This is a genomic window from Thalassospira sp. MIT1004, from assembly GCF_001858545.1.
Taxonomy (GTDB): domain Bacteria; phylum Pseudomonadota; class Alphaproteobacteria; order Rhodospirillales; family Thalassospiraceae; genus Thalassospira; species Thalassospira xiamenensis.
Map to the genome: position 1 here is coordinate 1 of NZ_MCAO01000011.1, position 115,343 is coordinate 115,343.

111 protein-coding genes and 2 tRNA genes (1 of these 113 running past the window's edge) are annotated in these 115,343 nt (G+C 54.1%); 56 read left to right on the forward strand and 57 right to left on the reverse strand.

Annotation, left to right across the window (positions count from 1 at the left end):
• The 5 genes from BC440_RS04755 to BC440_RS04775 all read right to left on the reverse strand — a co-directional run.
• Positions 1-818: cadherin-like domain-containing protein (locus BC440_RS04755; protein ID WP_139192082.1), on the reverse strand; the 818-nt coding region annotated here is incomplete at its 3' end.
• Between the two features lie 1,107 nt (positions 819-1,925).
• Positions 1,926-2,002, reverse strand: a tRNA-Ile gene (locus BC440_RS04760).
• 96 nt (positions 2,003-2,098) lie between these two features.
• Positions 2,099-4,174, reverse strand: a complete 2,076-nt coding sequence (rpoD, locus tag BC440_RS04765) for an RNA polymerase sigma factor RpoD (protein ID WP_063093130.1) — start codon at positions 4,172-4,174, stop codon at positions 2,099-2,101.
• A gap of 118 nt (positions 4,175-4,292) precedes the next feature.
• Positions 4,293-6,182, reverse strand: coding sequence for a DNA primase (dnaG, locus tag BC440_RS04770; protein ID WP_063093131.1), 1,890 nt, complete (start codon positions 6,180-6,182; stop codon positions 4,293-4,295).
• 144 nt (positions 6,183-6,326) lie between these two features.
• Positions 6,327-6,782 (reverse strand): GatB/YqeY domain-containing protein, encoded by a 456-nt coding sequence (locus BC440_RS04775; protein WP_062947972.1) that lies wholly within the window; start codon positions 6,780-6,782, stop codon positions 6,327-6,329.
• Positions 6,783-7,147: 365 nt separating this feature from the next.
• On the opposite strand from BC440_RS04775, the gene carA reads away from it, so the two are divergent.
• From carA to BC440_RS04795, 4 genes are all read left to right on the forward strand, one after another.
• Positions 7,148-8,314, forward strand: a complete 1,167-nt coding sequence (gene carA / locus BC440_RS04780) for a glutamine-hydrolyzing carbamoyl-phosphate synthase small subunit (protein ID WP_062960795.1) — start codon at positions 7,148-7,150, stop codon at positions 8,312-8,314.
• A 90-nt stretch (positions 8,315-8,404) separates the two neighbouring features.
• Positions 8,405-11,647 carry a carbamoyl-phosphate synthase large subunit gene (gene carB / locus BC440_RS04785; RefSeq protein WP_063093132.1) on the forward strand — a complete coding sequence of 1,081 codons (3,243 nt, stop codon included), beginning with the start codon at positions 8,405-8,407 and terminating at the stop codon, positions 11,645-11,647.
• A 104-nt stretch (positions 11,648-11,751) separates the two neighbouring features.
• Positions 11,752-12,225 carry a transcription elongation factor GreA gene (gene greA / locus BC440_RS04790; RefSeq protein ID WP_007089850.1) on the forward strand — a complete coding sequence of 158 codons (474 nt, stop codon included), beginning with the start codon at positions 11,752-11,754 and terminating at the stop codon, positions 12,223-12,225.
• A gap of 85 nt (positions 12,226-12,310) precedes the next feature.
• Entirely contained in the window at positions 12,311-12,787 is a 477-nt protein-coding gene (locus BC440_RS04795) for a GNAT family N-acetyltransferase (protein WP_063093133.1), read from the forward strand.
• A 263-nt stretch (positions 12,788-13,050) separates the two neighbouring features.
• Here BC440_RS04795 and BC440_RS04800 read toward each other — a convergent pair whose 3' ends face one another.
• Complete coding sequence (locus tag BC440_RS04800) at positions 13,051-13,536, reverse strand: Lrp/AsnC family transcriptional regulator (protein WP_007089852.1); 486 nt, start codon at positions 13,534-13,536, stop codon at positions 13,051-13,053.
• A 309-nt stretch (positions 13,537-13,845) separates the two neighbouring features.
• On the opposite strand from BC440_RS04800, the gene trxB reads away from it, so the two are divergent.
• The 5 genes from trxB to BC440_RS04835 all read left to right on the forward strand — a co-directional run bounded on the left by trxB (position 13,846) and on the right by BC440_RS04835 (position 21,965).
• Positions 13,846-14,796 carry a thioredoxin-disulfide reductase gene (gene trxB / locus BC440_RS04810; RefSeq protein WP_007089854.1) on the forward strand — a complete coding sequence of 317 codons (951 nt, stop codon included), beginning with the start codon at positions 13,846-13,848 and terminating at the stop codon, positions 14,794-14,796.
• Between the two features lie 342 nt (positions 14,797-15,138).
• The gene (locus BC440_RS04815) at positions 15,139-16,056 is read left to right on the forward strand and encodes a LysR family transcriptional regulator (protein ID WP_007089855.1); all 918 of its coding nucleotides are present in this window, start codon (positions 15,139-15,141) and stop codon (positions 16,054-16,056) included.
• Between the two features lie 999 nt (positions 16,057-17,055).
• Positions 17,056-18,369 (forward strand): adenylate/guanylate cyclase domain-containing protein, encoded by a 1,314-nt coding sequence (locus BC440_RS04825; protein WP_065701685.1) that lies wholly within the window; start codon positions 17,056-17,058, stop codon positions 18,367-18,369.
• Positions 18,370-19,284: 915 nt separating this feature from the next.
• Positions 19,285-21,372: an elongation factor G gene (locus tag BC440_RS04830; protein WP_074624788.1), complete on the forward strand. Its 2,088-nt coding sequence runs from the start codon at positions 19,285-19,287 to the stop codon at positions 21,370-21,372.
• 122 nt (positions 21,373-21,494) lie between these two features.
• The gene (locus BC440_RS04835; RefSeq protein ID WP_065701687.1) at positions 21,495-21,965 is read left to right on the forward strand and encodes a Dps family protein; all 471 of its coding nucleotides are present in this window, start codon (positions 21,495-21,497) and stop codon (positions 21,963-21,965) included.
• A gap of 79 nt (positions 21,966-22,044) precedes the next feature.
• Here BC440_RS04835 and BC440_RS04840 read toward each other — a convergent pair whose 3' ends face one another.
• The 7 genes from BC440_RS04840 to BC440_RS04870 all read right to left on the reverse strand — a co-directional run bounded on the left by BC440_RS04840 (position 22,045) and on the right by BC440_RS04870 (position 28,977).
• Complete coding sequence (locus BC440_RS04840; RefSeq protein ID WP_065701688.1) at positions 22,045-23,325, reverse strand: amidase family protein; 1,281 nt, start codon at positions 23,323-23,325, stop codon at positions 22,045-22,047.
• 52 nt (positions 23,326-23,377) lie between these two features.
• Positions 23,378-24,061 carry a DUF2848 domain-containing protein gene (locus tag BC440_RS04845; RefSeq protein ID WP_065702128.1) on the reverse strand — a complete coding sequence of 228 codons (684 nt, stop codon included), beginning with the start codon at positions 24,059-24,061 and terminating at the stop codon, positions 23,378-23,380.
• Positions 24,062-24,194: 133 nt separating this feature from the next.
• Positions 24,195-25,475 carry a TRAP transporter large permease gene (locus BC440_RS04850; RefSeq protein WP_065701689.1) on the reverse strand — a complete coding sequence of 427 codons (1,281 nt, stop codon included), beginning with the start codon at positions 25,473-25,475 and terminating at the stop codon, positions 24,195-24,197.
• Positions 25,472-26,020, reverse strand: coding sequence for a TRAP transporter small permease (locus BC440_RS04855; RefSeq protein ID WP_223304858.1), 549 nt, complete (start codon positions 26,018-26,020; stop codon positions 25,472-25,474). Before BC440_RS04855 ends, BC440_RS04850 begins: the two co-directional genes overlap by 4 nt.
• A gap of 30 nt (positions 26,021-26,050) precedes the next feature.
• On the reverse strand, positions 26,051-27,103 hold the full coding sequence (locus tag BC440_RS04860; protein ID WP_062960805.1) for a TRAP transporter substrate-binding protein: 1,053 nt from the start codon (positions 27,101-27,103) through the stop codon (positions 26,051-26,053).
• 39 nt (positions 27,104-27,142) lie between these two features.
• Positions 27,143-27,994: a putative hydro-lyase gene (locus BC440_RS04865; RefSeq protein WP_065701691.1), complete on the reverse strand. Its 852-nt coding sequence runs from the start codon at positions 27,992-27,994 to the stop codon at positions 27,143-27,145.
• Positions 27,995-28,083: 89 nt separating this feature from the next.
• Positions 28,084-28,977 (reverse strand): LysR family transcriptional regulator, encoded by an 894-nt coding sequence (locus BC440_RS04870; protein WP_065702129.1) that lies wholly within the window; start codon positions 28,975-28,977, stop codon positions 28,084-28,086.
• A 275-nt stretch (positions 28,978-29,252) separates the two neighbouring features.
• On the opposite strand from BC440_RS04870, the gene msrP reads away from it, so the two are divergent.
• Positions 29,253-30,221, forward strand: coding sequence for a protein-methionine-sulfoxide reductase catalytic subunit MsrP (msrP, locus tag BC440_RS04875; RefSeq protein WP_065701692.1), 969 nt, complete (start codon positions 29,253-29,255; stop codon positions 30,219-30,221).
• Between the two features lie 28 nt (positions 30,222-30,249).
• On the opposite strand, the gene BC440_RS04880 is transcribed toward msrP, so the two are convergent.
• Together BC440_RS04880 and uvrB are read right to left on the reverse strand one after the other, a co-directional pair.
• Positions 30,250-31,014, reverse strand: coding sequence for a transporter substrate-binding domain-containing protein (locus tag BC440_RS04880; RefSeq protein ID WP_065701693.1), 765 nt, complete (start codon positions 31,012-31,014; stop codon positions 30,250-30,252).
• A gap of 143 nt (positions 31,015-31,157) precedes the next feature.
• Positions 31,158-33,308: an excinuclease ABC subunit UvrB gene (gene uvrB, locus BC440_RS04885; RefSeq protein ID WP_065702130.1), complete on the reverse strand. Its 2,151-nt coding sequence runs from the start codon at positions 33,306-33,308 to the stop codon at positions 31,158-31,160.
• A 306-nt stretch (positions 33,309-33,614) separates the two neighbouring features.
• Here uvrB and BC440_RS04890 point away from each other — a divergent pair, with 306 nt between their 5' ends.
• Both BC440_RS04890 and BC440_RS04895 read left to right on the forward strand, forming a co-directional pair.
• Positions 33,615-34,817, forward strand: coding sequence for an aspartate transaminase (locus tag BC440_RS04890; protein ID WP_065701694.1), 1,203 nt, complete (start codon positions 33,615-33,617; stop codon positions 34,815-34,817).
• A 116-nt stretch (positions 34,818-34,933) separates the two neighbouring features.
• Entirely contained in the window at positions 34,934-35,719 is a 786-nt protein-coding gene (locus BC440_RS04895) for an alpha/beta hydrolase (protein WP_065701695.1), read from the forward strand.
• A 98-nt stretch (positions 35,720-35,817) separates the two neighbouring features.
• Here BC440_RS04895 and asnB (BC440_RS04900) read toward each other — a convergent pair whose 3' ends face one another.
• Positions 35,818-37,599 (reverse strand): asparagine synthase (glutamine-hydrolyzing), encoded by a 1,782-nt coding sequence (asnB, locus tag BC440_RS04900; protein ID WP_175484465.1) that lies wholly within the window; start codon positions 37,597-37,599, stop codon positions 35,818-35,820.
• Positions 37,600-37,652: 53 nt separating this feature from the next.
• Here asnB (BC440_RS04900) and BC440_RS04905 point away from each other — a divergent pair, with 53 nt between their 5' ends.
• On the forward strand, positions 37,653-38,612 hold the full coding sequence (locus BC440_RS04905; RefSeq protein ID WP_065701697.1) for a glycosyltransferase family 2 protein: 960 nt from the start codon (positions 37,653-37,655) through the stop codon (positions 38,610-38,612).
• A gap of 85 nt (positions 38,613-38,697) precedes the next feature.
• On the opposite strand, the gene BC440_RS04910 is transcribed toward BC440_RS04905, so the two are convergent.
• Positions 38,698-39,234: a carboxymuconolactone decarboxylase family protein gene (locus BC440_RS04910; RefSeq protein WP_065701698.1), complete on the reverse strand. Its 537-nt coding sequence runs from the start codon at positions 39,232-39,234 to the stop codon at positions 38,698-38,700.
• A 158-nt stretch (positions 39,235-39,392) separates the two neighbouring features.
• Positions 39,393-39,920 carry a peroxiredoxin gene (locus BC440_RS04915; RefSeq protein WP_065701699.1) on the reverse strand — a complete coding sequence of 176 codons (528 nt, stop codon included), beginning with the start codon at positions 39,918-39,920 and terminating at the stop codon, positions 39,393-39,395.
• Between the two features lie 166 nt (positions 39,921-40,086).
• On the opposite strand from BC440_RS04915, the gene BC440_RS04920 reads away from it, so the two are divergent.
• The 10 genes from BC440_RS04920 (at position 40,087) to BC440_RS04965 (ending at position 48,555) form a co-directional block, all read left to right on the forward strand.
• A complete protein-coding gene (locus BC440_RS04920) occupies positions 40,087-41,010 on the forward strand; it encodes a LysR substrate-binding domain-containing protein (protein WP_007090071.1) in 924 nt (307 codons plus the stop codon).
• A gap of 54 nt (positions 41,011-41,064) precedes the next feature.
• Entirely contained in the window at positions 41,065-42,027 is a 963-nt protein-coding gene (locus BC440_RS04925; protein ID WP_007090072.1) for a rhomboid family intramembrane serine protease, read from the forward strand.
• A gap of 33 nt (positions 42,028-42,060) precedes the next feature.
• Entirely contained in the window at positions 42,061-43,101 is a 1,041-nt protein-coding gene (locus BC440_RS04930) for a zinc-dependent alcohol dehydrogenase family protein (RefSeq protein WP_065701700.1), read from the forward strand.
• Between the two features lie 222 nt (positions 43,102-43,323).
• Complete coding sequence (napE, locus tag BC440_RS04935) at positions 43,324-43,497, forward strand: periplasmic nitrate reductase, NapE protein (RefSeq protein ID WP_007090074.1); 174 nt, start codon at positions 43,324-43,326, stop codon at positions 43,495-43,497.
• Between the two features lie 17 nt (positions 43,498-43,514).
• The gene (gene napF, locus BC440_RS04940; protein ID WP_065701701.1) at positions 43,515-44,042 is read left to right on the forward strand and encodes a ferredoxin-type protein NapF; all 528 of its coding nucleotides are present in this window, start codon (positions 43,515-43,517) and stop codon (positions 44,040-44,042) included.
• Positions 44,035-44,286, forward strand: a complete 252-nt coding sequence (locus tag BC440_RS04945) for a chaperone NapD (protein WP_007090076.1) — start codon at positions 44,035-44,037, stop codon at positions 44,284-44,286. Before napF ends, BC440_RS04945 begins: the two co-directional genes overlap by 8 nt.
• Positions 44,287-44,328: 42 nt before the next feature.
• A complete protein-coding gene (gene napA / locus BC440_RS04950; protein WP_065701702.1) occupies positions 44,329-46,833 on the forward strand; it encodes a periplasmic nitrate reductase subunit alpha in 2,505 nt (834 codons plus the stop codon).
• An 11-nt stretch (positions 46,834-46,844) separates the two neighbouring features.
• Entirely contained in the window at positions 46,845-47,309 is a 465-nt protein-coding gene (locus BC440_RS04955) for a nitrate reductase cytochrome c-type subunit (protein WP_007090078.1), read from the forward strand.
• A gap of 11 nt (positions 47,310-47,320) precedes the next feature.
• Positions 47,321-47,911: a cytochrome c3 family protein gene (locus BC440_RS04960; protein ID WP_065701703.1), complete on the forward strand. Its 591-nt coding sequence runs from the start codon at positions 47,321-47,323 to the stop codon at positions 47,909-47,911.
• A gap of 125 nt (positions 47,912-48,036) precedes the next feature.
• Positions 48,037-48,555, forward strand: coding sequence for a DUF2478 domain-containing protein (locus BC440_RS04965; protein ID WP_065701704.1), 519 nt, complete (start codon positions 48,037-48,039; stop codon positions 48,553-48,555).
• 22 nt (positions 48,556-48,577) lie between these two features.
• Here the strand turns inward: BC440_RS04965 and BC440_RS04970 are convergent, their stop codons facing one another.
• The 10 genes from BC440_RS04970 to rfaD all read right to left on the reverse strand — a co-directional run bounded on the left by BC440_RS04970 (position 48,578) and on the right by rfaD (position 58,438).
• Positions 48,578-49,324, reverse strand: coding sequence for a GMP synthase (locus BC440_RS04970; protein ID WP_065701705.1), 747 nt, complete (start codon positions 49,322-49,324; stop codon positions 48,578-48,580).
• Positions 49,325-49,482: 158 nt separating this feature from the next.
• Entirely contained in the window at positions 49,483-50,586 is a 1,104-nt protein-coding gene (gene ychF / locus BC440_RS04975; RefSeq protein ID WP_007090082.1) for a redox-regulated ATPase YchF, read from the reverse strand.
• Positions 50,587-50,650: 64 nt separating this feature from the next.
• The gene (pth, locus tag BC440_RS04980; protein WP_065701706.1) at positions 50,651-51,421 is read right to left on the reverse strand and encodes an aminoacyl-tRNA hydrolase; all 771 of its coding nucleotides are present in this window, start codon (positions 51,419-51,421) and stop codon (positions 50,651-50,653) included.
• Positions 51,422-51,435: 14 nt separating this feature from the next.
• Positions 51,436-52,056: a 50S ribosomal protein L25/general stress protein Ctc gene (locus tag BC440_RS04985; protein ID WP_007090084.1), complete on the reverse strand. Its 621-nt coding sequence runs from the start codon at positions 52,054-52,056 to the stop codon at positions 51,436-51,438.
• A 122-nt stretch (positions 52,057-52,178) separates the two neighbouring features.
• Positions 52,179-53,111: a ribose-phosphate pyrophosphokinase gene (locus BC440_RS04990; RefSeq protein ID WP_007090085.1), complete on the reverse strand. Its 933-nt coding sequence runs from the start codon at positions 53,109-53,111 to the stop codon at positions 52,179-52,181.
• A gap of 317 nt (positions 53,112-53,428) precedes the next feature.
• Entirely contained in the window at positions 53,429-54,442 is a 1,014-nt protein-coding gene (locus tag BC440_RS04995) for a hypothetical protein (RefSeq protein ID WP_065701707.1), read from the reverse strand.
• Positions 54,443-54,554: 112 nt separating this feature from the next.
• A complete protein-coding gene (gene pgeF / locus BC440_RS05000) occupies positions 54,555-55,376 on the reverse strand; it encodes a peptidoglycan editing factor PgeF (RefSeq protein WP_223304860.1) in 822 nt (273 codons plus the stop codon).
• A gap of 11 nt (positions 55,377-55,387) precedes the next feature.
• On the reverse strand, positions 55,388-56,515 hold the full coding sequence (locus BC440_RS05005; RefSeq protein WP_065701708.1) for a class I SAM-dependent methyltransferase: 1,128 nt from the start codon (positions 56,513-56,515) through the stop codon (positions 55,388-55,390).
• Positions 56,512-57,363 (reverse strand): prolipoprotein diacylglyceryl transferase, encoded by an 852-nt coding sequence (lgt, locus tag BC440_RS05010; RefSeq protein WP_196871242.1) that lies wholly within the window; start codon positions 57,361-57,363, stop codon positions 56,512-56,514. Before lgt ends, BC440_RS05005 begins: the two co-directional genes overlap by 4 nt.
• A gap of 91 nt (positions 57,364-57,454) precedes the next feature.
• Complete coding sequence (rfaD, locus tag BC440_RS05015; protein ID WP_065701710.1) at positions 57,455-58,438, reverse strand: ADP-glyceromanno-heptose 6-epimerase; 984 nt, start codon at positions 58,436-58,438, stop codon at positions 57,455-57,457.
• A gap of 256 nt (positions 58,439-58,694) precedes the next feature.
• On the opposite strand from rfaD, the gene BC440_RS05020 reads away from it, so the two are divergent.
• The 6 genes from BC440_RS05020 (at position 58,695) to BC440_RS05045 (ending at position 62,757) form a co-directional block, all read left to right on the forward strand.
• Entirely contained in the window at positions 58,695-59,000 is a 306-nt protein-coding gene (locus BC440_RS05020; protein ID WP_007090091.1) for an accessory factor UbiK family protein, read from the forward strand.
• Between the two features lie 190 nt (positions 59,001-59,190).
• Entirely contained in the window at positions 59,191-59,697 is a 507-nt protein-coding gene (locus BC440_RS05025; RefSeq protein WP_007090092.1) for a YbjN domain-containing protein, read from the forward strand.
• A 352-nt stretch (positions 59,698-60,049) separates the two neighbouring features.
• The gene (gene proC / locus BC440_RS05030; protein ID WP_065701711.1) at positions 60,050-60,865 is read left to right on the forward strand and encodes a pyrroline-5-carboxylate reductase; all 816 of its coding nucleotides are present in this window, start codon (positions 60,050-60,052) and stop codon (positions 60,863-60,865) included.
• A gap of 25 nt (positions 60,866-60,890) precedes the next feature.
• On the forward strand, positions 60,891-61,595 hold the full coding sequence (locus tag BC440_RS05035) for a TetR/AcrR family transcriptional regulator (RefSeq protein WP_065701712.1): 705 nt from the start codon (positions 60,891-60,893) through the stop codon (positions 61,593-61,595).
• A 199-nt stretch (positions 61,596-61,794) separates the two neighbouring features.
• Complete coding sequence (gene phaP, locus BC440_RS05040) at positions 61,795-62,247, forward strand: TIGR01841 family phasin (protein ID WP_007090095.1); 453 nt, start codon at positions 61,795-61,797, stop codon at positions 62,245-62,247.
• A 165-nt stretch (positions 62,248-62,412) separates the two neighbouring features.
• Complete coding sequence (locus tag BC440_RS05045; protein ID WP_007090096.1) at positions 62,413-62,757, forward strand: tRNA-binding protein; 345 nt, start codon at positions 62,413-62,415, stop codon at positions 62,755-62,757.
• Positions 62,758-62,844: 87 nt separating this feature from the next.
• Here BC440_RS05045 and BC440_RS05050 read toward each other — a convergent pair whose 3' ends face one another.
• Positions 62,845-64,326 carry a PAS domain-containing methyl-accepting chemotaxis protein gene (locus BC440_RS05050; RefSeq protein WP_233421793.1) on the reverse strand — a complete coding sequence of 494 codons (1,482 nt, stop codon included), beginning with the start codon at positions 64,324-64,326 and terminating at the stop codon, positions 62,845-62,847.
• 244 nt (positions 64,327-64,570) lie between these two features.
• A complete protein-coding gene (locus tag BC440_RS05055) occupies positions 64,571-65,347 on the reverse strand; it encodes a ferredoxin--NADP reductase (RefSeq protein ID WP_007090098.1) in 777 nt (258 codons plus the stop codon).
• Positions 65,348-65,657: 310 nt separating this feature from the next.
• On the opposite strand from BC440_RS05055, the gene BC440_RS05060 reads away from it, so the two are divergent.
• A complete protein-coding gene (locus BC440_RS05060) occupies positions 65,658-66,341 on the forward strand; it encodes a GntR family transcriptional regulator (RefSeq protein ID WP_065701713.1) in 684 nt (227 codons plus the stop codon).
• 206 nt (positions 66,342-66,547) lie between these two features.
• On the forward strand, positions 66,548-67,243 hold the full coding sequence (locus BC440_RS05065) for a nitroreductase family protein (protein WP_065701714.1): 696 nt from the start codon (positions 66,548-66,550) through the stop codon (positions 67,241-67,243).
• Positions 67,244-67,319: 76 nt separating this feature from the next.
• Here BC440_RS05065 and BC440_RS05070 read toward each other — a convergent pair whose 3' ends face one another.
• From BC440_RS05070 to BC440_RS05080, 3 genes are all read right to left on the reverse strand, one after another.
• On the reverse strand, positions 67,320-68,618 hold the full coding sequence (locus BC440_RS05070; RefSeq protein ID WP_065702132.1) for an ATP-binding protein: 1,299 nt from the start codon (positions 68,616-68,618) through the stop codon (positions 67,320-67,322).
• A gap of 88 nt (positions 68,619-68,706) precedes the next feature.
• Positions 68,707-69,435 carry a response regulator gene (locus tag BC440_RS05075; RefSeq protein ID WP_065701715.1) on the reverse strand — a complete coding sequence of 243 codons (729 nt, stop codon included), beginning with the start codon at positions 69,433-69,435 and terminating at the stop codon, positions 68,707-68,709.
• 155 nt (positions 69,436-69,590) lie between these two features.
• A complete protein-coding gene (locus tag BC440_RS05080) occupies positions 69,591-70,106 on the reverse strand; it encodes a MarR family transcriptional regulator (RefSeq protein ID WP_065701716.1) in 516 nt (171 codons plus the stop codon).
• Positions 70,107-70,219: 113 nt separating this feature from the next.
• Here BC440_RS05080 and BC440_RS05085 point away from each other — a divergent pair, with 113 nt between their 5' ends.
• Both BC440_RS05085 and BC440_RS05090 read left to right on the forward strand, forming a co-directional pair.
• A complete protein-coding gene (locus BC440_RS05085) occupies positions 70,220-71,116 on the forward strand; it encodes a branched-chain amino acid aminotransferase (protein WP_065701717.1) in 897 nt (298 codons plus the stop codon).
• Between the two features lie 96 nt (positions 71,117-71,212).
• On the forward strand, positions 71,213-71,896 hold the full coding sequence (locus tag BC440_RS05090; protein WP_065701718.1) for a glutathione S-transferase: 684 nt from the start codon (positions 71,213-71,215) through the stop codon (positions 71,894-71,896).
• Between the two features lie 41 nt (positions 71,897-71,937).
• Here the strand turns inward: BC440_RS05090 and betC are convergent, their stop codons facing one another.
• Positions 71,938-73,452: a choline-sulfatase gene (gene betC, locus BC440_RS05095; protein WP_065701719.1), complete on the reverse strand. Its 1,515-nt coding sequence runs from the start codon at positions 73,450-73,452 to the stop codon at positions 71,938-71,940.
• 223 nt (positions 73,453-73,675) lie between these two features.
• Here betC and BC440_RS05100 point away from each other — a divergent pair, with 223 nt between their 5' ends.
• On the forward strand, positions 73,676-74,563 hold the full coding sequence (locus BC440_RS05100; protein ID WP_065701720.1) for a LysR family transcriptional regulator: 888 nt from the start codon (positions 73,676-73,678) through the stop codon (positions 74,561-74,563).
• 125 nt (positions 74,564-74,688) lie between these two features.
• Positions 74,689-75,597: a hypothetical protein gene (locus BC440_RS05105; protein WP_139192083.1), complete on the forward strand. Its 909-nt coding sequence runs from the start codon at positions 74,689-74,691 to the stop codon at positions 75,595-75,597.
• Between the two features lie 18 nt (positions 75,598-75,615).
• Here the strand turns inward: BC440_RS05105 and hemF are convergent, their stop codons facing one another.
• Both hemF and BC440_RS05115 read right to left on the reverse strand, forming a co-directional pair.
• Complete coding sequence (gene hemF / locus BC440_RS05110; RefSeq protein WP_007090109.1) at positions 75,616-76,506, reverse strand: oxygen-dependent coproporphyrinogen oxidase; 891 nt, start codon at positions 76,504-76,506, stop codon at positions 75,616-75,618.
• Positions 76,506-76,976, reverse strand: a complete 471-nt coding sequence (locus tag BC440_RS05115) for a tRNA (cytidine(34)-2'-O)-methyltransferase (protein WP_065701722.1) — start codon at positions 76,974-76,976, stop codon at positions 76,506-76,508. The genes hemF and BC440_RS05115 overlap by 1 nt, the downstream gene beginning before the upstream one ends.
• A gap of 394 nt (positions 76,977-77,370) precedes the next feature.
• Between BC440_RS05115 and petA the strand changes: the two genes are divergently transcribed.
• Genes petA through BC440_RS05130 form a run of 3 tightly spaced genes read left to right on the forward strand, consistent with a single transcriptional unit; the run spans position 77,371 to position 79,971 of the window.
• Positions 77,371-77,922, forward strand: coding sequence for a ubiquinol-cytochrome c reductase iron-sulfur subunit (gene petA / locus BC440_RS05120; RefSeq protein ID WP_007090111.1), 552 nt, complete (start codon positions 77,371-77,373; stop codon positions 77,920-77,922).
• A gap of 11 nt (positions 77,923-77,933) precedes the next feature.
• Positions 77,934-79,202: a cytochrome b N-terminal domain-containing protein gene (locus tag BC440_RS05125; RefSeq protein ID WP_007090112.1), complete on the forward strand. Its 1,269-nt coding sequence runs from the start codon at positions 77,934-77,936 to the stop codon at positions 79,200-79,202.
• The gene (locus BC440_RS05130) at positions 79,195-79,971 is read left to right on the forward strand and encodes a cytochrome c1 (protein ID WP_007090113.1); all 777 of its coding nucleotides are present in this window, start codon (positions 79,195-79,197) and stop codon (positions 79,969-79,971) included. The genes BC440_RS05125 and BC440_RS05130 overlap by 8 nt, the downstream gene beginning before the upstream one ends.
• A 100-nt stretch (positions 79,972-80,071) precedes the next feature.
• Here BC440_RS05130 and BC440_RS05135 read toward each other — a convergent pair whose 3' ends face one another.
• Complete coding sequence (locus BC440_RS05135; protein ID WP_065701723.1) at positions 80,072-80,905, reverse strand: class I SAM-dependent methyltransferase; 834 nt, start codon at positions 80,903-80,905, stop codon at positions 80,072-80,074.
• Positions 80,906-81,031: 126 nt separating this feature from the next.
• Between BC440_RS05135 and gloB the strand changes: the two genes are divergently transcribed.
• Positions 81,032-81,802, forward strand: coding sequence for a hydroxyacylglutathione hydrolase (gene gloB, locus BC440_RS05140; RefSeq protein ID WP_007090115.1), 771 nt, complete (start codon positions 81,032-81,034; stop codon positions 81,800-81,802).
• 13 nt (positions 81,803-81,815) lie between these two features.
• Here gloB and BC440_RS05145 read toward each other — a convergent pair whose 3' ends face one another.
• Positions 81,816-83,063 carry an ROK family transcriptional regulator gene (locus tag BC440_RS05145; protein ID WP_139189971.1) on the reverse strand — a complete coding sequence of 416 codons (1,248 nt, stop codon included), beginning with the start codon at positions 83,061-83,063 and terminating at the stop codon, positions 81,816-81,818.
• Positions 83,064-83,286: 223 nt separating this feature from the next.
• Here BC440_RS05145 and BC440_RS05150 point away from each other — a divergent pair, with 223 nt between their 5' ends.
• The 4 genes from BC440_RS05150 to BC440_RS05165 all read left to right on the forward strand — a co-directional run bounded on the left by BC440_RS05150 (position 83,287) and on the right by BC440_RS05165 (position 87,006).
• The gene (locus tag BC440_RS05150) at positions 83,287-84,315 is read left to right on the forward strand and encodes a sugar ABC transporter substrate-binding protein (protein WP_037987330.1); all 1,029 of its coding nucleotides are present in this window, start codon (positions 83,287-83,289) and stop codon (positions 84,313-84,315) included.
• A gap of 189 nt (positions 84,316-84,504) precedes the next feature.
• Entirely contained in the window at positions 84,505-85,587 is a 1,083-nt protein-coding gene (locus tag BC440_RS05155) for an ABC transporter permease (RefSeq protein WP_065701724.1), read from the forward strand.
• Positions 85,584-86,372: an ATP-binding cassette domain-containing protein gene (locus tag BC440_RS05160; RefSeq protein ID WP_065701725.1), complete on the forward strand. Its 789-nt coding sequence runs from the start codon at positions 85,584-85,586 to the stop codon at positions 86,370-86,372. Before BC440_RS05155 ends, BC440_RS05160 begins: the two co-directional genes overlap by 4 nt.
• A gap of 4 nt (positions 86,373-86,376) precedes the next feature.
• Positions 86,377-87,006, forward strand: a complete 630-nt coding sequence (locus tag BC440_RS05165) for a nucleoside triphosphate hydrolase (RefSeq protein WP_065701726.1) — start codon at positions 86,377-86,379, stop codon at positions 87,004-87,006.
• Positions 87,007-87,020: 14 nt separating this feature from the next.
• Here the strand turns inward: BC440_RS05165 and BC440_RS05170 are convergent, their stop codons facing one another.
• Both BC440_RS05170 and BC440_RS05175 read right to left on the reverse strand, forming a co-directional pair.
• A complete protein-coding gene (locus tag BC440_RS05170; protein ID WP_065702134.1) occupies positions 87,021-87,824 on the reverse strand; it encodes a class I SAM-dependent methyltransferase in 804 nt (267 codons plus the stop codon).
• An 82-nt stretch (positions 87,825-87,906) separates the two neighbouring features.
• Positions 87,907-88,776, reverse strand: a complete 870-nt coding sequence (locus tag BC440_RS05175; RefSeq protein WP_065701727.1) for a LysR family transcriptional regulator — start codon at positions 88,774-88,776, stop codon at positions 87,907-87,909.
• A 123-nt stretch (positions 88,777-88,899) separates the two neighbouring features.
• Here BC440_RS05175 and BC440_RS05180 point away from each other — a divergent pair, with 123 nt between their 5' ends.
• Positions 88,900-89,493, forward strand: coding sequence for a cysteine hydrolase family protein (locus tag BC440_RS05180; protein ID WP_065701728.1), 594 nt, complete (start codon positions 88,900-88,902; stop codon positions 89,491-89,493).
• Between the two features lie 69 nt (positions 89,494-89,562).
• On the opposite strand, the gene phbB is transcribed toward BC440_RS05180, so the two are convergent.
• From phbB to BC440_RS05195, 3 genes are all read right to left on the reverse strand, one after another.
• A complete protein-coding gene (gene phbB / locus BC440_RS05185) occupies positions 89,563-90,285 on the reverse strand; it encodes an acetoacetyl-CoA reductase (RefSeq protein WP_065701729.1) in 723 nt (240 codons plus the stop codon).
• Between the two features lie 250 nt (positions 90,286-90,535).
• Positions 90,536-91,708, reverse strand: a complete 1,173-nt coding sequence (locus BC440_RS05190; protein WP_065701730.1) for an acetyl-CoA C-acetyltransferase — start codon at positions 91,706-91,708, stop codon at positions 90,536-90,538.
• 204 nt (positions 91,709-91,912) lie between these two features.
• Positions 91,913-92,374: an Lrp/AsnC family transcriptional regulator gene (locus BC440_RS05195; RefSeq protein WP_065701731.1), complete on the reverse strand. Its 462-nt coding sequence runs from the start codon at positions 92,372-92,374 to the stop codon at positions 91,913-91,915.
• Between the two features lie 111 nt (positions 92,375-92,485).
• Here BC440_RS05195 and BC440_RS05200 point away from each other — a divergent pair, with 111 nt between their 5' ends.
• Positions 92,486-93,517 (forward strand): nucleoside recognition domain-containing protein, encoded by a 1,032-nt coding sequence (locus tag BC440_RS05200; protein ID WP_223304862.1) that lies wholly within the window; start codon positions 92,486-92,488, stop codon positions 93,515-93,517.
• Between the two features lie 221 nt (positions 93,518-93,738).
• Positions 93,739-94,209, forward strand: a complete 471-nt coding sequence (locus BC440_RS05205; RefSeq protein WP_175484467.1) for a dual specificity protein phosphatase family protein — start codon at positions 93,739-93,741, stop codon at positions 94,207-94,209.
• A gap of 11 nt (positions 94,210-94,220) precedes the next feature.
• On the opposite strand, the gene BC440_RS05210 is transcribed toward BC440_RS05205, so the two are convergent.
• Positions 94,221-94,871, reverse strand: coding sequence for a GntR family transcriptional regulator (locus BC440_RS05210; RefSeq protein WP_065701734.1), 651 nt, complete (start codon positions 94,869-94,871; stop codon positions 94,221-94,223).
• Between the two features lie 291 nt (positions 94,872-95,162).
• Here BC440_RS05210 and BC440_RS05215 point away from each other — a divergent pair, with 291 nt between their 5' ends.
• The 5 genes from BC440_RS05215 to BC440_RS05235 all read left to right on the forward strand — a co-directional run bounded on the left by BC440_RS05215 (position 95,163) and on the right by BC440_RS05235 (position 99,865).
• The gene (locus tag BC440_RS05215) at positions 95,163-96,299 is read left to right on the forward strand and encodes an ABC transporter permease subunit (protein ID WP_065701735.1); all 1,137 of its coding nucleotides are present in this window, start codon (positions 95,163-95,165) and stop codon (positions 96,297-96,299) included.
• Positions 96,300-96,301: 2 nt separating this feature from the next.
• A complete protein-coding gene (locus BC440_RS05220) occupies positions 96,302-97,378 on the forward strand; it encodes an amino acid ABC transporter permease (RefSeq protein ID WP_083195710.1) in 1,077 nt (358 codons plus the stop codon).
• Positions 97,379-97,400: 22 nt separating this feature from the next.
• Positions 97,401-98,444, forward strand: a complete 1,044-nt coding sequence (locus BC440_RS05225) for a transporter substrate-binding domain-containing protein (protein ID WP_083195711.1) — start codon at positions 97,401-97,403, stop codon at positions 98,442-98,444.
• Between the two features lie 202 nt (positions 98,445-98,646).
• Positions 98,647-99,375, forward strand: a complete 729-nt coding sequence (locus BC440_RS05230; RefSeq protein ID WP_065702137.1) for an amino acid ABC transporter ATP-binding protein — start codon at positions 98,647-98,649, stop codon at positions 99,373-99,375.
• A 13-nt stretch (positions 99,376-99,388) separates the two neighbouring features.
• Positions 99,389-99,865, forward strand: a complete 477-nt coding sequence (locus BC440_RS05235; RefSeq protein ID WP_074624791.1) for a hypothetical protein — start codon at positions 99,389-99,391, stop codon at positions 99,863-99,865.
• 23 nt (positions 99,866-99,888) lie between these two features.
• Here the strand turns inward: BC440_RS05235 and BC440_RS05240 are convergent, their stop codons facing one another.
• Together BC440_RS05240 and BC440_RS23490 are read right to left on the reverse strand one after the other, a co-directional pair.
• On the reverse strand, positions 99,889-100,965 hold the full coding sequence (locus BC440_RS05240; protein ID WP_083195713.1) for an alpha/beta fold hydrolase: 1,077 nt from the start codon (positions 100,963-100,965) through the stop codon (positions 99,889-99,891).
• Positions 100,946-101,773, reverse strand: coding sequence for a hypothetical protein (locus BC440_RS23490; RefSeq protein ID WP_083195714.1), 828 nt, complete (start codon positions 101,771-101,773; stop codon positions 100,946-100,948). Before BC440_RS23490 ends, BC440_RS05240 begins: the two co-directional genes overlap by 20 nt.
• 323 nt (positions 101,774-102,096) lie before the next feature.
• On the opposite strand from BC440_RS23490, the gene phaR reads away from it, so the two are divergent.
• The 4 genes from phaR to BC440_RS05260 all read left to right on the forward strand — a co-directional run bounded on the left by phaR (position 102,097) and on the right by BC440_RS05260 (position 104,646).
• Positions 102,097-102,711 carry a polyhydroxyalkanoate synthesis repressor PhaR gene (gene phaR, locus BC440_RS05245; RefSeq protein WP_062948121.1) on the forward strand — a complete coding sequence of 205 codons (615 nt, stop codon included), beginning with the start codon at positions 102,097-102,099 and terminating at the stop codon, positions 102,709-102,711.
• Between the two features lie 242 nt (positions 102,712-102,953).
• Positions 102,954-103,310, forward strand: a complete 357-nt coding sequence (locus tag BC440_RS05250) for a hypothetical protein (protein ID WP_065701738.1) — start codon at positions 102,954-102,956, stop codon at positions 103,308-103,310.
• Positions 103,311-103,480: 170 nt separating this feature from the next.
• Positions 103,481-103,876 (forward strand): helix-turn-helix transcriptional regulator, encoded by a 396-nt coding sequence (locus BC440_RS05255; RefSeq protein ID WP_007090137.1) that lies wholly within the window; start codon positions 103,481-103,483, stop codon positions 103,874-103,876.
• Between the two features lie 131 nt (positions 103,877-104,007).
• On the forward strand, positions 104,008-104,646 hold the full coding sequence (locus tag BC440_RS05260; RefSeq protein WP_065701739.1) for a hypothetical protein: 639 nt from the start codon (positions 104,008-104,010) through the stop codon (positions 104,644-104,646).
• Between the two features lie 46 nt (positions 104,647-104,692).
• On the opposite strand, the gene proB is transcribed toward BC440_RS05260, so the two are convergent.
• The 4 genes from proB to rplU all read right to left on the reverse strand — a co-directional run bounded on the left by proB (position 104,693) and on the right by rplU (position 107,624).
• Complete coding sequence (gene proB, locus BC440_RS05265; protein ID WP_065701740.1) at positions 104,693-105,808, reverse strand: glutamate 5-kinase; 1,116 nt, start codon at positions 105,806-105,808, stop codon at positions 104,693-104,695.
• Positions 105,805-106,842, reverse strand: a complete 1,038-nt coding sequence (gene obgE / locus BC440_RS05270) for a GTPase ObgE (RefSeq protein ID WP_065701741.1) — start codon at positions 106,840-106,842, stop codon at positions 105,805-105,807. The genes proB and obgE overlap by 4 nt, the downstream gene beginning before the upstream one ends.
• 179 nt (positions 106,843-107,021) lie before the next feature.
• On the reverse strand, positions 107,022-107,282 hold the full coding sequence (gene rpmA / locus BC440_RS05275; protein ID WP_007090141.1) for a 50S ribosomal protein L27: 261 nt from the start codon (positions 107,280-107,282) through the stop codon (positions 107,022-107,024).
• 30 nt (positions 107,283-107,312) lie between these two features.
• Positions 107,313-107,624, reverse strand: coding sequence for a 50S ribosomal protein L21 (gene rplU / locus BC440_RS05280; RefSeq protein WP_007090142.1), 312 nt, complete (start codon positions 107,622-107,624; stop codon positions 107,313-107,315).
• A gap of 292 nt (positions 107,625-107,916) precedes the next feature.
• Between rplU and BC440_RS05285 the strand changes: the two genes are divergently transcribed.
• Positions 107,917-108,006, forward strand: a tRNA-Ser gene (locus BC440_RS05285).
• Positions 108,007-108,617: 611 nt separating this feature from the next.
• Here BC440_RS05285 and BC440_RS05290 read toward each other — a convergent pair.
• The 7 genes from BC440_RS05290 to asnB (BC440_RS05325) form a co-directional block, all read right to left on the reverse strand.
• Positions 108,618-108,926: a hypothetical protein gene (locus tag BC440_RS05290; RefSeq protein ID WP_065701742.1), complete on the reverse strand. Its 309-nt coding sequence runs from the start codon at positions 108,924-108,926 to the stop codon at positions 108,618-108,620.
• 649 nt (positions 108,927-109,575) lie between these two features.
• Positions 109,576-110,790 (reverse strand): glycosyltransferase, encoded by a 1,215-nt coding sequence (locus BC440_RS05300; RefSeq protein ID WP_065701744.1) that lies wholly within the window; start codon positions 110,788-110,790, stop codon positions 109,576-109,578.
• Entirely contained in the window at positions 110,787-111,830 is a 1,044-nt protein-coding gene (gene wecB, locus BC440_RS05305; RefSeq protein ID WP_065701745.1) for a UDP-N-acetylglucosamine 2-epimerase (non-hydrolyzing), read from the reverse strand. Before wecB ends, BC440_RS05300 begins: the two co-directional genes overlap by 4 nt.
• A gap of 2 nt (positions 111,831-111,832) precedes the next feature.
• Positions 111,833-112,894 (reverse strand): NAD-dependent epimerase/dehydratase family protein, encoded by a 1,062-nt coding sequence (locus BC440_RS05310; protein ID WP_247643531.1) that lies wholly within the window; start codon positions 112,892-112,894, stop codon positions 111,833-111,835.
• Between the two features lie 143 nt (positions 112,895-113,037).
• Positions 113,038-113,979 carry an NAD-dependent epimerase/dehydratase family protein gene (locus tag BC440_RS05315; protein WP_065701747.1) on the reverse strand — a complete coding sequence of 314 codons (942 nt, stop codon included), beginning with the start codon at positions 113,977-113,979 and terminating at the stop codon, positions 113,038-113,040.
• Positions 113,980-113,987: 8 nt separating this feature from the next.
• Complete coding sequence (locus BC440_RS05320) at positions 113,988-114,926, reverse strand: NAD-dependent epimerase/dehydratase family protein (protein ID WP_065701748.1); 939 nt, start codon at positions 114,924-114,926, stop codon at positions 113,988-113,990.
• A gap of 53 nt (positions 114,927-114,979) precedes the next feature.
• Positions 114,980-115,343 carry the 3' end of an asparagine synthase (glutamine-hydrolyzing) gene (gene asnB / locus BC440_RS05325; RefSeq protein ID WP_065701749.1) on the reverse strand. 1,550 nt of this gene lie beyond the right edge of the window, so the window shows 364 of its 1,914 coding nt (coding positions 1,551-1,914); its start codon lies beyond the right edge, outside the window; it ends in the stop codon at positions 114,980-114,982.

Genomic DNA, 115,343 nt, shown 5'->3' on the forward strand with positions numbered 1-115,343 from the left:
AGCTCTATTCCCGTTGCCATCCGGTCGTTCCCAGCGGAAAATCCACTGAGATCAAACATATCCCCGACAACATTCCCAGATGCATCATGGCGCAGGCCGAACGTATCCTGACCATCCGTGTGACCGTCAATCTCTCGGCTCATCACCAGGATAAAGCCGCCGTCCTGAAGCGCTATGATATCAGGGTTCGTGCTATCAACCCCTTCCCCTATCCCGAAATAGGCCTCGTTTTCTTCTACAAACTTGACTTCTTTCAGTAGGGTACCCGCAGAATTGAATACCTGAAACCGGACCGCATCGTTCACATGGATAGGATGCGAATAGGTAATGACGTAATTGCCATTCGCCAGACCGGTAATGTTGGCATCAATTGCATTAATGCCTTCGGACTTCACAAGTGGTCCCAGCGGCTCACCCGAGGCATCATAACGTTGATGATGATAGTAGACACCGCTCTGACGGATCACAACATGAGTGCCATCCGCAAGCTGGGTAACATCCCATTCATCTTTCTTCTGGCTATAGCCAATAAATGTAGGATCATCGAGGGTTGCACGTACATCCACGGTGACAGTAGCCGTGCTGCTGTTGCCATCCGCATCTATTGCCGTATAGCTGAACACTGCCGGACCATAATGATCTTCATCCGGCGTGAACACGACATTTCCATCGGCATCCAACGACACCGCCCCATGCTCACCATCCTGCACCGAGGCAATCGTATAATCCGCGCCACCATTCTCGCTATCATTGGCTAGCAATTCACTCGCCGCAATGATCACTGAACGGTTCGCAATCGTTGAAATCTCGTCCTGCATTCAAGCCCCCTAGCATCGCCATCTCGACACGCTACAGCGTCAAAACATCCATTCACAACTGCACTCTGCAATTACCACTCGTTAAAAGAGCATAAGTTGTGAAACAACGAACGCGCAAGCGAAACTTTGGTTACTCAACGAAGAATTGTAGACATCAAATAAGTTAGTGAAAGCAGCGGCATAACCCCGAATTATGACAACTCTGCAATCGATGCGTTGAGCTCATTGCGTGCGGGGGAGAAAAGGAGCGATCGAGCATTTTGTATCTGCGACTTACCCGAATCGATGAACAATGTTTCAATTCAAATATAAAATTAACCTTCAAAGAAAGAGGCGGACGATGTCCGGGAAAGCTGAAGCGCGCATCAGCGGTGCAGTCAAATCAGAATCAGCAGACCGCGCTCGTCTGAGTACATCAGCCAAAACCGGATTTCCCGCAATCCGGGAAGTCCCGACGAACCCGGGGCTTCGGCATCCTCGCCAACGGAGCGCAGATCGGCAGCCTTCCCAGCAGACGGCCTTCGGCCTCACGAGGTGCTCCGGTCACTTTCGGCAATGGCGGCACTTCCCGGCAACCACCGAGGTCCAGACAAACTCCGGGCGCACGGGCCCCACCTTTAGACCGTTGACGGGCCATAGCTCAATGCTGCCCCCCTCCTGCCATTCCTGCCGCTCCCGGCAAATTTGACGCTCCCTCTTCAACAAGACGCACCTCTCCCGTCATGGCAAATGATCGGGTTAGTCCCCCGGTCCTAATCCTCGGGCAGAACGCCGCCATAATGGCTCCGCCATCCGCTGCCCCATAGCCTGTGGGGCACCCCGCCGCCCTGCCCCGTGTCTGTTCCGCGTCTTTGCAACTGCATCCTGATCACATCCTTGATCCGGCCCCGAACGCAAAAACCCGCAGAGCCTACAAGGCTTTGCGGGTTTCGGTCCGGGTGCATTTCTCCCGTTGATTTTTCTCTTATGCCACAAACAAAAGAACAAATCAAGAATTTTTACGAAAAATATGGTAGGCATTTTAGGGGAAATGTGTCCCACGACGTTAAAAATCGCGGGACACAATCAACAATTAACCGTTGAATATCAATAAGTTAATTGGATGGATGGTAGGCCCGGAGGGACTTGAACCCCCAACCAGACCGTTATGAGCGGTCGGCTCTAACCAATTGAGCTACGGGCCCCCAAGGGGAATGGAAAAGACCGCGCCAATTGTTTGGCGCGGTCCCGAAAACTAGCGATTTTCGGGCCAAGGTCAAGCCCGAACGTCGCAAGATTTTTTAATAATCGAGGAAAGAACGCAATTTGCGCGAGCGCGACGGATGCTTGAGCTTGCGCAGCGCCTTTGCCTCGATCTGACGGATACGTTCGCGGGTCACGGAGAACTGCTGCCCAACCTCTTCGAGGGTATGGTCGGTGTTCATCCCGATCCCGAAACGCATACGCAGAACACGTTCTTCACGCGGTGTAAGCGATGCCAGAACGCGCGTGGTGGTTTCCCGCAGGTTGGCCTGGATCGCAGCATCAAGCGGCTGAACGGCGTTCTTGTCCTCGATGAAATCGCCAAGATGGCTGTCTTCCTCGTCCCCGATCGGGGTTTCGAGCGAGATTGGCTCCTTGGCAATTTTCAGAACCTTGCGAACCTTTTCAAGCGGCATCTGCAGTTTTTCTGCCAGCTCTTCCGGGGTCGGCTCCCGACCGATTTCATGCAACATCTGGCGCGAGGTACGGACCAGCTTGTTGATGGTTTCGATCATGTGAACCGGAATACGGATCGTACGGGCCTGATCGGCGATGGAACGCGTGATCGCCTGACGGATCCACCAGGTCGCATAGGTCGAGAATTTGTAACCACGGCGGTATTCAAACTTGTCCACCGCCTTCATCAGGCCGATATTGCCTTCCTGAATAAGGTCAAGGAACTGAAGACCGCGGTTGGTGTATTTCTTGGCAATGGAAATCACGAGACGCAGGTTGGCCTCGATCATTTCCTTTTTCGCACGTGCTGCTTCGCGTTCGCCCTTGTTGACGACGCCGTAAACACGGCGGAATTCACCAATCGGCAAACCGACTTCGGCCGAAACACCGCCAACCTGTTCACGCAGCTGCGCGATTTCATCCGGGTAGCGTTCGATGAAAGCCTTCCAGCCCTTGCCCGGCAATTCGCTGACGCGTTCCATCCAGTTCGGGTCAAGTTCATGGCCCTGATACTGCTTGACGAAATCGGGACGCTTGATCTTGCAACGGTCGGCAAAACGCAGAAGCTTGCCTTCAAGGCCGAGCAAACGGTTGTTCAGGCCGGTCAGGTGATCAAGCAGCTCCTCGATCCGGAAGTTGTTCAGATGAACATCTTCCATCAGGTCAACCATCTCGCCCTTCAGCTTGGCATAACGTTTTTCGGTCGCCGCCGGAACGCTTTCGCCCTTGTTCATCGCGACAAGGCGCTGTTCCTGTGCCTTGTGCAATTTCTCATAGGTTTTGGCGATCAGTTCGAACTTCTCAAGAACCTGCTCGGTCAGTTCCTCTTCCATTTTGGAAAGTGAAACGTTGACCTGTTCGTTCTCGTCATCGTCCTCATCGTCGCCATCACCTTCGCCTTCAGAACCCTCGGAATCTTCGTCCGACTCTTCTTCGTCGTCGTCCTCTTCTTCCTCGTCGCTGGCGGGCGCACCGGTCGGTTCTGGCGTTTCGGTTTCGGCTTCTTCGTCTTCGTCGGCATCGGTTTCGACGGCGGCTGCCTCGAAATCATCGCCTTCGGTTTCTTCGGCTTCGTCACCTTCTGCGGCTGCGATTTCCGCATCAGGACCACCACCATAAGTGGTTTCCAGATCGATCACATCGCGAAGCAGAAGATTGCCAGCCTGAAGCTGATCATGCCAGTTGACGATCGCACGAATGGTCAGCGGGGATTCGCAAATCCCGCCAATCATCATGTCACGGCCAGCCTCGATACGTTTGGCAATGGCAATTTCGCCCTCGCGCGACAGCAGCTCGACGCTGCCCATTTCACGCAGATACATACGGACCGGATCATCGGTACGGCCAACATCATCTTCAGAGATATTGCCGCTCGGATCCGAGTCTTTCTCGTCATCGTCGTCCGAGTCGTCCCCATCTTCACCATCGATAACATTGATGCCCATCTCGTTGAGATTGCTCATCACGTCTTCGATCTGTTCGGAGGAAAAATGCTCCGACGGCAAGGCAGCGTTCAATTCATCGACCGAGATGTGGCCTTTCTCTTTGCCCTTGGCAATGAGCTTCTTGATGGCCGCTTTATATGTATCGAGAAGAGGTCCGTCTGCGGTTTCAGAAGAGTTCTTTTTCTCTTCAGCGTTCGAAGTCTTAGACGACATCTATTCCCCGTTTCCCGCTGGGTACAGTTCGTACCGTTGTTGTCCCAAGCACTGTTTTGCTCAGCGCAAATCACAAATAGCCCGAACGCCGATCCCGCATACAAACCGCATGCATCGATCAGTCGTCGAGCTTAAACACTTTTTCCCGGCGCCGGGCCAGATCGTCGCGTCTATGCGAAAATCTTTCCCATTCTTCCTCGCTGATATCTGCTGCCAACTGTCGGACGGCGTATTTTGCCTCTTCGTCCTCCAGGGAGCTTACAGCCATGGAAAAAACCTGTTCCCAACCCGCACGAGCCCGTTCGAGCGGCGTTTCGGGCCTGGCGAAAGCGGCGTGCGCCAAAATGTCCGCACCAACCACCCGCAATACTGTCTCTGACAGCCCGTCGCGCTCCAAATGGGCCTTGATTGTTTCGGAATCAAGTCCGGGATCACCGTCAAGCAGCTTTAAGACGGCACGACGAAGATTGTCAAGGTCGGAGTCTGCACAAGTGTAGATTCCAAGCCGCTCGCCAACATCCTCATGCAGGTGGGGATGGTTTATCAACGTTACCAGCAAAATACAGTCCTGTACGACACGACGTTTTTGCATGGGTGGACGCGACATCCCCGGAACGGCTTTACCTGCCGGTTCCCAGAAATAGTCTTTTTTTCCGCCTTTGCCACCCCGGCTGAATTTTTTGTTCTGGTATCCGCCGCCTGGCGCAGGCCGTGATCCCCCGCCTTTTGCACGATCACCCTTGAATAATTGCCAGATGCGATCGCGGAACATCGACTGATATTGCGATCTGACCGCGTCATCTCCGATTGCCGAAATGCGTTTCTGAATGTCGGCCTCAAGGGCCGCACGGCGTTCGGGTGTATCGGTTGCCCGCCCGGCGACATCCATGCGCCATACCAGTTCTGCCAGCGGCACGGCGCTATCGAGTATCTTGCGAAAACTGGCAAATCCGTTTGTTCCCGCCATCAGGCTATCGGGGTCTTCGCCCTCTGGCAGGATCGAAAACAGTAATGATTTGCCCGGACGCAGGATGGGAAGGGCACGCTCGGCGGCACGCACCGCCGCGCGCTTGCCCGCCGCATCACCGTCAAGACACAGGATCGGCTCGTTGGTCATTTTCCAAAGCTCGCCGATCTGCTCTTCGGTTACCGCTGTCCCCAACGGGGCCACTGCCCCGCGAAAACCGGCCCGATGCAGGGCGATCACATCCATGTAACCCTCGGTCACGATGATCGGTGCATCCTGCTGGCTGGCTTCACGGGCCTGCGGCAAGCCATAAAGAAGCCGGCCCTTGTGGAACAAAGGTGTATCAGGGCTATTCAGATACTTTGGCTTGGTATCGCCCATGACACGCCCGCCAAAGGCAACAACCCTACCCCTTCGATCAAGGATCGGAAACATCACGCGACCACGGAACCGGTCATAGGTCTGGCGTCCCTGATCTTCGGGCTCGATCAGAAGCCCGGCTTCAATCATCAGCGGCTCGTCAAATTCTTCGCGTTTTAACGCTGCCTTCAGCGCACCACGATTATCGGGTGCAAAGCCCAGTCGGAATTCGGCAATCGTTTTATCGTCAAGACCGCGACGACGAAAATATTCAAGCCCTTCGCGACCTTCGGGCATATGAAGCACGCGTTCATAAAATACGCAGGCCGCTTCCATCACTTCGTAAAGTGTTTTGGCCTTTTTTTCACGTTCCTGGGCTTCACGGGATGGCTTGGGCACATCCATGCCGACCTGATTGGCCAGCACCTCGACCGCCTCGACAAAGGTCAGGCCGCGGGTATTCATCACAAAACTGATCACGTCGCCATGCGCGCCACAGCCAAAGCAGTGATAAAAGCCCTTCTGCTCGTTGACCGTGAAAGACGGGGATTTTTCGGAATGGAACGGACACAGACCAGAATATTCCCGACCGCGTTTGATCAGCTTCACCGACGTACCGACAATATCCGCCAGTCCGACGCGTGCCCGCAGATCGTCAAGAAACGACTGGGGAAAGCTCATGATTGTCCCGATCCCGTGATCATGTTGATACCAAATCCCATCCTACCCTTTTATTGTTCCATTGCCTGGAATCCGGGCTTAGGGACGACGAAAGCCGGACGATTTTACACGCCCGGCTTCCATAAAAAATAGCTATTCTCGAAATCAACCGAGAAGTTTTTTCGCAACACCGCCGGCTTTGCCGAAATCCATGCAGCTGGCATATTTTTCGCGAAGGGCCGCCATCGTCCGGCCCATATCCTTAAGGCATGTCGCGCCAAGGTCGGTAACCACGCCTTTGACAGCCGCCTCGATTTCTTCATCGGACATCTGTTTGGGCAGGAACCGTTCAATCACACCGATCTCGGCAGCTTCCTGTGCCGCAAGTTCGGGGCGATTGCCCTTGGTGTACATTTCGATGCTTTCGCGACGCTGTTTAACCATCGCCTGCAGCAGGGTCAGGATTTCCTCGTCGGAAATACCGTCCGTATTCCCCTCGCCGCGTGCCGCAATATCGCGTTCCTTGAGTGCTGCCAGAATGAGGCGCACGGTTGTCACGGATACGGCATCCTTTTCGAGGACGGCCTTTTTCAAAGCGTCTGTAAGCTGCGATCGCAGCATGGCTTATCTCTGATTCTGTGGAAGAAAGGAGCGAACATACCCCAAAAGCGCCATCTAGGCAAAGAAAACCTTTCCACTCAACTTATTGATTTTAAAAGAAAAATAAAAGTTTGGATGCATCCTTGACAGGGCGACACGACTCCCGTAGACATCCGCCAATTTGCCTGCCGGGATGAGGTTTTAACCCGCTTTCAGCATATTGTACCAACGTCTTTTGACGTTACGGTCGTTCATGCTGGGGATACCTTGTCATGTCCGCATGCCCGATATGCAGGGGAATTTGGCCGTTTTTCTCGGCCTGCTCGTAATTATTATATATAAAGACTCCGTGTCTCACCGTGGAAAGATCGAAAGGACATTCGCCAATGTCAGCGCCCACGCACACCCCGCCTCCTGGAGCTTCTGCCGTTCTGGTACTTGCTGATGGTTCTGTTTACTGGGGACGAGGCGTCGGCGCCCGAGGAGAGGTGGTTGGTGAAGTCTGCTTCAACACCTCGATCACGGGCTACCAGGAAATCATGACCGACCCGTCCTATGCCGGGCAGATGATCACCTTTACTTTCCCCCATATCGGCAATGTCGGCACCAATGACGAGGATATCGAAAACGAAATCCCTGTCGCCCTTGGCTGCATCCTGCGCCAGGACATTACCGAGCCATCAAACTATCGCGCACAGGGTCATTTCAATGACTGGCTGGCAAAGCATGGCCGGATCGGCATTGCCGGTATTGATACCCGCCGCCTGACCAAACGCATCCGTAGCGAAGGCGCTCCGAACGGCGTGATCTGCCACAACCCGGATGGCAAGTTCGATATCGATGCCCTGATCGCCAAAGCCAATGAATGGCCGGGCCTGGAGGGCATGGACCTTGCCAAGGACAATAGCTGCACCGAGGGTTATGACTGGGATCAGACCCTTTGGACCCGCGAAGGCGGTTATGGCGAACTTGGCAATGCCAAACACCATGTTGTTGCCATCGATTACGGTGTGAAACGCAACATTCTGCGTAATCTTGCCGCGCTTGAATGCAAAGTATCGGTTGTTCCGGCAACGACGTCCGCCGAAGAAATCCTTGCGATGAACCCGGATGGGGTCTTCCTTTCGAACGGCCCTGGCGATCCGGCGGCGACCGGCGAATATGCGGTTCCGACCATTAAAAAACTGATCGCCAGCGGCAAACCGGTTTTCGGTATCTGCCTTGGTCATCAGATGATGGCGCTCGCCCTTGGTGCGAAAACCAAAAAGATGGATGTCGGTCATCGCGGCGCGAACCACCCGGTAAAGGATACCACAACCGGTGTCGTGGAAATCACCAGCCAGAACCACGGCTTTGTCGTCGACAAGGACAGCCTGCCCGACAATGTCGAAGCAACGCACTTCTCGCTGTTTGATGGATCCCTTGCCGGGCTTCGCCTGAAAGACAAACCGGTCTTTGCGGTTCAGTACCACCCCGAAGCGTCCCCGGGGCCGCATGATAGCCATTACCTGTTCAAACGTTTCGTTGGCCTGATCGAAGACGCGAAAGCCTGATAGCGCGACGACATCAGAGACAAGCGATTAACGGACTTAATTTCGGGCGGTGCAGCAATCGCGCCCGCCACGCCAAAAGCGGAAAAAGACATGCCGAAACGTACAGATATCAAATCCATCCTTATCATCGGTGCCGGCCCGATTGTCATTGGTCAGGCCTGCGAGTTCGACTACTCCGGTGCACAGGCCTGCAAGGCCCTGAAGGAAGAAGGCTATCGCGTCATTCTGGTCAACTCGAACCCGGCGACGATCATGACCGATCCAAACCTGGCCGATGCAACCTATATCGAGCCGATCACACCTGAAATGGTCGCCAAGATCATCGAAAAGGAACGCCCGGATGCCCTGCTGCCGACCATGGGTGGTCAGACAGCGCTGAACACCGCACTGGCACTTTATGACGATGGCACGCTGGATAAATATGGCGTTGAAATGATCGGTGCGAAAAAGCACGTGATCGAAAAAGCCGAAGACCGTCAGCTTTTCCGTGAAGCGATGGACAAGATCGGTCTTGAAAGCGCGCGTTCCGCAATGGTCCGCACCTTTGAAGAAGCCGTTGTAGCCCTTGAAACAACCGGCCTTCCGGCCATCATCCGGCCAAGCTTCACCCTTGGCGGTGAAGGCGGTGGTATTGCCTATAACCGCGAAGAATTCGAACAGATCGTTCGTAATGGTCTGGCGATTTCGCCGACCCATACGGTTCTGGTCGAAGAATCCATTCTTGGCTGGAAAGAATACGAGATGGAAGTCGTCCGTGATCACGCGGATAACTGCATCATCATCTGCTCTATCGAAAACGTCGACCCGATGGGCATTCATACCGGGGATTCGATCACCGTTGCCCCGGCCCTGACCCTGACGGACAAGGAATACCAGATCATGCGCGACGCCTCGCTGGCGGTCCTGCGCGAGATCGGTGTGGATACTGGCGGTTCGAACGTTCAGTTCGCGGTCAACCCCGATGATGGCCGCCTGATCGTCATTGAAATGAACCCGCGCGTGTCGCGTTCGTCTGCACTGGCGTCCAAGGCGACCGGCTTCCCGATTGCCAAAATCGCGGCCAAACTGGCTGTTGGTTACACGCTTGACGAACTTGATAACGACATTACCGGCGTGACCCCGGCTTCGTTCGAGCCGACCATTGATTATGTCGTCACCAAAATTCCGCGCTTCACCTTCGAAAAATTCCCGGGTGCCCAAGCGCTTCTGGGGACTGCGATGAAGTCGGTTGGCGAAGCCATGTCGATTGGCGGCTCGTTTGCCGAAAGCCTTCAGAAAGGCCTGCGGTCGATGGAAACCGGCCTGACCGGTCTGAACGAAGTGAAAATCGAAGGCGCGCCGGACAAGGCCGCGATCCGCGCAAAACTGACGCAACCGATGCCGTTCCGCATTCTTTATGCGGCACAGGCATTCCGTCACGGTCTGACTCTTTCGGAAATCCAGTCGGCGACCAAGTTTGACCCATGGTATCTGCGCCAGATCGAAACGCTGGTTGCCGAAGAAGAACAGGTTCGTGCCAAAGGCCTGCCTAAGGACAAGCAGGAAATGCTGCGTCTCAAGAAACTCGGTTTCTCGGACGCGCGTCTCGCGGAACTGGTGGGCATGGAAGAAGACGACGTTCGCGCGATCCGTCACGCGATGGAACTTCGCCCGGTTTATAAACGCATCGATACCTGTGCCGCCGAATTCCCGTCACGCACGTCTTATATGTATTCGATTTACGAAGGCGACGGTTTCTTTGAACCGGAAAACGAAGCCGAAGTCACCGATCGCAGGAAAGTCATCATTCTTGGCGGTGGTCCGAACCGTATCGGTCAGGGCATCGAGTTCGATTATTGCTGTGTGCATGCGGCCTATGCGCTTCGTGAAGTCGGTATCGAGGCCATCATGGTCAACTGCAACCCGGAAACGGTTTCCACCGACTATGACACTTCGGACCGCCTGTATTTCGAACCACTGACGGCCGAAGACGTGATCGAACTTTGCCAGCTTGAGCAAAGCAAAGGCGAACTTCTGGGTGTGATCGTTCAGTATGGCGGCCAGACCCCGCTTAAACTGTCAGCCGCACTTGAAAAGGCCGGCATTCCGATCCTCGGCACCAGCCCGGACAGCATTGACCTTGCCGAAGACCGCGACCGGTTCCAGGAACTGATCCACAAGCTGGGCCTGAAACAGCCGGCCAACGGCATTGCCCGTTCGGTCGACGAAGCCGTCAAGATCGCCGAAGGCATCGGTTACCCCATCGTTATCCGCCCAAGCTACGTACTGGGCGGCCGTGCGATGGAAATCGTTCACACCACCGAAGACCTGCTGCGCTACATGACCGAAGCCGTTCAGGTTTCGGGCAAAAGCCCGGTTCTGATCGACAGCTTCCTTCAGGATGCGATTGAAATTGATGCCGACGCGGTTTCGGACGGCGAAAATGTCTTTGTCGCGGGCATCATGCAGCATATTGAGGAAGCCGGTATCCATTCCGGTGACAGTGCATGCTCGCTACCGCCCTATTCGCTCGGTCAGGACATGATTGATCGCCTGAAAGAACAGACCGTGCAACTGGCCAAGGCGCTTGATGTTGTTGGTCTGATGAACGTGCAGTTCGCGATCAAGGGTGATGTGATCTATCTGATCGAAGTCAACCCGCGTGCCTCGCGTACTGTTCCGTTTGTTGCCAAGGCCACCGGCAACCCGATTGCAAAAATCGGCGCGCGCATCATGGCAGGCGAAAAGCTTTCGGACTTCAAGATCAACGAAGGTCCGTTCAAGCATATTGCGGTCAAGGAAGCGGTGCTTCCGTTCAACCGCTTCCCGGGTGTCGATACCCTGCTTGGCCCGGAAATGCGCTCAACCGGCGAAGTCATGGGCCTTGATACCGATTTCGGTCGCGCCTTTGCCAAGGCCCAGATGGCGGCGGGTCACGATTTGCCGCAATCTGGCAAGATCTTCATGTCAGTCAAAAACTATGACAAACCGGCCGCTGTTCAACTCGCACGCGACGCGATCGAGCTTGGCTTTGTGATTGTTGCGACGCATGGCACTGCCGAAGCTCTTGAAAAAGAAGGGCTGGACGTCACCCCGGTCAATAAGGTACAGGAAGGACGTCCCCATATCGTGGACATGATGAAGAACGGCGATATCAACCTGGTATTCAATACCACCGAGAGCAAACAGGCTGTGGTCGACAGTTTCTCGATCCGGCGGACGGCACTCAGCAACGATATTCCGTACTACACCACGATTGCCGGTGCCCGCGCCACCCTGCGTGCCATCGACAACCTGAAACGCGGAGCACTTGCAGTGCGACCCGTTCAGGAATATCTTGGGGACGAGTACTGAGGTTCCTTTTCGAACCCGTTCAACGAGTTTAGACCGCCCGGCGGTATCTGCCGGGCGGTCGATTTTGTAGTATCGATCGCTAATAAGAATAGGCTGTGAGCGCGATGGAAAAAGTACCTATGACCCCGCAAGGGCATCAGCGCCTCGAAGAAGAGCTGAAGCACCGCAAATCCGTCGAACGCCTTGAAATCATCAAGGCGATCTCGGAAGCGCGCGAGCATGGCGATCTCTCGGAAAACGCCGAATACCATGCCGCGCGTGAACGACAGAGCTTCTGCGAAGGTCGAATTGCCGAACTGGAAGATGTTCTTAGCCGCTCCGAAGTCATCGATATCAAGTCGCTGGCTGGATCGGTCGTCAAATTTGGCGCGACCGTGCATCTTGTCGACGAGGACACCGACGAGGAAACCACCTATCAGGTCGTCGGCCCGATCGAGGCAGATATCAATTCCGGTCGCATTTCGACAACATCCCCGATTGGCCGTGCGCTGATTGGCAAGGCTGTTGGTGAATCCGTAGAAGTTACCGTGCCTGGGGGCACGAAGAGCTACGAGATCCTGAAGGTCGAATTCGCCTGATCCGGTTATGATATCTTGCGAAAGTACGGCCCGATGTTTATCGGGCCGTTTTTTTTGATCCAAATACCCTGCACAAGCATTTGCCATGACACCTGACATCATCATTTCCCACGCCCGCCCGGAAGACAGCGTCCATGTCGCCGACATGTCCAATGCCCTGCATGTCGAACTTGATTACGACAATCCGCCCCATACGACCGAAAGCATCCATGAAATGATGTTCGGGCCCAAGGCACTGATCAAAAGCCTGATCGCATGGGATAGGCGTAGCGCTGTCGGACAGGCGATCGTTCAGCCGTTCTATAACCCGGATTATTCAAAAATCGGGTTATGGATGACCGAACTTTATGTTGTGCCAGACATGCGTTCGGAAAAAGTTGGCAACAAACTGATGAAGGCTCTTGGCAAATACGCCTTGGATCACGGCTATATTTCAATGTGGTGGTCCGTCCTGCATCGCAACCAGGCCGCCTGCCGGTTTTACGAACGGCTAGGCGCGCGTAACTCCGGGGCCCTGCAGTATGAAATTGATGGGGATGAGTTAAAGAACCTTGGCCAATAAAACCACTGATCATCAAGCACGTGACAAAGAATTGAATTCATAATATTTTTCGGCATCATTCTGAAATGATCGTTCTGGAAAGATCGAGAACACCAACAGCGTGCGATGCCCGGCCGGGGGGATAACGGGCGTCTCAAAGCGGAGCCAGTCACATGATTGGCTCCGCTTTGATTAACGACAAACCTGTTTCTGGCACGCAGACAAAACAAAACCGGCAACCTCGAAGGTGCCGGTTTTTATCTATCGGACTGATGCAATTCAGCTCAGTCCTCGGCCTCGATGTCAATCGGAACGCCGGGCTGGTTTTTGGCGGTACGAATCGAAAGTGCCGATTTCACGTGATTGACGTTTTCCGCAACCGTCAGTTCGGTTGTCAGAAACTTCTGATATTCGTCCCAGCTGTGTGAAACGATTTTCAAAAGGAAATCCATTTCACCGGCAACCATATGACATTCGCGCACTTCCGGCCATGCAGCGGCACGGCCTTCAAAGGCGCGCAGATCATGTTCAGCCTGGCTTGCAAGACCGACCAGCGCAAACACGGTTACATTATATCCAAGCGCCTGCGCATCAACATCGGCATGATAGCCCTGAATGAAACCGGCTTCTTCAAGCGCACGGACACGACGCAGACAGGGTGGCGCAGAAATACCTGCACGGCGTGCAAGTTCCACATTGGTCATGCGGCCATCTTCCTGGAGATCGCGCAGAATTCTGCGGTCGATCTTGTCGAGTTTGACCCGTTGCATTTATCCCTCGATTCTGTGCGCTGAACTTACCCCGGACGAAACAATATTACAGGGAGCCAGTACGCTGGCAATAATATATTCGGCAGCAGAATGCAATCTGCCCTTTTGTAACGCGTACAAATGCACTGCACAATTTTGTATCAAAACGTTGCAAACCGCTATTTTCCGCCAATCGGAATGTCAGGCTGAAAAGCATCATCGGCCACCGTTCCGAAAACCTTGCAAAACATCGTGCGAGGCGGTTGCGCAATGCCATATCACCCCATATGTTCGAAACCTGTTTTTCACCGACCACAATATGCAAAGCACATGGCCCAGGAACATAACACCAAAGTCCTCATCATCGGATCCGGCCCGGCCGGTTACACAGCAGCGATTTATGCTGCACGCGCCAACCTGGAACCCATGATGGTTATGGGCCTGCAACCAGGTGGTCAGTTGACGATCACGACAGATGTTGAAAACTATCCCGGCTTTGCCGATGTCATCCAGGGCCCGTGGCTGATGGATCAGATGAAGGCGCAGGCCGAACATGTCGGAACCAAAATGGTCCACGACCTGATCACCGAAGTCGACTTTTCGAAACGCCCCTTCGTCTGCAAAGGCGATTCGGGTGATGTCTATGTAGCCCAAAGCGTGATCATTTCAACCGGCGCACAGGCCCGCTGGCTTGGCCTTCCGGGCGAAGAAAAATTCAACGGTCGCGGTGTTTCCGCATGTGCCACCTGTGACGGGTTCTTCTATCGCAACAAACCGGTTGTGGTGGTTGGGGGCGGCAATACCGCGGTTGAAGAAGCTCTTTATCTTGCCGGGATCTGCTCGAAGGTGACGCTCGTGCATCGTCGCGACGAATTGCGCGCGGAAAAAATGCTGCAGGATCGCCTTTTGAAACATGAAAAGATCGACGTCGTCTGGGACAGCGTCATTGACGATATTCTTGGCGGTGACGGGCCGATGGATGGCGTTGAAGCCGTTCGCGTGCGCAATGTCAAAACCGGCGATCTGACAGACATTACTGCGGATGGTTTCTTTGTTGCGATCGGCCATGATCCGGCAACCGCCGTGTTCAAAGGACAGATCGACATGGATGACGAAAATTACATCCTTGTCAAACCGGGCAGCACCACAACCAACGTCAAGGGCGTCTTTGCCGCAGGCGACGTGACCGACAAGATTTACCGTCAGGCGGTTACCGCAGCAGGCATGGGGTGCATGGCCGCCCTCGAAGCCGAAAAGTTTATTGCCGAGCACACCGAATAAACACGGCAACACGAGAACCAGATATGATAAAGGGGTGCTGATGGTGCCCCTTTTTTCTGTGCGTTAGACGGAAATACAACCTTTTTCGCAATGCACGAATACGCTGTTTCCGGGCAATCCCCTGAGTTCATTTACGAATTCGGCGTGAACGAAATCACCACTTTCGCAATTGGTTGCTTGCAGATCGCGTCAAAGGCCTCATATTGATCTAATGATATCAGTTTGGAAGCAATTCCGCATGCGGCTTAACAGTGTGGAAACCAAATGCTTCTAAGAAGAAGATAAAGAAGTATCAGGGGACTGTTGCAGCAATAGCGCGACAGTGACATTAGGAGCAGGTCTATGGACTGGGACAAGCTGCGTGTTTTTCACGCTGTTGCGGAAGCGGGAAGCTTCACACACGCGGGGGAAAATCTCAATCTGAGCCAGTCGGCTGTCAGCCGGCAGATCAGCGCACTTGAAGAAAGCGTCAAGGTGCCGCTATTCCACCGTCACGCCCGCGGCCTTATCCTGACCGAGCAGGGTGAACTTCTGTATCGCACGGCCCATGATGTGTTTGCCAAGCTTTCCATGGCCGAAGCCCGCATTCGCGAATCCAAGGAACGCCCCAGCGGTCCGCTGAAGGTCACCACCACGGTCGCCTTTGGCTCAACCTGGCTGACACCGCGGATCAACGAATTCCTTGAACGCTATCCGGAAATCGAATTGTCGCTGGTACTCAACGACGAGGAACTCGATCTTGCCATGCGCGAGGCCGATGTTGCGATCCGCATGCAGCCCCCACGTCAGGCCGATCTGGTGCAGCGTCAACTGATGACGCTGCGTTATCATGTCTTCGCATCCCCCGAATATATCAAGCAGTTCGGCATTCCTAAGAAACCCGAAGACCTGAAAGATCATCGCCTGATCATTTATGGTGCGGATGCGCGCCCGCCGGTTTCCAACGTCAACTGGATGATGGCCGTCGCCCAGCAGTTCAAACCGGATATGCGGCCGATCCTGAAGCTGAACAATATCTATGGTATCTTCCGTGCGACCGAGTCCGGGCTTGGTATTTCAGCTCTGCCCGATTACCTGCTGCCCGCCGACAGCAATCTGGTCCGCATTCTGCCGGAACTCGAAGGGCCAAGTTTCGATGCCTATTTCGTTTATCCCGAAGAACTGCGCCATTCCAAACGCATTGCGGTGTTCCGTGATTTCCTGATCGAGGAAATCAACAAGGTCAAAGCAAAAGTGAATGCCGCCGCCGCGGCTGACTAACGCAAACGGCACCAAGAGAATCCAAAGCCCCGCAACAAATCTGGTTGCGGGGCTTTTTTCTTGCGTCTCAACGGAACAATACAACCTTTGATTTACAACACCCCGCACGATGACATACCGACGACGGCCAAACCTGAGCGCGCATTAGTAAATCACTGACGTGATGCGCAGGTTTATCAGGATGCAAAATCGGGCCTTTCAGGAAAACGCAGTCATAATAGCTTCAATTTACTGACATTTTTTCGCCATGCACTGAGCGCATGGTTGGATTGTCGTTATTCTATTTTTAAGCGTAAGATCATATGCGTATGTTCACATCAGAAGTTGTTAGCGACCGCAAACGCGAAGAGCGCTTTCATCTTTTCCTGATCTCCGCATGATCCGTCCGCCGAAACGTTATTCGGCTTGGAATCTTCCCTGGATTCCACGTCTCCCAGACGTTAAAGCCTCCCTGTTGATCTTGCCGGTAGCTTCCCCTAGCTACCGGCTTTTTTTTCCCATTCGCACAATTAAGCGGCAGTAAACTGATCAAAAGATTGGGAACAAGCGCATTAGAATCCATAAATATTTTATATATTTCAGTTACTTATAGGAAAAATTTTCGCAGCCCAAGATTTATGCAATTTACGCATGGCTGAATGAGCAATTTGACAGTGGTGTTTCCCGTCAAAAACGCTATCTTCCTCTTCGAACCGCAGCGGTGAACAACCGCATCGCGGTACAGAGTTTTCTCCCTGACCGAATTTCGGTCTTTGCCGGGCGCCCTGCCCGGCATACCCAGGGCCCTGAGAAGGGTCCTACGTCTCCCAGACGTGAAGCCTCCCTGATAAACTTGCCGGGCATTCATTTGCCCGGCTTTTTTTTTTGCCCTGACGATATCCTCACCATCACCACGCGCAACTGTGACCCGTTGCAACCGTCTTCACCTTGGCAGTCACACTGAAACCACGCAGTATGAAGCTTGCGCGCACGTGCGTCTGGTAATCGGGGATTAAAATCATGCAGAAAAATATCGGCCAGTTCCTGTTTGGCAAACCGGCACAGGATCAACTGCCAGACCGTGTGCGTGATGCAATCGCCCATCAGCAGCAAGACAGCGAAAAACTGATCGGCTGGGTGCAGCTCTTGCTGGTGACGATCTTTGCGACCCTTTACGCCGTCTCACCCAAAACATTCATGAACACCGGAATTCATCCTGTCCCATGGGCATTGGGACTATATTTCCTGTTCACCTTTATCCGACTGGCACTGTCTTATCGCGGCAGCCTGTCAAACTGGTTCCTGACCCTGTCGGTTATTGTCGATATTGGTTTGCTGATGGTCCTGATCTGGAGCTTCCATATCCAGTATATGCAACCGGCAAGCTTCTATCTCAAATCGCCGACCATGATCTATGTGTTCATCTTCATCTCGCTGCGCACCCTGCGGTTTGACCCGCGTTATATTTTGCTGGCGGGCGCAACGGCGGCAATTGGCTGGCTGATACTGGTCTTTTATGTGATCTGGAGCGAACGCGGCCAAAGCATGATCACGCGGGATTATGTGACCTATCTGACATCCAATTCGATCCTGATCGGGGCCGAGATCGACAAGATCATTGCCATTGTTCTGGTATCAACCGTGTTGGCGATTGCAGTTTTGCGCGCACAACGTTCGTTCACCCGTGCCGTCACAGATGAAATCGCGGCAAGCGAGCTGTCACGCTTTATCTCGCCCGAGGTCGCCGCGCGCATTACCCACGCAAACCAGCAAATCAAACCTGGCGATGGTGAAGCCGCAAGGGCCACCATCATGTTTACCGATATCGAGGGGTTTTCCGGCGTTTCCGAAAAGCTGAGCCCGCAAGAACTTGCTGCAATGCTCAACGAATATTTCGCCGCGACCAGCAATGTGATCAATAAACATGGTGGCGTGATCACCCAGTTTCAGGGCGACGCAATGCTGATTACCTTCAACGCGGTAAAAGCCGATCCCGACCACGCATTAAACGCAGTACGGACAGCAATCGATATCACACGGGTCTGTGCTGAAACCACATTTTGCCATGGCGGCAGGCTCAAAACCCGTTGCGGGATCAATACCGGCGATATCGTGATCGGTGCGGTTGGATCGGAAAACCGTCTGACCTTCACCGTCCATGGTGACAATGTCAATATTGCCGCCCGGCTGGAACAGCTAAACAAACAATATGGCAGCTACATCCTTGCGACCGAGGATACCGTCAGGGCCTGCGAGGAAGGTTTTGCCTGGCAGGCGCGCGGTGAAGTCACCGTGCGTGGGCGCGAAACGCCAACACCGATCTTCAGCCTCTGACCGGATCAGGATTTTTACGACCATCCATATCCCCACAAAGAAAAAGCGCGCGGCGGGCGATTTGCCCGCCCCACGCTTTTTGGGGACAGATGGTCTTGGGGAGACCGGTCAGATACGGTGCCTTGACCTTGGGGTGCAGATCACTGCGGGGGACAGTGATTTTAAAGGTCCCGGTGAGTAGCGAGGGAGGGGCGCTTCACCGGCGTTTCCGCATCTGACAATTGTAAATATGCCCTTGAATTGGGGCGTAAAAACCGGCCGGTAATGACCATTCAGGGGCAAATTGGGGCAAAATAAAGTTGGGATTTAAAACCACGAAAAACCTGTTTCCGTTCGGGAAAAAAGAAGGGGCGGGATTTACCCGCCCCATTTTCGGGGTCTTCATGGTCTTGGGGAGACCGATCAGCGAGGTCTGCAATTGTTCTTTCTTCGGGGGAAGATGAAAGAACGGGCCAGAAGACGTTTGAGGGGGGACAGAAGGTTCTGGCCGTTGCCTCGACTGACAATGCCTAATCTGCCTTGTGAATAGGGCAGGAAAACAGGTCGCATAGGGCCATTTGAGGGCGAATTATGGCCAAAAATAGGCGCACGCCACTCCAAACCCGCGATAGCGAAATGAACAATAATGATCTATCCTGAAGATTGTCCGGTTTCACATTGGCCTGAATGTGCCAATCCGAAATTCAGCATGCACCTGCATTAACTCCCGGCACCGGCTCCTTGCCCCGCATGCCAACGCAGACCGGACATCACGCACTAAACAGACCCGGCACAAACCGGGCCCGCGAAACGTCCTGACCGGTTGCCACCTTGGCAACAGCACATGGAACCGCCAAACATTACCGGGCGATGACAGAACCAACTTCCATGCGCGGACCGGTCCCATGCGTCCCATGATGCGTCAAGGAGATGTCCATGCCCCCGTCCAAAGACACAAAAGACAAAGATGACGCCAAAAATTCTCCCTCAGGCCCCCGGCACGTTCCGCGATGCGCAGCATTGATCGGCCCCTATTCCAGCGGCAAGACCAGCCTTTTTGAAAGCCTCCTTGCTGCAACCGGCCGTGTCCACCGCAAGGGAACCGTTCGCGATGGCACGACAATCGGTGATGCAACCGCCGAAGCACGCGAACGGCACATGAGCACCGAAATGACAGTTGCCCAAACCCGTTATCTTGACGAGGAATGGCACTTCATCGACTGCCCCGGCTCTGTCGACTTTGCACAGGATGCCCGCGAAGCCGCGATGATATGCGACGTTGCAATCGTCGTAGTCGAACCCGATCCGACACGCGCCATGATCGCCGCACCGACCCTGAAATTTCTTGATCGCAACCGCATTCCGCACCTGATTTTCATCAACAAAACCGACCATGGCGGCATCCGCCTGCGCGACAGTCTTGATGCGTTGCAATCAATTTCGGAACGCCCACTTGTTCTTCGTGAAATTCCAATCCGCGATGGCAAGGGGCCTGACGATACGATAACCGGTTTCGTCGATGTCGTTTCCGAACGGGCCTATCAATATCTGGAAGGGCAACCGTCGAAACTGATCACGCTGCCCGCCAATGCCAAGGATCGCGAAACAGAAGTCCGCGACGGGTTACTCGAAGCTTTGGCGGATTTTGACGACAACCTGCTTGAACAGATTCTAGAAGATCAGAAACCGGCAACAGCAACGATCTATGACAATCTTGAACGAGATCTGGCCAAGGATTTGATTGTTCCGGTCTTTTTCGGTTCTGCCGAACATGATCACGGGATCATCCGGTTGTTAAAGGCGTTGCGCCACGAGGCCCCGAATGCAGATGTCTGCGCCCATCGCCTGGGCATTGAGCCGGAAGATAACGTCGCCGCCGTCCAGATTTTCAAAACTGTTCATCTGCCCCATGCGGGGCGGTTTTGTTATGGGCGCGTCCTTTCGGGACAGCTAAAGAATGGCGACACACTTGGTCGCGACAAGGTCGCAGGCATGTGTCAGGTCTTTGGCGATAAGCACGAAAAGCTCGATATCGGCACATTTGGCAGCATTATCGGCCTGCCGCGCATCGATCATCTTCGAACCGGCTCGCTCTGCACCACCGATGGTGAAATGGATAATCTGTGGCCCGATCCATTGCCCCCGCTTTATGAAACAGGGCTGGAAGTCACCAAACCCGGTGATGACGTCAAACTGACCGAAGCATTGCGCCATCTGTGCGAACAGGACAGGTCGCTGTCCTTCATCCATAGCGACAATACCGGACAACTTGTTTTACGGGGGCATGGTGATATCCATCTTCAGGTCGCACTGGCGCAGCTTCGCAGCCGCTATCACCTTGAAATCGAAACCCGGCCTGTTGAAACCGCCTATCAGGAAACCGTGCGCAAACCGGCCCAGGCGCGCGGGCGATATAAAAAGCAGACCGGCGGTCACGGGCAGTTTGGCGATGCCCAGATCGAACTGAAACCCCTTGGACGCGGCGAAGGTTTTTCATTCACTGAACGAATCGTCGGCGGGGCCATTCCCCGGCAATATATCCCAGCTGTCGAAAAAGGGGTGCGCGACGCCACGCGTTCCGGGCCGCTCGGTTTTCCGGTTGTCGACATCGCGGTTGAATTGGTTGACGGGTCCTATCACGCGGTCGACAGTTCGGATCAGGCGTTTCAGATGGCCGGGCGCATTGCCATCGCCGAAGCGCTTAAAGAAGGGCAGTCTATCCTGCTTGAACCCATCGAAAGATATTCGATTTCAATTCCGTCCGAATTCACGTCAAAAGCCCAGCGACTGGTCAGCACCCGGCGTGGTCAGATCCTTGGGTTCAGCGCCAAGGATGACTGGCAGGGATGGGACGAAATCGACGTGCAGATGCCAGCATCCGAAACCGGCGACATGGTGATGGAATTACGGTCACTCACACAGGGCACGGGCTTTTTCACGCGAAGTTTCTCGCACATGCAGGAGATTGCGGGAAAACAGGCCGACCTGATCGTCAGCGCCCGACAAAAACCACATAAAAAGTAATAGAATTGATCTATCGCTAATCATTAAACTATTGATTGGCGTAAAGTTTTCCAATGATTGATACTCTTTGCAGACAAAGAGAAAACCTTCGGGCATGTGCCCCATTTAACCGGAGTGACAACATGCAGATCGATATCGGAATCAATGAAACCAACCGCACTGCAATCGCCGACGGCTTGGGCCGCGTTCTGGCAGATTCTTATGCGCTGTATCTCAAAACCCATAACTTCCACTGGAACGTGACCGGCCCGATGTTCCAGACCCTGCACACCATGTTCGAAGAACAATATACCGAACTGGCCATGGCGATTGACGAACTTGCCGAACGTATTCGGTCGCTGGGGGCCTTTGCACCGGGTAGTTTTTCGGCCTATTCGAAACTTTCCTCGATCCCCGAAGAAACTGGTGTGCCTGCGGCCAAGGACATGATCGCGCAATTGGTCGAAGGCCATGAAACCGTGATCAAGACCGCGCGTTCACTTTATCCGATCTGCGACTCGTCAGACGATGACGCCACCGCAGACCTGCTTACCGCACGTATTCAGGTCCATGAAAAAACCGCCTGGATGTTGCGATCCCTGCTGGAAAGCTAAGACGCAAAACGTCGTGCTCAACAAGAAGGCCCGGATGGATTTCCGGGCCTTCTTCGTATCCGGCTTCGCCAACCGAACCCTATCCGCGCAGTAACGGATCAATCCGCCTTGCCGCACGCAGAACCGCAAAATCATGCCCGTGCGGTGCCGCAATCATCAACGCCCCCGGTGCAACACCATCACCAACCGGAACCGGGATCGATATGGCGCAGGCATCCGAAAGGTTCAGATAGGATGTGTTGCGCAACATCATTGCATTCAAACGATCGAAGTCGGCCTCAACTTCGGCAATCTTGGGTGCCATCATCGGCAAGGTTGGTGCAATCATCACATCGACATCCGCCATTGCCGAACTGAACATCGCAATCACGTCGGTCCGTTTGGCATAGGCATCAATCAGGTCTGCCGCACTTAGTGTATCGGCGAAACGCATCCGGTTCAAAACACGCGGATCGCCGCAAGTTTCAAGCGCCTTGAAATCCTGTGAATAGATTTTATGCGCCTCGGCCGCGACAAGAATTTTGTTGATCACGGCATTTTCGGCCAAAAAGCCCAGATCAATCTCGATCAACTGATGTCCGGCATTTGCCAGCTTTTTGCAAACCGCATCAAAATCCGCCCGCACCCGGTCATCAAGATCATTCACAAAGGCATGGGCCGGCACACCGATTTTGATCGGGGCGGGTTTGCCATCCTGTGCGGGGACGGTTTTGCCCGACATGACTTCAAATGCGGTTATGGCGGTTTGCAAATCACCGGCAAGCGGACCCGCCGTGTCAAAACTTTTGGCCAGCGGATGAATGCCTTCGCCCGAAATCCACAAACGGCTGGGCTTATACCCATAAAGCCCGTTGATCGCCGACGGAATGCGAACCGATCCGCCGGTATCAGTACCCAGCGCGATATCGACCAGACCAAGTGCAACCGTCAAACCGCCGCCCGATGTCGACCCGCCCGGAATGCCTTCAGGGTCAAACACATTGCCCGGCGTTCCGTAATGCGGGTTAAGTCCAACACCGGAATAGGCAAATTCGCTAAGTGCTGTACGGCCAAACGGCACGGCACCGGCAGCCTTGATACGCGCAACGATTTCGCAATCCCGCGATGCCGCCGGGCGACCCTGCAACAATTTTGATGCTGCCGTGGTGGTCACACCGGCCTCGTCGTAAAGGTCCTTTACCGAAACCAGCATACCGGCCAACGGCAAGTCTGTTGCCGATTGCGCCACTCGTTCTTCAGCCGCCGCGGCGTCACGCAAAATGCGGTCACGGTCGAATTCGGTGAAAATCCTGGCTGCCAAATCGCCCAGTTGATCGACCCTGTCGATTGCCGCCTTCGCCTTGTCGATGATCGCACCCATCGGGCTGCCTCCGTTACGTTCTGATTTTTATGGAAATTTTCTGAAACCGAGCCTAGGCGATTTCAGGCAATTCAACAATGTCATAGCTGTGCGTAATGCTCAGCCCCCGTACCGGGTCATGCATCGCCATTTTAAACGAACGTGCCGGACGCACCCCGCCCTTCGCACCAAAAGTTCCACACAGCATCGCAGCCGCCTTGCCATTAGCCCCTGCTGACTTTAGCCCCGAACCTTCGATCAGATCGGAAAGCGGACGGATCGATGCAATCGTGCCTTCCTGATATGGAACCCATTCATCACTGTCGCCTTCACGGATCCAGGATTTCAGTTCGATCTGTTCCAGATGATCGGCAACATCGTCAAATTTCCAGATCGTGTTGGCGACCGGCTTGGCGCAAATCTGCTTTGACAGTGCAACCGAATGGGCTTCAAGTTCGCGGTCGGTATGATCGGATGCCAGTCCAAGATACAAAACACCATCCTTTGCAATCACCAGCGGCTCTACCTCGCCCGATGTGCCTTTGCCAACCACCTCGATCACCGGTGCCTGGGTCAGCATGCCAAACGATGTGCGGTAATAAAGCGGCACGGTCGAAGGCGGTTTGACCCCGATAGCGGCCAGTTCGTCAATGTGATGCTGGATTGCCTTGGCATCGCGGCCGGTCCAGCCAGCAACCGTGCAATGGCCGATTTCAAAGCTGACGACACCGCCATCAAGGATAAAATTCATCTGCATTTGCGTTATCCCAATTCTGATTTTTACAAATTTTGCGCGCATCTGGCGGTTGCGGACCGGTTCCCGGTCCGCCCCGAAGGCACAAAAGATCAAGACATGATGCGTGTTGTCGCGCGTGTTTATCCCGACCGGATCAAAGGATGTCGGGCAGGAACAGGGCGACGGACGGCACCGCGACAAGCAGGGCGATCATGGCAAGCATCACCAGAACGAACGGAATGACGCCCAGCATCACATCGGACAATCGACCTGATTTGCGTGCGCCCTGCACAACGTAAAGATTAAGTCCGACAGGCGGTGTGATCAGGGCCATCTCGATCAGAACGATCAGGAGGATTCCGAACCAGACCTTATCGAATCCCATGCCGGTCATGATAGGCACAATGATCGGGATGGTCGCCACCATCAGCGACAGGGTTTCAATGAAGAAACCCAGCACGATGTAAAGCAGGATCACGACCATCAAAGTCCCCATCGGCGAAAAATTCAAACCGGTCAGAAGGTCCTTAAGCTCGCGCCCCATGCCTGCGGCAGTCAGGGTAAAGTTCAGGAAATAAGCCCCGATAATCACCAGCATGATCATCGCGGTGATCCGAACCGTGCCATACAGGCAGCGTTCGATCATTTCGCGGGAAACACCGCGATTGAATGCCGCAATCAGCATCGCAATCGCAACCCCGACGGCGGCCGATTCAGTTGGCGTTGCCCAACCGGCATAGATCGACCCGATCACCACAAGGAACAGAACCACAATCGGCAGAAGATGCTGCAGGCTGCCGATCCGCTCCGACCAGGTGAATGAACGGCTTGTGCCGCCAAGGGTCGGCTTGATCTTGCACAGGATCGCCGTGACCATCATGAAGGCCACCGCCATCAGAAGCCCCGGGATCAACCCGGCCAAAAAAAGACGCGGGATCGATGTTTCGGTCAGGAAGCCATAGACGATCAGGTTGATCGAAGGCGGGATCATGATGCCAAGCGTCCCACCCGCGGCAATCGCACCGGAAAACAGTTTCGGATCATAACCGAGCTTTTCGGCCTGCGGCATGGCAACGGTTGCCACCGTCGCCGCCGTCGCAACAGATGATCCCGACGTTGCCGAAAACATCGTCGCGGTACCGATATTGGCGTGGATCAATCCGCCCGGAAGCCATGAAAACCATTTATCAAGGGCTTCATAGGTGCGTTCGGCAATGCCCCCGCGCACCAGAATTTCCCCCAGCAGCACAAAGAACGGAATGGCGATCAGGGTTGATGAATTCGACGATGACCAGACCACCTGCCCAAGCCCGCGTAAAAGCGGGAAAGGCGAAAACAGCTGATCAACCCCGAAACCCAGCAGGAACAGAACAATCCCGACCGGAATGGACAGGGCCAAAAGCCCCAGAAGCGATGTGGTAACTGTAAAGATCATGCTTCCAACTCCAGTTCGGAGCGGGCACCAACAAGCGCATCGGCCTGCTCGAGGTTACGCTTGACCAGAAGCGACAATGTCAGGATGACCAGAACACTTGAGCACACGGCAAACCATATCCAGCCGGAAAGCCAGATTGATTGCGGTATCCATAATGGCGTTTCAAGTGGAGTATTGGCGCGTGACCCGCGTTCAATCGTCTTTTGCAGAACCGGCCAGCTTTGAACGGCAATAACAATCGACGTTCCGGCAAGGGCAATGATCGCAAGAAGATCAAGCATTGCCTTGCCACGCTGGCGCAGACGCAAACGGATAAGGTCAATACGGACATGCGCCAGTTCCGTCAGGGCATACGACATGCCCCAACTGGCAACGCCGGCCATCACATAACCCGATATTTCGTCCGCCCCCCCAAAGGAAATGCCGACTTCACGTAAAAGAATATCTGCGATGATCAGGACCACGCAGCCTGTCAGAACAAGTCCGACAAGCAACGCGATCATGCGGTTAATGCGGCGGATGGCCGCAATCAATGAGGTAGTCACGGTTGCGGCCTCCTCCGGCTGGTTTTCTGCTTAGCTCAGAGGTACGGTAACACCGACGGCTTTACCAACCGTTTCGTTCCAGCGCGTAACCCACTCCGCACCTGCACGTTCAGCCCATTCCGGCAAGACAACGGTCGTCAGGATTTCCTTGGCCTTGGCAAGATCGGCATCAGATGCCTCAACCAGGGTCATATTCGCCGGGTTCCCTGCCGGGCAGGTTCCATTACCGGTCAGACACGCGATATCGGCTTCAAGAGCACCTGCGGCTGCGGCCCAGGCCGGGGCTTCGAACTTGGAATTGACTTCGTCGGTAATCAGTTTCTGCATTTCCGGCGACAGGCTGTTCCACTTGTCAAAATTCATCGCTGTTACAACCGGGTCCCAGCCACCAAGCGGAATGGTCATAAGGTGGTCGGAAACTTCCCACCAACCCGCACTGTATCCCGAACCAGCACCGGTAACGGCACAATCAATCACACCACGTTCAAGCGCGCCCGGTACTTCGGAAAACGCAACATTCACACCGTTGGCACCCAGTGCCTCAAGGAACTTGGTGGTCATGCGGCCCGAACCACGAACCTTTTTACCTTTCAGGTCTTCAAGCGAGGTCACATCGCCCTTGCAGAAAACGACCTGCGGCGGGTATGGCGCAATTGCAAGAACCTTGGAATTGAAGCGTTCCTTGAAGATATCTTCGACCATCGGGCGGGCGGCTTCAACCATCGCCTTTGCTTCTTCGGCTGTGTTGGCAACCAGCGGCACATCTAGGCCTTCAAGTTCCGGGGCATCGCCAACCGCATAATCGGCAACCGTCATGCCAACATCGAAAACGCCATCATTCAGAATACGAAAAACGTCGCCGCCGCCGATACCCATCTGATCATGGGTGGTCATCTGGACATTAATGTCGCCGTTTGATGCGGCGGGCAGTTCTTCGGTCCAGAACGGTGTTTCAAACTGCTTGTTCAGCGGCAGGCTGCTCCAGCTGCCAACAACCGAAAGGTCTTCGGCAAAGGCAGGGGTTGCCATCATGCCCGCACCAAGGGCAGAAACGGCAAGTAACGATGATACTGTCTTTTTCATGAGATGGTCCTCTCTGATAGCTAGGTTTTATTTGTGATTTCAGGCGGTCTTTGTCTGCAGTGAAAATTCCGCGGCTTCTGCCAGGACATCCGTCACCAGCATCAGACCGGGTTCATGCGTGATGGCAAGGTCCGGCAAAACATTGCGGATCGCCATTTGCGGCGTAACGCCACAGGCCCAGAAAACCGGGATATCCCCCTCGTCCACGACAGGTTCGTCGCCGAAGTCCGGCTTCATGAGATCGGAAATGCCAATGCTGGCCGGATCGCCAATATGAACCGGCGCACCATGCGCCAGGCGATAACGATCGGAATAAAGGATGGCACGGATGGCATCGGATGGTTTGAAGGACCGCATCGAAACCACCAGCGGGCCATGGAAACGCCCGGCCGGGGTGGTGGCAATATTGGTTACATACATCGGAACGTTCCGATTGGCGTCCATATGACGCAGTGGCACACCACTGCGAGTAATCGCCGCCTCGAACGAAAATGAACAACCGAGAACAAAGGTCACCAGATCATCGCGCCAAACCGCACTCAGATCGGAAACACTGTCAAAATCAGTCGTGCCACGAAACACACGATAGCCCGGCAGATCGGTACGAATATCAAGATCGGTGCCAAGTTCCGGGATATACGGCGAACCCGGTTCGGACATGCCGATCAATGGGCAGGATTTCGGGTTTTTGGCACAAAATTTAAGGAACTCGTCGGCATAGCTTGCCGGCAGGATCGCAAGATTGCCCTGCAGATACCCGGATGCATAGCCGGTGGTGGTGCCCCGATGTTTTCCGGAACGGATTGCGTGTCGCAAAGCCAGCGGCGATATCGTCGATGCAGATTCCGAAACGGTCGTCGGGGAACAAGATGCGCTTTTTGTCGCGTTCATTTATTCGGTCCTGTTCTCAGCCTCGAAACAAGCTTGAGAAACTCAACCGATCTTGTCAAGAAATCATTTTAGTCAATTTATGATCTAATTTAACGATCAGTTTGATCGAACAATCTGGCCGCCTCGATCACGGCCTCGCCAATTTCACGATTGCGTTCCGGGTAATAACTGATCACAAAATGAAGGTCGGTCAGCCGGGCTTCTTCCTGCACCGGGATTGCCTTAATATGTTCATCCCAAACGGAATTTGTAACCATCAGGGACGGCAGAACCCCGATCCCGAAACCTCCGCCGACAAGGTGTTTTACGGTCGAAAGTGACGCCGATCCATGTAATGCTGGCGGCGAAATATCGGGCGCGGAAAAGATGCTTTCGACCTCGCGAAACGGAGGTGTTCCCTTTGGGAAGGTGACAATAGCATGCTCGGCAAGCTCCGCCAGCGACATCGGATGATCGGGTAATTCCATCGATCCGGTGCAATACCAGCCCAGTTGAACCGGTTTCAGGGCCGCGGCAACCGCCCCCTGTGGCACCGATTCCCGCAGCATGATCGCAACGTCAAGCGCATCATCAGCCATGGTCATCGCCAATTGGCCGGATGTATCAACCGACAATTCGAAACGGACTTTCGGGTAATCGTCTTTCAGCTTGTTCAACATGTCGGTCAGGATCGTATGAACGATGGTTTCCGCCACGCCAATGCGGACCGTGCCGCTCAGTTCCCCCGGATGGGTCAATTCCTGCCAGATACGATCGCGTGCGCGCGATAAACGCTGCGCTTCTTCAAGAAAACGAAGACCAGCCGCCGTCAAACGCACCTGCCGGTTGGACCGGTCAAACAGCATGATGCCCAGTCTTTTTTCAAGTGCGGAAACCCGCGATGAAATCGCCGACTGGGACAGATCATATTTTTGGGCCGCCGCGCGAAAGCCCCCTGCCTTGACGATATCCTGCAGAATCTCGATATCTTTGAATTCAAACACGTTTTCGTTCCCCAAATAGCAACTGTATCGTCGATCCTGTCAGTCGGATCGTTTGATTTAAGATCACAATACCCTGCAACCGATCATCTGGCACGATCAATCCATCGCGGTTTTGGGATCGTATGCAAAACATGACCATAGAAAAGATACGTTTTCGGGCATTCTGGCTTAATTGCACAACACCAGAAATGCTCATCACTCCCCCCTCACCGAGGCGTTACTTGCCCAAAGCGCCTTTTCCTTCGACATTGAACACAGCCAGTTTGGAGGGTTAGATGCTGATACGCCGCAAAAAGGGTTGGGAAATCGCCGAACGCGATGTGACCCCGGAATCCGTTTACAAAAACCGTCGCCAGTTTCTGAAGGGCATTGCTGCAGGATCAATCGGCGCCGCAGCAACCAGCCTGCCCATCGGTCGCGCACTGGCCCAGGGATCCGATCCCACCGCCGATCTTTATCCGGCGATGCGCAATCCGGCTTACGTTGTTGATCGCGCCATTACCGACAAATCAAAGGCGCTGACCTATAACAACTTCTATGAATTCGGATCGCACAAATTCATTTCCGATGCTGCCCAGGCGATGAAAATCCGCCCATGGACGGTCAAGATTGACGGAATGGTTGAAAAACCGATTGAAATCGATTTTGAGGATCTGGTGCGCAAAATGCCGCTGGAAGAACGCGTTTATCGCTTCCGCTGCGTAGAAGCCTGGGCGATGACCGTGCCCTGGACCGGTTTCCCGATGAAGGCACTGGTCGATTATGCCAAACCGCTTTCAGGTGCAAAATACATCGAAATGCAAACTGCGGAACAAAAGGACACCATGCCGGGCCTGCGGCAGTTCTGGTATCCATGGCCCTATATCGAAGGCCTGACAATCAGCGAGGCCACCAACGAACTTGCAATGATCGCGACCGGCATTTACGGCGAACCGCTTCCCAAACAGAACGGTGCGCCGTTGCGTCTGGTCACTCCGTGGAAATACGGCTTCAAGAACGTCAAATCGATTGTCCGATTTACCTTTACCGACAAACGCCCCGTCAGTTTCTGGGAACAGCTTAACGACGGCGAATATGGCTTCTGGGCCAACGTGAACCCAAAAGTTCCCCACCCGCGCTGGAGCCAGGCACAGGAACGCCTGCTGACCACCGGGGATGAAGTCCCGACACAGCTTTACAATGGCTACGAGGAATATGTCGCGGATCTTTACAAGGGCATGGAAGACGAAAAACTGTTCATGTAACGGCCAAACGTCACGGGATCGGTGGCCCTCATGACCCCGATCCCGCGTAGCGGCGATAAATATCATCAAAGGTGCCATCGTCGCGCATGTTGACCAGTTCTTTCTCAAGACCGCGATATTCCCGGCTGAGAAAGAACTGCGACTTACGCGACAGACCGATAAGGGAAGGTTCGCCCTGCAACACCAGACTTGCCTTGCGCACCGCCAGATTCTTGTCGCTCAGCAAATCCGCTGCCAGCAATTCCGGCACAATGACCGCGTCGACATGCTGTTGATTGAGCATCCGAAACAGTGTGAGATAGTCTGCTGCTTCCACCCATTCGATACTTTCTTCGGACGACAGCGCATCGATATAGGACGCACCGCGAAGCACGCCGACATGCTGGCCTGCCAGCCCTTCAATCTGCCTGATATCCGGGGTTAGTGCCGATTGATAAATCGCTTTTGGTTCGTCGGGCAGTGCGGCATCGAAGAAATACATGAATTTCTCCCTCTCTGCCGAACGGTTCGGTCCCAGCATGATATCCGCCCCACCTTCTTCCATCAGATAAAGGGCCCGACGGAACGGCACCACATCAAACCGCAAAGTATGCCCGGCACGTGATGCTGCTTCTTTCAAAACCTCGACATATATGCCGGAAAATTCCGGCTCTTGCCCTTCCCCGGCAACAATGCGGTAAGGCGGCGCATCGTTTATTGCAACCAGTAATTCTGTGGCAAGCACAGCCTTCCCGCCCCCGCACAAAACAATCAGGGCACATAATGCAATCAGGCGGTGCGCAAAGCCCGGCAAAAGCGTCTCCGTCCGGCAGACCGGCTAGCTGATCGATTTCAACGAAAGGCTGCTTCCTTAGTCTAAAAATTCAAGGCCATTCAATTAGAATCAACTTATATGATTACGGTGAAATGTCAGACAACTATCCAGACGAACAGGCCTCAAGGTCCGCTGCGCCGACGCCCCTTGTATTTCGACTTGTTGGCCGATTTTGACCCCGGCCCGATGGTTCCGATACTGCGTGCCATCGGCCCGGCATCGGCAAGGCCAAGTTCCTGATCCTCAAGGCGCTTGATCTCGTCACGCAGGCGGGCTGCTTCCTCGAATTCAAGGTTTCCAGCGGCTTCACGCATGCGTTTTTCAAGGTCTTCGATATGCGCACGCAGATTGTGCCCGATCAGGACATCACCCGAAACGCCGGTATCGACCGTGACGTAATCATGCTCGGCAACGCTTTCCAGAACATCGCGGATTTTGCTGCGCACCGATTCTGGCGTGATGCCATTGGCTTCGTTATAGGCAATCTGTTTTTCGCGGCGGCGGTTGGTTTCGCCAATCGCATATTCCAGACTGTCGGTCATCTTGTCGGCATAGAGCAAGACCCGGCCATCAATGTTACGCGCCGCACGCCCGATGGTCTGCACCAGCGATGTTTTCGACCGAAGGAAACCTTCCTTGTCCGCATCCAGAATGGCAACAAGCGCACATTCAGGAATATCCAGACCTTCGCGCAAAAGGTTGATGCCGACCAGAACATCAAACACGCCAAGCCGCAGATCGCGAATGATTTCGATCCGTTCCAGTGTGTCGATATCCGAATGCAGGTAACGGACCCGCACCCCATGCTCATGCAGATATTCGGTCAGATCCTCGGCCATGCGTTTGGTCAGCGTCGTGACCAGAACACGCTGCCCCTTGGCGGCACATGCCTTTGCCTCGGCCAGCAGATCATCGACCTGTGTTTCCACCGGACGAATGATGCAAACAGGATCAATCAGACCAGTCGGGCGAATGACCTGTTCGGTGAATACACCGCCCGTGCGTTCCATTTCCCAATTGCCCGGCGTTGCTGACACAAACACGCTTTGCGGGCGCATGGCTTCCCATTCCTCGAATTTAAGCGGGCGGTTATCCACGCAACTCGGCAGGCGGAAGCCATGTTCGGCCAGGGTGAATTTGCGATTATAGTCACCTCTGAACATGCCGCCGATCTGCGGCACGGCAACGTGACTTTCATCAACAAACAGCAACGCATTTTCCGGCAGATATTCAAACAATGTCGGTGGCGGTTCGCCCGGATTGCGGCCCGAAAGCCAGCGGGAATAGTTTTCAATCCCTTTGCAGTGGCCCACGGTTTCCATCATTTCCAGATCGAACATCGTGCGCTGCTCGATCCGTTCGGCCGCCAGAAGTTTTCCTTCCTGCTGGAACTGCGCCAGCCGGTCTTTCAATTCCTGTTTGATGCCGGTCATCGCCTGCACCAGTGTCGGACGCGGTGTGACATGGTGCGAATTGGCATAGACGGTCACCGAGTCCATGGTGGCAAATTTGTGCCCGGTCAGCGGGTCAAACTCTGCCAATTCCTCGACCTCGTCACCAAACATGGAAACACGCCATGCCCGGTCTTCGGCGTGGGCCGGGAAGATTTCCAGAACGTCACCACGCACCCGGAATGTCCCGCGCGAAAATGCGGCGTCGTTGCGGGTATATTGCAACTCGACCAGCCGCTTCATGATCAGGTTGCGATCAACCTCATCGCCAGCCGCAATCCGCTGTGTCATCTCAAGGTAGGTCTCGACCGCGCCAATACCGTAAATGCAGGAAACAGACGCCACGATGATACAGTCATTGCGCTCCAGAATCGCGCGCGTTGCCGCATGTCGCATCCGGTCAATCTGTTCGTTAATCGAACTGTCTTTTTCGATATAGGTGTCCGAGCGCGGGATATAGGCTTCGGGCTGGTAATAGTCGTAATAGGATACGAAATACTCGACCGCGTTTTCCGGAAAAAACGCCTTCATTTCCGAATAAAGCTGTGCCGCCAGTGTCTTGTTCGGGGCTAGTACAAGGGCCGGTCGCTGCGTCTTTGCGATGATGTTGGCCATGGTAAAGGTCTTGCCCGACCCGGTCACCCCCAGCAGCACCTGATCGCGTTCTTCGCGAGTGATCCCCTCCATCAGCTCGGCAATCGCCTTTGGCTGATCACCAGCGGGCTGGTAATCCGTCACCAGTTTGAATTCCCGCGATCCCGCAACCGGCGGGCGGCGTTTCAGCAAGAATTCCGGCAAGCCGTCATGTATCGGCGCGTTCATTGGATCGACCCCTTTTTCGACATGCCTATAGTTATAGGCCACCGCGACAACATCGCAACCCCCGGCCCTGACAACTGCTGTCAGCAGTTGTCAGGAGACGTCAGGACAAAAAATGCCGGAACAGGCACCGGACTATCGCGTTAAATCGTCATGACTTTCGGATCGGATGCTGCGACGGGCCGTTTTCATCCCAAAGAACCCGCAAAAGGCGCGAAACTGCCTTGAATTGCTTTAAACACGGGCGTAGGGTCCGAACCGAAAGAAAGCGATTCTTTCTATTTCATTTCATTCCAGGGAAACAGACCAATGGCGTTTATTGCCGACCGTTTGAGCCGTATCAAACCCTCTCCTACCATTGCTGTCACCACCAAGGCTGCTGAACTCAAGGCTGCCGGCGTTGATGTGATCGGCCTTGGCGCAGGCGAGCCGGATTTCGATACCCCCGACAACATCAAAGACGCCGCCAAAGCAGCCCTTGATGCTGGCAAGACCAAATATACTCCGGTCGCTGGCACTCCGGAATTGCGCAAGGCGATTGTCGCGAAGTTCAAACGTGAAAATGACCTGGAATACACTATCGACGAAATCACCGTCGGTTGCGGCGGGAAACAGACGCTTTTCAATGCGCTGTTTGCAACGCTGAACCCGGGTGATGAAGTCATTATTCCGGCACCGTACTGGGTGTCCTATCCAGACATGACCCTGATGGCCGAAGGCGTTCCGGTTGTTGTCGAATGCCAGGAAGAAAACGACTTCAAGATCACGGCTGCCGAACTCGAAGCCGCGATCACGCCGAAAACCAAATGGGTTGTTCTGAATTCGCCATCGAACCCGACCGGTGCCGCTTATTCGCGCGCCGAACTGCGCGCAATTGCCGATGTTCTGCTCAAACATGAAAATGTCTGGGTCATGTCCGACGACATGTATGAACATCTCGTCTATGACGATTTCGAATTCACCACCATCGCACAGGTCGAACCGAAACTGAAATCGCGTACGCTCACCTGTAACGGCGTGTCGAAATCCTATGCCATGACCGGCTGGCGTCTTGGTTATGCCGCAGGCCCGGCTGAACTGATCAAGGCGATCAACAAGGTTCAATCGCAGTCCAGCACGCATACCTCCTCGATCAGTCAGGCCGCATCGGTCGAAGCCCTTAACGGCCCGCAGGACTTCCTGAAAGAACGCGCCGAAGTGTTCAAGGAACGTCGCGATCTGGTCGTCAAGGCCATGAATGAATGCGAAGGTCTGACCTGCAAAAAGCCGGAAGGCGCGTTTTATGTCTATCCGTCCTGTGCCGGCACGATTGGCAAGAAAACCCCGGATGGCAAAGTCATCGAAACCGATACCGATTTCGTGACATACCTTCTTGAGTCCGAAGGCGTTGCCGCGGTTCAGGGCTCGGCATTCGGTCTTGCGCCGTATTTCCGCATTTCCTATGCCACCTCGACCGAGGCACTGACCGAAGCCTGCGCACGCATCAAACGTGCCTGTGCCGCGCTGAAATAAGCCGGTTTTCCGATCACGGAAAATTCGACGGGGTCCGGTACTTGCCGGGCCCCGTTTTTTTGTCCATTATCCAATTCAATATTTACGCACTAAATTACCGATAAATCGGACGCACCATGCAAAACGAGAATTTCTACGTCACTGTGGACGGCATCAGCCTGTCCTGTCAGCAGATCATCCCGACCAATGTCAGGCCGGATGCCCCAACGATGCTGTTTCTGCACGAGGCACTAGGGACCATCCGCATGTGGCGCGATTTCCCGGCAAAGCTCGCCACGGCAACCGGCCATCCGGTAATTGTTTACGAACGGCGCGGTCACGGAAAATCCGATCCGCACGGCCCTGACGATATCCCGCGGCCCATCGATTTCCACAACACGGAAACCGATATCTATCTCCATGGCCTGATCAGGGAACTTGGCCTTGATCGCCCGATCCTGTTTGGCCACAGTGACGGGGCCACTATCGCGCTTAAATATGCCGCCCGGTTCCCGAACAATGTTCGTGCCGTCATCAGTGAAGCCGCACATGTTTTTGTCGAGGACGTCACGATTGCCGGGATCAATGAAGCGGCATCGATCTATGCCAGTACGGATTGGAAATCAAAACTCGAACGCCATCATTTCTTCCAGACCGATGACGTATTCCGTGCCTGGGTCGATACGTGGCGCCAACCGGCATTTCGCGACTGGCAGATGATTGACGAACTGCCCAACATCATCTGCCCTATACTGGTCATTCAGGGAAATGACGACCAGTTCGGCAGCGACGAGCAGGTCCACATTATTTGCGACAAGGTCAGCGGTACTGCGACCAAAATGATCCTTGCCGACTGCGGCCATATCCCGCATTTCGATCAACCGGATCAGATCATTGAAGCAGTTTCAATTTTTCTATCTTAGATATTAAGGTTCTATTTCAGGACCTTTTTTTTTATTTTGCACGTCGAATCTAAGAATTTTTCTTCGAAAAATCAGCCGACATTGAAAAGAGAAACACATTAACCAGAAACAATATCCGGGAATAGTTTTCCTAATATTTGCTTAGGAATGTTTTTGGCTCGATCATACAGGCGGTCAGACTTCCGAATTCTACCGATGCCAAAACCTTGTTTTTTGCGGAACAACGCTGAGTGCGGAATTTGATTACTATATGCACTTTTTAAAACAGCCTTGAGCTCATTCCCCTCGTAACGTACATCTTCGGGAATAGACCAAGCCGCCGCGATCATCTTTTTGCTCAAAAAAGGAACACGAGTTTCCAAAGCGACCGCCATGCTGGCGCGGTCAACCTTCGTCAAAACAGAATCGTGCATGTAGGTATGAAAATCAATGTATTGGGCTCTTGTCCTCGGAGAGAGATCCGGCCTGTCGAACTTCCTGAAATACCAATAATCATCGTATGATGACGGGATGTTATGCGCCTTCGCCCATAATCTCTTCCAACGATCTGTTTTGACTATCCCACCTTTAAGAGCAGCCCAACGTTCCATTGGATCCTCAAGAATCTCAGCCTCAAACCTCTGGGATTTCTTTATGAGAGACCGATGAGGAGCATAAGTTTTCAAAAATACAGCGATTGGCCTCAACCATGCCCATTTAACACGCTCCTTCGAGAAAACCCTCTTAGCAAGAGAATACGAAGAATAACCGCCAAACAGCTCATCTCCACCATCACCTGTCAAAACAACGGTAACATGCTCACGGGCCAGTCGACAAACCTCGTTTGTCGGCAGCGCGGAAACATCTCCAAATGGCTCATCGTAAAAAGTTTTTAAAAGAGCAAAATTCTCGTTCGCGATATCCTGACTGAAGAATTTTTCAAAATGTCGTGAACCAATCCTATCTGAAACCATCCGAGCATAAGGTGACTCATCATCGCTTTCATCAACATGACCAATTGAGAATGTTTGTATTTCGGGAAGAATCTTGCTCGCCTCGCAACACACAGCGCTTGAATCAACACCTCCACTCAAGAAAAACCCGACAGGAACATCGGAGACAAGTTGCTCATTGACAGCTTCTCCCAAATGTTCACGTATGAAAGATGGCCAATCCGTCACATCTTTACGATAAGAAAAATCCAGACTCCAATATTTCTTCTTTTCTACAATTAAAGAATCCAGACAAAAAGTTACATAGTGACCTGGATCAATTTTAAAAACATCCCGATACATCGTTTTTGGGCATGGAATATATGAATATGTCATAAAATCGTATATTGCAGTTGGATCAATATTTAGATTTTCATCACCTAAAAATTTTTCTATTGCCTTTAACTCTGAAGCCCAAAAAAAATTGCCATTCATTAAACCATAATACAATGGCTTCACACCAACATGGTCACGGGCCAAAATGACCTTTTTATCCTTACTGTCATATATAGAAAAAGCGAACATTCCATCAATTTCCGCCAGAAGAGTATCAACTCCCCAATGCTTATACCCATGAAGAATAACTTCACTATCACTATCACTACGAAACTTTACATTGAAATCTTTGATCAACCGAGAGCGTAGCTCTCGATAATTATAGATTTCACCATTAACAGTAAGATAAATTCCTTCAGACTCCATTGGCTGGTAGCCATTTTCAGACAAATCCAGAATACTTAGCCGTCGATGCCCGACATAGACTGAGTCACAAACTTTATGCCCCCAGCTATCCGGGCCTCGGTGGGTCAATGTGTGAAGGGCCTGATGAGAAGCTTCAATATTCTCGATGCTCAAATTGGTATGACCAAATATTCCACACATCTTGCCAGCGCTACCTTTTATTGCCAAAAATGAGTCTCTTCGTGACTGCGACATTAGAATCACATCGAGTAAATTAAAATATGAAAATTTCCTACGTAATAACCGTTTACAATAAAGCACCGTATATCCTTGACGTCATAAAATGCCTGGCTGCTGAAAACTCAATACAGCCAGAGGCTGTAGAATACATCTTTGTTGATGATGGCTCTTCGGATGAATCCGTAGATTTGATAAATGAGCACGGTCATTTATTGCCGAGCGGGTTCACTGTAATTGAACAAGAAAATCAAGGTGCAGCCGTCGCCACAAATGTTGGAACTTCTGCAGCACAATACGAATGGATTCGCCTGCTGGATGGTGATGACATTCCATGTAGAGAGTCGACCCGGGTCATGTATGAAATCGCGACAGAGAATAAAGTCGATTTTGTGATTGGATCCTTTGGGTATTTTTCTCAATCAGAAGACGCCACCAATCAGATGGGGGAAACAAACAGAAATAATTATGTTGTAATGAATAGAAAACAATCACAAGAACGCTTCATTAAAAGCTTTCCGCATAACTCCAGCTGTATGCTGATAAAAAAATCACTTTTTGAAAAATTTGGCGGAGCCGATACTCGTTTACGCTCCCCTGACTACACTATTGCACTCAGAGCGACAGCAATGACAGAAAAAATTTCTCTAATAACAGAAAATGTTGCAATGATGGTTCAAGAAGCCCCCGGAAGACTTTCATCGCAAATTGCACGTAGCCGCTATGACTCTATTTGCGCCATTTACTATTTTGCGCACGAACTTTTACCGAATGAACGCGATGTCGCTATTGCAGTTTACAAGCGCTCCTGCTCAAGAGCTTATCGGTATGCACGAAAACTTGGAAATAGCCCATTCAAACACTTCATACGATATATCTATTCCAAACTTTTCATTCCCTCAGACTTAAAGAAGGCAACTTATAATTGTTTATCTGCTTTCACCCCGAATGGATTGCCTGAGCGCCCCCCCGAATGGACGCCTCGCATTCAAAACAACCAGTAATCCCGCATCAATCCCGCTGAAAACAAAAAGCTCCACGGCGATTGCTGCGGAGCCTTTCTTTAAATTTGGTCAAATCTACGAGCAGTTATTCCGCCAATGCATCCTCGGCATCCAGAACAACCGAGACCGCATGGATCACCGATGCAATGCGCACAGCATTCTGAACGGTTTCTTTTTTGATACCCGCGTTTTTCAGAACTTTCTCGTGGCTGTCGATGCACATCCCGCAACCATTGATCGCCGAAACCGCAAGCGAGAACAGCTCGAAATCGGCTTTGTCGATGCCTGGCTTGCCGATGATGTTCATGCGCAGGCGCGCGGGCATGGTGGCGTATTCCGGTTCGGACACAAGGTGTGTGAACCGATAATAGATATTGTTCATCCCCATGATCGCCGCCGCACCCTTGGCAGCCTGAAACGCTTCGTCGCTCAGCTTGGTTTTGGCTTCGGCGGCAACAGCTTTCAGAAGCTTTGCGTTGCGCGATGCATAGGCACACGCAAGGGCAGTGCCATAGACCTGCTGATCGGTCATACCCGGATTGTTGGCAAGACTGCTAAGGTTCAGCTTCAGATCCTTGGCATAGTCCGGCATGACGTCTTTGATTTCGGAAATGGAAGACATTGAAGCATCTCCTTTTAACTGAAGAATGAAATTCAAAACTGAAAAAGGCCCTCAGCCATCGCGCACACCGCAAGTTTTGCGGGCACATGGATTAATTTCACCGATGGACTGAAAGCGGATCCGGGCAAAAGCCCGGATCCAAATCGGTCTGGAAAACCTTAAAGGGTTGCTTCACCCTGGTTCCAGTTGCACGGGCAGAGTTCGTCGGTCTGCAGCGCGTCAAGAATACGCAGGGCTTCCTGCGGGTTACGACCAACCGAAAGGTCGTTAACCTGAACGTGACGGATGATGTTGTCCGGATCGATGATGAAGGTCGCGCGCAAAGCAACACCTTCGCCTTTGGCCAGAACACCAAGCGCGTTCGACAGTTCTTTTTTCTCGTCAGCCAGCCATACGAACGGGCTGTCGCCCAGATCTTCATGGTGGGTACGCCATGCAGCGTGGACGAAATCGGTATCGGTCGAGCAACCAAGCAGAACCGCATCGCGGTCTTCGAAGTCACCGTTCAGTTCGCCGTAACCAACGATTTCGGTCGGGCAAACAAAGGTGAAGTCTTTCGGCCAGAAGAACAGAATCTTCCATTTGCCTTCATAGGACTTGTCGGTAACCGGTACGAAGCTGTCAGGACCTTTGCCCGAAACGCCGGTAAGATTGAATTCTGGAAGCGTATCGCCAACTGTAAGCATATTGGTTACTCCTAACCTTGGTTTGAATTTATCCCAAAGACGGCCCCCGACAGGCCGTACAAATTTTGTTCGCAAGTGCAATAATGCACTCCTTGCTGGCGATTTGTAGTTAAATGAACTAACTAAGACCAATAGAATTAATTTCGATGTTCGATAGGAAAAATTTATGGCTGCCCAACCAAGCATAAAGCAGCTCAAATATCTGGTCGCATTGTCGGAAACCGGCCATTTTGGCCGGGCTGCCGAAGCGTGCTTTATCACGCAACCCAGCCTGTCGGCTGCCATCAGCGAGCTTGAAAACCTGCTTGGCGCCCAGTTGGTGGAACGCAACAAGCGTCAGGTCCTGATCACGCCGCTTGGACGTGAAGTTGTCTCGCGGGCGCGAAATATTCTTCAGGAAGTTGATGAACTGACCATGATGGCACAGTCAGCGACCGAACCCCTTTCAGGTCCGATCAATTTTGGCGTGATCCCGACAATCGGCCCCTATCTTTTGCCTGATGTCATCAACCGCCTCAGGGCCGGTTTCCCGAAATTGCAGCCCTTCCTGCGCGAAGACCAGACAGCCAAGCTTATAGAACTTCTGGCCGCCGGAAAACTTGATATCGCATTGATTGCCCTGCCGATCGAGGAAAACTGGCTCGAAGAAATGGACCTGTTCGAAGACAGATTCGTTTTTGCCTGTAGCCCGGACAATCCGCTGACGCGCAAAAAGAAAATCGACATCACCGACATCAAGGATGAAAAGCTGCTGCTGCTTGAGGACGGCCACTGCCTGCGCGATCAGGCATTGGAAGTCTGCCAGAAAGCCGGCTGGAGCAAATCTGCCGATTTCCAGGCCAACAGCCTGTCAACGCTGGTTCAGATGGTATCGGCCGGGATCGGCTCCACCCTGCTTCCGGAAATGTCGCTGGAGGTGGAGGCGCGCCGCCCCGACTCTCTCGCCATCCTTCCTTTCCAGAATCCGGTTCCGGTTCGACGTATAGGACTGGTCTGGCGGCGCAGTTCCGCCCGTAAAAAGGAGTTCCGCCAGTTGGGGACCTATTTGCGCAATACACTTGAAACCTGTGAACGATCACATGTCGCCTGATTGTGCAGTACCACCCAGCCCATTTGGATAAGCCACGGGACCGGACGATAGCCGATGCTGCCAATCAAGGATAACAACCCGACGACAATCACCCCATGGGTGACCTATGGCCTGATCGCCGTTAATGTCGTCGTGTTCCTGTTAACCATGTCCCTTGCACCGCAAAGCCAGTTTCAGGTCAATTTGCAATATGGTGCCATTCCAGCGGTTCTGTTCGGGAATGCCCAATTACCCCCGCAGCTTGCCGTTTTTCCGCCGGGCTTTGAATTCCTGTCGATCTTTAGCGCCATGTTCATGCATGGCGGCTGGATGCATATCGGCGGCAACATGCTGTATCTTTGGGTATTCGGCAACAATGTCGAAGACGCCATGGGGCATTTCAGATTTCTGGTGTTTTACCTTGTTTGCGGTATTGCCGCCGCACTCGGCCATGGCTTGCTTGATACCACATCGCAAATTCCGATGATCGGCGCATCCGGGGCGCTGGCCGGGGTATTGGGGGCCTATTTCCTTCTGTTTCCCAAGGCACGGGTTCTGGTGTGGTTCTTCTGGGTCTTTATCTTTTACGTTCCGGCGGTTGCCGTCCTTGGTCTCTGGATCGGCATGCAGTTCGTCAATCTGTCGAGTGGTGCCGAACAGGGGGTGGCCATTCTGGCCCATATTGCCGGTTTCTTTGCCGGTCTGGCGCTGATCCCGTTCTTTAAATATCGCTATATCCCGCTTTGGCAGGGCGGCCCCAAACAGGTCCCGGTTTTCGGTGTTTACCGGCCAGGTCGCAAAAGCAATGCAACCAATGCCTCACCACCGCCGTGGGCCGCGGCATACGAGGCCGAACGTGCGGCACGCCGTGAACGGATGAAACGTGCGGGCCGTGGACCATGGGGACGCCCGGGTGAAACCAATATGGATAAATCCCCGTGGGGCCGGTATCAGCCGCCAAAGCCACAACCAAAACCAGGTGTGGGCGTACCAAAAGTTACGCGCTTGCATCGCGGGGATGAACCCGACAATACTTGATCAAAGTCTTTCCAACCGAACCGGGGAACGATCATGCGCGCTGCCTTTTTCACCGAATATCAGGGTCCAATTGAAGTCAGGAAATTGGACGATCCGACACCGGAAAATGACGGCGTTGTCATCAAGGTTGGGGCGACCGGGCTGTGCCGAAGCGACTGGCACGGCTGGATGGGCCATGATTCCGATGTGAAACTGCCCCACGTTCCCGGCCATGAATTTGCCGGCACCATCGAAGCGGTTGGCAAGGATATCAAACGCTGGAAAGTCGGCGACCGGGTCACGGTCCCGTTCGTTTCGGGCTGCGGCCATTGCCCGGAATGCCACAGCGGCAATCATCAGGTTTGTGATCATCAGTTCCAGCCGGGCTTTACCCATTGGGGAAGCTTTGCCGAATATGTCGCGATTGACTATGCCGATACCAATCTGGTGCGCCTGCCCGATGAAATGGATTTCGCCACCGCCGCCAGCCTTGGCTGTCGTTTCGCCACCAGTTTCCGTGGCGTGATTGACCAGGGCAAAGTCAGTGCCGGTCAAATCGTAGCCGTTCACGGCTGCGGCGGTGTAGGGCTGTCAGCCATCATGATCGCAGCAGCGGCTGGTGCACGCGTGATCGCGGTTGATATCGACGATGCCAAGCTTGACCTTGCCCGTGAACTGGGCGCGATCGATATCCTTAACGCCAAAACCTGTGATGACATTCCGTCCGCGATCAAGGACCTGTCTGGCGGCGGGGCACATGTATCCGTCGATGCCCTTGGCAGTGCCATCACCAGTTTCAATTCCGTGTCATGTTTGCGCAAACGCGGCAAGCATATCCAGATCGGCCTTATGACCGGCGACCATGCCCATGCTCGCGTTCCGATGGACCGCGTGGTTGCCCACGAACTTGAAATCCTTGGTAGCCACGGCATGCAGGCATTTCGCTATGACGCGATGATCGACATGATCATGACCGGCAAACTCGCGCCACAAAAACTGATCAGGGATCGAGTCACCCTGGCCGAGGGCGCAACGGCCTTGATGAATATGGATAATTTCGTCAGCACCGGCGTTACTGTGATCGACCGCTTCTAACACCAACAATTAATATGCCAAGCATCCCGCACCCTCACCGCCCTCTTTAGAATACTTATAATTTAAGAATTCCAAACTTTAAATCATTCATGGTTGAATGCCCTGTGCATAGCCCCTACGTTGCTTGTGGGTACTCAAAGTAATTCACAAGAGAACACCGGCTTTCGCAGGGGATACAAAGTGCGAAAGAAACGGTTTCCAGCCTGAAAAGAGAGGGAACCGATGACAGATATTCAAACGATGGATTCCGGCACACGGCGCAAAACTGAATTGCGCTGCTTCGTTTTGCTGGCTGTTGTCCTGGCCCCGGTACTGGCGGTTGCGCTGGTCGGCGGGCTTGGATTTTCAATCTGGATTTATCAGATGTTTGCCGGGCCTCCTGGACCACCGATGTAATATCGGGGAACGTCGTCATGTCATCTGCACCGAAACTTACCAGTAGGCGTGCTTTCTTTTCCGGTCTGCGCGGTTTGCCCGCAGACGCGGGGGAAACGCACACGCCAAATATCATCCGGCCTCCTTGGTCATGGGGTTTCGAAGATCACTGCACCGCGTGTGGTGACTGCATTCCCGCATGCCCGGAAAACATCATCAAGGCCGGTCCGGACGGACACCCGGAAATCGACTTCGCAAAAGGCGAATGCACCTTCTGTGACGCCTGTGCGGATGCCTGTAACGAACCGGTTTTTGATCGTTCGGCTCCCGCCCCTTGGCATCTTGACGTTTCTGTCAGCAGCAAATGCTTTGCCGAAAACGGTGTCTATTGCCGTTCCTGCGGTGATGTCTGCCCGGAAAGCGCGATCCGCATCATTCCGCAATTGGGCGGTCGCGCCCGCGTATTGATCGGCGACGATCTTTGTACCGGCTGTGGTGCCTGTTTTAGCGCATGCCCGGTTGATGCCATTTCAATCAAACCCGCCACGGAGATAGCCCATGGATGACAAAGTCGGCGTGATCTCCAGCATGATTATTCAGTCTCGCCCTGAAAATATGACAGCAATCAAGGCAGCCCTTCTGAACATGCCCGACACTGAAATCAGTGCCGATGACCCGTCCGGAAAGATCGTTGTCGTGATGGAAGCCGCAAGCGACCGACAGCTCGCAGACGGCATGAAAGAGATCGGCGACATCCCTGGTGTTCTGGGGGTTAACCTGGTCTTCCATCACAATGAAAACGCCCAATAACAACCAATAATCCGTCTGACCTTTGGCTCGAGGAAATTAACAATGTTCAAGGCAAAGATATCCCGTCGCGATGCCCTGAAAGCAAAAGCCGCCGCCGTTGCCGCTGCGGCTGCTGGCATCAGTTTGCCTGCTGCGGCACAAAATCTGGTGACTGATTCGGAACACACCCAACTCAAATGGTCAAAGGCCCCCTGCCGGTTCTGCGGCACCGGCTGTTCGGTCATGGTCGCGACCAAGGACAACCATGTGGTTGCCACCCATGGCGATGTCCTGTCCCCGGTTAACCGTGGCCTGAACTGCGTCAAAGGCTACTTCCTGTCAAAGATCATGTATGGCCAGGACCGCCTGACACAGCCGTTACTGCGTAAAAAGAACGGTGTCTATGACAAGAATGGCGATTTTACGCCCGTCTCGTGGGACGAGGCCTTTGACGTGATGGCCGAAAAATGGAAAGCCGCACTCAAGGCAAAAGGTCCGACTTCTGTTGGCATGTTCGGGTCCGGCCAATGGACGGTTTGGGAAGGATATGCCGCCTCCAAACTGATGAAGGCCGGTTTCCGATCCAACAACCTAGACCCCAATGCACGTCATTGCATGGCGTCCGCCGTTGTCGGTTTCATGCGCACATTTGGCATGGACGAACCGATGGGGTGCTATGACGACATGGAAGCCGCCGACGCCTTTGTGCTTTGGGGATCGAACATGGCGGAAATGCACCCGATCCTTTGGACGCGTGTCACTGATCGTCGCCTGTCGGCCCCGCATGTCAAGGTCGCGGTTCTTTCAACATATGAACATCGCTGTTTTGACCTTGCCGATATCCCGATGGTGTTCAAGCCGCAGACCGATCTGGCGATCCTGAACTATATCGCCAATCACATCATCCAGACCGACCGGGTCAATACCGATTTTGTCAACAAACACACGATCTTCCGCCGCGGCAACATCGATATCGGTTATGGCCTGCGCCCCGAAGATCCGCGCGAACAATCGGCCCAAAATGCATCGGATGCCGGTGGCTCGACCGACATGACATTTGACGAGTTCGCCGAATTCGTCTCGGAATACACCCTTGATAAGGTCCATGAAATGACCGGCGTTCCCAAGGAGCGCCTCGAAGCTCTGGCCGAACTTTATGCCGATCCGAAAATCAAGGTCACATCCTTCTGGACCATGGGCTTTAACCAGCATACCCGCGGGGTTTGGGCCAACAACCTTTGCTACAACATCCATCTTCTGACCGGCAAAATCGCCGAACCGGGCAATTCACCCTTCTCGCTGACCGGGCAACCGTCTGCCTGTGGTACCGCACGCGAAGTCGGCACGTTTTCCCATCGCCTGCCCGCCGATCTGGTGGTGACCAATCCCGAACACCGCAAACACGCCGAAGAAATCTGGAAACTGCCCGAAGGCACAATTCCCGACAAGGTCGGCTACCATGCCGTGCTTCAGAACCGGATGCTCAAGGACGGTAAGCTCAACGCGTACTGGGTCCAGTGCAATAACAACATGCAGGCTGGCGCCAACATGAACGAGGAAGGCTGGCCCGGTTACCGCAACCCGGAAAACTTCATTGCCGTTTCCGACGTCTATCCGACCGTCACCTGCGAGGCCGCCGACCTGATCCTGCCGACTGCGATGTGGGTCGAAAAAGAAGGCTGTTATGGCAATGCCGAACGCCGCACGCATATGTGGCATCAGCTAGTCGACGCGCCGGGCGAAGCCAAATCCGATCTGTGGCAATTAATGGAATTCTCCAAACGCTTCAAGATCGAGGAAGTCTGGCCCGAAGACCTTCTGGCCAAGGCACCGGAACTGCGTGGCAAAACCATGTTTGACGTGCTGTTCCAGAATGGACAGGTCAATAAATTCCCGCTCGAAGATACCGCACCGGACTATAACAACGTCGAAGCCAAGCATTTCGGTTTCTACGTCCAGAAGGGCCTGTTCGAGGAATACGCGACCTTTGGCCGCGGGCATGGTCACGACCTTGCCCCGTTCGACAGATACCACGAAGTACGCGGCCTGCGCTGGCCCGTTGTGGACGGCAAGGAAACCCTGTGGCGTTACCGTGAAGGTTACGATCCCTATGTCACGCCGGGGGCCGGGGTCGAATTTTACGGCCACAAGGATGGCAAGGCACGCATCTTTGCCCTGCCGTATGAGCCGCCTGCCGAAAGCCCGGATGAAGAATATCCCTATTGGCTGTGTACCGGGCGTGTGCTGGAACACTGGCATTCCGGTTCGATGACCGAACGGGTGCCCGAACTTTACCGGGCGTTCCCGGACGCACTTTGCTTCGTCCATCCCGACGATGCCGCCGAAATGGGCATGCGACGCGGCGACGAGGTCCGGGTGATTTCAAGACGCGGTGAAATGCGTACCCGCGTTGAAACACGCGGCCGTAACAAACCGCCGCGTGGCCTGATCTTTGTGCCGTGGTTCGATGCAAGCCAGCTGATCAACAAAGTCACGCTGGACGCCACCGACCCGATGTCCAAACAGACGGACTTCAAAAAATGCGCCGTCCGTCTGGAAAAGGTGTGAGGGAGGAAACCATGAAAATGACCCCGAAATGGCTCATGGCGCTGGCGATTATTGCAATTGCTGGCGCGGCATATGCCGCCGAACCGATCACCACCCTGCGCAGCACCGCCCCCGATCAGGAGAGCGCGGCACCACGGATCAGCAACTTCGAGGATACGGACCAGAAACGCCCGCGCAATTATCCCGAACAGCCGCCAACCATCCCGCACGATATCGAAGGATATCAGATCGATAAAAACGCCAATAAATGCCTGTCATGTCATGCGCGTTCGCGCACCGGCGAAAGCGGCGCACCGATGGTTTCGATCACCCATTTCATGGATCGGGACGGTCAGTTTTTGGCCGCGGTCAGCCCACGGCGCTATTTCTGCACGCAGTGTCATGTGTCCCAACGTCAGGTCGAGCCGCTGGTCGGCAACAGCTTTGTCGATATTGATGCATTGCTGCCCAACAATAGCACGCGGATCGCGGAATAGGGAGATTGCCAATGTTCGATCTTCTGAAACGCTATTGGAAGGTCCTGAATTCACCAAGTGTGCATTTCAACCTCGCCTTTTTGACGCTGGGCGGCTTCGTTGCTGGTGTTATCTTCTGGGGCGGGTTCAACACCGCACTTGAAGCAACAAATACCGAAAAGTTCTGCATTTCATGTCATGAAATGCGGGACAACGTTTTTGCCGAACTTAAATCAACGATCCACTATTCCAACCGGTCCGGTGTGCGCGCCACCTGTCCGGATTGTCATGTTCCGCATGAATGGACTGACAAGATTGCCCGTAAAATGCAGGCATCCAAGGAAGTCTGGGGCAAGATTTTCGGCACCATCAGCACACGCGACAAGTTTGTTGAAAAGCGTCTTGAACTGGCCCAGCACGAATGGGCCCGGCTGAAAGCCAACAATTCGCTGGAATGCCGTAACTGCCATTCTGCTGAATCGATGGACATCACCCGCCAAAGCCCCCGTGCCGTCGAAGCGCACGAGAAATTTTTGTTCACCGGCGAAAAGACATGTATCGACTGTCACAAAGGGATCGCGCATCATCTGCCTGACATGTCGGGTGTTCCCGAGTGGCAGTAACCGATTATCCGGCGTGATCGCATCTGTGTGGCGATCACGCCGAAATCCGCGTGAAGGACGGGCTATGACTTTGACGATATTTGTCGACACCGGCATTTTGCCACATGGCAACCGGGGCTAGATAAATGCTGGCTGGTATCCCCTTTCTCCCCAAAGACGCTATCGACGATCTGCTGGATCGTCTGGCAAATCACGTCGTTGCCAAGGGGCTGCGTGTCGCGGGCTATGTGCAGAAACGCCGCGCGGACCGTGATTGCGGAACCCTGGTTTATGTCCGCAATCTTGGCACCGGACATGAAATGCCGATCACCAAAAACCGCGGGTCGCTGGCGCGCGGCTGCAAGCTGGATGGCGATGCATTGGCAACCCTGTCCGAACAGCTTGAAGGCGATCTGGATCATACCCCCGATATCCTGATCATCGGGCGGTTTGGACGCAGCGAAGCCGACGGGCGCGGATTGCGCGACGTGATATCAAAGGCAATGGATTTGGGAATTCCGGTACTGGTCGGGGTTCGCGATGAATATGACGCCGCCTGGCAGGACTTCCACGGTGGCTATGCCCAAACCCTGCCCTTTGACGAGGACTCAATCATCATCTGGTGGCAGGAACAAGTCAGGGAACGCGCAACACAGGAAGCCTGATGACCTGTCATCAGGCCACACGCTAAACGCTGCAAACGCCAAGGTTGGCATCAACAATAACCCGCTCGTCGATCAGAACGCGGGTCGCAAAACTTTCAAACCACGCCCCGAATGCCGCATCATATCTGGCGCGTCCGGCACGCTGTTGATCAGGGTTCTGACCATTCGGGCGTTCAGTCTTTTCCGCGGATTTCGCAAGCCAGCGTTCATGGGTTTCGTCATCGACTTCGGGATGGAACTGAATCCCCCAGATCCGGTTATCAACGTGATAGGCCTGATTGGGGAAAACCGAGCCGCGCGCCATCAATTCAGCCCCGTCGGGAAGCTCGAACCCCTCGCTGTGCCAGTGATAAACCATCATTTCATCGGGGAACAATTCACGCCCGGCCTCGGTCGCCTCGATCGGGTAATAACCGATTTCAGTCATGCCATCGGCACGCGAGGTGACTTTGGCCCCCAAATGGCGCGCCATCAATTGCGCACCAAGGCAAATGCCCAGATACATCGCGTTGCTGTTCACGACATGGGGCAGCCATTCCATGATCTTTGCAACATTAGCCTCATGGTCGTCATTGGCACTCATCGGACCGCCAAACACAATCGCCAGATGGTAGCCTGACATATCACTTGGCAACGCGTCGCCTTCACCCGGACGGCGAATATCGAACTCGTACCCATACCGGCACAAAACAGCCCCAACCCGACCGGGTTGACCGGTGGCAGAATTGAAAACCATTAAAACGCGTTTCGCGGGACTTAATTCGTTCATGCCGACCTCGTTGCTGCGATAGCGAAAGGGTGGCGGTTTAGAACCGTTTTGACAAGCCCCGAGACCATAAAAGGCAAAACGACATGACAAAAGGCCACCGCATTTCTGCGATGGCCTTCGGGGCTTTTCCCAATCGTCATATAATGCCGAAAAGCGGCTTATACGTTGAATTTAAAGTGGAAGATGTCTCCGTCCTTGACGATGTAGGTCTTGCCTTCCTGACGCAGTTTGCCGTTATCGCGTGCACCGGCTTCACCGCCAAAGGTGATGAAATCGTCATAGGCGATGGTTTCGGCCTTGATGAAACCGCGTTCAAAATCGGTATGGATCACACCGGCGGCATTCGGTGCGGTTGCGCCGGAATATACTGTCCATGCACGCGCTTCTTTCGGGCCAACCGTGAAGAAGGTCAAAAGGTTAAGCAGCTTGTAGCCTTCGCGGATAACACGTGCCAGACCGGTTTCTTCAAGGCCAAGCCCCTCAAGGAATTCTTTCTTGTCTTCGGCACTCTCGAGCAGGGCAACCTCGGACTCAATCGCGGCTGAAATCACAACCGAACGCGCACCCTGTGAGGCAGCCATTTCGGCAACCTTGGCCGAAAGCGCATTGCCATCAGCCGCACTGTCTTCATCCACGTTGCACGCATAAAGGACCGGCTTGCTGGTCAGAAGCTGCAACATGCGAAACGCCTTGGCTTCGTCATCGTTGTTGATTTCAACAACACGTGCCGGTTTGCCTTCGCGCAGGGCTTCAAGCGTACGTTCAATCAGCTCCAGCGTCAGTTTGGCATCTTTATCGCCACCCTTGGCACGTTTCTGAAGGCCGGTAACGCGCTTTTCAAGGCTGTCCATATCGGCCAGCATCAATTCGGTTTCGATGGTTTCCGCATCACGCACCGGATCAACCGATCCTTCGACATGGGTGATGTCCCCATCTTCGAAACAACGCAGAACATGCACGATGGCATCGGTTTCGCGGATATTGGCCAGGAACTGGTTACCAAGCCCCTCGCCCTTGGATGCACCGCGCACAAGACCGGCGATATCAACGAATTCAAGCTGGGTCGGAATGATGGTCGCCGACTTGCCGATGGCGGCAATCTTATCAAGGCGTTCATCAGGAACGCTGACCCGACCGGTGTTCGGTTCGATGGTACAGAACGGGAAGTTCGCGGCTTCGGCCGCGGCAGTCTGTGTCAGGGCGTTAAACAGGGTCGATTTACCAACGTTGGGCAGACCGACAATACCGCATTTGAATCCCATCTTTTCCGGGCTCCGTCACTTCGAATGTGTCTGAAACAGGATGGGGCAGGCCCCGATCCCGATGCTATTTCTTTTTGTTAAAGGCGCGGGCCAGTGCATGCGCCATGGCGGTTGCGGCGTTGCTGACCGGGGTGTCGGGCTTGCCTTCAACCTCCGGCGCATCAGACGCACCTTTATCTTCTATCTTGCCGTCGCCTTTCACAGCGTTGGCCGATTTCTCAACCGCCGCAGCCGGTTTTGGCTTTTTCTCGGCCTTGGGTTTTGGCGGCGAGACAATGTGCGAAACCTTGCTCATGAAACCGCCGTCGTCTCCCTTGACGAGACGCGGGAATTCAAGTGCGACGCCATCCAGCAGCGCCATAAGCCAACCGTTCTGTTCGGCCTTGGAAAAATCGCCCAGAACATGCCCGTGAACACGTTCCTTTTCCCCAGGATGGCCAATACCAAGCCGCACACGACGATATTCCTTGCCGCAATGGGCGTCGATGGACCGCAATCCGTTATGCCCGCCATGGCCGCCGCCGCGTTTGACGCGCAGCTTGCCCGGTGGAAGATCCAGCTCGTCATGCAGGACAATAACGTCTTCGATCGGAATTTTGTAAAAACGCAGGACTTCGCCAACGCTTTGGCCCGAAAGGTTCATGAAAGTTTCCGGCTTTAATACCAGAATCTTTTGGCCGTTCACTTCGCCTTCGGCAATTTGCCCCTGAAATTTCTTGCGCCAGGGTCCAAAAGAATGACGGCGGACGAGTTCGTCCGCCGCCATAAAGCCGATATTGTGGCGATTGGCGGCATATCCCGAACCCGGGTTCCCCAATCCAATCACCAATAACATCGTAGACCTCGATCTTATTCTTCGGTCGCTTCTTCGTCGTCAGCGCTTTCGGCATTTTCTTCCGATTTAAGCGCAGACGGAGCAGCAACAGTCGCAACCGTGAAGTCACGGTCGGTAATGGTGAGTTCGACACCTTTCGGCAATTTGATCGCCGAAATGTGAATCGAGTCGCCAACTTCGACACCAGTCAGATCGAAGACGAGTTCTTCCGGAATGGCATTCGGTGCACATTCAACTTCGACATCGTGACGAACGATGTTCAGAACGCCGCCTTTTTTCAGACCCGGGGATTTCTCTTCGTTAACGAAGCGAACCGGGACTTCAACGGTCATGGTCTGACCTTTTGCAAAACGCAGGAAGTCGACATGGATCGGAGCATCCGTCACTTTGTCGAACTGTACGTCGCGTGGCAGGACTTCGTAGGTTTCTTTGCCAATCTTGACATCAAGAATGTGCGAGAAGAAACCCTGCTTGTGCAGAAGCTTGTTGAGCGGACGCGGGTCAATCTGGAACAGAACAGGTTCCTGTTTTGCTCCGTAAATGACACCAGGGACCATACCGGCACGACGCACGGCACGGGCGGCCCCCTTTCCGGCCCGTTCACGGATTTCCGCAGTGATAACAGTGTTTGCCATCGGAAAATCTCCTTGAACTAAAAACATATTGCGACCGTGGGCTGGTGCAAATCACCGGTGAAAACCCACGAAAGCAAACGCGCTGGCCTCCAGGGGTGCCAGCGCAGCAGCGCCTTATACCCTCAATCGAAAAGAACGGAAACAGATTTTTCTTCCGAAATTCGACGAATGGCTTCGGCCATCAAAGGTGCAATCGGAAGCTGACGAATTTTCGAACAGCCACGCACCGCTTCGGATGCCTTGATCGAGTCCGTGGTCACGACTTCGGTCATCGGCGAATTGGCAATACGCTCAACAGCCGGGCCCGACAGAACACCATGCGAAACATAGGCCGCAACCGATGCCGCACCGCGCTCTTTAAGAGCCGTCGCCGCATTGCAAAGGGTGCCAGCCGAATCAACGATGTCGTCAACCAGAATGCAGGCCGCATCCTTGACGTCACCGATAACATGCATGACTTCGGACACACCGGCCTGCGGGCGGCGTTTGTCGATGATGGCCAGTTCGGCATCCAGACGTTTTGCAACGGAACGCGCGCGTGCCACACCACCGACGTCCGGGCTGACGATAACCAGTTTCTGGCCTTCGAACTTGTTGCGGATGTCGCTGGTCAGAACCGGGGACGCAAACAGGTTATCAAGCGGAATATCGAAGAAGCCCTGAATCTGACCGGCATGAAGGTCCATGGTCAGAACGCGGTCTGCACCGGCAACCGTGATCAGGTTGGCAACCAGCTTTGCCGAAATCGGGGTACGGGGACCCGATTTACGATCCTGACGCGCATATCCGAAATACGGAAGCACAGCGGTAATGCGGCGGGCCGAACCACGGCGAAGCGCATCAAGAACCACCAGAAGTTCCATAAGATGGTCGTTTGCAGGGAAAGAAGTGCTCTGAATGACAAAAACGTCCTCACCGCGGACGTTTTCCTGTATTTCACACCAGATTTCCTGATCGGAGAATCGCTTGAGATCTGCACGGGTAAGCGGCAGGCTCAAGTGATCAGCAATTGCCTCAGACAGCGGGCGGTTGCTGTTACAAGCGAGGATCTTCATGGCGGGGCCTCGATTAATGGGTGCCGGGAAAGTGAATAAATCTAATGTCCTGTGCGGTACAGGCCGGATGCAAACTTGCCGGTAACAGATCCCGTCACGTCTTTCCTGTCGTTCACTTGACCGTATAATTCGGCGCTTTCGCCTTCCGGTCCAACGACATATCCACGACACTCAAAGACCAATAATGAGCAAGTCCACATATCAGTGAACCGCGGCGGTGTTATAACCAGCCGTTAACAGTCTGTAAATGGTCGCGGTGCCGAATATCGACAAGGCAGTCATGCAGATTGGCGCAATATCGGACGATCAGCACGCTATCAACGTGACGATACCGTCTTTTTATCGGCCTTAAGCATCATGCCCTTTTTGCGCGCCACCTGAGTAAGCGCCCCTTCAAGGGCATCGACAGCGGCTTGGGCGGCAATCGATGCCACCGACCCCCAACGTTCATCAAGCCGTCCGTGCGGCACGACATTGTTTTGCGCCATCTGGCCCAATTCGGTGCCATCCGGGTCCATGATCACCCAGTCGATCTGAACCTGATCAAGCGGCGTCGTGGTTTTGCGGTCCACTGGTTTAACGGAAATTGTCGCCGATAAAATGATCGATCTATCGTCTATTTCATCGTCAACCTCGATCCCCTTAGCACGCAGCAACGCCCCCGCGGAACGTACCAGTGCTTCATTCCCATCGCCCGGTGCCCCTGCAAAATCAACAAGTGCGATCTTCACCACCGGTGCCTCGGCAAATTGGGAACGATCACCCGAAATCAGAAACGCAATCCGCTTGGCCGGCTCGTCCACCAGCTGATCATATGCCTGCTGTGCCGGATCGACCTTTTCGCCCTTAAGGTCGCGAACCTTGTCGGCAAGCTCCTTGGGCACGGCAAGGTTGGTTTCTTCGGGGCCGTTCGGGGTTTGGGCAAACCAGTAACCTGATTGCAATTCCCCCGCCCCGCGGGCGGTATCAATCGCCAGGCCATCCGGGTTCATCAAAACCCAGGTCACATCAATATAGGCCGCATCACCGCTCGCCAGGCGGGACTCGACATTGGGCCGCAATATAAAGTCACCGCCGATCTGGCTGTCGCTATAAGCCGGGATATCAAGATTGCGAAGCGCGCGTGCCATCGCGCGCGACAAATGCACCGATGCCCCCTCGGGCAGATCTTCGCCGATCTCGACCCGGACCGTGTTGGTATCGCGCAGTTCCAGCAATGTCGGATCACCTTCGCGACCGGCCCCTTCAAACGGGCGCGGTAAATCACCGCATGCCGCAAGCGGCAAAACACAGGACGCAAAAAGAACCAGAAACCGTAATCGAGAAATCATCTATTCAAATTCACCGCGTCACATCAAAACGCAGCCAACCATGGCTGCAATGATCATAAAGAAGAACAGCATGATCAAATGGGGCATAGCATGTTTCCTCGCAATCCCGGGATCAGGAACCGGTCAGCATGATCGCCGATAACTGCCGTCCGTAATCAGGTTCACCGCGAAGGGTCGTCCGGCGATAGCTGTAAAACAATTCTTCTTCGGCCAAGGTATCGCGCGCCACCAGCTCGACCGCGGCAATACCTGTCGCCATGGTCCGGCGGCGGACATATTCCGGCAGATCGAACATGAAGTGACCATCGCGGACGGATCGATCAAAAAGGTCCTCATCCCCGGATGGACCCGACAGGATCGTATCACGGAACCCGGCATCGACTTCGTAGGACGGACGCGCAATGCACGGCCCGACAGAGGCCGATATATTGTCACGCGACGCGCCAAGCTTTTCCATCGCACTTACGGTTGCCTCGGATATCCCGGCGAATGATCCGCGCCATCCTGAATGACACGCACCAATCACGCGCGCCTTTGCATCATGGAACAATACCGGCGTGCAATCCGCCGTCAGAATGCCCAGCATCACATCGGGGCGGTCGGTTACCATCGCATCAGCCTTCGGGGCTTCTTCGCGCTCCAGCGGGCGTTTCAGCACCGCAACATCAATCCCATGCACCTGATAAACCGTGGTCAGACGGTCCGCCTTCGTACCAAACGCCTTTGCCGCACGTGCGCGATTTTCCGTAACACGGTCCCGGCTGTCATCCGACCCGAACCCGACATTCAGTCCGCTATGGATGCCATCACTCACCCCGCCCTTGCGGGTCAGAAAGCCATGACGCAGACCATCTTGATGTTGCAGGCTTTCGGCCTCGAACCACATCAGGCCATTGGCATTGCGTTCAATTCCGCGGGTTATCTGGCTGGTCATCGAAAGCTCCGTCATCCTTCGGCACCGCTGACACAAGGTGGCGGCGCCGTTTCGCGACCATATCCGATCAGCACTTTAAAAAGGGTTCCCATCTGATCGGCATCGATCAGGCGTGCCAAGGCCGCATCAATCGATTTTGCCTGCACATCATCGGCACCTTCTTTCAAAAGTTCGGCACGCTGTTCAATACCCAGCATCCGAAGGAACGTGCCCTGCGTCAGGACCGCACCGATCCGCGCATCCGCTTCCAGCATTGCCCGCCCGATGGCGGCAAAATCAACATGCGCGGTCAGGTCCGCATCACCGGGCTGCTCCAGAACCGGATGATATTTATGGTCCTTAAGCGCCTGCAAGGTATCACCAAACGCACTGTGGGGATGGCCGTAATCAATGAATAAAGCCGCGCCGCCAACCGCGTTCAGGCGGCGCGCGACCTGATCTGCAATCGCAATCGCCGCCGGGCAGCTTTCAAAAATATCGCCGGGCTTTGCCGTGCCACGCAATGTGGCTGGCACCAGCGCATCCGTCACCGGCGTTTCCGCCCCGCGCACGAACCCAAGTTCACCCGTATTGGCATCCACCCCAACCAGCCGTTCGCACCAGCCATGGCTTGCGCGTTCAAACTGACGGATCGGCAGGGCATCGAAAAACTCGTTGCCGATCACAATCATCGGCGCATTGCCACTGACCGGAATATCGTCAAATGCCTCGTGCCACGTTGCTGGAATGCCATAGGGCATGATCGCGGTTTGCTGATGGGTTCTAAGGACCGGACTGGTTTCAACAAACCGCACGGTTAACGCATCGGAAAGCCCCGGCACATTGCGCACCGCACGCAGGGCATCGGCCATCAGCGTCCCGCGCCCTGGTCCCAGCTCCACCAGATTGATCTTGCGCGGGCTTCCCATCTGCTGCCATGTCACCGCCGCCCAAAGCCCGATCAATTCGCCAAACATCTGGCTGATTTCAGGCGCGGTGATGAAATCACCCTTGCGCCCGAACGGGTCCTGTTTGCGGTAATAGCCATACTCGGGATGGGCGAGCGCGTCACTCATGAAATCGGCAATCGTGATCGGCCCGCCAAGGGCGATGCGCCGTTTCAGATGATCAAGCAGCGGGTTTTCGGAAGTCTCGGTCACGCCTTCTGTCCGTCTTTTGGCTGGTCTTCTTTTGGAAGCTTGCGCGTTTCAATCGGATCGGATTTCATCGCAAACACTATGCAGCCAATACCGGCCAGAACCATCGGGATCGAAAGCAACTGCCCCATGGTTGCCCCGAATGTCAGGAAGCCAAGCTGCGCATCGGGCTGGCGGAAAAATTCCACGATGATGCGCGAAATGCCATAACCGGCAACGAATGTTCCGCCAAGAATACCCGGCCGATGGCGGACATAGGCACTGCGCGACAGGGCAAACAGCACGATAAACAGGATCAGACCTTCAAGCGCAGCTTCGTAAAGCTGGCTTGGGTGGCGCGGTTCCGGCCCGCCATTTGGAAACACCATGCCAATCGGGGAATCGGTCACACGGCCAAACAGCTCGCCATTGATGAAATTGGCGATCCGCCCGAAAAACAGCCCGATCGGCGTTGCCACCGCCGCCGCATCCAGTACCGCCAGAATCGAAATGCCGCGTTTGCGCGCAAACAGGATGATCGCCACGATCACGCCCATGAACCCGCCATGGAACGCCATGCCACCCTGCCATACTTTCAGGATATTGGCCGGGTTCGCCATGTAATATTCCAGATTGTAAAACAGGATATATCCCGTACGCCCGCCAAGAATGACGCCAAGCGTCGCCCAGAACAGCAAATCATCAATGTCGCGTTTGCTCATGATGTTGGGCGTCTTGGCACAGTAATAAACCACATACCGCCAGCCAAGCAGCAACCCGGCAATATAGGCAAGGGCATACCAGCGGATTGCAATCGGACCGATAGAGATCGCGATCGGATCAATCGCCGGAAAGGCAAGGCTTAGCATCAGGGGAAACTCCGTGACGTATGTTTGTTAATTTACCGACTGGTCGCAAACGATCAGGGCAGGAACATGGCAAGACGCCCTGCCCGGCATCGGATCAACGGAACGGGTCCTCGGTCGCGAGGTAATCCTGAATATATTGCCGCACCCCTTCTTCAAGCGGGGTCATGTTCGCACCGTATCCGCACGCACGCAGTTTGGCCATATTGGCCTCGGTGAAATACTGGTATTTGTCGCGAATGCTTTCAGGTGTTGGCACATACTGAATATCGGGTTCCTTGCCAATCGCACTGAATACCGAAAGCGCCAGATCCTTGAAACTGCGTGCCTTGCCGGTGCCGACGTTAAACAGGTCGCTAACCTGCGGGTTGTCGTAAAGCCACATGATGATATCGACAACATCCCCGACCCAGACAAAATCGCGAAGCTGCCCGCCATCCTCGTAGTCGGGATGATGCGATTTGAAAAGGGTTGCGGTTTCACCCGCCGAAAGCTTGTCAAACATCTGCGACACGACCGATCGCATGCCGCCCTTGTGATATTCGTTCGGGCCATAGACGTTAAAGAATTTAAGCCCGGCCCACTGTTTCGGACGGAAACCGTTCTGATCAAGGATGGTTCTGAACCGGCGGTCGGTTGCATGTTTTGACCAGCCATAAGCATTCAGCGGTGCCAGTTTTGCCAGATCACCCTGATCAAAACTGTCGTTAAAGCCCTGCTTGCCATCGCCATAGGTCGCCGCCGAGGATGCATAGATCAACCGCGATGAATGGCGCGCACACCATTCCCAAAGCCAGGTGGTCAGTTTGAAATTGTTCTGCACGATCTTGTCGGCATCGCGTTCGGTGGTGGCCGAAATCGCGCCCATGTGAAAAATCGCCTTGATATCGTTATGCGCGTCCAGAAACGCAGGCAGATCATCGGGATGAACGATATCGCGCAGGTTACGTTTTGCGATGTTTTTCCATTTGATCCCGTCGCGCAGACGGTCAACGACCACAATGTCGTTTTCACCGCGTTCTTCAAGGGCGGCCACGATATTGGACCCGATAAATCCGGCACCACCGGTTACGATCAGCATTGCATTCTCCTCGCGGCACATTGGCCTTGTGCGCCAGCCCTTGCTGCGACCCTGTCGGGCCTTTGGGGCAATCAATTATGAAAACTGACAACTTTATAGGCCCCGCCCCGATCCGGGGCAAGGAAAGCCGTTTGTTTTTCCTTTACAGGTGCCTGATTGACGATCAACTTGCCTTGCGCTGTGCAAAGCCCATATTATGCGCATGTTTTGCGGATATGCCGTAACACACAGATACCGCCAAAAGCCGGAGACAAAGATGCAGATCAATAACCGTATTCTTGACGACCTGACCCGTGTCACCAATTCCGCCCTCGGAACCATGACCGGTGTCAAAGGCGAGATCGATGCACTTGTCCGCCAGCAGTTTGAAAAAATCCTGGCGGGGATGGACATGGTCACCCGTGAAGAATTCGATGTCATTCACGATGTCGCCATCCGCGCGGCTGAACGCATCGACGGCCTCGAAGCCAGGATTGCAGAACTCGAAGATCGTCTGGCAAAAGCTGAAAAACCGGCCACCAAACGCACCAGCAGCAAACCGGCAGCAAAAAAAGACGCATAACCGGGAAATCATCCCCACATACAGGCAAGGAACGCCGTTCATCGCAGGGCCGCGGAAAGGTCGGCCAGGGACAGCGGATTGCCGATCATTTGAAATTCATTTCCGTCACGCGTCGCGGGGCGGTTGAAACGCGGCGGGCACCGGCATATAGTGCGCGCCCTTTCGCATATGCAGAGACTGGCAAATTTATATGAACGACCACCTGGAAGATATCGGCGACCTCGGTGACGAAAATCCGTTGCTGCTTGTTGAAGATATCGCCCGCACCAATGACTGGCACGTGGAACGTCGCAGCGACGATGAAGTCGTTGTCGAAATCCCGGCGCACTGGTGCACGTATCTGGTCTATTTCACCTGGCGCGAAGATGCCGAAGCGCTTCACATTGCCTGCTGCTATGACCTGTTCGTTCCCGAGCCGCTGCGCCCGCGCATCTACGAATTGCTGGCAAAATGCAATGAACAGCTTTGGCTCGGCCATTTCGGATTGTGGCTGGATGAAAACATGCCGCTGTTCCGCCATACGCTTCTGTTTGGCGGCGATGTCCCGCCGATGGTCGAACAGTTCGAAGAACTGATTGATATCGCCATCTCCGAATGCGAACGCTTTTTCCCGGCTTTCAACTTTGTGCTGGGTCAGGGCAAAACCCCGGACGAGGCATTGACCCATTCTATGCTGGAACCTGTCGGCCAGGCATAGGCGGCGCGTTACCACCAGACGCATTTTCAATGGGGTCGGACCGTGTGCCGACCCTTTCTGTTTGCGGGCGCTGAAAAATTTTCTCCACCACACGCGAATGGTCATCACGATATAAATCCCGGTCGAGAGGCTTGAACAATACCCCGGACGATACAAAATCCCGCGCGGATTGGTGTTGTCAGAAAAACACCCCGCAGCGTGATATCTGAGGGCAAACTGTTGTGAATTTCCTCACGCCCCTTGCCCCTGTCACCGACTTGACCCACCTTCAGAACATCGCTACGGCATTGCATTGCGATTGCTGATCCACACATATTCGGCAGTCAGGGATGGAAAAATCGGAGCAGATTTCATGAATACGCGTCTATTGCTGGTCGGCTGTGGCAAAATGGGCAGTGCCATGCTGGAAGGCTGGCTGGCCAAAGGGCTTAAATCGGATAATGTCTATATTATCGAACAGGCCGAAGCCGCCGAGAAACTCTCAACCCGCTATGGCGTGCACGGCATTACCGATATCACCGAAGTCCCGCAGGATTTCATCCCGCAAGTCGTGCTGTTTGCCGTCAAGCCACAGGTCCTGCCCGATGTGATCGAAGATTACAAACCGCTGGTCCGGGCTGAAACGGTTTTCCTGTCGGTTGCCGCAGGAAAAACCATCGGCTTTTTTGCAGGACACCTTGGCGAAACCGCACGCATTGTGCGCGCCATGCCCAATACCCCGGCTGCCGTATCGCGTGGCATGACCGTGATGTGCCCGACCGATAATGTCAGTCAGGCGCAGCGCGATATGTGCGAAACGCTTTTGGCCACGGTTGGCATGGTATCGTGGGTAAGCGATGAAAGCCTGATGGATGCTGTCACCGCCCTTTCGGGCAGTGGGCCGGCCTATATCTTCCATCTGGTCGAAGCCATGGCACAGGCGGGCGAATCCGCGGGACTACCAGCCGATCAGGCAATGATGCTCGCCCGCCAGACGGTTGTCGGCGCCGGTTTCCTGCTTGACGCCAGCGAAGAAACCGCGGCGACCCTGCGCGAAAATGTTACCAGCCCCGGTGGCACGACGGCGGCAGCACTTTCGGTACTGATGGATACCCAGAACGGCCTGCCCGACCTGATGACCCGCGCGGTTGAAGCCGCCCGGAAACGTTCCGTCGAACTGGCGGGCTAAGCACAAACCGATCAAGGAGACGATCATGCCGGCAAAGAAAGATCCGCAAACCACACTGATCGATGCAGCCATGGAACTGGCCGCATCAGGGCGCTGGCATGACGTCACCATGATCGATATTGCGCAGGCTGCCAATGTCGACATTGGCGTGGCTTTTGATCACTTCAGAAGCAAGGCCGATATCCTGCGCCAATTCGTGCGCCGGATTGACCGGATTGTTCTTGCCGATCTTGATCCCGCCGATTTCGATGAACCGGGGCATGATCGCCTGATCGCCGTGATGATGGCGCGGTTCGATGCACTGATGCCCTATCGCCCCGCCCTTCGGTCGATCATCGCCAGTGGCGGCGACCTTGGCCCGGCTGATACAATGCGCGCGATCAAAACCCATTTCGGTTCGATGCGCTGGATGCTTGATGCCAGCGGCTTCACCACCGGCGGCCTGCATGGCAGCCTGCGTGTGGCCGGGATGGGCACGATTTATGCCCGGTGCTTCAGACAATGGCTTGAGGATGAAACCGCCGACTTCGGTCCGACAATGGCCGCCCTTGATCGCGCACTATCGCGCGGCAGCGAATGGGATAAACGGATCGGTACCGGTATTTCCCGCCTAAGCCGGACTTGCGGAAAAATTCAAAAAAAATGTGACCGGTTTGCCCAAAAATGTCGCCGAACCGATCACACAGAACAGACGTCGCCGACGACTGAAAATAACAGCACGGCATCCTAAGTATCTGATCTGAAACAGGGCAATCACAACATAACCCAAGGTTATTTCATCAAACAAAAACCAAACCATGAAGTTTTTGTGCGCTGCAAAATAAACCTTGACGAAAACGGTTCATTCCTTCATATTGCAGTTGAATTTGTGCGGCGCACAATAGCGCCTCATTCCACATCTGTTGCAAATTGCTGATGGAGCGCACACCATGACTGCCGCTAAAAAGGCTACCAACCCGTTCTTCGATCTCGACTTCACCAAATACACTGCAGATTTCAAAATGCCGGGTGTCGACGTGAACGAGATGATGGCGTTTCAGCGTAAAAACGTTGAAGCCCTGACCAAAGCCAACAAGGTTGCCTTCGATGGTTTCCAGGCTGTTGCTCAGCGTCAGAGCGAAATTTTCAAAACGCTGCTGGATAAAGTTCAGACCCAGGGCAAAGATTTCGCTGCTACTCCTGCTGACAACCCGATGGCCGCTGCTGCAAAGCAGACCGAAGCTGCGAAAGCCGCTTACGAAGAAGCCCTCGCCAATGCCAAGGAACTGTCCGGTCTGGTAAGCAAGTCTCAGGAAGAAGCTCTTGCTCTTCTGCAGAGCCGCTTTACCGAATCCCTGGACGAATTCAAGTCCGCGATCGAAAAGACCGCCACTGCGAAATAATCTAGCTGATAACTTCCCGTTATCAACTTCCGGCAGAGCCTTCTGGCTCTGCCGTTTTTATTTGTGCTTTTGCCCAAACTCCTGATCTGGTCAAACGCATCGATAAACCCTTAACGGCAAACCGTGCCCCCGCTAATCTGGCTCAAATTCAACGGAGAAAGATTTATGAGCGAGATCAGTTTTGAAGATTTCCTGAAGGTGGATATCCGCATTGGCACGGTTATCGATGCACAGGAATTCCCCGAAGCCCGCCGCCCGGCTTTAAAGCTCTGGGTGGATTTCGGCCCTGAAATCGGCACCCGCAAAACATCAGCCCAGATCACCAAATATTACACGCCCGAAAGCCTGATCGGCCGCCAGGTCGCCGGTGTGGTCAATTTCCCCAAAAAACAGGTTGGTCCTTTCATGTCCGAATTCCTCTGCCTCGGCTTCCCCGATGGCGAGGACGACAAAGGCATCGTCCTGATCGCACCGGAACGCAACATCCCCAATGGCGGACGCCTGTTCTAGGATGCTTTCCCCACCGCCAATCCGGCACAAAAAAGGGCGTGGCCTTAATCCGGCCACGCCCTCTTCCCCACCTATATTTCTGTTTTCTTAACGCGCCAGAACCATTGCTGCTTCCCGCGTCCGTCCAACCGTCCCGGCTACACTGATTGCCGACGACTTGATCTGATCGATTGTGGATGCGAAACTTTCGACTGAGCTCGCCATGCTTTGCATGTTGCCAGAAACCTCTTGGGTCACAGCACTCTGTTCTTCGACTGCCGAAGAAATTGTCGTGACATTGTTCAGAACGGTTTCAACATCGCTGCGGATGGAGCCAAGCACCCCGACAACTTCACTCGCAATGGTTTGAATTCCCCCGATCTCGCCGGAAATCTGCTCGGTTGCCCGCGCGGCCTGATTGGCAAGATTTTTGACCTCGGTCGCAACAACCGCAAAACCTTTTCCAGCTTCACCGGCGCGTGCAGATTCGATTGTTGCATTCAGCGCAAGCAGGTTGATCTGGCTGGCAATATTCTGGATCACCTCGACGATATTGCCCATTGCCGCAACAACCTCGTTCATTTTGTCGGTTGATTGACCAGCCAGAACCGTTTTTTCAAATACCTGATCGGTGGACATTCTGGCTTCAGACATGCTGCGTGAAATTTCTGCGATTGACGCGGCCAGCTGCTCGGAACCGGCGGCGACGGCCTGTACATTTGCCGACGTTTCGCTGGAAACCGTCGCAGCAAAGATTGACTTTTCATCCAACTGGTGAAGGCTGAGATCAATATCGGAAAAGTTGTTATCGATCATAGACTTCAGATCGATCAGCAAATTGACCTGCTCGGTCACATCGGTTGCAAACTTGACGACCTTGTAGGGCACCCCATTTGGATCAAAGATCGGGTTATAGGATGCCTCAATCCACACCACGCGACCACCCTTGGCAATACGTTTGAACTGTTGCGATGTGAAATTGCCCGCACGCAGGCTTTTCCAGAAATCCGCATAGTCTGCGCTATTTGCATATTCCGGCTCGACAAACATCTTGTGATGTTTGCCCTGAATTTCAGACAACTCATACCCCATTACAGACAGGAAATTGTCGTTCGCGTCCCGGATTGTACCTTCCAGATCAAACTCAATCACCGCCTGACTGCGACCAATTGCGTTTACCTTGCCATCAAGTTCTGCAAGTTTCTCCTGACGTGCGGTAATATCGGACGCAAACTTGACGATTTTTGCAACTTTGCCGCGGGCATCAAAGACCGGGTTGTAGGTAGCCTCGATCCAGACCTGTTTTCCGCTTTTGGTGATACGCGGAAATGCCTCGCTTTTGAATTCACCCGCCGCCAGATCCTTCCAGAACAAATCATATTCCGGTGTCATGCGCATTTCAGCAGGCACGAAAATACGATGATGTTTACCAACGATTTCGGAAAGATCGTAACCAACGACGTTCAGAAAATTCTCATTGGCACGAGTGATCGTACCATCGGTCTTGAATTCGATCACGGCCAGTGATTTCTCCAGCGCAACCAGAGTTTCGGAAGCCAGACCGTTCTTTTTCGACGAAAGGAAGCTCAACACAGACATCATACACCTCTTGAAAATCAGAGTGCCAGAGCGTCAAAGCTGTTTCCGCGATCTGGCTGGGAACTGCCAAGAAGATAATACAGGTGTATAGGCCGCCATATCCCCATATGGGGAGTGTTAAACGATAAATAGTATTCCCAGAAAACTAAAATTTATCAGCACCTTAACGGATACAAACAAAAAAGCGCACCCGAAAGTGCGCCTTTGATTAAGCAATTTCTTTCGCTGAAACGTATTACTTCTCGACGAATGCCTTCTCGATCACGAAATGACCCGGCTCGTTCATATTGCCTTCCTTGCCGCCCCAATCGATCAGCATCTGGCGGGTTTCAGCAATCATTTCCGGGTTGCCGCACAGCATGAAGCGATCATCTTCAAGGGTCGGCTTGGGCAGGCCAAGATCATCGTAAAGTTTGCCAGACGTCATCAGGTCGGTGATGCGGCCCTGATGTTTGAATTCCTCGCGGGTGACGGTCGGATAGTACAGAAGCTTTTTGGTCACTTCCTCGCCAAAGAATTCATTGTTGGGCAGTTCGCTATGGATGAATTCCTGATAGGCCAGTTCGCGAACCTCGCGGCAACCATGAACAAGAATGACCTTGTCGTAGCGCTCGTAGGTTTCATAGTCGCGAATAACGCTCATGAACGGGGCCAGACCGGTGCCGGTCGACAGCAGCCAGAGGTTTTTGCCCGGCAGCAGGTTGTCATGGATCAGGGTGCCGGTCGGCTTGCGCCCGACCAGGATCTTGTCACCTACCTTGATATGCTGCAAACGTGATGTCAGCGGACCGTTTGGCACTTTGATCGAAAAGAATTCAAGCTCTTCGTCATAATTGGCACTCACCATCGAATAAGCGCGCAAAAGCGGCTTGCCTTCGACTTCGAGTCCAATCATGGCAAACTGACCGTTGATGAACCGGAACCCCGGATCACGGGTGGTTTTGAATGTGAAGAGGGTGTCGGTCCAGTGATGGACGTAAGTGACTGTTTCTTCGTTTAAATTGCTGGCCATAACGCTGCATCAATCCGTTTCGTCTAAAGCTTTCTACTGGACCGTGGCGGGAACGACGGACACACTTTCCCAGCACCATATCCATGCCAAGTTGACGCGATTTAACATCAACCAAACGTATATCGCAAGAAAACATTCATCATTTGTGTATTTTTATGTAAGACAACATATAAATATACAAATTAAGTGTAGAATATTGTCTGACAATAGTGCACGATAATCGCATCAGGTCTATATCGCAAACGCGAACTGCCCCATAGATAGGCTACGATGCGCCGCACGGCAATGATCCATCGCAATCCGGTGAAAAATGACAGAAACCGCCGCATTACCCAACGATAGTCTGACCGTTCAGCAGGTTTCAGGTGCCATCACCAATGCAGTGCGCGACGGGCGCTTGGTACCGGGTCAACGTCTGACGGAAATCGATTTTGCCAAACGCCTTGGCGTCAGCCGTCCATCCGTTCGCGAAGCCTTTCGTCAATTGACCGCAGACGGGCTACTGCACAGCCAACCCTATCGCGGGGTCAGCGTGCGCCACATGACACGACGCGAAGTCGATGATCTGTTTGTCGTGCGGGGTGCGCTTGAAGGCCTTGCCGTGCGGCTGGCAACCCCGACACTTCAAAACGATGCGTCGAAATTGCTTGCCATCCAGGCCGAGCTGGACACTGCCGAAACCCGTAACGACCTTGCCGCCATGTCGCGCCACAACCTTGCCTTCCATATGCTGTTTGCCGATGTCACCGGCAACGCGCTTTTATGTGAACAGTTGCGACGGATTTCCAACAGTGTTTATTGGCTGCAATTCCGCGTTCTGGTCGCTGATGACAAGGTCCTGCAAACCAATACCCGGCATCGTGACATTGTTGACGCAGTTCGCAGCGGGGATGCCGCCAAAGCCGAGGCTATCATGATTGATCATGTCGATCATTCGCGCCAATTGGTTCAATCGCTGCCTGACAATCATTTCGCCGAAAGCCCGGCAGACTGACGGCTATTCCCCCTGCCAACCCGGTCCCTTGCCGGATGTGCGACCGCATAGAACCCCACCTCACGGCACATCTCCGAACCAGATTGCCAGTCTATCCCGGGTCCTTCATCAACTCCTTTATCGGCGCTGGACATGAAACTTGCATCCCCGAATTCCCTCGATTACGATTGTCTGACAATTTAAACAAACAAATATTAGAGAGCACCATGACAAACCGCCCCACCCCGACCACCGAATTTTTACCGATCCCGTTGCCCGATTATCAGGAACGACCGATTGACGAGATGCGCCTTGGTGCGCAGGCATTTTATGATGAAATCCGTACGCGCCACACGGTACGCGAATTTTCGGATCGGCCGGTGCCACGCGACATCATCGAAACATGCATTCGTGCGGCGGGTACGGCCCCCAATGGGGCCAATCATCAGCCATGGCATTTTTCGGTTATCGGCGATCCGGCGATGAAAAAGAAAATCCGCACCGCCGCCGAGGAAGAAGAACGCGCATTTTATGCCGGCCGCGCTGGCGAAGAATGGATCGAAGCTCTTCGCCCCTTGGGCACGGATGACAGCAAACCGTTTCTGGAAATCGCACCATGGCTGATTTGCATTTTCGGCGAACGTAAAAGTGCGTCGGCTGACGGGAAGTTGCGCAAAAACTATTACGTGCCGGAATCCGTTTCCATCGCAACCGGCTTTCTGATCGCGGCCCTGCATCGTGCGGGGCTTGCGACACTGACACATACGCCAAACCCGATGAGCTTCCTGACCGAAATCTGCCAACGCCCGGACCACAACAAGCCCTATATCCTGCTGGTCACCGGATATCCGGCAGCGGATGCGACGATCCCGAAACATGCGACGGAGAAAAAAGACCTTTCGGAAATCGCGACTTTCTTCTGAAACACATCAACCCCAAAACAAGAAGCCCCGCGGCACGGCGGGGCTTGGGGTTTTCTATTTAACATTCCAAAGACGCTTAATGCCCGATCGGCAGAACAAGACGGACGCGAAGCCCGCCGCCCGGCGCATCTTCAAGGTAGACATCACCGCCATGGCCACGCGCTGAATCACGCGCAATTGTCATGCCAAGACCGACACCACCCGTCGCCTGATTACGCGATTCCTCAAGACGATAGAACGGCTTGAAAACGTCTTCGCGCTTGTCAGCCGGAATACCCGGACCATCATCGTCAAAGACAATTTCATAATCCTGCCCGCGACGTCCCGCGCGAACCGACAGATTATTGGCATACCGCCCGGCATTGGACATGATATTGGCAAGACAACGCCGCACGGATTGCGGACGCAGTTCCATTTCCAGACTATCGGCGATGTGCAGATCAATCTGCTGGCCATCGCGCAGTGCTTCCCCAACCTGATCGGTAATCAGCTTGCCAATATCGGTTGGCTCGGCCTTTTCGCCTTCTTCGCCGCGCGCAAACGCCAGATAGGCATCGACCATACGTTCCATGTCGACAACATCCTGCTTAAGCGCATCAACACCGGGCAACGAACCCTGCATCGCCAGTTCCAGCTTCATGCGCGTCAGCGGCGTGCGAAGATCATGCGACACCCCGGCCAGCAAGGCGGTCCGTTGTGATAGATGACGTGCGATACGGTCGCGCATCGAAATGAAGGAAGATGCAGCCAATCGCACCTCGGCCGCACCTTCGGGTTTGAAGGTGTCGACCTCCACACCGCGACCAAACTGATCGGCGGCCTTGGCAAGACGACGGATCGGACGGACCTGATTGCGCATGAACATCACGGCAACGCCATACAGGATCAGGGCGGAACCCGCGATCCACATAAAGAAGATATAAGTGGTAGACGAATAAAGACGCTTTCGCGGGGCAATGATGGAAAGGACTCCGTCCTTCAACTGTACCCGAATTTCAAGCTGGCGGTCATCGACATCAAGATCAAAGAAGAATGGGCGCTCCAGACGCTCATCCAACGCGGTGAACAGTTCCTGCGACACCAGCCCGAAAGGCGGTTGGGTAATCTGCTGCTCAAGGATTTCATCGGGTTCAAACAGGATATCAAGCTGCAAACGCGTGCGTGCGGAATGCTGCAGCCACTCAAAATGCTCCGCATCCGGATATTCGCCAAGATAATCAATGACGAAAACAACATCACCGGCAAGACCACGGCTTAGCTGGCGCGCGACCGTATCCCAATGCCGTTCGAAAAAGATCAGCACGGTGACGATCTGCAACAGCAGCATCGGCGTCATCAGGATCAGAAGCGACCGGCCTAAAAGACCTTTCGGCATAAGTGACTTGATCCATCCTGCGTTTTCGCTGCCCAAAACCCTTAATCCCTATCCGTCACTGGCCAGTCGGCGGTTCGGCCAATCTGTGTTAATCAACATACAGGACATAGCCCCGTCCGCGTACCGTCTGCAAGTATCTTGGTTGTTTCGGGTCTTCCTCGAACTTGCGCCGAAGGCGCGTCACCTGCACATCAATGCTGCGCGATGCGCCGGGATCAACGGCATTTCCGCCCATCATCTGGTGAAGGTCTTCACGCGTTGTTGTTTCACCGCGCCTGCGGACAAGAGCGGCCAGAAGCGCCTGCTCGGCACTTGTCAGATAGATATGCTCCGATCCGCGCTGCAACGTCATCCGACTGAGGTCAAAGGTGAAGTTGCCAAACTGCGCCATGGTGGATTTGTCATCGCGCGCGTTCTCATCTGACGGCGCTGGTACTTGGGCATAGCGACGCAAAATGGCTTCGATCCGAAGGACAAGCTCACGGGGCTCGAACGGTTTGGCAAGGTAATCATCCGCCCCCGCCTCAAGCCCGGAAATGCGGTCTTCGGTTTCCGAAAGTGCTGTCAGCAGAAGGATCGGCACCTTCGTCCCCTCGCCGCGTAAGCTACGCGCAAGGTCAACCCCCTTCTCTCCGGGCATCAGAACATCCAGCACCAGAAGATCAAACTGCATGCCGGCAAGGCTGGATCGCGCTTCAGCAGCATTTCGCGCGGCCGAAACCACAAAGCCGTTTTCGCCCAGATAACGGGTCAGCAAATCCCGCAGACGGTCATCGTCATCGACCACAAGAATGTGCGGCTGATCGTGACGGCTCATACACGGCTCTCCTGAAACCTGAACATCTGAAACGCTTTATCCTATGCGAGTTAGGCAAAAAAAAGTTTCAAAATTGTATCTGTCCAAAAGACACCGGATCAGGTCAGCATCCTGATCCGGTGATTATCGCGATAAAAAATTTTAACGAAACATCGCTAACTCGCCCGCCGGCGCATACCGGGCGGGTTGTCATCGGTGAAACGGGCCCGGTCGGGTTCTTCGAGCATGCCCAGCATCACCTTGCGAAAACCCTCAACCGCTTCGGCCCCGGCTTCGCGATAGGCGGCCGCGATCAGGCTGCGCTGATTTTCGGTCAGTTCACGTTCCAGCGCTTCGCCCTTTTCCGTCAGGGTCAAAAGCCGCTGGCGACGATCCTGCACACCGGTTTTCTGATCGATGAAGCCTTCGCGCACCAGTTGGCCCAAAACACGCGACAGGGACTGCTTGGTAATTTTAAGAATCGACAGAAGCTCGCTTACCGTAATGCCGGGGTTGCGGCTGACGAAATAAATGACCCGGTGGTGGGCGCGACCAAAATTATATTGCTCAAGTATCTGATCTGCCACTGCCGTGAAATCGCGATAGGCATAGAACAGCAGTTCAATACCTTGCCTAAGCTCTTCTTCCCGCAGAAAAAGCGGGTTTACCTTGCGTGTTGAGATATCAGCCATGCTTTTCCGTTATGTCAGTTATATTGACATATTAATCGATGAATGTTACTCCGGCCAGACAATTAAGGACATAAAGTTACGTCCAAGTGCCCTTTTGAATTGGAATCTGGCAAATGATCACTCCGACCTTCGACAACCGTGATGGTTTTATCTGGTATAATGGCGAACTTAAACCCTGGCGTGAAAGCACCCTCCATGTGCTGAGCCATGCGGTCCATTATGGCAGTGCTGTCTTCGAAGGGGAACGGGCTTATAACGGCAAAGTGTTCAAACTTGCCGAACATGGCCAGCGTCTGATCAAATCGGGTGAGATTCTCGATATGAAAGTGCCTTACAGCGCGGCCGAACTTGATGATGCGGTCATTGAAACGCTTGCGGCCAACAATATCACCGATGGCTATATCCGTCGTATAGCATGGCGCGGCAGTGAAATGATGGGCGTTTCAGCCCAGACCACGCGCATCAATGTCGCGATTGCCACATGGGAATGGCCCAGCTATTTCAAACCGGAAGAACGCCTGAAAGGCATCCGTCTGGCGCTTTCGAAATGGGCCCGTCCGGCCCCGAATACCGCGCCGACTTCGGCCAAGGCAGCCGGTCTTTACATGATCTGCACCCTGTCGAAACATGAAGCGGAACGCAACGGTTTTGCCGATGCGCTGATGCTTGACTACCGCGGTCAGATTGCCGAGGCGACCGGGGCGAACGTGTTCTTTGTCAAGGACGGCAAAATCCATACCCCGACCCCGGATTGCTTCCTGGATGGTATTACGCGCCGCACCGTGATCGGGCTTGCCAAAGCGCGCGGTTTCGAGGTGATTGAACGGGCGATCATGCCCGAAGAAATGGCGGGATTCGAGGAATGCTTCCTGACCGGGACGGCAGCCGAAGTGACCCCGGTGGCCTCCATCGCCGATTACACCTTCACCCCGGCCCATGTCTGCAAGACGCTGATGGAAGACTATATGGCGCTGGTGCGCGGTGAAAAAGAAGCTGTTGCCGCCGAGTAGTAAAATTCAATAATCAGCCCGATTATTCACTTTTAATGAAAAATAGCCCGGCATCCGTTTGCCGGGCTATTTTTTGATCCAGGGACAAAACGCATCATGACGACGCCATTTTCACAAAAGTCTGATGATATACAAAACGGCAATCATACCCTGCTGTATCAGACCCATTCCCCATTTGCGCGCAAGGCACTGGTCTTTGCCCTTGAATGCGGATTGGGCAACCGGATCGAGGTCATCCATCAGGAAACCAGCCCGACCAATCGCAATGACCGGGTTTTTAGAGCCAATCCGCTGGGCAAGGTCCCGGTTCTGATCCTGCCAGATGGCATGGCCCTGTTTGATTCGGACGTGATCTGCGAATATCTTGATAGCCTGCATACCAGTCGGAAGCTGATCCCGGTGGCGGGCACGGAACGCTGGCAGGTGCTGCGTTTGCAGGCATTGGCGCAGGGTATCTGTGATGCCGGTGTGGCTTATCGCTGGGAAACCAATCGTCGCCCGGAAAACCTGCGGTATCCGCCGCTGGCCGAGGGACAGAAAACCAAGCTGATCGAAGCATTTGACTATCTGGAAAACGAACTTGATCCCCAAGCGCCGCTCAATGGAGGTCAAATCGCGCTTGCGACCGGGCTTGACTGGATCGCGTTTCGCGAACTGGCCGATTTCAGAACCGGTCGCCCGAGGCTGAACCAATGGTATGAGGATTTCTGCGCCCGTCCATCAATGGTGCAAACCGGCTATAGCGGTCAAACCCATGACCAAGGTCAGCCGTCTCCTTAAGCCGGATCATCCCCAAGGCGGTTCTGGTATATCGCAGATATCTATTCCCCACGCGGGAAACGTTGACTCTCTTCCAGCTGATTGAGGTCCATGTGATTGCGCATATAGCGTTCAGATGCCTTTTGCAGGGGCTGGTAATCCCAGGGGAAATAGGCGCCGTTGCGAAGCGATTGATAAACGATCCAGCGCCGGGCCTGACTTTCGCGAACCGCACTGTCAAATGCCGCCATGTCCCAACGCGCATCGCGCTGCTTGCGAAACGCATCAATCTGCCGGGCATATGCCGGATCGGGGGCCAGATTGCGCAATTCGTCCGGATCGGTTTCAAGATCGAAAAGCTGTTCGGGATCGAGTTCGCAATGAACATATTTCCAGCGCCCGTCGCGAATGCAGACCAGCGGGGCGTTTGATCCCTCGGCGGCGTATTCCATCAGGACGGGTTCGCTGCGCCGGGTGCCGGAAAAGCCGGGCACGAGGCTGATTCCATCGGTCCAGGGCATAACATCGTCAAGCGAGATACCGGCCAGTTCGGCAAGGGTCGGCGTGACATCAAGGGTCGATACCGGATCGGTGTAGCTGCCCGGTTTGATGTTCGGCCCCGCCATCATCAAGGGCACACGTGCCGAACCTTCGAAGAAGCTCATTTTAAACCACAGGCCGCGATCACCCAGCATATCACCATGATCGGACAGGAACAGAATGATGGTGTTATCCACCTGCAGGGTGCGTTCGAGCACATCGATGATGTCGCCGATCTTGTCATCAATATAGGAAATATTGGCGAAATAGGCGCGGCGCGACCGGCGGATATTGTCATCGGTAATGTCAAAGGCGGTATGGTCGCACGCCGCCATCAGGCGTTTTGAATGGGCATCCTGTTCATCAAACGGGATCGCCGCCACGGAGGGTTCCAGCGCCGGGCAGTCTTCGTAAAGGTCCCAGAATTTTCTGCGCGCGACGTAAGGATCATGGGGATGGGTGAAGCTGACGGTCAGGCACCATGGGCGGTCATCCTTGCCCCGGGCCAGGTCATACAGCTTGTGGGTGGCGTGATAGGCGACCTCGTCATCATATTCCATCTGGTTGGAAATCTCGCCCACGCCGGCCCCGGTGACAGAACCCAGATTGTGATACCACCAGTCGATGCGTTCGCCCGGCTTGCGATAATCGGGCGTCCAGCCGAAATCGGCGGGATAAATATCGGTGGTCAGACGTTCTTCGAAGCCATGCAACTGATCGGGGCCGACAAAATGCATCTTGCCCGACAGGCAGGTGTGATATCCCGCGCGGCGCAGATGATGGGCGTAGGTCGGAATGTCGGAACAGAATTCGGCGGCGTTGTCATAGACCCGGGTGCGACTGGGCAATTGTCCGGCCATGAAGGATGCCCGCCCCGGCGCACACAGCGGAGATGCGGTATAGCAATTGCGAAACCGCGCAGACCGGGCCGCAAGGGCGGAAAGATGCGGGGTATGGAGGAATTCAGCCGGGCCATCGGGGAAAAGCGTTCCGTTTAGCTGGTCGGCCATCACGATAAGGATATTCGGGCGTTTCATTTAATGTACTGCTTTTTAACGGGTATCACGCGGAAAAAGACGGACAGCACCAGCCAGAACGATCCGACACCGCAAGGAACTGCGTGATGGCAGGGAAGTGGTGCGTCATTCTGGCGAAGCTCCGCTTATTCTTTTTGATGCTGATCTGATATGCTCCATTAAATTCACAAATCGATCCATGGCGAAAGCCGGTGTTTTTTAATTGCTATTATAAAGATTCTTTATGGCCCAGCGACATCTTGACCTTGGATGGCTTCGGACTTTTGACGCGGTTGGCCGACTGGGCAGCCTGACACGGGCCGCACAGGAACTTGGCCTGACACAGCCCGCCGTGACCTATCAGATCCGGCGGGTGGAGGAGCAGCTTGGCCTGTCGCTTTTCCACCGATCACAGGGCGGCAGCCGGTTAACCGAAGCGGGCGAGGTTCTGTTTCGGGCGGTGCGGGCAAGTGTGGAACGCATCGATGACGCGGCACAGGAAACGTTGCGCAAGGCGCGCGATCCGGCGATCCGGATTTTTACCGATTATGGTTTTGCTGCCTTCTGGCTGATGCCGCGCGTGGCGGATTTCCGTCGCCTGCATCCCAAGGCCGAAGTCCATATCGTGGCGTCGCAAAGTCTTGAGGACGAACTGGAACGTGATACCGATGCGGCGATGGTGTTCGGCGCCAGGGGCGATTTTCCGCCAAGCGCAAAGCTTCTGATTCCCGAACGCGTCGTGCCGGTCTCCGCACCCGGTTTCCTTGAACGATATGGCCCGTTCGACGATCCGGCACAATTTGCCAATGTGCCGTTGCTGCATCTTGAAACTACGGAAAAGGCCCGCTGGCTGACATGGGCGACGTGGCTGGTGGCACACGGGGTTGCCCGCGAACCCGAACAGGGCGATCTGGGCCTGAACACATACGGTTTTGTCATTCAGGCAGCCCTTGCCGAACAGGGACTGGCACTGGGCTGGATCGGGCTTGTCGATCATCATCTGGCGCAGGGCAGCCTGATACAGGTAGGCCCCGAAATCAGCCGCCATGATCGGGGATACTGGCTGGTGCCAAGCCCGTCGGCCCACGGCACAACCGCCGCCCTTCTGGATTGGCTGATCAACGAGACCTGAGGCGCTGACATGCCGATTGAAAAGCGCCCCTTAAAACTAATACTTTTGGATAGTTTTTTACTTTTTCCTGCGGTAAAACAGAAAACACATAAGAATAAATGTGAATGAGGAACGTCATGCGGATCATGCAATCTGTGATGACAATCGCCGCGTCGTTCATGCTTCTCGCCACCAGCGCCAGTACGGCGCCCTTGAAGCAGGACCAGATTATCCGGCTTCCGGTAAGGCAGGCGGATATTGAGGGCGTTGAAGCATGCATTCGCAGCCCATCAGATGATTGCCGAAAATGCCGGGAAAGCAATCAATCGAACCTTTCGCTGATGAATTATACCCTGCTGCACGAAGCCCTGCATGCGGGCGGCATCAAGGCCGAGGTCGAACCCGTCATATCCCCCAATTCCGAGCGCAGCCGGAAAATGATTGCATCGGGGATGGCCGATATCAAAACAGACTGGGCCTTCAACATTTCCGGAAATGACGATTTCCTTAAAACTGATCCGCTTTTAAGAGCAGGCGAGATCGAGAAAGGCCTTTATGCACCGCGCGGATTTATGGAGGGCAAAGCCGATAACGCCCTGCCAGATATTCACACACTCCGGGCGGTGGGCATCCGCAACTGGCGGCTGGACTGGCAGGTTCTTGAAAGTCTGCCACTGGCAAGCCTGACCAATGCGGCGACAGTCAAACAAATGTTTTCGATCATCAATGCTGGTCGTGCCGATTTCACGTTGCTTGAATTTTCATCCCGGCCGGATATGGGACGGGAAGTCGACGGCATATGGCTTTACCCAATTCCCGGCATAAAGGTATCCCTGCCCGAAACGCAGCATTTCATGGTTTCGCGAAAACTGAAAGATGCCGACAAGGTGATCGAAGCCCTGAACCGCGGCATCAAGACATTGCGCGACAATGGTTTTATAAGGCTTTGCCTGATGAATAATGGCGTCATCCATCCCGAAGTCGAGGACTGGCACACATTGAACGCAACGGCAGAAACAGCCGATAGGGATCATTCGACCGTTTCATCGCAGTGACAGCCCCCGCCCTCTGGCTTATGGCCAGTTGGCCTCGGGCGGCAAGGACATCAGGATCGCCTCGGTATTGCCGCCGGTCATCAGACCAAAGCGCGTGCCGCGATCATGGAGCAGGTTGAATTCGACGTAGCGTCCGCGCTTGATCAATTGGGCGCGGCGTTCATCGTCGGTCCAGGATTTGTTGTAATGGCGTTTGACCAGTTCGGGATAGATGTCGCGAAAGGCGCGGCCGACATCCTGTGTGAAGGCAAAATCCGCATCCCAGTCAGCATCGAGATAATCATAGAAAATCCCACCCACCCCGCGCGGTTCGTTCCGGTGCGGCAGGAAGAAATATTCATCGCACCATTTTTTGAACCGGTCGTAATAATCATCGCCATGCGCGTCACAGGCCGCCTTCAGCGCGCCGTGAAAATCCGCCGTGTCGGCATCCTGCGGGAATACCGGGGTCAGGTCAGCCCCACCGCCGAACCATGCCTTGGTGGTCACGATATGGCGGGTATTCATATGAACCGCCGGGACATGCGGTGAACAGGGATGGGCCACCAGTGAAATGCCCGCCGCCCAGAAATTCGGATTTTCGGCAGCACCGGGGATTTCAGCGCGGAATTTTTCGGAAAATTCGCCATAAACGGTCGAGATATTGACCCCGACCTTTTCAAACACGCGGCCCTTCATGACCGACATTTCGCCGCCGCCCTGATCTTCGCCATTCTGATCTTTGCCACGTTCCCAGCTTTTGCGTTCAAACCGCCCGGCCGGTTGATCGGCGAGCGGTCCGATATAGCTGTCTTCGAGCGCCTCGAAACTGGCACAGATTTCGTCGCGCAACTGGCGGAACCAGTTCCGCGCCGTTTCCTTGTGCTCTTCGATCTTTTGGGCGATCAGATCGTTATCAGTACTGGTCATCAGGCCTTCTCCGGGAAGCTGCTGGTTTGGCGCAGGGCTTCGCCCACTGTCATTGCCGTAGCCATCGCGACGTTAAGCGACCGCATTCCGGGTTTAAGCGGAATAACGACGCGGGCATCGACATAATCATGCACCTGATCGGGCACCCCACTGCTTTCGGAGCCCAGCATCAGAATATCATCGGGTCGATAGTCAAAATCGCAATAAGGCACCGCCCCCTTGGTCGTCAGCAATACCAGACGCCCGGGAACGGTTCCATCATTACGCGCCTGCACAAAGCCGCGCCAATCGGCATGGCGTGTATAATCCGCCGCCCCCAGATAATCCATCCCCGCACGCTTTAGCGCCGCCGAGGTCAGAAGAAAACCGCAGGGTTCGATAATGTCGACGGGAACCCCGAGACATGCCGCCATGCGCAGGATGGTACCGGTGTTTTGTGGAATGTCGGGTTCGAACAGACAGATTCTCATAAGGCTTTATAGACTCGCAACATTTTCGATCTGAAATCCGGGCGCAAAACCTTACAAAATTACGCCGATATATCGCCATTAGACTTATTTGGAATAAGACGAGACAAGGATATAACCACTTGGTTGTGAATACGCCAGTCTGTTAGAAAACGCTACGTTCGCTTCGATTGTGCACCGCAAAACCAAATAGGCAAATCGAATGCGAACAATTTGCAACTCCAAGTTCCCCTTAACAAACCCCCTTTTTGTTAGTATACGAACCCGGTTTCAGGCCTGAAGGCTTTGGGGCAAAAGCATTGTTTGATTTCCATCAATGGAAATTAAAGGTCTTTGCCCTAAGTGTGCAGTTGGGCATTCCGCATGCCTGTTTTGGGGGCAGAAAGAGGAATACATTATGTCGCAAACGGTGCAATCATCCGGGGACCACACTCCGGACGAGAACCGCAGGGATTTTCTGACCCTGGCGACCACGGCAGTCGGTGTTGTTGGCACCGGCATGGCGCTGTGGCCGTTCGTGGACAGCATGAACCCGTCCAAGGACGTTCTTGCGCTGGCCTCGGTCGAAGTTAACCTGTCAAATATTCCGGTCGGTCAGGCCGTCAAGGTCATGTGGCGCGGTAAACCCGTATTCATCCGCCACCGTACCGAACGTGAAATCAATGAAGCCGAAGAGGTTTCCTTGAACGAGCTGGTCGATCCGCAATCCGATGAAGCCCGTGTCCAGAAAAAGGAATGGCTGATCGTGGTCGGTGTCTGCACCCATCTGGGCTGCATTCCGATGGGCACGGCAACCGGTGAGACACGCGGTGATTATGACGGATGGTATTGTCCGTGCCACGGGTCGCACTACGACACGTCCGGTCGTATCCGCAAAGGTCCGGCACCGCTGAACCTTGTCGTGCCGACCTACACCTTCCTCACCGACACGTCGGTTCAGATCGGCTAAGGAGCAGGTAGATGAGTGCACCCGTTTGGAATAACAAGGTAGTGAAATGGGTCGATGACCGTCTTCCGGTCTTCTCCATGTTGCATCACTCCGCTTATGAATATCCGACCCCGAAGAACCTGTCCTATATGTGGAACTTCGGTTCTTTGGCCGGTTTTGTTCTGGTGACGATGATTCTCTCCGGGATTTTCCTGGTGATGAATTACACCCCGCATGCCGATATGGCGTTCTGGTCGGTCGAGCGCATCATGCGTGATGTGAACTATGGCTGGCTGATCCGCTATATCCACATGAACGGCGCATCGATGTTCTTCATCTGCGTCTATATCCATATTTTCCGTGGCCTGTATTACGGGTCTTACAAAGCACCGCGTGAAATGCTGTGGTGGATCGGTATCCTGATCCTTCTGGCGATGATGGCAACCGCGTTCATGGGCTATGTCCTGCCGTGGGGCCAGATGTCATTCTGGGGGGCGACGGTTATTACCAACCTGTTCTCGGCCTTCCCAATCATTGGCGATCCGCTGGTGACATGGCTTTGGGGCGGTTTCTCGGTTGATAACCCGACGCTCAACCGGTTCTTCTCGCTGCATTACCTGATGCCGTTCGTGATCCTTGGTCTTGTGGTCCTGCATGTCTGGGCCCTGCACACCGTACGGTCGAACAACCCGACCGGCGTTGAAATCAAGACACCGCAGGATGCAATCGCGTTCCACCCGTACTATACGATCAAGGATCTGTTCGGTATGGGCGTGTTCCTGATCTTCTTCCTGTTCTTCGTGTTCTTTGCGCCCGACTTCTTTGGCGAGCCGGATAACTATATCCCGGCGAACCCGCTGGTGACCCCGCCGCATATCGTGCCGGAATGGTACTTCCTGCCGTTCTATGCGATCCTGCGGTCCATCGACTTCACCATCTTCGGTATTCCGGCAAAGCTGCTTGGCGTGCTTGCGATGTTTGCATCCATCATCGTTCTGTTCGTCATTCCGTGGCTTGATACCTCGAAGGTGCGCAGCTCGAAGTTCCGCCCGGTTTACAAGTGGTTCTTCCTGATCCTGTTCATTGACTGCTTTATCCTTGGATATTGCGGCAAGAAGGCCCCGGATGACTACTTCTTGGGGATCGAAGGGCTTAAAGTGATCACCGTTGGCCAGCTGGCAACGCTTTACTACTTCGCGCATTTCCTTCTGGTCATGCCGATTGTCGGTAAACTGGAACGGCCCAAACCGCTTCCGGCCAGCATCAGCGAATCCGTACTCAAGGGAGGCGCAAATGCGTAAGTTTGCATTGACCGCCATTGCTGCGGCATTCGCACTGAGCGCCTTTGCCGGCACATCGGCAAAGGCCGCGGGCAACGCTCCGGTTCCGGAAGCACAGGAATGGAGCTGGCAGGGGCTTTTTGGCACCTATGACCGGGCGCAGATGCAGCGCGGTTTCCAGGTTTACAAAAACGTGTGTGCCGGTTGCCACAGTCTTCGTTTCATTGCCTTCCGTAACCTGGAAGGCATCGGGTTTAACGAAGACCAGATCAAGGCCATCGCGGCGGAATACGATATTGAAGACGGCCCGAACGATGATGGTGACATGTTCACCCGTCCGGGTATTGCGTCGGACTATTTCCCGTCACCTTTCCCGAACGACAAAGCTGCCGCTGCGTCGAACGGGGGTGCGATTCCGCCCGATCTGTCATTGATGACGAAGGCACGCCTGCATGGTCCGGATTATGTTTATGCCCTGCTGACCGGTTACGAGGAAGAAGCACCTGAAGGCTTCGACCTTGCGGAAGGCAAGTATTACAACCACTACTTCCCGGGTCATCAGATTTCGATGGCACCGCCGCTTTATGATGAAGCGGTCGAGTACACCGATGGCACCCCGATGACCATGGAACAGCACGCGCATGACGTGGTTGCGTTCCTGAACTGGACGGCACAGCCGGAACTTGAAGCCCGCAAATCAATGGGCATGAAAGTTCTGCTGTTCCTGATCGTTCTGACCGCGATGCTCTATGCGGTGAAACGCAAAATCTGGCGCGATATCGAACATTAAGCGTTCGCGATATCGTCAAAAATCAAAGGCCGTCGGGAAACCGGCGGCCTTATTTGTTGGCGCATCGCAAAGCGTCGTCGCACGGAACTGCCGCCTGTGATCAGGATTTGGGGTTGGCGGGCAGAGGTTCGGTACAAGGCAATGCGGTTTCGCACGCAATGTCAGCGTGATTTCCGCTGGAATGGTTGCCAGTCGAATGATTGCCGTCCGCCGGGCGCAGGGGCGGAACAGTCACAGGGATATGTACCAGCCTGCGTTTACGCGCCGGGGTGCCGGTGCTGGCGTAAAGCTGTTTTCCCGCTTCGACAATCGAAACCCCTGCAAACGCCTTGAACAGACGCGATCCGACATTTTCGAATGCCTGCGACCAGCGTAGCAGAAACCGGCTTTGGGTCGGGGGCAGGAAAAGGGCGCGGCTGTGCTGCACGGGCAGGAACATGTTTTCGCGCATCAGGTTCTGAAGCTGTGACACGCTATAGGGATGGCCAAAGCCAAAGGGCGTATTTTCCGACCAGGACCAGAGCGAGCTTCGGTTGGGTGTTACCACCACGATCCGGCCGTTGGGGGTCAATACCCGCCAGCATTCGCGCATCAGGCGGCGCATGGAATCGGAATGTTCGACCAGATGCACCAGCAGGATGCGGTCGACCGAGCTATCGGGCAGCGGCAGCATGGTTTCTTCGGTAAGGGCGACATGGTTGGGATCGCCCGCGGGCCACGGCACGCAGCCCTGCTGGCCGGGCATGAAAGCCAGCACGCGTTCCGCCTCGCCCATGAAGGGGCGCAGATAGGGCGTGGCATAACCAAAACCCAGCACGCGCATGCCGCGGACATCCGACCACATCACGCGCAAGCGGCGACGGATCAGGCGGCGAGCGGCCTGCCCGAGGCTTCCGGCATAAAAACGGTGAAGATCAACAACATCCTGACGCATGAAAACAGCCTAGAGCCTTTTCTGATTGGATTGAAGCGCAAAAACTTTGCTCGATGCGTGATTGTTTTAAGAAGCCGCAAGCTGATAGGCTTGGCGCATATTCCATTCACACACGCGAGGTCGGCCATGTCCGCAGGCGATGTCTTTGTCATTCCGTGCCTTTCCGATAATTACACCTATCTTGTGCGCTGCCACGAAACAGGTACGACCGCGATTGTCGATCCGGGCGAGGCAGGCCCGGTGATAAGCGCGCTTGAAGATCGCGGCTGGTCGCTTGATATCGTGATCAATACCCATCATCACAATGACCATATCGGCGGCAATGCGGAACTGATCACCAGATATGGCGCGAAACTGATTGGCCCCAAGGCCGAAACCATGCGCATTCCCGGCATGGATCAGACGGTCGCCGAGGGGGATGAGGTGATGATTGGTGCGCTTTCCGGGCAGGTCTTTGACGTGCCGGGCCATACCAGCGGCCATATTGCGTTTTATTTTCCGGCGGTATCGGCCCTGTTTTCCGGTGACAGTCTGTTTGCATTGGGTTGCGGGCGGTTGTTTGAAGGAACGCCAGCCCAGATGTGGCAGTCCCTGCAAAAATTTCGCAACCTTCCGGGCGAGACGCTGGTGTATTGCGGGCATGAATATACCCAGTCCAATGCCCGGTTTGCCGCAACGATTGAAACCGGCAATGTGGCGCTTAAGGCGCGCTGCGCGGAAATTGATGATCTGCGCGCACGCGGCATCCCGACCATTCCATCACGCATGGACAAGGAACTGGCAACCAACCCGTTCCTGCGCGCCGATCATGCATCGGTTGCCAGCGACCTTGGCATGGAAGGCGCAACCGCCACCGAGATTTTTGCCGAAATCCGCGGGCGGAAGGATCGGTTCTGACGATCCGTCCTGATCAGGCCATCTGCTTGAACAGGACGTTCTGATCAAGCAGATAGCGCGAAAACAGTGGCAGGCTGGCGGCACCGATGGCACGTGCGGCACTGCCGACCGCACCCTGTTCGATATGCGGGGGGGCGATGCCTTGCAGGTCGAGTTTGAGGGTGGCCTTGCGCGTGGCATCGACGATTCTGGCACAGACATCTTTGGGGAAGCCGCCATCGACAATGACGGCTTCGAAATCAATCACCGAGCAGACCGAGGTAATGGCAATCGCAAGGCCGCGCGCGGTGTGATCGATCCAGAGATCAAGGGTCGCGCCAAGCTGATGCCAGTAATCGGGATCCTTCCAAAGCAGGGCGGGATCGCGCCCCTCGCGGGTCAGCATTTCTTCGAGCACGAAGATGGATGCCTGATCAATCAACTGGCTGGGATGGCCGGAACGTGAGGGGACCGGCATGGAGCCAAAGGCCCCGGCATTGCCGGTTTTACCAGCATAAAGCGCCTGATTGAGCACCACCCCGCCGCCGATGAACGATCCGATAAAGAAATAGGCGAAGTCGGAATAATTCGGCCCTGCCCCAAACACCAGTTCCGCCCCGCAGGCCGCCGTGGCGTCATTCTGCTGAAAGACCGGGAACGGCACGATTTCGCCGATGATGTCGATCAGATCGACTTCACGCCAGGCGCTCATATCTTCGGGCGGGGCGCCGACTTCTTCGACCCAGTTCCATAATTCGAATGGGGCGGCAATGCCGATCCCGGCGATGCGTTGGCGATGCATGGTTGACAGGCCGCGCGACAATTGTTCGACCGAGGCGCGCACGAATTTGCGGATGCCATCCGGGGTCGGGTATTTATAGGCTTCGTTCAGGCTGGCGCGGACAGTCCCGACAAAATCCATCAGGATCAGTTCGGCGCTGCGTCGCCCGATTTTAAGGCCGAATGAAAAAACGCCATCGGGATCAAGTGCCATCGGGATTGATGGTTTGCCAACCTTGCCGCGCACCGGATCGCCGCGTTTAAGCAGGCCATCCTTTTCCAGCGCACGCATGATCACGGAAACGGTTTGCGCCGAAAGTCCGGAAAGACGGGCAATATCGGCCTTCGACAATCCGACATTGCGACGTACCAGTGACAATACCAGCCGTTCATTATAGGCGCGCACGCGTAACTGGTTCGCACCCCCGCCCGGATGAAGCGGACGCGCTCCCTGTCCCTCATCCCCGGCAATGTCCGGGTTGATATACAGTGAAGGTGTCATTTTTATCCTCCCACTCGGGTTCTTTATTGCCCGAATGGGTTTGAGAGTGACAGGATTAATTAATAAATCAATCGGATTTATTAATTGACAGCCCCGAGCATTTGGTGTGTCGTAGGCAACAGACAGGCACAAAAGACGTGCGTAACGATACGTTCCACCTGTCGCAAAATGAACAAATCCGGCCCAAAGGGCTGATTATCAGGTTATTCCTGGGAGGAAACAGATGAAGAAGACTCTTGTTGGCGCCACCCTTGGGGCGCTTGCGCTTGGCCTTGCCGCTGCACCGCATGCTGCCAAAGCCGATGAAATCGGTGCCTGTCTTATCACCAAAACCGACATCAACCCATTCTTTGTGAAAATGAAGGAAGGCGCGCAGGCCGCGTCTGTTGCCAATGGTGTCAACCTTTCGACTTTTGCCGGTAAAATCGATGGGGACCATGAAACCCAGGTGCAGGCGATTGAATCCTGCATCGCATCGGGTGCGAAGGGTATCCTTCTGACCGCATCGGACACCAAGGCGATTGTGCCGGTTGTCAAAAAGGCGCGTGATGCCGGATTGCTCGTCATTGCACTTGATACCCCGCTTGAGCCAATTGACTCCGCCGATGCAACCTTTGCCACCGATAACTTCAAGGCGGGCGAATTGATCGGCCAATGGGCCGCTGCCAAGCTCGGCGACAAGGCCTCAGATGCGAAAATCGCGTTTCTTGACCTGACGCCAAGTGCCCCATCGGTTGACGTTCTGCGTGATCAGGGCTTCATGAAAGGGTTCGGGATCGACATCAAGGACCCGAACAAAATCGGTGACGAAGATGATCCCCGCATCGTTGGCCATGACATCACTAACGGCAACGAGGAAGGCGGCCGCAAGGCGATGGAAAACCTGTTACAGCAGGATTCCGAAATCAATGTCGTCTATACCATCAACGAACCGGCAGCCGCCGGTGCCTATGAGGCGCTGAAATCGTTTGGCATGGAAGACGGCGTTCTGATCGTGTCGGTCGATGGCGGTTGCCCGGGCGTTCTGAACGTTCAGGATGGCGTGATTGGCGCAACATCGCAGCAATATCCGCTTGATATGGCCTATAAGGGTATCGAGGCGATCAAGGCCTGGGCCGAAAGCGGTGAAAAACCAGCCAATACCGAAGGTCTTAACTTCTATGATACCGGGGTCAACCTTGTGACCGGTGATCCAGCCGAAGGTGTTCCGTCGATTGATATCGATGAAGGCATGAAACGCTGCTGGGGCTAAGCCCCTTAGCGTGACGATCTGATATTCGAGGAGGGCGGTCATAAACGCCGCCCTCTTGTCCCACAAAAAGGTTACACTTGGTCTGCCCCTACCCGATCCAAGCCGGTCATAAGAACCGGCGGGGCATTTGATGAACTGTTGCGCATGATTTTTCGCAACACATGTTCACGGCCAAGCCGGGAGGAAGCGATGAGCGAACCTGCTCGCACATCTCGCACGAAACAGGAATACGAACAGACGCTTGACGCCAGCGACAAGGCGGTTGCGCAGTTCGACCATAAAAACCGGAACTTTCTGGATGCCACGCAACATTTCCTGCATGGCAATCCGACGATGGTGCCGGTGATCGTCCTTGTCATTTCGATTATCATCTTTGGTGCACTGGCGGGACCGAAGTTCTTTTCGCCGTTCAACCTGTCGCTGATTGTGCAGCAGGTTTCGATCATCGGCATTCTGGCCGCCGCACAAAGCCTTGTGATCCTGACCGCCGGAATTGATCTTTCGGTCGGTGCGATCATGGTTTTGATGTCGGTCATCATGGGGCAACTTGCGATCACGCTTGGCGTCCCCGCACCGCTTGCCATCCTGATCGGGTTTGTCGGCGGCATTCTGGCCGGGATGCTGAACGGGTTTCTCGTCACCCGCATCAAGTTGCCGCCCTTTATCGTGACATTGGGCACGTGGAATATTTTCTTTGCGCTGAACCTGTGGCTTTCGGGCGCACAATCGATCCGCAGCCAGACACTGGATGAAATCGCACCGCTTTTGAAATTCTTTGGCGAAAGCATTGCGATTGGCGGGGCACGGATCACCTATGGCTCGGTCCTGATGCTCGTCATCTTTGCCGTCCTTTGGTACATCCTGAACCATACCAGTTGGGGCCGGCATGTTTATGCCATCGGCGATGACAAGGAAGCCGCCGAGCTTTCTGGCATTCGCACCAACCGCACGCTTATCATGGTTTATGGCCTTGCCGGGCTAGTATGTGGCATTGGTGCGTGGGCATCGATCGGGCGTGTTGGCTCGGTCTCGCCGCAAAGTTTTCAGGAAGCAAACCTGCAATCGATTACCGCAGTTGTGATTGGTGGCATTTCGCTGTTTGGCGGACGCGGTTCGATCATCGGGCCGCTGATCGGGGCGCTGATCGTTGGCGTGTTCAATTCGGGGCTTCGGCTTGTCGGGGTTGATGTTCTTTGGCAGGTGTTTGCAATCGGCTGGCTGACGATTATTGCCGTTGCAATCGACCAGTGGATCAGAAAGGTATCGTCATGAGCACGGATAAAAAACCTGTCCTGACCGCACGCGGTATCGTCAAACGCTATGGCCGTGTGACCGCACTTGATCAGGCGGATTTTGACCTTTATCCCGGTGAAGTCCTTGCGGTGATCGGCGATAACGGTGCGGGAAAATCATCCCTGATCAAAGCACTTTCGGGTGCGATCACTGTTGATGAAGGCACCATCGAGCTTGATGGCAAACCGGTGCGTTTTTCATCACCGATGGAAGCCCGCGAAGCCGGAATCGAGACAGTTTATCAGAACCTTGCGCTTTCGCCGGCCCTGTCGATTGCGGATAACATGTTCATGGGGCGCGAGCTGCGCAAACCGGGTTTTATGGGCAAATATTTCGGGGCCCTTGACCATAAAGGAATGCAACGCATCGCGCGGGAAAAGCTTTCCGAGCTTGGCCTGATGACCATCCAAAACATCAATCAGGCGGTCGAAACGCTTTCGGGCGGGCAGCGGCAGGGGGTTGCGGTTGCCCGTGCGGCGGCCTTCGGATCACGCGTCGTGATCATGGATGAACCGACCGCGGCCCTTGGGGTCAAGGAAAGCCGCCGGGTGCTGGAACTGATTGCCGATGTCAAATCGCGCGGCATGCCGATTGTGCTGATTTCGCACAATATGCCCCATGTGTTCGAGGTGGCGGATCGCATCCATGTTCATCGTTTGGGCAAGCGGCTTTGCACGATCAATCCTGATGATTACAGCATGTCGGACGCGGTTGCCTTCATGACCGGTGCCAAGGAACCACCCGAAATGTCGGCGGCGGCATGATTGAATGACACCGGATATCGATATCCTGACGGCGATGATCAGGGACAGACAGATTGGGGATCGACGCCTCCTTGTCGCGATCGCCGGAGCACCAGCCTCGGGCAAGTCAACTTTGTCCGAACGGCTTCATCACCATCTGGGGGGTGATGAAGCCGGGGCTGTTGTCGTGCCGATGGATGGCTATCATTTCGATGATGCCATCCTTTACGCGCGGGGATTGCTGCCGCGTAAAGGTGCGCCGGAAACGTTCGACACCGGCGGCTTCAAACGCACTCTTGAAGCGATCCGTACCGATGATGACGATGTTTATGTCCCGGTATTCGACCGCCATCTGGAACTGTCACGCGGATCGGCCCGATGCGTTTCACGAAGCCATCGCATTGTGCTGGTCGAAGGCAATTATCTGTTGCTCAATCAGTCGCCGTGGAACCAGTTGGCAAGCCTGTTCGACCTGACCCTATTCATCGACACACCGCTTGCGGTTTTGGAAAAGCGTCTTTTTCAGCGGTGGCTTGACCACGGACATGACCAGCCTTCAGCGCGGCAGAAAGCATTGGATAATGATATCCCCAATGCCAGAACTGTTGCCGAGTACAGCAAGTCCGGCACAGCCATTATTATAAATAACGCCTGATAGGATGGTTTGAATTACCGTTCTTTTCGCAACACCAGCGTATAGCACATCGGGATCTGGGCTTTTCTGTCTTCATAGATATCAAATTCAGTTTCCCGATTTGAATGCGGATATTCGTTAAAACGTTCCAGTTTTAATCCGGCAGCGACAGCCGCAGACACGATTTCGCCCATCGTGTGGGTAAACCACCATGAAACCGGCCCCTGCCCACCATCAGATCCGTCATACGTTATGGTATCTTCGTTTACGTGCGGTCCACGGTCAAAATATGATTGAGACGGTGAAAACGGATCGGCAGAAGTCGGATCAAACATTTCAAGAAACGGCTGGGTTTCATAGATAACGAGCACCCCATCCCGAGCCAGCAGCCCTGAGACGGCATCGAAGAAACGTTTCAAATCCGGCATCCAGTTCAGAACACCAATGGTAATCAAACCAAGGTCAAAATCGCCCGGCGTGTCTTGCGGCAATTCGTAAATGTCAGCACAGAGAAAATCACATTTCCGTCCCGATAGATGCGCCAGCTTCCGGGCTTGCGCGAGAAATGCATCGGATTGATCAATCCCAAGCACAGTTTTTGCTCCCATGGCCGACAAGGACAGCACTTCGCGACCGTTATTGCAGCACACCTGCACGACGCGTTTTCCCACGACACCGACATCCTCCAACGTTTCCCGCAAGGTTTCGTCGAACGTCGAGAAATCGGCTTTCGCAACCTCGGCCAAAAGTCGTTGCCAGGTTTCACCGGCTTCATGCAATGGTGCGGAGGCATCCCATGCAGCACGGTTGGCCGATGTGTATTTTTTGTGTGCGTCCATGGCCTGCCCCGCCCATACCATAAGTTGTAATATTTCAATAATCACAACCAAGACAGCAGACTGTCAAACGAACAATGCAGGATCACACGGATTTAATTGCCGCACTGCCAATCAGTACATCAGACACCCATTCGGCAACAACCCGCACGCGCGGCACATGGCGCATATCCTGATGGATCAGGAGCCAGATTTCGCGTCCCTCCGGCTCGATATCGGGTTTGCGCGTAAGCCCCGGGGCGCGATCCCCCAGGCATCGTGGCAGCAGGGCAAAGGCATTGGCCGAACAAGCCATCGTCGCCATGATGGCCCCGCGATTGGAACGGCTGATGGTTTGGCGGTTAGGGAAATGGCGGTTGAGCCATATCTGTTCTGGCTTGTCGGCAAACGCGTCGTCAAGATCGACCCACGGTGCATCGGTCGGGTCATTGATCCCATCGGGACCATAAATACCGTATTCCATCACACCGATTTTCCGGATGTGAAATGCCCCGGTTTGAGGCCGGGCAAGGCGTAGCGCAATATCGGTTTCGCGTTGCGGCAGACTTAGATTGCGGTTGCCGCCAATCAGTTCGACGCAAAGGGATGGATGGTTTGATGTCAGTTCCCCCAGACGCGGGGCGATACAGTTTTCAAAAATCACATCCACCCCGGCAACGCGAACAACACCCGATATTTCCGGACGGGCTACCTTTTCCGACAAAGTGCCATTTGCTTCGAGCAAGGTACTGACTTCGGCCTCCATCGCCCTTGCGGTTTTCAGAAGGCTTTGTGCGCGCAATGTCGGGCGCATCTGACCATCCCGACGCAGCAGAACGGGAAAGCCGGTGGCTTCTTCAAGGCGGGCAATACGGCGCGCAATCGTCGTCTGGTTGACGCCGAGTTCACGCGCGGCCGCACTCATGGTATTTGCGCGGCAAACGACGGCGAATGTCCGCAAGGCTTCCCAATCCATGGATCATCACCCGGTTATAATTTCTGCATATACGCAGATCATATCTGCAAATTGACGGATTTAAACTGCAAACATGCAGATGCATGATCAGGCCATCCAAATGACTTTGAAAGGACAGCCACCATGAGCGCACAATCCATTTTTGAAATTCTTGGCGTTGAATTGCCGACCGGATCGGCGCGGGATGCTGCATTGATCGTGATCGATGCCCAGGAAGAATATCGCAGCGGGCGGTTGAAGCTATCAGGGCTTGAACAGGCACTGGACAATATTGCTCGCCTGATCGCCCATTGGCGCGCGCAGAACGGCACCTTGATCCATATCCAGCATCACGGACAGGGTCTGTTTGATCCCGAAGGTCCGTATGCCAAGATCATGGACGAAGTCGCCCCGCGCGACGGCGAGCCGGTTCTGACAAAGAATGTACCCAATGCCTTTGGCGGGACTAATCTGCGCGACCTGATTGATCAGGCCGGATTGAAACATGTGGTGCTGGCCGGTTTCATGACACATGTCTGCGTGTCGACCACCGCACGTTCCGCCAACGAACAGGGATTGCAGGTCACCATCGCGGGGGATGCGGCCACCACACGCGACCTGCCCGCAACATCCGACCACGCTACTATCCCGGCCAAGGAATTGCACCGCGCCGAACTGGCCATTCTGGCCGATGCGTTTGCCAAGGTCGTTAATACCGAGGATGCTCTGAAAGCGTGATTGTAAATGCAAAACACCCCGCAGGATTGCTGCGGGGTGTTTTGATGAGTGTGAGCGCAAACAGTGCGATCAGAACATATGCTGCCCGCCATTGAGCGACAGACAGGAACCGGTGATGAAGCCGGAATTCGGGCCACACAGGAACAGAACGGCCTGTGCGATTTCCTCGGCCTCGCCAAGACGACCAACCGGGATTTTGGCGATGATGCCTTCCAGAACCTTTTCCGGAACGGCGGCGACCATGTCAGTATTGATATAGCCTGGCGCGATGGTATTGACCGTCACACCCTTGCGCGCGACTTCCTGCGCCAGTGCCTTGGTAAAACCATGCACCCCAGCCTTGGCGGCGGAATAGTTGGTCTGGCCGAACTGACCGGCCTGACCGTTGATCGACGAAATATTGACGACCCGCCCGAACCCGCGTTCGCGCATGCCTTCAAGCACCGGCTTGGTCATATAAAACAGCGAACTTAAATTCGTTTCGATCACCGAATGCCAGCTTTCAACAGACATCTTGTGCATGAAGCCGTCTCGCGTAATCCCCGCGTTATTGACCAGAATATCAACCGGCCCGACTTCGGATTCCACCTGTCGAATGCCATCCGCACAGGCATCGGCATCGGCAACACTCCATTTGAAGGTCGCAATGCCGGTTTCTTCGGTGAAAGCGCGGGCAGCGTCATCATTGCCTGCATAGTTTGCAACAACCGTATGGCCCGCTTCCTTGAGCGCCAGGCTGATCGCCTTGCCAATTCCGCGTGTGCCACCGGTTACCAGTGCCGTTTTTGTCATGGTCGCCTCCCTAAACTTCAGTCATCCAATTCATGTATCGGTATCCCGTAGTTTGCCCTTCTACGATATGCGAAATTTTAATCCACAAAACCAATTATAAACGTAACTTTATTTCCCACCCATCATCCATGTCACGTAAAATGCGTAAACTCTGGTCGAATTTCATCTGCGCCCGAGGGGATAAACAAACAGGGCAGCCCCCAAAGGAGGCCGCCCTGCACGTTTCATCCAATCAGATGGTTCGAAGCAATCAGCGTTCGACGCACAGTGCGACCCCCATGCCGCCGCCAATGCACAATGTCGCAAGGCCCTTTTTGGCATCGCGTTTCTGCATTTCGTACAGCAGGGTGGTAAAGACACGTGCGCCCGATGCGCCAATCGGATGGCCAAGGGCAATGGCCCCGCCATTGACGTTAACCTTGTCGGTATCCCAGCCCATGTCACGGTTCACCGCAATTGCCTGTGCGGCAAAGGCTTCGTTGGCTTCGATCAGGTCAAGATCACCAACCGACCAACCGGCTTTTTCAAGTGCCTTGCGCGATGCCGGGATCGGGCCGGAGCCCATAACAGCCGGATCAACCCCGGCGGTCGCCCAGCTTTTGATCGTAGCAAGCGGAGTCAGGCCGCGTTTAGCGGCCTCGTCAGCCGACATGACAATCAGGGCAGCGGCCCCGTCATTGATGCCCGATGCGTTACCGGCGGTTACCGTGCCTTCCTTATCAAAGGCCGGGCGGAGTTTCGCCATACCTTCGAGGCTGGCACCATGACGCGGATATTCATCGGCATCAAAGACCACATCGCCCTTGCGCGAAGAAAGGGTGACGGGGGCGATTTCATCATTGAAGCGGCCGGATTTCTGGGCGGCTTCGGCCTTGTTTTGTGACGCGGTCGCGAAGGCATCCTGTTCTTCGCGGGTGATCTGCCATTTAGTGGCGATGTTTTCCGCGGTGTTGCCCATGTGATAGCCATTGAAGGCACACCACAGGCCATCCTTGATCATGCTGTCGATGAATTTGACATCGCCCATCTTGTGACCGGCACGCAGATTGGCGACGTGCGGCGACATGGACATGTTTTCCTGACCACCGGCAACGACGATTTTGGCGTCACCCGCCATGATCTGCTGGGCAGCAAGGGCAACGGTGCGAAGGCCCGATCCACAGACCTGGTTGATGACAAAGGCGGTGGCAGTATCGGGGATGCCAGCGGCGATTGCCGCCTGCCGTGCCGGATTCTGTCCGGCCCCGCCGGTCAGGACCTGACCGAAAATAACCTCGTTTACGGCATCCGCCTCGACACCGGAACGTTCCAGAGCCGCCTTGATGGCAACAGCGCCAAGCTCGTGTGCTGGGGTATTGGCCAGCGAACCGCTAAAAGCGCCGATCGGTGTGCGTGCGGCACCCACAATTACGACGTCTGTCATGAAACCCTCCGATTATATCTTGAATACGTTTTTCCCCGGACCTTTACGATCCTGATGATCGGACCTGCAATCCACCTACGATCTTATCGCGACGCAACAAAAAGCCAAGCATTGATACGCACCACTTTCGGACAGTTTTGTTTCCGGGTGTATGGGCCGGGCAAATCCGCGCAGATCGTTATCCTCATAGTTTGCCTGAAACGGCTATAACGCAACCCCGACTTCATCCTTTAATATCTCTGTCGCGATATAGGTGCGGTACCAGACGATGTTGTCGTCCGCGTCAAACAGGGTTTCGCATAGGGCGGTATATTCCGCCATGTCGCGCATATGCAGGACCAGAACACCGGTGACCTCGCCAGTGACAAGGTAGCATTGCCGAACGGCTTCAAGGGTGCGGACTTTTTTGATGAAGTCCTGCCGGTAGCGGTTGCCATGGCGATGAAATTCCAGATTGATCACCGCAGTTAATGGCCGCCCGACCAGCGCGGGATCAATCACCGCCACGGTTTTGCGAATGACGCCAGCCTCGCGCAGCTTGGCAACACGGCGCAAGCAGGCCGATGGTGACAGGCCAACATGATCGGCAAGCGTTGCATTCGCGATATCCGCGTTGTTCTGCAATATCCCAAGTATTTTGGTATCGATACGGTCAAGATCGGCCAATATCTGCAACTCCGAAGCGCGGCATGATAAAAGTACGCTTTATTATTGCACGGAAACACGTGATTTCGCCGCACAATAATATATCGACTGTGCGAGGATGCGCATCGTTAAATGACTGCCCCACATATGCCCTTCGTACCACCCAAGAAGCCCGGAACCTCGCGCCCCATGCATCGCTATTTCCTGAATTTGCTAAACCGCAGCCAGCGTTTGTTCATCACCCTGATCAAGGTCATGTTACCCGTCATGATCATTGTGCGAATTGCCGATGAATTCGGCGCGGTTGCCTTTGCATCCGACCTGCTGTCCCCCATCATGAGCCTGATCGGATTACCGCCCGAAGCCGGTCTGATCTGGGCAACATGTGCGCTGGTCAGCATGTATGGCGCGGTCGGGGCGTTTATCGGGTTATCCGCCCATCTTGATATGACAGCCGCCCAGCTAAGCGCGCTTTGCGCGATGATGCTGTTTGCCCATGGGCTTCCAGTCGAACAGGCGATTGTCAAACGCGCCGGGGCCAGCCTGATTGCAACCACGGCCCTTCGGCTTGGCGCGGCGGTGTTCTACGCCGCACTGGTGACATGGATCAGCAACACCACCGGATGGCTTTCCGAGCCGGTTGATTTTTCTTGGATGGCGGGCGGCGAGACGACTGTGGTCGCCACCGGTATGGATGGCTGGGTCGAATGGACCATCCAGACGATAAAATCGCTTGTTGTGACCTTTGGCGTGATTGTCGGCTTGCTGGTGTTGCTCGATATCCTTGATAAAACCGGCATTACCGAGCGCATCACGCGTGGCATGATGCCGATCCTGCGGATTTCGGGATTATCGCGCGACGTCGCCCCGGTAACGACCATTGGTGTGTTGCTGGGCCTGACTTATGGCGGGGCGCTGATCATTGACGAGGCGCGCAAAAAGAACTTCCCGCCGCGCACCCTGTTCTTATCGCTTGCGTGGTTGTCGCTGTCGCATTCCCTGATCGAGGATACGGCAATCATGCTGGCCCTTGGTGCGGATATCTGGATCGTTCTGGTCGGGCGGGTGATCCTGACATTGCTGATCATTGCCGCCCTTGCGCGCCTGACACTGCGTTGGCAGCGGGAACCGGAACAACTGGCAACGGATTCTGCCAGTTCCTGAACGAAACCCGGCCTTGGCATCCTTGATCCCCCTCTGTAAGCCGCAGAATATCTGAAATGTCACAGTGACAAGGCTTGCCCGCGACTATGGCGCGTGTAGAGTGAGCAGGATTGAATTTCTGTCAGGGTCAAGCGGGGTCAAGTTCGGGATTGATGTGTCAGGACATGTATATCCGCGCCATTTTACCTGTGACGAATGGCCAGAACACCGGGATCATCCAGATGGCAGTCCCCGGATACGATATTGACGAAAGCGGTCATCTGGCGATGGATTTTGGCCGTTGTCAGGCAGCCCTGAAAGAGCTGAAACAGCTTCATGTGCGTCATTATGTGTGTCTGACCACGCTATCCGAGATCGGGCCGGAGGAAACCGGCGATATTCGCGATCTGGTCGCACGGCAGGACATCAAAAGCCATCACCTTCCGATAGAAGATTATGCAAAGCCGGACGGGAATTTTTTGAGCGCCTGGCGAAATGTGTCGCCGCAATTGCAGGCATGCCTTGATGCCGGGGACGGGATTGCGTTGCAATGCCTTGCGGGCTATGGCCGAAGCGGCACCATCGCCGCCCTTTTGCTGATCGAGCGGGGAATGGCACCAGACACTGCGATAGAGACCGTAAAGAGGATAAGCGGTGAATCGATAGAAAGCAGCGTACAGTTGGACTTTCTGTTATCCCGGCCTACCCTGTAAAACCTGACCGTTCAGCTTTCCGCAGCGTCAAGCAACGCGCAAAAGCTTAGCAAGGTTTCGGCGCGCAGGCAGAAATACGCCTGAAAGTCGCCTTTTTCAATCGGGCCGATCAGCTTTTCAAATTCGGTCCGGATCAGCTTGGTCGCAAGATCAGGGAAGCGTGCCGACTGATGCACAAGCCCCGGCACGGTGCGATAAAACAGCATGTCGTCGGTACGTTTCAAGACGTCATCCGCAATCAGACCTGCTGTCAGAAGATGGACATCGCGTAGCACGCTCCAGAATTTTTCACGCTCTGCATCGGCCGAAAGACGCGATACCCGATAATAAAGCGGGGCAATCGACGCCTCGATATCCTGGGGCGTTGCGGTAATGCCAAGATCATCAATGATGCGATAGATTCCCGAACGGATCTGCAACCCCTGACGTTGGGTTTCCAATGGCTGATCCTGCACCGTGGTACCGACACCGACCTTGACCACCGCGAGTTTTTCGTAGGCAAGACGCTGGAGCACCTGACGGATCGGCGTGCGGCTGACCTCGAACTCCTTGCCAAGTTCCCCTTCATACAGGACCGCGCCGCTTTCATAGACACCCAGACAAATGCGTTCACGGATGGCTTCGTAAATAATATCAACGCTGGATTTCTGTGTGGATGTCATGCGCTCTGTTCTTGTGTTCGGGCCGGAGTCGCATTGTGAAAACGGCAAATTCGCAACCGATCATGGCCCACCCAATGAAGAATGGTGTACATGTATGCACCTATAATAGCAATGGCAAGATTTCATATTTCGACCTGAGAACCGCTGATAACTGCGATTAAACGGGAACCATTTGCGCTTCCCCACCCTTGTTTACCTCTCTGTCATATAAATATCATTTACTGTATAGCTGTATACAAGCATACTAGCTGCAATGCACAAGACACTCAAATCAGGGAATGGGTGATACGCATGCGTCTTCCAAGGTCACAGTTCTTCTGGCAATTGCTTGTCGTCGGTATCCTCGTCTGGCTGGGATATGTACTGGCCAGCAACATCGAGGCGAACCTGGCGAAATCGAACATCGTTCTGTCATTCGACTTCCTGTCGGGGCAGGCCGGTTTCGATATCAGCGAAAGCCTTTTGCCGGTTTCATCGACCAGCAGCTATGGCAGCGTAATCCTTGCTGGCGTTCTCAATACATTGACCCTTGCATTGTGCTGCATAATCGGCGCGACCGTGATCGGCGTGCTGATGGGGATTTTACGAACAAGCGGCCATTATCTGGGAGAACGGGTTGCCGGGTTTTACATCGAGATCACGCGCAACCTGCCCAAGCTTCTGATCCTTCTTGCGCTTTATCTGGCGATGGTAACCGCACTTCCGATCGTGCGCGAAAGCTGGTCATTTTTCGGTCTTGTCCAGATTTCGAACCGGGCGGTTTATTTCCCGGTTATTGAACAGGGCATCGGGCTTTATTGGGTTATTGCCATGCTGGCGATCTGGCCTGCGGCCCTTTTTATACTTGGCCGCATTGCCCGTCAGATACAGGAACGAACTGGCATCCGGTATCCGGTTATCTGGCCAGTTTCGATTTTCATTCTGGCGATGATCGCAGTACCTGCGACGACGGGCCTGATTGAGTATCCCCTGTCGTGGCCGGTTCTCAAGGGGTTCGATTTTGCCGGGGGCGGACGGATTTCAGTTCAGTTCCTTGTGCTGGTGCTGGCACTTTCGATCTATCACGGTGGGCAGGTCGCGGAACTTGTGCGCGGTGCCGTTCAATCGGTCCCGATCGGGCAATTCGAAGCCGCACGAGCATCTGGACTGAGTTTTGCCCAGATGACGCGACTGGTCATTCTGCCGCAGGCGGTCCGGGCTGCCGTGCCATCAATGGGCAACCAGTATCTGAACATCACCAAGAACACCTCGATCGCGCTCGCGGTCGGTTATTCCGATCTGGTGTCGGTGATGACGACATCAATCAACCAGACATTCCGTCCAATCGAACTGATGACGGTGTCCATGGGTGTTTACCTTGGCATCTGTCTGATCGTTTCGTGGCTGGTCAACATTTATAACGCGCGCGGCCAGATGGTGAGGACCTGATCATGGAACAAACTCTCCGGACCGGAAACGTTACCGCCCCGATCATCAGCCCTGTGACCATATGGCGCAAAAGATTGTTCGGAACCGTGCGCGACAGCGTGCTGACCCTGATCCTGATTGCGATGATTATCGCCTTTGGCCGGGTCGCGGTTGACTGGCTGTTTCTTGAGGCGGTTACCCCGTGGGGGGATCAGGCCGCCTGTGCGGAGGCTACCGGAGCGTGCTGGCCGTTTCTTGTCGAAAAGCACCGGCTTATCTTGTTTGGCACTTATCCGTGGGAACACCAGTGGCGTCCACTGATTGCCAGCTTGCTGCTGATAGCAGGGGTTGTTGTTTCGATGGTACCGCGCTGGCAGGACAGGCGTCTGGCATGGCTTTGGATCTGCCTTGCCGTCGGGTTTACCGTTTTGATGCGTGGTGGCGTGCCGGGCTTGGAATATATTCAGCCAGAACGCTGGAACGGCCTGCCGGTATTGTTGATGCTGGCGATTTTCGGGCTGGTCTTTGCCTTTCCGCTGGGCGTTGCACTGGCCCTTGCCAGACATCAGGACCAATTGCCAGCCATTCGGGCAATTGCCGTTCTGTGGATCGAACTGGTACGCGGCGTTCCGATGATCATGGTGCTGTTTCTCGGGCTGTTTGTTCTGCCGCTTATGATGCCCGACGACATCACGCTCAATCCGCTGATCACGACCATGATCGCATTGGTGATTTTCCATTCCGCCTATTTTGCCGAGTCCGTCCGCGGTGGTTTGCAGACCGTACCAATCGGGCAGTATGAAGCCGCCGACAGCCAGGGCTTGGCCTGGCTGCAAAAGACCCGACTGGTCATTCTTCCGCAGGCTCTCAAGATTGCGATGCCCGGAATTCTGAACACGGTCCTTGGCGCTTACAAGGACACGTCGCTCGTCGTCATCATCGGCATTCACGACATCATGGCCACCGCGAAAATGTCATTCAGCGACCCTGTCTGGCAGCGCTACGGGCTGGAAGCGTATTTGTTTGTAGGAGCGTGGTTCCTGGCAACCTGCTGGTGCCTTTCTTCCTATAGCAGATGGTTGGAGAGAAGAACTTCGTAACGGCATTTTAACAGGGAGCCAAATGATGAAAGTACGTTTTTCCTTGCCTGCTGCGTTTGCAGTACTCGCCGGTCTGACCACACAGGTTCAGGCTGGACCCGTGATGGATCAGATCAAGGCGGATAACAGCCTTGTCTGTCTGGTCAATACCAACTCGCCGGGCTTTTCGGTTCCGGACAGTCAGGGTGTTTATCAGGGTTTCAATACCGATTTCTGCCGCATGGCGGCGGCGGCCATTCTGGGCGATGCCAAGAAAGCCGACATTCGCGGGATCGGTTTTTCCGACAGCATGAAAACAATCGTTGCCGAAGGTGCCCACATGGCATCGCGCAGCATCACCCGCACCGGCACACGCGATGCCAATCCGGGCATGCGGTTTGTCGCGACGACCTTCTATGACGGTCAGGGCTTTATGGTGCCGAAAAAGCTGGGCGTTACCGGTGCATCCGAACTGACCGGTGCGACGGTCTGTGCCGAGGAAGGCTCCACCACGCTTTTAAACATTGCCGACTGGTTTGGTGATCGCAATATCGAGTACCGCGTTGAGAACATTGCCGACAAAACGGCACGCTTGCAGGCATTCTTCTCCGGGAAATGCGATGTTCTGGCCAGTGACCGCACGGCATTGAGTTCCGACCGGTTGCTTGCGGAAAATCCCGATGATTTCACCATCCTGCCCGAAGTGATTTCCAATGAGCCGCTGACCATTCTGACACGCCCCGACGCGACACTTGAAACCGCCATTTACTGGGCTTTTCAGGTCATGCTGAATGCCGAGGAAATGGACATTACGTCGGAAAATGTCGATGCCATCATGGCCGATCTTGCAAATCAGCCCCAAGGGGTTGTGCGCCTTCTGGCTACAGATTCCGCAGCCGGCGAGATGGCCCAGCAGATCGGTCTTCCGGCTGACTGGAGCTATCAGGTGATCAAACAGGTTGGCAATTACGGCGAAGTATATGAACGCCACCTTGGCACCAAGACCACCTTTGGCATGGAACGAACCGGAACGGTAAATGCGCTTAGCCGTGATGGCGGCCTGCTTTATCCCGATCCGATCCGCTAAGCACCCCGGAACGGGGCCGACCAATGAAGACAGCCCGCACGCACCTGTGGTCTGTGAGCAAGTCGGCCCCATTCTTCAGAAATTCAAAACCGGCCTTTGAAGCCGCCACACTATCGGACGGCAGGGCGACATCCGCCCCCGAAGAACAGGGATGGAAACCGTGAACGTAGCAACAACAAGCCCGAACCCGCACCGCGCCAGCATGATCCACATCCGGAACATGAACAAATGGTTCGGCGAGTTTCAGGCACTTAAAGACATCTCACTCGACATTGCCGAAGGCGAACGGATGGTGATTTGCGGGCCGTCGGGATCGGGAAAATCAACCCTGATCCGCTGCATGAACGGATTGGAAAGCCATCAGGCCGGCAGGATCGAAATTGCCGGAAACCGGATTTCGGAAGATGGCAGGTCGCTTGCGAAAATTCGTAAATCGACGGGCATGGTTTTCCAGCAATTCAATCTGTATCCGCACCTGACCATTCTGGAAAACTGCGTTCTTGCGCCGATGTGGGTGCATAAGACACCCCGCAAACAGGCGGAAGAAACAGCGTTTCGGTATCTTGAACGGGTCAATATCACAACCCAGGCGCACAAATACCCCCATCAGCTTTCGGGCGGGCAACAACAACGTGCAGCAATTGCGCGCACGTTATGCATCAGCCCGAAAATCATGCTGTTTGACGAACCGACATCCGCCCTTGATCCGGAAATGATCAAAGAGGTCCTTGATGTCATGGTCGACCTTGCACGCGAAAATATCACGATGATTTGCGTCACCCATGAAATGGGCTTCGCACGCCGGGTCGCCGACCGGATGGTGTTCATGGATCAGGGCGAGATTGTTGAAACCGCCACACCAGATGCGTTTTTCGATGCGCCGCAATCCGAACGCAGCAAGGCCTTTCTGGCCAAGGTATTCAGTCACTAGAAAGTCGCTTTATATGACGACAATTTTATTCGTCTGCACCGGCAATACATGCCGGTCCCCGATGGCGGCCGCCATTGCACGCCAATATGCCCGGCAGCACAAATTGCCAATTACCCCGCATTCCGCCGGAATTCATGCCCGCGAAGGTGATGCCATCACCCCGGAATCAGAATTTGCGCTGCGCCAGATCGGCATTGCCGGCAATCACACGAGCCGGGGTCTTTCACGCGAAATCCTTGAAAGCAGCCATGTGATTTTTGTCATGGAAGCCTGGCAGGCAGAGGCAATCGAGGCCAGCATGGAAGGTTATGCATTTTCCTGCCCGCCCCCGGTTCGAATGCTTGATCATACGGCAGATATTGTTGATCCGCTGGGCCGCGGGCAGGCCGTCTATGACGAACTGGTTTGTCGTTTCCGTGAACTGATCCCTGCCCGGCTGTCCGAGCTTGAAATCAGCGCCATTCCCGAGGGCCGCCCCCGATGCCCCTAAAATTCCAGCAAAAGAGATTGCACTCAGTCAGCCTGAGCAAGCCAATCGAGCATCGGTTCCCACATCGATTTTTCGGCACGTGATCCGACCATCATGCCGATATGCCCCGCAGACGGATGCAATTCCGTCCGCAATTCTTCGGGCAAGCCTGCGAAAAGGGCCTGCGCGCTTTCGGGCGGGACGATCCGGTCATTTTCGGGGATGACGGCAAGTGTCGGGCAACTGATATCTGCCGGGTTGATATCAATGCCGTCGATCTGCCATTCACCCTTGGCCGGTTTGTTTTCGACATACCAGCCAATCAGGCAATCAATCGCTACCCGGCGCGTCAGCGGCACACCATCATTAAGCCAGTCTTCAAGCGCGACGAAATCATCGGCCTTGGCCGAATTGGCCGGGATGGATGCAAAGCGGCGGAACTTTTCCCCGATCATAAAGGGATCGAGGCTGGCAAACAGGCTTTGCAGCACATCGACCGGCAGGCTGTCATGGATCGACAGCATATGGGGCAAAGAGGGCGCGAAGGCCGCGGCAATGCGCCCCTGTGTCGGACCAGCCGCCATGAAATCCCAGGGGGTCGCCAATAGCACCAGACGCGATACCTGTGCGGGGTCAAGCAAGGTCGCCGCCAGCGTGAGCACGCCGCCCATGCAATAACCGATCATCGGCACCGGCCCGCCATTCATATCGGCGATGTCCTGAAGGGCGGTGACCAGACGACCGGCGATGTAATCATCAAGGCCGTAATGGGTTTCTTCTTCGCCGGGATAGCCCCAATCGACCAGAAGCGGCCGATATCCGGCCTTGGCCAGAAAACGTGCGAAGCTTCTTTTTTTGTTTAGATCAAGAATATAGCCGCGGTTCACCAGCGACGGCACCAGCACGACAATACCAAGCGGGCTTTTGGGCTTGGCTTCTTCGACCGCACCGTAATCAAGAATGCGGGTTGCACCATCTTCCCAGAGTACGGGCGCATCATCGGTCCCGCGTTTATAGCCATGTTTTTGATAGGCGCGAACACCGTCATGAAAGGCCGACTGATTGGCAAAGGCGACACGATCAAGTGCCTGCGCGATATCGTCAGGATGATGGTTTTCCATCTCGCTCAGGAGCTTCTTCGCCTGCTCCTGCAGTTCCGGCCTCCAGGGCAGAAATTGTTTCCTGAAGATCGGCAATGCGGCGCGCGAGCTGAGCCAGCTCGTCATCTCGACCGCCAGATGCATCGCCAGCGGCCTTGGCCCCGCGCGACGATTGCTTGCCCTTTTCGGCGGGTTTGTCTGCTGTCGGTTTTGCGCGCTCATTTTTTCCCTGCCCCGTTTTCTTGCTTTGGCCTGTCTTGTCTATCCTGCCTGCGGCGGCCTTGGCCGTATCGGCATCTTTGGCGGCTGCGTCCGGATGGGACGTTTCATCGGCGCTGGTTGCGCCCGTCATTCCGGCCATCGTCGCCATATTTGGCGGGAAAGGCCCACCGGATGGAAAACCAGGTATTGCCATTTTTGACATCTGATTGAACATGGCGGCCATCGGGTTGGCTGCCGGGTCCATCGGCGTGCCCTTGATCATTTCCGGGATCGCTTCGGGCATCATACCCGCTGTCATACCCGGAAAACCGCCCGGAACAGCACCGGGAAAGGCACCGGGTTTCTGCCCCGTTGCCAGTTGTCCGATCAGCTTGCCCCATGCCTCGAACCCCTCGCCGATCCGCGATGTATCAGCCCCGAGCGATGCATAAAGCCGCCCGATGGCGCTTGCCGCGTCGGCACCATCGGCCGTTGCGGCAACCTGTTCGCGCCAAAGGTCCATGAACTGCTGGGCCAGATGATCAAGATGATCGTCAAGTTCATCCTCGAGGTTGTCATTGGGCAGATCGTCGGGCTCCTGATCCTTTTTCGCCCCTATGTCGGACAATGTTGCTTCCCCCGGTTCTGATACGGATCACGCAGATGACATGCGCCTTGCGGCTGGTAAATACTATAGGGGGTTCGGGCCTGCACGAAAACGAAATCCATTGCTGCGTGGCAGCAACCGGGACCAGAGGTTGTTTTTCGCAGCGCACATCGCGTTGAACACTGGACACATTGGAAATTACACGGCACTCTTATGCACGCTTGAGCAGGCGCAAAATTCAAAATGCTGCGCAACATTCAAATTTGTGCAAACGCAAACAAGGTATTTCATACCGCACTGCCCAAGCCAAACGTCCGGGAAACAGGGAAGCAGGGAATAACGTCATGACCACGAAAAAATCAGATGATCAGGATCGCGTCGTTATCAAGAAATACGCGAACCGCCGCCTTTACAACACTGCGACCAGTTCGTATGTGACGCTTGACCACCTGTCGCAGATGGTCAAGGACAATACCGATTTCGTCGTTTATGACGCCAAGACCGGCGAGGATATCACCCGTCCGGTCCTGACACAGATTATTGTCGAGGAAGAAAACAAGGGGCAGAACCTGCTGCCGATCAGCTTCCTGCGCCAATTGATCGGATTCTATGGCGACAGCCTTCAGGGTCTGGTACCGAGCTATCTGGAACAGGCGATGCGTTCGTTTGCGCATAATCAGGAACAGATGCGCGAATATATGCAGGGCACGATGCAGGGCATTTTCCCGTTCGGCCAGTTCGAGGAAATGAACAAGCAGAACATGGCGCTATTTGAGCAGACCATGAAGATGTTTTCTCCCTTCCTTCAGGAAGAGGCCGACAAGGCCAACGGGAAAGCCGATGCAGCCCAGACCGGCAAACCGGCAAAAAATGACGCATCCCTTGATGACCTGAAAAGCCAGCTCGAAGCCATGCAGGCACAGCTCAACAGTCTGGTCAACAACAAAGCCAGCAAGTAAACGGCCCCAAACCCGTTCATTTCAAAGCATCACGCAGAAAGCTCCGGATTTTCCGGGGCTTTTTTGTTTTTGCCTGCGTGTGTCGCGGCATCATTCCTGCATAAACTTTTCATTAACGTTTTTCACCGCCCGGCACCTGTCGCAAGGCGGCAATTTTTGCCGGGTTTACGCCCCCTTGAATGGAGTCCCTTGCATAAGACCAGTTTAATACCCGGGTTAAACGCACAAAACCGCAAAATGACATGACAGCGATCACACCGATCCCCTTGCACCCGGCCCGCAGGCCCGACGCTGCAAGTAGTGGAACAGACGGCCCTGCCGGGATCGGGATGGATATCACTGCACTGGTTTCGCCTGTACGGGAAATCGCGCAGAACGGTGGCGCATGGCTTGAACCCCATGATCCTGGGGGCAGCGCAGCATTTTGGGCGCAGCTTTTGGGCCAGCTCCTACCTCAGGAAAACCTTTTGCAACCTGCGGTCATTCAGGAATTGCATGCCAGCTATGCACGTCATTCCACACCTTACGGCTCAGAAAGCCATGTCTTTTTTTCGCCTAACGCACTAGACAACGACAGGCGAATTGACCTATATAGCTAGCTTCTGGCGGATCGCTGAGACTCCTATCTGACCAAAGTTCAGATATTTCTTGCAAGCAGAAGGCCTTCAAACCGGGTCAACCTGATTGTGATTAATAGGCGAAATTAACAAGCCTGACAGCGTCCCGAGTGGGAATAAATAACTGGCGGTTGATAACGGAAAAATATGCAATGACTGAGATTGTATCAAACGAAGAACCGAAACGCGCTAATCGCGCAACAGATACGGACCGTTATGTCGGTCAGCGTATTCGCGAACGTCGCATCATGCTGGGTCTGTCCCAGCAGCAGATGGCCGACCTGATCGGTGTTACCTACCAGCAGGCTCACAAATACGAGCGCGGCATCAACCGCATTTCTGCCGGTCGTCTTTACGAAATCTCCCAGGTCCTGGGCGTTCCTGTCAGCTACTTCTATGAAGGTCTCGACGGCAACCAGGAAACCGAACTTAATGCGCGTCAGCGCATGTGCCTTGAACTGGCGCGCAACTTTGCGAGCATCAAGCACGAAAAACACCAGGAAGCGCTGAGCCAGATGGCACGCGCACTGGCCGATCAGGCTGCCTAAGCCTGATCACTGCGATCTTCAGCATTGCTGCAAAAATCAGGCTGCCTTCCATGGCAGCCTTTTTTTGTGGCTGATCACAGGCACGATTTTTGTGATAGCGTCACGGCAAGACCAAGACAGGGGCAAACCGCATGACAGGCGATATCACGCAATCCGGCCTGATCGATCTGATCGACGAGCAACGCAGCAAACTTGGCTATCTGTCGATGTCGGCACTGATGGCGCTGTCAAGGACCGGCAATGTCATCCTCGATCCGTTTTCAACCCTGATCAGTATCCATGCCGAGATCGGGCATGACAATATTTTACATCCTGCCGTCCGGCTTGATGCCACCTTACCCGCAACGCTTGAAATTGGCAGCCGAAATATGTTTTACGGCAACACGATGATTGATGCCCAGACAGGGCCGATCACGATCGGCAATGGCAATCTGTTTGGCGAAGGTTGCGTTCATGTCGCCACCAGCCAGCCCGGTGCGGCGATCACTATCGGATCAGACGGTCGTTATCGCGGGTCAATCCAGATTTCAGGCTTATCCGTTCTGGGTGATGGCAGCCAGATCCTTGGCAGTATTATTGTCCGCGATGTGCAGCTTGGCGCAGGCGGATCATTTCGCCACCCGAATGCCGATGAACGTGGTGCGGTTTTAAAGGGGGTTGGACAGGGAAGCGGGATTATCCTTCAGACGGGTCAGGTAATTGCCGGAAACGGCACCCTCGCCCGGGAAAACGTCCGCATGCAGTCCTTCTATCACCCAGACGCAAAATAGGGGCAGCCGATGGCTACCCCTTTGTCGCAAATCCTGTAACCGAACTCTATTGATCGGCAATCACCAGATCGTCGGAATGAATAACCGCGTTGCCACGGCTATATCCCAAGGCGGTTTCGATTTCCTGCGAGGAATGGCCTTTGATCATCCGGGTTTCCTCGGCCGAATAGGATGTAATGCCACGCGCGATTTCAGTGCCCTCGGCATCAAGGATGCGCACCGCATCACCGTGCTTGAAGCTGCCATCAACACCGGCAATCCCCGCCGCCAGCAGGTTTTTGCCTGCCCGCAATGCCTTTGCCGCACCGCCATCAACAATGATGGCCCCGCGTGCCGAAAGCGACGTTGCGATCCAGTGGCGACGTGCCGCAAGCGGGCTTTCACTTGGCAGAAACAGGGTATGTGGCCCGCCTTCGAGCTGCGCCTTTAGCGGATGATAGATGGTGCCGCGCGCGATCATCATGCGGCATCCGGCCTTCATCGCGATTTCGGCGGCCTGCAATTTGGTCACCATGCCGCCGGAGCTATACATCGTCGGCGCGGCACCGGCCATGTCCATGATTTCGGGTGTCAGTTCACGCACCGTCGGGATCAGGGTCGCATCCGGGTTCTTGCGCGGATCAGCGGTATACAGACCATCGATATCGGACAGCAACACCAGCGTATCGGCCGAAATCATGTGGGCAACCTTGGCACCGAGGCGATCATTATCGCCAAAGCGGATTTCTTCGGTGGCAACCGTATCGTTTTCATTGATCAGCGGCACAGCCCCGCGTGCCAACAGGGCATTTAACGTACCGCGCGCATTCAGGTAACGGCGACGGCTTTCCATATCCTCAAGCGTCACAAGAACCTGCGCCATGATCAGGCCATTACGACCCAATGCTTCCTGCCAGACCTGCGACAGGCTGATCTGGCCGGTGGCGGCGGCGGCCTGCTTATCGGCAAGGCTGATGGTGCGGTGATCAAGCCCCAGCAAGCGCCGCCCCATGGCGATCGCGCCACTTGAAACCACGATGACCTCGACCCCGCGTTCGCGCAGAAGTGCGACGTCATCGGCAAGTGCTTCGAGCCAGGCACGGCGAAGCTTGCCGGTATTTTCATCGACCAGAAGGGCAGAACCGACCTTGATGATCAGGCGTTTTGCGTCCGCAAGGCTCACGGTTGGTAGCCCTCATCTTCGCGGCCCTCCATCGCACGGTGCTCGCGCTCTTCGACAATGTGGCGGCGCAGTTCGCGATGAACTTCCTTGACCCCCTGCTGGGTGGCGCCAGACACGATAAAGACTTTCTTGCCGATCCCTTTTTCAAGGATTTCACGCTGCTCCTCGACCATTTCCGGCAGAAGCTGATCGGCCTTGGAAAGGGCGACGATTTCCGGCTTATCTATGAGGACGTCGGCATAGCTTTCAAGCTCTTCGCGAACAGTGCGATAGGTTGCGACCGGGTCCTCGTCCGCGCAATCGATCAGATGCAGCAGAACTTCGCAGCGTTCGATATGGCCCAGGAACCGGGTCCCGATGCCCTTGCCCTCGGATGCGCCTTCGATCAGGCCAGGAATATCGGCCAGAACGAATTCATGATCATCGATCTCAACCACGCCCAGCTGCGGATGCAGGGTGGTGAAGGGATAATCGGCAATTTTCGGACGCGCGCTGGATGACGCGGCAAGGAAGGTGGATTTACCCGCATTGGGCAGACCGACCAGACCGGCATCGGCAATCAGCTTCAGACGCAGCCAGACCGACATTTCCTCGTTCGGCCAGCCTTCTTCAGCACGGCGCGGTGCCTGGTTGGTGGAGGATTTGAAATGGGTATTGCCCCGGCCGCCATCGCCGCCCCGGCAAAGCACAAAGGTCTGGCCCGGCTCAAGCATATCAACAATCAGGGTTTCGCGGTCTTCTTCAAGGATCTGGGTTCCGACCGGGACCTTGATCGTGATCGAGTTGCCCGAACGGCCGGTCCGGTTGCGCCCCATGCCGTGCATGCCGATTTCGGCCTTGAAATGCTGCTGATAACGGAAATCGATCAGGGTGTTGAGGTTTTCAACGGCTTCGACGATCACGTCACCGCCGCGCCCGCCATCGCCGCCATCAGGCCCGCCATATTCGATGAATTTTTCGCGCCGGAAGCTGACCGCACCGGCACCGCCGCGGCCACTGCGTACGTGGATTTTTGCTTCGTCGAGAAACTTCATAACCGGTCCTTTGGGCGATGCCCGTCAATCATTCCGCCCGGCCGGATCGCGATTTCGAAACAGATCGCCTCGCATCGACGGCACGGGAAATTTTCATATAACACATAAAACAAGGGAGGAATGATTGCTCATTCCTCCCTCGAAATCTTTGCTACGGATGAGCGCAGCCGACGGGAGGCTTACGCCTCGGCCGGAACGACACATACATAGGTACGACCCTTGAAGCCCGACTTGAACTGGACGTTGCCGCCAGCCGTCGCAAACAGGGTGTGGTCTTTGGCCAGGCCAACATTGTCGCCTGCATGGAACTTGGTGCCACGCTGACGAACGAGAATGTTACCTGCAACAACCGTCTGGCCGCCGAATTTCTTGACGCCGAGGCGCCGACCTTCGGAGTCGCGACCGTTACGGGAGCTACCACCAGCTTTCTTATGAGCCATGAAACTCTCCTAAAACTGCATCCCGGCCGATCAGGCCGTGATGTCCGTGATGCGCAGAACAGTCAGGTTCTGGCGATGACCATTTTTGCGACGGTAGTTGTGCCGGCGCTTTTTCTTGAAAACGATCACCTTGTCGCCCTTGGTCTGCTCGAGAACTTCTGCATTCACAAAAGCCCCTTTGACCAACGGAGCACCAACCTTCGGCGCACCGTCGCCAGCAACCATGAGAACTTCTTCAAGTTTCACGGTGTCACCGGCCTGGGCAGCGATCTTTTCGACTTTGATAACGTCGTTGGCAGCAACTTTATACTGTTTGCCGCCAGTTTTGATGATTGCATACATCGATATAGTTCCTGAAAAATCATTCTGGAAACGCACACGCGCGCTTCGGTGTCGCTGCTAACTGAAACCGAACCGCTGCGAGAGACGGGTGAAATACCTTTTTCGCCCACCAGAGTCAACCGCAAACCGCACCGTTTCCGGGCTTTGGCCATGGCAGGGACGCATGGCAGAGGTTTGTTTCCCAACCCGGCCCGGCCCAACCGGCAAAAGAGTTCGGGGAAAATACGTTTTCCCTCTTGCATTCTGGCTTAAGGATCGTTAAACAGCGCCTCGAACGCCAGACCACACATGCGGAGAGGTGCCGGAGTGGTCGAACGGGGCGGTCTCGAAAACCGTTGTACTAGCAATAGTACCGTGGGTTCGAATCCCACCCTCTCCGCCATTTACACGTTCGCACCAGAGAAGATTTAGCTGTTGGGAATCCTTACCCCCCCCCCTCCCACAACACTTCCAAAGCGATCCAGAACTCTCAAGAAACACATATTCAAGCGCCACAAGGGATCTTGGAAAAGAGACGCCTTACACCAACCAAGGCAGCACTCTGCATAGTAAAGCACTGTAATTGCTATAACATACTGTCGCTGGTATCTGCTCCCGTTTGAAAAATCCGGTTTCAAGGCACACCCAGTCGAATTCCACTACAAAGACGAAAATCGACGCAGAGTCGTTTGACAGTTGAGATCAAAGCCAAGAACCAATGGAGATTAATATATGGCGTATATTGGATAGAGACAGAGTCACAGGAGCGACAAGACCACATATCACTCATTATTCAAGCAGGACAACCTGACGAATCACAATATTCTGAAAATATTGCTCATACCCTGGAGAACACCCCTCTTCCGAGAAATCAAATTTCGACATATTAGTACTACTTGGATCGAAATCAATATATACAATCTCTCCATCTTTTTTCTTATGCATTCTAGGCAATACATCAAGAACAGAAAGTTTTTTTTCCTTGACCAAAGTATCTTTGCAACTCTTGAGAGCCTATTGCCCCCCCTCCATTGTTACCATAATAGCCAACCATGGATCGAAAACGACCCATCTCTTCAATTCTTCTATCCAAATCTTCACTGTAGAATGGCTATAAGAGATCAAATTTGGAATTTGAGGGCTATAATTGTAGGCCTCAACCGCTCTTGCTTGGAATGCATCAGTAAACAAAGATGCATGTAGAAATATGTCCCGAAAGCCTTGGCACAGAACTACAAAATCGCCACTCATAAGCTGGCTCATTTTATCTTCAAATCCAAGATCAAGAAATGATGCATAACTTTTAGTTGTTGGCCCCTGCATCAAAGGCTTTTCCCATAATTATTCGAGAAGCCCTGTTGCATACCGCACCTCTCTAAACTGACTATTCCCTGTAGGTTGATATTCGATGCTTGCAGCCCCCCCCAGCAAAGGCTATTTGCTCCGAGTCAACATCAATAGAGCGAGTAACACCGACTGAGCGCCGGCTAAGTATCGAATATCCCCCTTGGTAAACAAAAGAAAATGTCGCGTCCAACCATCCCTGCGACTGCCTAACCAACTCGAAATATTCACCATTTAAAAAACAATAATCGAGTATTCGTGGTCCTCTGGCTCATTGACCAAGGGAATACGAACGCTTCCATCGACAACTTTGAGAGCTATCTTTTCTTCTTGAAATTCTATAGAACTTATCTTAGACGGGACATTCGGCAAAACAACGTATTCAACAGATTCAACATCCTCACCAAACACCATTTCCAAATAATCTTTTGTTTGACGATATTCTGAAATGAAGTCATTTCTGAATTAACTTTTATCTTGCTCTGAAAAATACGGGATAAAATCATAATTATACACAAATGCAGCGAGAACCGCAGACATTGTCAGCGCACTATACAGAAGCACTACTCTACTTAAGAACGCCATGCTGTGTTTTTTTTCAATAAAATGACCCACCTTTAGATTTTTATTAAAATCCTACAGCAATAAGAAGTTCTGCAATTCGATGATCATACGTGTGATAGGCCATCACATATTGGTGCGCATTTTTGGCGATGTTGCTCCGATAGTTTACATCACCAAAACGGTCCAGCACGTCATCAAGATTGGAATAGTCTGACGCCAAAGAGATATAATGCTCGTCGGCCTTTAGAATATCGTTATATCGCCCGTTCACCAGTATCTGGCACGTCTGGGTTCCGATTGCGTCGAAATGCCTTGATGAGATGCATTTAGCATAGAACGGCGGACGAGGACGACCTTCGAAAAAGGTCGAATAAATCTCACCAAACTCCATTTGCTCATTAAGTGAAGATTCGTGCTGTACCATGCCCGAACTCAGCACTTTTCTCAAAAACGCTCTAATCTGCCACGGCAATTTATGACCGATTTTTCGAAGCGGAGAGTCATTTGGAATAACCAGAACCTTACCCTTGGTGCGTTCTGCGGTCCATGTCCGGATTTCGTTTATGATCGCGTCGTCTCGTTCCACCCACCAGGACCCAGCTTCACTTGAGACGGTGCCTCGACAGTTATTGAGAAACTGCGCCCATCCCTTTCGGTTCAAGCGCTCCGTGCTGATATTGACGTTCAGCCCCTTTTTTGACATCTCAGGTGACGAAAATAGGTCATGCAAGTTATTACGCTCGCCATCCCCCAGATGAGGCAAATAGCGAACAGCACGAACCCCAATGTCGATTGCGCGATCTGCATCCGACAATACCGGGTAAAACGCATCCGGATTGAGAGCGTGTGGAACAGCCAGCACCGAGTTCTCGACCAAATCCCCCCAAAGAAACTCTCCGGCTTCAAGGGGAAGCTGCGTCGCGATGAAATCTGGTCTGATTACGGCCAAGACATCACGCTTGGCTCCAATTGGAGAACCGGGCAAGTTCACTTCGTTACCAACAAAACTCACCAGTGTTCCGCGACGATCTGCTAGAACATTTGCAAACGGCTCCAAATAGATTGTGGTGTCGCCGTTAGTCGAGTGCAGTAGAACAATCAGATCGGCCTCAGAAACTTCTTTTTTTAAGTCGCTCAGGTTGCCTTTCTGACAGATATTGATCTTCGTTACAGCGAATCTGCTGCTTCGTTCAAAAGCCTCAGTCCAGTCGTCATAATAAGAAAGCCGAGTGGTGTATTCGGCATAGAGAAGCAGCGTGCGTATTGAAGAAGAGCTCATGACGCACGCAAAATTTTCTCGACGATGACAAACGCTGCACGTCCGTCACCAAACTCGGTAATTTCTTTGCGTGGGCCGGCCTCTGGCCCTTTCCACAAACGATTCCATCCCGCCTCGATTGTTTCGGGCCACTCGGTTTCACTGCGCAGGGTAACGCAGGGTTTGGCGTGGAAATAAGCCTCTTTCTGCAACCCTCCGGAATCTGTAAAGACCTGCGTGCAATTGGCAATCAATCCGGCCATCTCCAGATATCCAACCGGGTCGATAATATCAATCCCGTCAAGCGAGACGCCGAACCGCTCGGCTGCGGCTTTTGTTCTTGGATGCAAAGGCAAAACAATCTTCATTCCAGCGGAGTTGTCGCGCAGGAATTCAATCACTTCGCTCAGGCTTTCCGCACTATCTGTATTCTCCGCACGGTGTATCGTCGACAGCGTGTAAGGAACGCCTTTCAAAGAAGCGACAAGCGCACTATTCGGGTCCGCATTGAAACGTTCAATTGCGTCACGGGTCGCGTCATACATGACATCGCCAACATGATGGACCTGATCGACTACGCCTTCATTTGTCAAGTTTTGGACCGCAGCAAATGTCGGACAGAACAGAATATTGCTGACATGGTCTGTAAGAACCCGGTTCACTTCTTCTGGCATTCTACGATTGAATGACCGCAGACCGGCCTCGACATGAGCAACTGGAATATGTAGCTTTGCAGCTGCCAATGCACCAGCCAAGGTTGAGTTCGTATCACCGTAAACCAGAACCCAATCTGGCTTTTCTTCGACAAGAACAGTTTCGATCTTTTCGAGCATACGGCCCGTCATTTGACCGTGATTTCCGCCGTGGACGTCAAGTGAATATGCGGGCTTAGGAATTCCAAGCTCATCGAAGAAAATATCCGACATATTCGCGTCGAAATGCTGGCCGGTGTGTATCATCACCTCCTGCACATCAGGCGTCTGGTCAATGGCACGGGTAATCGTTGCAGCCTTTACAAACTGAGGGCGTGCGCCAACGACCGTAACAACCTTGGTTGGCATTCCTACACCCGATCCATGAAGTAGTCGTGCTGCTTGATGCATGCCTCGATGGTGGATTTGTTCTGGTTCATCCACGTAACAGTGCGCTCAATCCCCTCTCGGACACTAACACTGCATTCAAATCCAAGTTCGCGAAGAGATTTCTCGGTTGAGCCAAACCGTTTACCAGAACGGTCCCAATCACGAGCAGGCTTAAGATCTACCGGTGTTTTATTCCCGGTTACCTCGTTAATGATGGTCGCAAGTTCGAGAATGGACGTCTCCACACCGGACGCAAGATTATAAATCCCGCCATCTTCGCCCTTGGCAGCACAAGCCATAAGGCCGCGCGCCATATCTTCCACAAAAATGAAATCGCGACTGGCATTACCACCATTATCAAGTGGCAAGGCTTCACCATTCATAGCCTTCCAGATGAATGTCGGAGTTACGTTACGCCAGACCGTGTGTACTGTTCCACGCCATTCGCCTGCGCCCAAAATCTCACGCGGGCCATAAACATTCTGGAAGCGCGCCTTAACAATCGGCAACCCATGACGGACCCAGTAGTAGTTGCCGTACAACTCGCCTATCAGCTTGGATATTGAATACGGGCTGTCGTGGTAAAGTGACACCGGGGCATCTTCAGATGTTGCAGATGCTTCGTCGAATGTTTTTTCAGCGACCGCGCATCCTGCAGCAGCGTAAACAACCTTCTTGAGTGATTTAATATCTTTGAGACGTTCGAAAAGCTTCAGACTGGTGAGGGTATTGTTTTCATGATCGGCCATGGGATCATGGATCGACGACTGGTTACCGTGGTAGCAGGAGAGATGCCAAGCATATTCCAAATCATCAGGCAAATTTTTCAGGATCTTGTCACTGGTGATAGAACCAAAAACGAAGGTTACTCTCGGATCATCAACAACGTTGGAAATGTCCGACGAGAGAAGGTTATCAACAATGATGATCTCTTTGGGATCTTGTTCAAGCAGTTTCAGGACGAGGTTGCTACCCACGAAACCTGCACCACCAACAACCAGAACTTTCTTGCCGTTGAACTTGGAAAACTCTTTATCAAGCACTGAACTACCCGCCATTTATTTCTTGAGTCAGCCCCTGTGTCGGTATTTACAACAACCAATACAGAGAGATTACATTCCACAAAACTGTTTCTAAACAATAATGAAACACCCCGATCCACTGCTGCGGACCGGGGTGTCCCCAACTAATTCCTACCCTTGGTCGGGTCAGCCAAATGGCTGTGGATCGCACTCACACCATAATTGTCATACCACTTAAGCATATTGCTTATGGTATCTGCGAAATTCACACGCGCCTTCCACCCGAACGCTTTTTCCGTTTCGGATGGATCAAGGACCACAGCGGGAACGTCGTCATCACCTACAGGTACAACTTTCACCGGCTCATCCAACGTCACACCGAGATGCGCAACCACAGCATCGAAGATGTCTTTGATTGTGTGACCTTCACCGGTTGAAACGTTATACACGCCCGTTGGCGCATCGTCCTGCAAAACCAAGTCCATCAGATCAAAGAAATCGCTCATATCCAGAAAATCGCGAACCGTGTCCGAACAGAAGCAGGATTTTCCATCTTTCAGGCGAGTGTAGAAAGTCGGGATTGGACCGATTGCCAATCGCGGACCCGTGACATTGGCCAGTCGCAACGAGACATATGACAACCCTGACATCGCAAGGTATTGCTCGCCTGCCGTCTTCGAAATGCCATAGCTTGTGAAAGGTGCAGTCGGCGCATCGGCAGGAATTGGAACAACCGCCGGTCGACCATAGCAAAGCGCGGTCTGAAAGTTGATAAAGCGCCGAACGTTATGCGCTTTCGCAGCATTCACAACATTGATCGTTCCGATCACATTGGTGTGTGTATCTTCAGTCCAGTCAGTCAAGTCCTTATAGGCTGCTGCGCTATGAATGACGTAGTCAGGCTGGAATTCAGCAAAGACTTTGTCGACAAGGCTGCTGTCAGCAATCGTGCCTTCAACAACCTTAAGCCCGGCAACGTCGGGAACGACTTCCCGACGCCCCGTTGCAAAATTATCGACAACCAGAATCTCGTGCCCCTGCGGAAGGAGCCGTTCAATCAGGTTTGAACCAAGGCAGCCTGCACCACCAGTAATCAGTATTTTCATATCGAGACTTACTTTTTAGCGTCGTGCTTAAGGTGAGTGTATCCACCGTGAACGCCGAACTCCTGATAATATTCAACACCAAGACGGACGGTTTCTTCAAGCGGGGTAAACTCGATATCGCCGAAATCAGCAAAGGTCCGAGACGGGTCAAGCAAAATTGACTCAGCATCATCCGGACCAAGGTCCCGAACATCCGGTTCCGGATATTCATTGAGCTTCATGGCCTTAACAACCGCATCATACAGCTCAATGATTGCAACGTCTGTTCCCGATGAGAAGTGGTAGGTGCCACTGCCTTGACCATCAGCAGCTTTCACCGCATAACGCGCCAAGTCACCAACAAACACGAAATCACGACGCGACTTTGTCACGAAGCACTGTTTGCCCTGGCTCAGTCGATCAAAGAAGATTGGCAGCGGTCCGCTTACGTTGCGCGGGCCAATTACGTTTGCGAGACGGAAAGTTACGTAATCAATCCCTGAAAGACGAAGATATTCTTCGGTCACAGTTTTGGAGATCGAATAGCTGGAATTGTCCGCATTGATTGGGTGTTTCAACGTAACCGGCTGCTCGTTCGGTTTAACACCATAGCAAAGAGCAGTCTGGAAATAGACGAAACGGCCTACGCCAAATTCCTTCGCAGCATTTACCAGGTTCGCACCGCCAACACAGTTGGTCATAGTGTCGCTGTACCAGTCAGACGGATCTTTATAGGAAGCTGCGGTATGAACAATCACGTCTGGACGAAAATCACCGATCAGCTTGTCGATCAAGCCCTTGTCGGCAATCGAGCCTTCAACAGCGGTCAGATTTGGGTGCGCTGACAGGTGCTCAGGACGACCAGTCGCAAAGTTGTCAATGCTGACAACCTCGTCACCACGCGCCAAAAAGAGTTCTGCAATGTGAGACCCAACCTGTCCACAACCGCCAGTAATAAATGCCTTCATAAATCCTAGACCCTATTCCAAAGTAGTTCCCTGCATACAAACGAAGTATGCGTCTAATTCAACATCGCACGATATTCGCTGGCCTTATCATGGAACTGCTGATGCCACAATTCCAGACTGAGTAATCCCCATGTCTTACGCGAAAAACGACCTGCTTTATCAAAGTTCCTCAGAACGGCGTCGTAATTAATGTAATCACGTGAACGCGCCTTTGAACCATGGAAAATATCGCGAACCATTTCGTTCAGCTCCCCGGCAAACCACTCGCGAAGGGGAACCGGGAAGCCCATCTTGTCTCGACGTTGCAACAATCCCTCAGGCAACACATCTTTGTATGTCTGTTTGATCATATGCTTCATATGGCCACCTTCAAATTTGACGTCTGCCGGTACGGTCGCTGCAAACTCAATAAGAGGA

What these genes read in the sequence shown, in the direction of transcription:
- BC440_RS05175 (WP_065701727.1), bottom strand. Translation starts at nt 88,776, where the DNA reads ATGGATTGGGAAGCCTTGCGGACATTCGCCGTCGTTTGCCGCGCAAAT.
- petA (WP_007090111.1), top strand. Translation starts at nt 77,371, where the DNA reads ATGTCGCAAACGGTGCAATCATCCGGGGACCACACTCCGGACGAGAAC.
- BC440_RS05165 (WP_065701726.1), top strand. Translation starts at nt 86,377, where the DNA reads ATGACACCGGATATCGATATCCTGACGGCGATGATCAGGGACAGACAG.
- BC440_RS05135 (WP_065701723.1), bottom strand. Translation starts at nt 80,905, where the DNA reads ATGCGTCAGGATGTTGTTGATCTTCACCGTTTTTATGCCGGAAGCCTC.
- BC440_RS04890 (WP_065701694.1), top strand. Translation starts at nt 33,615, where the DNA reads ATGGCGTTTATTGCCGACCGTTTGAGCCGTATCAAACCCTCTCCTACC.
- phbB (WP_065701729.1), bottom strand. Translation starts at nt 90,285, where the DNA reads ATGACAAAAACGGCACTGGTAACCGGTGGCACACGCGGAATTGGCAAG.
- obgE (WP_065701741.1), bottom strand. Translation starts at nt 106,842, where the DNA reads ATGAAGTTTCTCGACGAAGCAAAAATCCACGTACGCAGTGGCCGCGGC.
- BC440_RS05315 (WP_065701747.1), bottom strand. Translation starts at nt 113,979, where the DNA reads ATGAAAATACTGATTACTGGTGGTGCAGGCTGCCTTGGTTCAAACCTG.
- BC440_RS05155 (WP_065701724.1), top strand. Translation starts at nt 84,505, where the DNA reads ATGAGCGAACCTGCTCGCACATCTCGCACGAAACAGGAATACGAACAG.
- BC440_RS05115 (WP_065701722.1), bottom strand. Translation starts at nt 76,976, where the DNA reads ATGAGAATCTGTCTGTTCGAACCCGACATTCCACAAAACACCGGTACC.
- BC440_RS04800 (WP_007089852.1), bottom strand. Translation starts at nt 13,536, where the DNA reads ATGCAACGGGTCAAACTCGACAAGATCGACCGCAGAATTCTGCGCGAT.
- BC440_RS05260 (WP_065701739.1), top strand. Translation starts at nt 104,008, where the DNA reads ATGACAGGCGATATCACGCAATCCGGCCTGATCGATCTGATCGACGAG.
- BC440_RS05170 (WP_065702134.1), bottom strand. Translation starts at nt 87,824, where the DNA reads ATGGACGCACACAAAAAATACACATCGGCCAACCGTGCTGCATGGGAT.
- BC440_RS05320 (WP_065701748.1), bottom strand. Translation starts at nt 114,926, where the DNA reads ATGAAGGCATTTATTACTGGCGGTTGTGGACAGGTTGGGTCTCACATT.
- BC440_RS04910 (WP_065701698.1), bottom strand. Translation starts at nt 39,234, where the DNA reads ATGTCTTCCATTTCCGAAATCAAAGACGTCATGCCGGACTATGCCAAG.
- BC440_RS05210 (WP_065701734.1), bottom strand. Translation starts at nt 94,871, where the DNA reads ATGACATCCACACAGAAATCCAGCGTTGATATTATTTACGAAGCCATC.
- trxB (WP_007089854.1), top strand. Translation starts at nt 13,846, where the DNA reads ATGGCCCAGGAACATAACACCAAAGTCCTCATCATCGGATCCGGCCCG.
- BC440_RS04990 (WP_007090085.1), bottom strand. Translation starts at nt 53,111, where the DNA reads ATGAAGATCCTCGCTTGTAACAGCAACCGCCCGCTGTCTGAGGCAATT.
- BC440_RS04840 (WP_065701688.1), bottom strand. Translation starts at nt 23,325, where the DNA reads ATGGGTGCGATCATCGACAAGGCGAAGGCGGCAATCGACAGGGTCGAT.
- BC440_RS04920 (WP_007090071.1), top strand. Translation starts at nt 40,087, where the DNA reads ATGGCTGCCCAACCAAGCATAAAGCAGCTCAAATATCTGGTCGCATTG.
- BC440_RS05300 (WP_065701744.1), bottom strand. Translation starts at nt 110,790, where the DNA reads ATGAGCTCTTCTTCAATACGCACGCTGCTTCTCTATGCCGAATACACC.
- BC440_RS05150 (WP_037987330.1), top strand. Translation starts at nt 83,287, where the DNA reads ATGAAGAAGACTCTTGTTGGCGCCACCCTTGGGGCGCTTGCGCTTGGC.
- BC440_RS05160 (WP_065701725.1), top strand. Translation starts at nt 85,584, where the DNA reads ATGAGCACGGATAAAAAACCTGTCCTGACCGCACGCGGTATCGTCAAA.
- BC440_RS05105 (WP_139192083.1), top strand. Translation starts at nt 74,689, where the DNA reads ATGCAATCTGTGATGACAATCGCCGCGTCGTTCATGCTTCTCGCCACC.
- BC440_RS05220 (WP_083195710.1), top strand. Translation starts at nt 96,302, where the DNA reads ATGGAACAAACTCTCCGGACCGGAAACGTTACCGCCCCGATCATCAGC.
- wecB (WP_065701745.1), bottom strand. Translation starts at nt 111,830, where the DNA reads ATGCCAACCAAGGTTGTTACGGTCGTTGGCGCACGCCCTCAGTTTGTA.
- BC440_RS04925 (WP_007090072.1), top strand. Translation starts at nt 41,065, where the DNA reads ATGCTGCCAATCAAGGATAACAACCCGACGACAATCACCCCATGGGTG.
- BC440_RS04850 (WP_065701689.1), bottom strand. Translation starts at nt 25,475, where the DNA reads ATGATCTTTACAGTTACCACATCGCTTCTGGGGCTTTTGGCCCTGTCC.
- BC440_RS05180 (WP_065701728.1), top strand. Translation starts at nt 88,900, where the DNA reads ATGAGCGCACAATCCATTTTTGAAATTCTTGGCGTTGAATTGCCGACC.
- ychF (WP_007090082.1), bottom strand. Translation starts at nt 50,586, where the DNA reads ATGGGATTCAAATGCGGTATTGTCGGTCTGCCCAACGTTGGTAAATCG.
- proC (WP_065701711.1), top strand. Translation starts at nt 60,050, where the DNA reads ATGAATACGCGTCTATTGCTGGTCGGCTGTGGCAAAATGGGCAGTGCC.
- BC440_RS05080 (WP_065701716.1), bottom strand. Translation starts at nt 70,106, where the DNA reads ATGGCTGATATCTCAACACGCAAGGTAAACCCGCTTTTTCTGCGGGAA.
- phaP (WP_007090095.1), top strand. Translation starts at nt 61,795, where the DNA reads ATGACTGCCGCTAAAAAGGCTACCAACCCGTTCTTCGATCTCGACTTC.
- BC440_RS04845 (WP_065702128.1), bottom strand. Translation starts at nt 24,061, where the DNA reads ATGCAGATGAATTTTATCCTTGATGGCGGTGTCGTCAGCTTTGAAATC.
- BC440_RS04960 (WP_065701703.1), top strand. Translation starts at nt 47,321, where the DNA reads ATGTTCGATCTTCTGAAACGCTATTGGAAGGTCCTGAATTCACCAAGT.
- BC440_RS05025 (WP_007090092.1), top strand. Translation starts at nt 59,191, where the DNA reads ATGAACGACCACCTGGAAGATATCGGCGACCTCGGTGACGAAAATCCG.
- BC440_RS05020 (WP_007090091.1), top strand. Translation starts at nt 58,695, where the DNA reads ATGCAGATCAATAACCGTATTCTTGACGACCTGACCCGTGTCACCAAT.
- BC440_RS05145 (WP_139189971.1), bottom strand. Translation starts at nt 83,063, where the DNA reads ATGACACCTTCACTGTATATCAACCCGGACATTGCCGGGGATGAGGGA.
- BC440_RS05290 (WP_065701742.1), bottom strand. Translation starts at nt 108,926, where the DNA reads ATGCAGGGGCCAACAACTAAAAGTTATGCATCATTTCTTGATCTTGGA.
- napE (WP_007090074.1), top strand. Translation starts at nt 43,324, where the DNA reads ATGACAGATATTCAAACGATGGATTCCGGCACACGGCGCAAAACTGAA.
- msrP (WP_065701692.1), top strand. Translation starts at nt 29,253, where the DNA reads ATGCTGATACGCCGCAAAAAGGGTTGGGAAATCGCCGAACGCGATGTG.
- BC440_RS05125 (WP_007090112.1), top strand. Translation starts at nt 77,934, where the DNA reads ATGAGTGCACCCGTTTGGAATAACAAGGTAGTGAAATGGGTCGATGAC.
- napA (WP_065701702.1), top strand. Translation starts at nt 44,329, where the DNA reads ATGTTCAAGGCAAAGATATCCCGTCGCGATGCCCTGAAAGCAAAAGCC.
- BC440_RS04970 (WP_065701705.1), bottom strand. Translation starts at nt 49,324, where the DNA reads ATGAACGAATTAAGTCCCGCGAAACGCGTTTTAATGGTTTTCAATTCT.
- BC440_RS05065 (WP_065701714.1), top strand. Translation starts at nt 66,548, where the DNA reads ATGACAAACCGCCCCACCCCGACCACCGAATTTTTACCGATCCCGTTG.
- rplU (WP_007090142.1), bottom strand. Translation starts at nt 107,624, where the DNA reads ATGTATGCAATCATCAAAACTGGCGGCAAACAGTATAAAGTTGCTGCC.
- BC440_RS05230 (WP_065702137.1), top strand. Translation starts at nt 98,647, where the DNA reads ATGATCCACATCCGGAACATGAACAAATGGTTCGGCGAGTTTCAGGCA.
- pth (WP_065701706.1), bottom strand. Translation starts at nt 51,421, where the DNA reads ATGTTATTGGTGATTGGATTGGGGAACCCGGGTTCGGGATATGCCGCC.
- BC440_RS05200 (WP_223304862.1), top strand. Translation starts at nt 92,486, where the DNA reads ATGACTGCCCCACATATGCCCTTCGTACCACCCAAGAAGCCCGGAACC.
- BC440_RS04815 (WP_007089855.1), top strand. Translation starts at nt 15,139, where the DNA reads ATGGACTGGGACAAGCTGCGTGTTTTTCACGCTGTTGCGGAAGCGGGA.
- BC440_RS05070 (WP_065702132.1), bottom strand. Translation starts at nt 68,618, where the DNA reads ATGCCGAAAGGTCTTTTAGGCCGGTCGCTTCTGATCCTGATGACGCCG.
- BC440_RS04930 (WP_065701700.1), top strand. Translation starts at nt 42,061, where the DNA reads ATGCGCGCTGCCTTTTTCACCGAATATCAGGGTCCAATTGAAGTCAGG.
- BC440_RS04835 (WP_065701687.1), top strand. Translation starts at nt 21,495, where the DNA reads ATGCAGATCGATATCGGAATCAATGAAACCAACCGCACTGCAATCGCC.
- BC440_RS05215 (WP_065701735.1), top strand. Translation starts at nt 95,163, where the DNA reads ATGCGTCTTCCAAGGTCACAGTTCTTCTGGCAATTGCTTGTCGTCGGT.
- carA (WP_062960795.1), top strand. Translation starts at nt 7,148, where the DNA reads ATGTCAGCGCCCACGCACACCCCGCCTCCTGGAGCTTCTGCCGTTCTG.
- BC440_RS05255 (WP_007090137.1), top strand. Translation starts at nt 103,481, where the DNA reads ATGACTGAGATTGTATCAAACGAAGAACCGAAACGCGCTAATCGCGCA.
- BC440_RS04775 (WP_062947972.1), bottom strand. Translation starts at nt 6,782, where the DNA reads ATGCTGCGATCGCAGCTTACAGACGCTTTGAAAAAGGCCGTCCTCGAA.
- BC440_RS05250 (WP_065701738.1), top strand. Translation starts at nt 102,954, where the DNA reads ATGACAGCGATCACACCGATCCCCTTGCACCCGGCCCGCAGGCCCGAC.
- gloB (WP_007090115.1), top strand. Translation starts at nt 81,032, where the DNA reads ATGTCCGCAGGCGATGTCTTTGTCATTCCGTGCCTTTCCGATAATTAC.
- BC440_RS04995 (WP_065701707.1), bottom strand. Translation starts at nt 54,442, where the DNA reads ATGATTTCTCGATTACGGTTTCTGGTTCTTTTTGCGTCCTGTGTTTTG.
- rpoD (WP_063093130.1), bottom strand. Translation starts at nt 4,174, where the DNA reads ATGTCGTCTAAGACTTCGAACGCTGAAGAGAAAAAGAACTCTTCTGAA.
- BC440_RS04825 (WP_065701685.1), top strand. Translation starts at nt 17,056, where the DNA reads ATGCAGAAAAATATCGGCCAGTTCCTGTTTGGCAAACCGGCACAGGAT.
- pgeF (WP_223304860.1), bottom strand. Translation starts at nt 55,376, where the DNA reads ATGACCAGCCAGATAACCCGCGGAATTGAACGCAATGCCAATGGCCTG.
- betC (WP_065701719.1), bottom strand. Translation starts at nt 73,452, where the DNA reads ATGAAACGCCCGAATATCCTTATCGTGATGGCCGACCAGCTAAACGGA.
- uvrB (WP_065702130.1), bottom strand. Translation starts at nt 33,308, where the DNA reads ATGAACGCGCCGATACATGACGGCTTGCCGGAATTCTTGCTGAAACGC.
- BC440_RS05130 (WP_007090113.1), top strand. Translation starts at nt 79,195, where the DNA reads ATGCGTAAGTTTGCATTGACCGCCATTGCTGCGGCATTCGCACTGAGC.
- BC440_RS04985 (WP_007090084.1), bottom strand. Translation starts at nt 52,056, where the DNA reads ATGGCAAACACTGTTATCACTGCGGAAATCCGTGAACGGGCCGGAAAG.
- BC440_RS04895 (WP_065701695.1), top strand. Translation starts at nt 34,934, where the DNA reads ATGCAAAACGAGAATTTCTACGTCACTGTGGACGGCATCAGCCTGTCC.
- BC440_RS04965 (WP_065701704.1), top strand. Translation starts at nt 48,037, where the DNA reads ATGCTGGCTGGTATCCCCTTTCTCCCCAAAGACGCTATCGACGATCTG.
- greA (WP_007089850.1), top strand. Translation starts at nt 11,752, where the DNA reads ATGGAAAAAGTACCTATGACCCCGCAAGGGCATCAGCGCCTCGAAGAA.
- BC440_RS04860 (WP_062960805.1), bottom strand. Translation starts at nt 27,103, where the DNA reads ATGAAAAAGACAGTATCATCGTTACTTGCCGTTTCTGCCCTTGGTGCG.
- BC440_RS04905 (WP_065701697.1), top strand. Translation starts at nt 37,653, where the DNA reads ATGAAAATTTCCTACGTAATAACCGTTTACAATAAAGCACCGTATATC.
- dnaG (WP_063093131.1), bottom strand. Translation starts at nt 6,182, where the DNA reads ATGAGCTTTCCCCAGTCGTTTCTTGACGATCTGCGGGCACGCGTCGGA.
- BC440_RS05085 (WP_065701717.1), top strand. Translation starts at nt 70,220, where the DNA reads ATGATCACTCCGACCTTCGACAACCGTGATGGTTTTATCTGGTATAAT.
- BC440_RS05060 (WP_065701713.1), top strand. Translation starts at nt 65,658, where the DNA reads ATGACAGAAACCGCCGCATTACCCAACGATAGTCTGACCGTTCAGCAG.
- BC440_RS04955 (WP_007090078.1), top strand. Translation starts at nt 46,845, where the DNA reads ATGAAAATGACCCCGAAATGGCTCATGGCGCTGGCGATTATTGCAATT.
- rpmA (WP_007090141.1), bottom strand. Translation starts at nt 107,282, where the DNA reads ATGGCTCATAAGAAAGCTGGTGGTAGCTCCCGTAACGGTCGCGACTCC.
- BC440_RS04945 (WP_007090076.1), top strand. Translation starts at nt 44,035, where the DNA reads ATGGATGACAAAGTCGGCGTGATCTCCAGCATGATTATTCAGTCTCGC.
- BC440_RS04830 (WP_074624788.1), top strand. Translation starts at nt 19,285, where the DNA reads ATGCCCCCGTCCAAAGACACAAAAGACAAAGATGACGCCAAAAATTCT.
- BC440_RS05205 (WP_175484467.1), top strand. Translation starts at nt 93,739, where the DNA reads ATGGCAGTCCCCGGATACGATATTGACGAAAGCGGTCATCTGGCGATG.
- BC440_RS04915 (WP_065701699.1), bottom strand. Translation starts at nt 39,920, where the DNA reads ATGCTTACAGTTGGCGATACGCTTCCAGAATTCAATCTTACCGGCGTT.
- BC440_RS05045 (WP_007090096.1), top strand. Translation starts at nt 62,413, where the DNA reads ATGAGCGAGATCAGTTTTGAAGATTTCCTGAAGGTGGATATCCGCATT.
- BC440_RS05100 (WP_065701720.1), top strand. Translation starts at nt 73,676, where the DNA reads ATGGCCCAGCGACATCTTGACCTTGGATGGCTTCGGACTTTTGACGCG.
- BC440_RS05235 (WP_074624791.1), top strand. Translation starts at nt 99,389, where the DNA reads ATGACGACAATTTTATTCGTCTGCACCGGCAATACATGCCGGTCCCCG.
- BC440_RS05190 (WP_065701730.1), bottom strand. Translation starts at nt 91,708, where the DNA reads ATGACAGACGTCGTAATTGTGGGTGCCGCACGCACACCGATCGGCGCT.
- rfaD (WP_065701710.1), bottom strand. Translation starts at nt 58,438, where the DNA reads ATGCTGATCGTAACCGGTGGTGCCGGATTTATCGGGTCCAATATCGTG.
- BC440_RS04865 (WP_065701691.1), bottom strand. Translation starts at nt 27,994, where the DNA reads ATGAACGCGACAAAAAGCGCATCTTGTTCCCCGACGACCGTTTCGGAA.
- BC440_RS05035 (WP_065701712.1), top strand. Translation starts at nt 60,891, where the DNA reads ATGCCGGCAAAGAAAGATCCGCAAACCACACTGATCGATGCAGCCATG.
- phaR (WP_062948121.1), top strand. Translation starts at nt 102,097, where the DNA reads ATGACCACGAAAAAATCAGATGATCAGGATCGCGTCGTTATCAAGAAA.
- BC440_RS05225 (WP_083195711.1), top strand. Translation starts at nt 97,401, where the DNA reads ATGATGAAAGTACGTTTTTCCTTGCCTGCTGCGTTTGCAGTACTCGCC.
- BC440_RS05075 (WP_065701715.1), bottom strand. Translation starts at nt 69,435, where the DNA reads ATGAGCCGTCACGATCAGCCGCACATTCTTGTGGTCGATGACGATGAC.
- BC440_RS05090 (WP_065701718.1), top strand. Translation starts at nt 71,213, where the DNA reads ATGACGACGCCATTTTCACAAAAGTCTGATGATATACAAAACGGCAAT.
- carB (WP_063093132.1), top strand. Translation starts at nt 8,405, where the DNA reads ATGCCGAAACGTACAGATATCAAATCCATCCTTATCATCGGTGCCGGC.
- napF (WP_065701701.1), top strand. Translation starts at nt 43,515, where the DNA reads ATGTCATCTGCACCGAAACTTACCAGTAGGCGTGCTTTCTTTTCCGGT.
- hemF (WP_007090109.1), bottom strand. Translation starts at nt 76,506, where the DNA reads ATGACCAGTACTGATAACGATCTGATCGCCCAAAAGATCGAAGAGCAC.
- BC440_RS05240 (WP_083195713.1), bottom strand. Translation starts at nt 100,965, where the DNA reads ATGGAAAACCATCATCCTGACGATATCGCGCAGGCACTTGATCGTGTC.
- BC440_RS04795 (WP_063093133.1), top strand. Translation starts at nt 12,311, where the DNA reads ATGACACCTGACATCATCATTTCCCACGCCCGCCCGGAAGACAGCGTC.
- BC440_RS05055 (WP_007090098.1), bottom strand. Translation starts at nt 65,347, where the DNA reads ATGGCCAGCAATTTAAACGAAGAAACAGTCACTTACGTCCATCACTGG.